The organism is Persicitalea jodogahamensis (assembly GCF_014651615.1).
Classification (GTDB): Bacteria; Bacteroidota; Bacteroidia; order Cytophagales; family Spirosomataceae; genus Persicitalea; species Persicitalea jodogahamensis.
On the sequence record NZ_BMXF01000009.1, the window covers coordinates 1 to 115,343 of the forward strand.

Here is a 115,343-nt window from a genome sequence, read left to right on the forward strand (position 1 = left end):
GATGGTACCGGTCTCAAAGCCGGCAGAGTAGGTAGCCGCCACTTTTTCATACAACCCAGGACCGGGCCGCGCTGCACCAGCAGCGCGGCCCGCTTGCGTTACGACCGGCTGGTTTATGCAAAAGAGCATGAACCAGCCTTTTTTTATATCTTTGGAAAACCCTTTTATAGATCCTCCTTTACTAAATTATTATGAACAAATACTTAAAATGGACCCTTATCGCCTTGGGTGGTCTTGTTGTAATTGCATTTATCGGCTTCCAGGTAATGACGGCTAATACCAAGAAGGCAAGCCCTGAACAGACAGTTTCTTTCAATGAAGGCGAGAAGCATGTGGAAGTGTACTACAATCGCCCTTCTAAGAAGGGACGGGAAATTTTTGGGGGTTTAGTACCCTACGGTGAGGTCTGGCGGACGGGTGCCAATGAAGCTACCACCTTCACAACCAAAACCGAACTTGTAATCGATGGCAAAATGCTCCCTGCGGGTGAATACACGCTTTGGACGATTCCAGAGAAGGATAAATGGACCGTCATTTTCAACAACAAGCAGTACAGTTGGGGTGTCAATTTCGACGGTACTCCGATCCGCGAAGCAGAGGCGGATGTTCTGAAAGTAGAAGTTCCAACTCAGGTTACCAATTCCCCGGCGGAAATGTTTACTATCTCATTCGATCAATCCATACCAGCGATGGAAATGGCCTGGGATATGACGAAGGTTTCGGTACCAATCAAATGAATGGACGATTGACAATGGATAGCTGACAAATTTTGAATAGAGAGGTCGGCTCCGTTTGAAATTGCCTTGCCCCACTCCATTGTCCTTTAAAGTAACTACCAGCTTATTCGAAAACCAACGCCATGCACGTTGTCTATCCGGAGGTTGGGATCACCGCTAAGGTACTTACGAAGGCGGGAAATAAATACGTCCAGGCTACGGCCCATAAAGTAGTCATCGTCGCCCCAAATGGCTTTTAGCAAATCTTCACGCTTGATTACCTCGTTGGGGCGCTGGGCGAGGTACTTCATAACTTCTGCCTCTCTGAAAGTTAACGTATGGGTGTCGCCATTCAGAGTGAGCGTTAGTTTTTGAAAATCGAATAGATATCTACCTACCCTCAGTGGTGAATCGTCGTCGCTTGGCCTGGGCGTGTCCGTTTTGGAGCGGCGTAGAAACACCTCAATCCGCAAAATTAATTCCTGAATGCTGAATGGCTTGGTCACGTAATCGTCGGCGCCCAGGCGAAGCCCGTGTAGGCGGTCATCCAACAGTGCGCGAGCAGTAAGGAAAAGGATGGGTACATGCTGGTCGGAGGCGCGGATTTTTTCAGCCAATGTAAAGCCGTCCATTTGGGGCAGCATCACATCCAGCACACAGATATCGAAGTGTTCTTTCTGAAATGTATTCCACGCCTCCTGCCCGTCCATACAGTGAACAATTTCGTATTCATTGGCTTCGAGATTGTCTTTGGTGGCGAAGCTTAGATTGGGATCGTCTTCAACGTACAGAATGCGGGGACTCATGGCAAGGTACTTACTAGTGAATTATCTGCGGCTATGAAAACGCATCCGGTAATCCACGTCTACAACGCCTTTGGAAATATCGCTAAGCTTGCGTTTGAGAAGTTGACGTTTCAATGCGGGTAGGTAGTCTGTGAAGAGCTTGCCTTCCAGGTGGTCGTACTCATGCTGAATAATACGGGCGGCCATTCCCTCGTGGGTTTCTTCGTGTTCGTTCCAGTCGATATCCCTGTAACGGATCGTTACGATTTCGGGTCGGTAAACTTCCCCACGGATACCGGGAATACTCAAACAGCCCTCCTCAAAGGCCCAGTCGTCACCGTCTTCTTCCACGATCTCAGGGTTTATAAATATCTTTTTAAAACCTTCCAGCGTAGGATCTTTGTCTTCCTCCTCTTCGTCTTCGTTCATGGCGGTACCGTCCACTACGAAAACCCGGATGCCCAAACCCACTTGTGGAGCGGCCAAACCAACGCCCGCCGCGTCATGCATGGTTTCAAACAGATCATCCGAGAGCTTTTGCAAATCCATTTCGTCTTTTTCTAGGGGCCGGGTCACCTTTCGCAGAATGGGGTCGCCGTAAGCTACTATGGGGTAAATCATTAAGGGAAATATGAATTGTGATTGATGAATAATTATGCTTGAAGTGAGTTACCGCATAGGATTGAGCCGTTGACTTTCCATGAAAGATTGCAGAATGACCACGGCACTCACTTTATCGAGATTACCTTTTTCGCGACGTTCACTTTTCTTACTACCTCCTGTAATCATGGCTTGCAGGGCAATAGAGGAGGTGAAACGCTCATCGTGGGGATAAACAGGGATATCGGGAAAAGTGGATTCCAATTTTTTGATGAATGTTCTGACCGCTTGCGTATTGTGCGTATCGCTGCTATCCAGGCGGCGCGGCATGCCTATAACAATAGCTTCAACCGCCTCTCTTTCTACGTATTTTTTCAAATAATCCAACAGCAAATGCGTCCGTACTGTTTCCAGAGCCGTAGCAATAATCTGCAAGGGATCGGTCACAGCCAGTCCGGTTCGTTTGGAACCATAATCGATTGCTAGGAGGCGGGGCATTTAATTTGGAATTAGTGAATGCAGGAATCAGTGAATATGATCATCGCTAGTCTAATCCGACATTCAGCAATTCCAAATTGATTCCGCAAAGATAAGAGGTTTGGGTAGCTTTTGGCAAAATGTAGGGCTTGAGAACCGGTAGCGGGACAGGAGCGTTAAAGTTTCTTAATAGATTCACAAGGCTATTTGCTCCGCCTTCCGAACACGCCTTTTCCGTATCTTTGCCCTTATGACTGAAAAACGCTGGATTTCTGCTGCCGAGCTGACAACTGAACAAAGTACCTCTGCCAACACACTGGCCAAGGCGATCAACGTCAGTCCGTTTCTGGCGTCCTTGCTGGTGCAGCGCGGGGTGCGTAATTTTGAGGAAGCAAAAGACTTTTTTCGACCCGATTTGTCTTCGCTGCACGATCCTTTTGCCATGGAAGACATGGACAAGGCAGTTGATCGTCTTACGTCGGCTATAGGCAAAGGGGAGAAAATTCTGGTATACGGTGACTACGACGTAGACGGTACTACTTCGGTGGCGATGTTCTACGGCTTTCTCAGCACTATATACGATCGACTCGATTATTACATTCCTGACCGCTACACCGAGGGCTACGGCGTGTCCACGCAGGGCATCGACTGGGCGGCAGAAAATGGATTTTCCCTGATTGTGGCGCTGGATTGCGGCATCAAGTCCGTAGACAAAGTGGAGTATGCCAATTCTCTGGGCGTGGATTTCATCATTTGCGACCACCACCGTCCTGGCGAGACGTTACCGCCTGCCGCCGCAGTACTCGATCCCAAACGTTCCGATTGCGAGTATCCTTACAAAGAATTGACGGGGTGTGGCGTAGGATTCAAATTGCTTCACGCTTTCTGCCAGCAGAATGGGCAGGATATGGATTTGCTTTATCCGTACCTGGACCTGCTGGTCGTGAGTATCGCATCGGACATTGTTCCGATTACGGGTGAAAACCGGGTATTGGCTTACTACGGTTTGCAGCACCTGAACACTACGCCCCGCGCCGGATTAAGAGCCCTGATCAAGATTGCGGGTATCCACAATGTGCTGGATATTCAGAACGTTGTGTTTGGCCTTGGACCGCGGATTAACGCCGCAGGACGCATCAAACACGCTAAGGAAGCCGTGAGACTGTTGCTGTGCGACGACGAGGATGAGGCCGACGAATTTGCGCAGCAAATCAACAAACACAACAGCGACCGCCGGAAATTCGACACCAGCATCACGGATGAGGCTCTGGCTATGATTCAGGAGGACGCCTGGCTCTCTGAGGCCAAAAGTACGGTACTGTTCAAGGAGGATTGGCACAAGGGCGTGATCGGCATTGTGGCGAGCCGCTGTATCGAGCATTTTCATCGCCCGACGATCATCCTGACCAAATCCAACGGCAAAGCCGCCGGTTCGGCGCGCTCGGTACCGGGCTTCGATGTGTACGAGGCCATTGAAGAGTGCGCCGACCTGCTCGAGCAGTTCGGTGGCCATACATTTGCAGCGGGAATGACTCTTCCTGTCGAGAACGTCGATGCTTTTCGGCTTCGCTTCGATGAAATTGTGAGCGGGCGCATCCTGCCAGAGCAACTCACGCCGATGATTAGTGTGGATTTGGAACTCGATCTGGAAGATGTTTCCTGGAAAGCCTATAAAGTTCTGAAGCAAATGGGACCTTTTGGGCCGGGTAATATGACGCCCGTGTTCGTGAGTCGGGGTGTTTCCATCGCCGGCAAACCGACGATCATGAAAGAGAAGCACATCAAGTTCAACGTTTACCAGGGCAATTCGCCTGCTTTCACGGTGATTGCCTTTGGCATGGCGCATATATATCCCGATCTGATGAATGGTAAATCGTTTGATATCTGCTACTCGCTGGATGAAAATACCTTTCGGGATAAAACGACGTTGCAGTTCATGCTGAAAGACATTAAGTTTTAGCTATCCACACAACCTATGATCCTCAGAACCGAAAATCTTGTCAAAAAATACGGCGCCCGGCTCGTTAATGATAACGTGAGTTATCAGGTGGAGCAGGGCGAGATTGTGGGGCTGCTGGGGCCGAATGGGGCCGGAAAAACGACTTCCTTTTATATGGCCGTTGGATTGGTAAAGCCCAATAGCGGCCACGTCTATCTCGATGACCGTGATATTACCAGTCTGCCCATGTACAAGAGGGCGCGGTTGGGACTGGGTTATCTGGCGCAGGAAGCTTCGGTGTTCCGGCAATTGACCGTCGAAGAAAATATCAGGGCGGTGCTGGAAATGACGGATCTGTCGCGGCAGGCTCAGCGGGATAAGGTGGAAGAACTCATCGAAGAGTTCAGCCTGGAACACGTACGAAAAAATATGGGTATGGTACTGTCGGGCGGAGAACGAAGGCGTACCGAAATTGCCCGCGCTCTGGCTGTGGACCCAAAGTTCATCCTGCTAGACGAACCCTTCGCGGGCGTCGACCCAATTGCCGTTGAAGACATTCAGACCATCGTCGCCAAACTCAAACACCGGAATATCGGTATACTCATCACCGACCACAACGTGAACGAAACGCTTTCGATTACCGATCGGGCCTATCTATTGTTTGAAGGAAAAATCCTGAAACAGGGTACCGCAGAAGAACTTGCCGAAGATGAAGTCGTGCGGCGCGTGTACCTGGGGCAGCATTTTGAGTTGAAGCGGAAGGTGTAAAGAGTGATGAATTATTTATGTATGTATGAATGGCTTATTTTCAGCTATGTACCCATAACTTCACCTATCACTCATTAATTTTCTCCCAAACCTCGTGAATAGGATCGCCTTTGCTGCTTTTACCGGAATGATCCCATTTCCCGTCCGTTAGCTGCCAATCGAAAGTAAGGTCTGCGCCCACGCGGAAGCGGTCGCGGGAAAAAAACTGGATGTGTTCGGTATATTTGCCATTCTTGATGTCATAGGTACCGCCTCCCGTACCATAAAAACCCTTCACTGCCGGGTCGATAGCCGCCCACTGAAAGCGTGTTCCCGACAGGATTTTGAGTGTCTTGCGGGTACCCGTCTGGTGGATTTCCATCATTTCGCCTGTGCCGTCTTTGGCTCGTCCGGTAATATGCCAGGTACCGGCCATCGGCTTATCCCTGGCATCGTCCACCAGCATCCACACCAATTCTTCGTCTTCGCCGCGCAATGTGAGAATACTGTCTTTGCGGATAACGGTGTAAACAACCGACTTATTGATCCTGGCTGTGTCGTTGGTATTGAATTCGGTGGTGTAAGTCATCTGGTCGCCCTGCATCGTGAATGAGCCACCTTCGGTGCGGTCAAAGTACTTGTTAAGAATACTGTACGAAGCGATCATCAGGTAATCGTCGGCCACAATCAGCGAAGCGATACTGTTGTTAGGTTGCTGCGACCGCCACGCCCCTTTAATAGACTGGGCATCTGCGGAAGAGTAGAGAAGCACGAAAGAAAGGAGAAAAGGAAGTACGGTCTTTTTCATCGGAAATAGAGTTAGGTTTTTGACTACGGAAAGGTACTCAAAAACTGTTCCAGCGCTCTATTTACAAATCTCGTCTAGCTTCTTGGCGACAGCCACGTCAAACGCCTCCCGCTGCTCTATTGATTTGTAATGAGCATCAAACAGACTGTCCATCACGAAAGTAAGTCGCGTTGCCAGTAGGCCCGTCTGCTCGGTCAAGGTTTGTTTCAGGGAGTCTTCTTCGGCTTTCTGGGCTTCGGTGAGAGGGATATTGGCTTTCATCAGCGAGTCGCCCCGCAACCGGAGTTCGTTGGCTACCTGAAAGCGCTGCTCTTTCAACTGCCGCGCCTGGCACTCCAATTCCGCCATTAAATCGATATCCTCGTCCCGGACCGAATTCTCATCGCAGCTAACAAGGGAAACCGTCAAGGCAATCAACAGCAGGGTTTTTGTCACTTTCAACTTTCCGTTATTTTAAATTTTTTGGCCAATTGATGGACCGTAGCACATTGTCGCCCACAGCACGGCCCATGAGCAGCCCGCGTTGATTGTCCATGTCATAATGTATACCGCCGTACAGGCGCGAGTCGGCGCATTCTTCGGCCATTTTCTTGAAGTTGGTAAACTTCCTGGTACCGAAGCCATGCTGCAATTGTGAGCGGTCGGTGAAGGGATACTCGCCATCGCCATCGGTGAACATTTCGGTAAACACCCGTTCACCCACGGCAGCTTCGGTGGCGTGGCCCGAGGTGTAGGCCGGGAAAGGTGGCGTACCGATCACGGTCTTAAAATTAGGGTCTATGTATTTCTGGATGTAGGAAACCGGGCGGATAAGCGCGTAATCGTACTTGATTTTCCAGCAAGTGATGAAAGCGTCGTTCTCCGCGATGCCCAGTTTGGCGTAGGCCACAACTGCTTTTTCAAGCGTGGCGTTTGTTTCTTTCAACAGTTGAGTCAGAATACCGAACGTATGACCCGTGGGTGTACAGGTCGCAAAGGGATCGTCGGCCCAGAAACGGGCAATTTCACGCTGCTCTTCGGTGCCGTTCCTGACTACATCGTACACCTGCCTGCTTATTTTGTAAAATTCCGAATTCGGGTCGGTGGAAAAAGCAACGGGCTTGGGTGGCACGGCGTAATCCATGTTAGAGGCCAGCATCGGGCGGCATTTATCCCATTCGGGACAGAGAGGCGTCAGGTTCTTGGCGTCGGTCGGAATCCATTTGTCGGGCCCGACGGGAATCTGGTAAGTGGCTGAAAAAGGGCGAAGGTAGGCTTCATGACCGCCGTCGGTCTTGGAATAGTCAAAAACCGCCGCTGCAATATCCTTGCCTAGTTTTTGAGAAAGTTCCGCCACGGCTTTGCTGGGCGCTTCCTGCTTGAATTGACCGTAGTTTGTCTCTTCCTTCTCGTTGACAATTTTCAGGTTGGAAGCCGCCAGGCTGCTGCCGAACGACAATCGCATGATTTCGGCTACCGCCGCGTTGGTGACAATACCCCAGTGATACTGTACGCTCAGGGCGTCGGCCGTTGGCATTGTATAGGAACCAAAACCGTTCAGTTGCCCGGTCAGTGAGCGCGCGCCGGGAATGCCCCGATAAGCAGCTTCGTAGGCTGTTACACCCGTAAGTCCGAAAACCCGCGCCGCCTGAGGTGGAAAAAAACCGGGCGTTTCTTTTACCAATCGGCATTCAAGATTGACCCAATCATGTAAAAAATCTGCCGAATAGTTAACAGTAAGATTCGCTGAGGGTGGGGTGTTGGGCGTCACCTGATCGACTGGCGTACAGCTCCATAATAAGGCAAAGAAGGTGAAGAGGTAAAAAACTTTTTTCATCGTCAGTATATTGGTTCGTTCACTTCATCGACTTTATTCACCAACGAAAAAGGCAACAATGATGCCAATTTTTGAAGTACCTGGATTTTCTAGTTAAGTACCTCGTGCAGTACTTCCAGCGACTTGATTTCACCCAATGAATCAAGGTGAATTTTGTACAGAAAAACCAGCATGTTCAGCAATGAAATCCGTCGCTTCTTATCCAGTGGCACCACAATGCCGAAGGGAGCAGAAAGCCATATTTGCAACGCAGCCTTCTGCGTAGGATCGGGCGAAGCCGGGTAATGGTTTTCGCGGAGTTCGTTCGTCAGATCGTCGGCAGTTTCCATGCCGAAACCCAGGAAAAAGGCCAGTTGGGCCAGCACGTGAATATGAAAATTTTCGTAGTGTTCACCGGCATTGTCAAGATAGAGCACGGCATCTTCCAGGAACTCGAATAGCGGGATGTTTTCCTCTTCTTCCCGCAACGATTTTATCAAAATTTCGGTCAGGAACAAACTCAGGCTCGATTTCACAACTTCGAACGGCAGGCTGTGAAATGGAATCCGGCACTTGATTTCGGAAATGCGGTGCAGTGCGTCCGATTTGTTTTTGTGATAAACTACCAGATCCAGCAGCGTGAGTGGCTGAAACAGGGCGATGCGGTTAGACTTGGATCGGCTGCTTCGCACACCATTCACGATGTAGCTCTGAATACCAAAGGCTTCGGTATAAATCTTGGCAATGATGGACGACTCGCGATATCGGATATAGTTCAGCGCAATACCCCGGGTTTTATGCAGCATCAGGACGATTTTTTTGATAGCAAAGATAAAAAAACCTCCCGGTTTGGCGGGAGGTTTGTCGAATGTACAGGAGGCATTTTTTTGTTTCAGACCGGAAGGTTGGAAAACACGTATCTCATTTCTGCGGCGATCTGTTCACTACGCTCCTCATAAGCTTGTTTTTCGAGCGGAGTGCCATCTGCCTCTTTCGGATCGGCATAGGTGATCGCGATGCGGCTTTGCGCACCAGAGATGTAAGGACAATTTTTCTCCGCGTGGTCGCACGTCATAATTGCGGCGAAATCGTTCGTGGGATTCGGAGCCTGGTCGTATAGTTTTGAAAATGCGACGATAGGCAGGGCCGCTTCTGAATACCGTAGTTCGTAAACCGGGTTTTCCCCTTCGGTAGTTTTCTTGACCGCCAGCCCGGCGCTGGTCAACGCGTCCAGGGTGTTAGGGTGGCATGCCGTGGCCTCAGTGCCGCCCGAATAGCAACGAACCCGGGGAACCCCCCAATAATGCGCCGCTACCTGCGCCCACACCTGCCCCAGATGGCTCCGGCGCGAGTTGTGGGTGCAGATAAACGTTAGGTTTATGATCTCACTATGGTCTAGTTTTTCCAAGATATAGCTCCGAAAACGGTTCAAAGCTTTCAGACGCTCTTCGGGAATGGAGCGATCGTCAAGAGAGTCGAAGTAGGTTTGAATTCTGGGGAATAGCATGATTACTAGTTTGTCGGGGAAATTTCAGTAAAAGTGTATTCTTGTTTTTTTGCAAAGTTGACCATTAGAATGAGTACGGGAACTTCAATCAATGGACCTACCACCGCCGCAAATGCAGCTCCCGATTCGATTCCGAAAACCGAAATAGCCACAGCAATGCCCAACTCAAAGTTATTGCCGGCTGCGGTGAACGCCAGAGAAGTGGCTTTTGGATAATCGGCCCCCGCTCTCTTGGATAGATAAAATGCAGAAAAAAACATGATGACGAAGTAGAGAGAAAGAGGAATCATTATCCGAACGACGTCTAGCGGAATCTGTACGATCATCTGCCCTTTTAAGCTGAACATCACCACGATCGTGAATAACAGGGCGATCAGCGTGATGGGGCTCACAGCGGGCAGGTAAGTGCCTTCAAACCAGGTTCGGCCTTTTACTTTTGTAAGGACATAGCGGGAAGCAACTCCCAGCAGGAATGGTATGCCGAGGTAAATGAAAACGCTTTGGGCTACCTCTGTCATCGTGATGTTTATGTCGTAGCCTGTCAACCCGAGGAAGTCGGGAAGAACTTTGATAAAAATCCAAGCGTAAACAGGGTAAAAAAGGACTTGAAAGACACTGTTGAAAGCGACTAATCCGGCAGCATAAAGCCGATTGCCGTTTGCGAGGTCGTTCCACACGATTACCATGGCAATACAACGGGCTATACCAATCATAATCAGGCCCGTCATGTAATCAGGCCGATCAGAAAGGAAAGCTACGGCCAGCCCAAACATCAGAACCGGGCCTATGACCCAGTTCTGAACTAAGGACAGCAGCAGTATCTTCCCATTTTTGAATACGCTTGGGAGTTCTTCAAACCGCACCTTTGCCAGCGGCGGGTACATCATGAGAATCAGGCCGATTGCCAGCGGGACGTTGGTGGTACCCGCATTGAAGCGATTGATGAATACGCCGGACTGGGGAAAGAAATAGCCGATTCCGACGCCCGCCAGCATAGCCGAGAAAATCCACAGAGTGAGCCAGCGATCTAGGAAAGACAAACTTTTGGGGCTAGACATAGAAAATAGATTTATGACTGAACACAATCCCTAGCTGCAGCAGTCGGGTCCACAGCAGGATTCACCAGCCTCGGCAGTTACCTGATTCAGCATCTCCAGAGCAGGTTTCTTCGGGCCACCTGGCTTACTGGCAAAGAGCGTAATGCTTTCAATCTGATCCGTACCCTGACGAAAGGCTGCGATTTCTCCGGTAGAAATGTACTCGCTGAGAATGTCATCCGGAATGAAAATAGCCTTCTGCTTCTGAACGGTCAGATTTTCGAAACCCGCCGCAGCTGCCATGGTCAGGTACTCATTCTTCTGAATGGCGCCCGATACGCAACCCGCATACATCTCGGCGGCAGAACGTAGTTTTTCCGGTAGTTCGCCATTCAGCACAATGTCCGAGATACTGAAATGGCCACCCGGCTTCAACACGCGGAATATTTCGGCAAATACCTGCCGCTTGTTCGGGACGAGGTTCAGAACGCAGTTGCTGACAATGACGTCAGCCACCGCATCGCCGACGGGCATTTGTTCGATGTCACCCTGCCGGAACTCCACATTGTGCAGGCCGCGCGTTTCGGCGTTTTGCCGGGCGCGGGCGATCATTTCCTCCGTAAAGTCAATGCCGATGACTTTGCCCTCGGGCCCTGTTTCGTGCCGGGCTACGAAAGCATCGTTACCGGCACCGGAGCCCAGATCGATTACGACATCACCTTTTTGGATTTTGGCAAATTGAGTGGGTAATCCGCAGCCCAGTCCGAGGTCGGCTTCTGCGGTGTAGCCTTCCACCGCATCGTAGTCGTCGGTCATGATGTTATAGACCTCTTGCGAGGCTGTGGTGGCACCGCAGCACGAGGCGGCGTTGAGGACGGAGTTGCTGCCTGTCGCGATTTCGGCGTACTTCTTACGGACAATTTCTTTCAGTTCCTGTTCGGTCGTTTCCATAGTTTTGAGTTTTGATTAATTGAGAAGAGATATTAGTTAATTGTAATATTACGATGGTTAAGAGCAAATTTTTTTAACAGCAGCTTTGGGTTTGGAACTTACTAAAAATGGAGGTGAACGCATCCTGCGCTTCTTCCCAAACTGATTCATTGATGCAGTAACACACGCGCGGCGGATCGATTTCCCCTTTGATGATACCAATGCGCTTCAATTCCTTTAAGTGCTGCGAAACCGTGGCTTGCGAAAGGGGTAGTTCGTCTACCAAATCCCCGCAAACGCAGGCTTTGCGCTCGGCCAGTAGTTGCAGAATGGCCACCCGCGCCGGATGAGCGAACGCCTTTGCTAGTTCAGCGATGCGGTTTTCCTGAGCGGTGAATTCTGAGGTTTTGGTAAGGCCCATTGAATGGTTTTGAAATAATTGATGGGCCAAAGGTAGGAAAATTTTTATCAATCGCAATATTACGATAATTGGAAATAAAAAATTTCCCGGAAGTACCCCACCTGGCGTCGACTTCCGGGAATAAGATAGCTACTTCACTTCCTCCATCCCCAGCTCTTCCTCCATATACTCCTCCCACTCGCCGGGTGTCGAAGGAATGGGTCTTGTACTGATCCCCCGGCGTGAAGCCCGCTTTTCAGGGGCCTTGATCGTCAGCGTTTGCTCGGTTTTAGCCCCGTTAGCGGTTGTAACTACTACCTTGTACTTGCCGGGACGGATGTAAAAATTCTTGTCCTCTGCCGCTTCCAGCTTTACCTCTTTGTCTTCCTTCTTTTTGGTTTCGTTCAGGTACTGCGCGTAGGTAGTTTTGGCATCGGGGTTTACGGTGTAGTTCCATACGGCATAGTTCAGGCCCGGTTCGCTATCATCAGTGAGCGAGGCCAGCGTGATGCCTTTGTCCGTTTTGATGTCAAGGGTAGTTTTTCCAGCGGTTTTGGTGTAATACGGAATCTCGTATTCCAGCGGTTTCGATTCGGCGTATTTATTCACCCGGCCCCAGCGTTCGCTGTACGTAACCGGGTCGAGGGTAAAGGCGTACACACTCTTTTGCCGCAGCGTGTCGGCTAGCTGCTGCACCAGGCTCACATCGGCGATATAAATCGAGCGTCCGTGTGTGCCGACGACCAACTCCTTGTCGCGCGGATGCACCAGCAGGTCATGAACCGCCACGGCGGGCAGGCCGCCCGACATCCGCATGAATGAAGTACCCTTGTCAAGCGAAACGTACACGCCGTGGTCGGTGCCGACGTAGAGAATATTGGCGTTGACGGGATCTTCCTTCACCACGTTGATCGGCTCGGCGGGCAGGTCGGTACCGATGGCCTGCCAGGTTTGGCCGTAGTCGGTCGAGGCAAAGAGGTAAGGCAGGAAATTGTCGTCGCGGTAGCCGTTGAGTGAGGCATATACCGTGCCTTCGTCGTGGGCCGAAGCGGTCAGGCGACTCACCCAGAGGTTTTGCGGCAGGGCATCGGAGATCTTCGTCCAGTTATAGCCCGCATCCTTCGATACCCAAGCCAATCCGTCGTCGGTCCCTGCGTACAGCAGGCCAAAGCGCTTGGGCGACTCGTCAATGGTAGTCAAAGTACCAAAAGGAACGTCCCCTTCTTTCCCCCCCTTCGTGAGGTCGTCGGAAAGATTTTCGAATGTTTCACCTTTGTCGAGGCTGCGGTGGAATTTGTTGGAACCAAAATAGACAATATCCTGATTGTGCCGCGAGAGGTGAATCGGAGCCTGCCAGTTAAAGCGCAACTTGGGGTCGCCGATTCCGCGCGGCATGACCAGCCGTTTCATGCTGCCGAAGCCGGGCTTGTCTTTATCGAGCCGGAAGTAGTTGCCGAACTGAAAGCCCGTATAGACCGTGCGGTTGTCGCGCCAGTCCACCTGCACCTGCATTCCGTCGCCCCCCATAATTGATTTCCATTCGGGCAGCGGCGCATCCTCCCGAGGTTTGGAAGTACCCGTCCACACGCCATTGTCCTGCAAACCGCCGTAGACGTTGTAGGGTTTCGCCATATCTACCGCGATGGCGTAAAACTGTCCCAAAGGTTCCGAATTCAGATGCGACCAGTGCTTGCCGCTGTCGTAGGTCACATTCACACCGCCGTCGTTGCCGTTGATCATGTGGTCGGGATTGTTGGGGTTGATCCAGAGCGCGTGATGATCGGAGTGGACATTCTCCTTATCCACGTTTTTCCAGGTTTTGCCGCCGTCCCGCGATTGCAGAATGGGAACACCAAAAGTTACGATGCGATCGGGATCGGAAGGGGCAACGAAAATTTGTCCGAAGTAGTAGCCATAAGTGTAAACCAGGTCGATGGGCTCGTCGTGGGTCTTTTTCCAGGACTTGCCGCCATCGTCGGTACGGTAGATTTCCGCCCCTTTCACAGGGGCCGAGATCAGGTCGTCGTTGGCTCCGCCCACGAAGTCGTAGATATCCTTCACTTTCAGCTTACCACTTTTCAGGTCGTCTTTGAGTTGTTTGGCCGAGTTCTTTTCTGGAAAATTGGATTTATCCAGAAACTCGTTGATGACTAAATCCGACAGTTCCATGAAGTCCTCCACCTTCATATCCTTCAACTGCTTCAATGTCAGGCCTTCGTCGTCTTTTTTGTCTTCCGGTTTGCGCTTGTCCTGATTGTCCACGAAGGCATACATGATGCCTGGATCTTTGGGATAAATGGCCAGGCCGATGCGGCCCACACCTTCGCCCTGCGGCAAGCCGCTACCCGCCGTGCTAAGTAGTTGCCAGGTGTTCCCGCCGTCGGTGGACTGGTAAATCCCGGAGGTTTTACCGCCTTCCACAAAGTTCCAGGCACTGCGCTCCTTATGCCACATTGAGGCAAAAAGTACATTCGGATTGGTCGGGTGAATATCCAGATCGATGGCACCTGTCTGGTCGTCTACGAAAAGCGTTTTGGCCCAGGTTTTGCCGCCGTCGGTCGTTTTGTACACCCCGCGCTCCACATTCGGGCTGTACAGATGGCCGAGTGCCGCCACCCATACCGTGTTAGGGTCACTAGGGTGCAGAATTACCTGTCCGATGTGGTGGGTGTCTTCCAGTCCGACATGCTGCCAGGTTTTGCCGCCGTTGGTACTTTTGTACACACCGTCGCCGGAGTAGGATGAGCGGCTTGAATTGTTCTCTCCCGTGCCGACCCAGATCGTTTGTCCGTTGGTCTTCCAATCCACAGCGATGTCGCCGATGGACATCGTCGATTCATTGTCGAAGAGCGGCGTGAAACTCATGCCGTTGTTGTCCGTGCGCCACAGTCCGCCCGAGGCATAAGCCACGTAAAACTGCGTCGGGTTGGCGTCGTTTACGTCCAGATCTACCACGCGGCCACTCATGTCGGTGGGGCCGATGGCGCGGAACTTTACGTTATTCAGCAGGGAAACTTTGTCTAGTTTTTGGCGCTGTTCGTAGCCTTTGGTGCGGTCGGCGGCGGAAGTGGCCGACAGGGTTGTCGACGGGGGGGGGGCGGTGGTTTTCTTTTTCTTTTGGGCGGAAGTCGTGAGCGATGCGCTCATTGAAACCAAAACAAGGAATAGTATTTTTTTCATACGGATCAAGTGGGTTGCGCTAAGCTTCTGGGAATGTTGTTTTAACAAAAATAGGCAAGTTGATGCCAACAAAAAAAGCCGCATCATTTGATGCGGCTTTTGTACCTCAATCCCTTCTTTGAAAATTTATTCAGAACGAACTTTTGAGAAGATATTTAACGCAGTTACCTGCTTCTGCTACCTCGATTCGCTTAGTTGCCGGCGATCTCAGGATAAATCATTCTCAGCTCTGTGAGCTCCGCCGGCAAATCACCGCACCAACTCCTTAGTCCCGCAATCGTGACGGAGGTTTTGCAAATCTCCCAACCATTACAGCGATAGTAGGTAGTTTCCCTCGCATCGGTGCCCAGGACGCATTCGATGGAGAAAACGGTTTCGCCGCCGCGCTGCGCCTGCATGATGGTGAGGGCAATGCCCTCTTTTTTGTAATAGGAGACTTTATTTTTGAGCCAGGTGATTTCTTGGAGCGGTTCCTCGACGCCGCAGGGTGGAGTGATTTGCGGTGGTTGGGACTGGTAAAAAGCGGTCAGTAACAGAATAAGGAGCAGAGATTTCATAGTTATCAAGTTTTATTGACAAGATGCCCCAATTACGCAATTAGTTGGAAATGCCGCGAAGATTTTTAGGAAAGGCGAATCCCTACACTTCCCGAATATCCATCCGAATCCGCCAGTCCTTGGGCAGGTAGTTATTCACGCGGTTGCCGAGGTTCTTCATCCAGCCCAGATTTAGTCCCTGATGCTGTGCCAGCAGCCAGCCTTTGGGCGTACCATCGGGCAGTTCGATATTCTCCTTTTTTAAAAAACGCAGAGCCGTATCCCGGTCAAGGTCCACAGCGGGCCAATCTGTGACCATGGCTGTACTCATCGCCAGACTATGGGCCGGAATGAAATCTTTACCCTTAAACTCGCCCGCTTCGCGCAACCACACGCCCTGCGGTAGGGCGGTGTCCAGCAGCATCAGGTCGTTCCAAAGTTCGTTGGGGGCGAAAAGTACCGTTCCGTCCGGACGTTGCAGGAAGAAGAGTTCTTCGGCGTCTTGCACCCAATCTTCCAGAGCCGCTTCTTCCCTTTTTTTAAGGTCGCTCAGCTTGCTCATGTACCGCCCGGTCTTGCCCCGGAAGGGCAGACCATGCGACTGGCGGAAAGCGGCGAAGTAGAAGCCCTCACCCCGGAGGCGGTGCGGGTAGCACTGGTAGCCGGGATTACGCGAAACTACCCCCCATTCGGCGGGGAGGGCGACTTCGAGGTGGTCTAGTTTTTGGGTTTCTGCCAGCCAGGTGGCATTCTGGTCGTTTTCGGTGGTATTGTAGGTGCAGGTGCTGTAGAGCAGCGTACCGCCGGGGGCTACCAGCTTCACGGCCGCCGACAGAATGCGCCGCTGCCGGGCCGCGCACATTTCTACATGTTCGGGCGACCACTCGCGCACGGCCTCGGGGTCTTTGCGGAACAGTCCTTCACCCGAGCAGGGCGCATCCACCAGTACGATGTCGAAAAAGCCGTTGAGTTTGGCAAAACTTTCCGGATCGTAGCTGCTGGTGAAAGTACCCGGATGGCCCCAGCGTTCCAGGTTTTCCTGCAAAGGATTGACCCGGCTGCGGATGACCTCGTTGGCCAGCAACAGGCTGCCCGGCGGCATCCACGACGCCAGCAGGGTACTTTTGCCGCCCGGCGCAGCGCACAGGTCCAGAATGCGTATTGGACGCTTGACAGGCATGAGTTGCGAAAGTACTTCGTGCAAAATCATGGACGAAGCTTCCTGCACGTAGTACCCACCTGCATGAAAAATTGGATCGAGCGTGAAGACCGGGCGCTCGGGCAGGTAATAGCCGTGGGGATGCCAGGGTACTTTGTCCAAACCCGAAGCGTCGTACGCCTGCTTATCAGGATTCAATCGGATGCTCACGGGCGGTGCCGTCGCCAGCGTTTCCTCAAATAAAGCAAACTCCGCTCCCAGCTGGGATTGCATAGCGGATTCGAAGGCGGGAGGAAGATTTTTTTCGTTCAAAGTACTTGCTTATACGCGTTCAGCTAATTGAAATCCAGGTTCTCAACGAAGAACCAAGAATGCTGAACTACTCTTTGTTACTATCGACCTTGATCCGTTCCTCACGATTGGCCAGTTCCCAGGCGGTATAGAAAACCAACTTGACGATAGGCGCCTGCTTGTCGAACATAATCTTCTCGACATCGTCGCCGGGACGGTGGTAGTCTTCGTGGACACCCGTGAAGTAGAAAATCACCGGGATGCCTTTCTTGGCAAAATTGTAGTGGTCGGAGCGGTAGTAGAAGCGGTTCGGGTCTTTGGGGTCGTTGAAAGTATAGTCCAGCTTGTAGCCCACGTGTGCTTCGTTGGCCGCCTCGCTGATGGCGTGGAGCTCAGAAGACAGCTTGTCGGAGCCGATGATGTAGACGTACTTGGGGTCTTCGGCGTGTTCCTTATCCACGCGGCCAATCATGTCGATGTTCAGGTCGGCCACGGTATTCTCCAGAGGCAGCAGCGGATTTTCCGAATAGTAGGCCGAGCCGAAAAGCCCCTTCTCTTCACCCGTCACATTCAGGAACAGGATGCTGCGGCGCGGACCGTTGCCGTCGGCCTTGGCCTGACTGAATGCCTCGGCCAGTTCCAGCAGCGAAACGGTACCCGAGCCGTCGTCGTCGGCTCCATTATTGATTTGGCCGTCCGACGAAATACCGATGTGATCCAGGTGCGCCGAAATGACAACTACCTCGTCTTTCTTGTCGGTACCTTCCAGAAATCCCGCCACATTTTCGGTACCTATGGTTTCGCTTTTGCGCTCCACTTTCAGCGACACGGTGCCGATGGGCCCCCTAGTTACTGGAATACCTTTCTTGTCGATGTCTTCCTGCAGTCCTTTCAGTTTCTTCGGTGAAGTGCGGAGCAGGGCCGCCCCTACTTCGGGAGAAACGGTGAAAACCGCCATATTGCTGAGCGATTCCTGAACGGGCTTCATGCTCATGCGATTCATGCGCCGGGCCATGATGGCCCGCTGCTTCACCAGTTGCTCAAACTCCTTGCCGTCTTTCTCCGACACCATAAATACGTACTTCGCGCCCTTGGCTATAGCCGTCGCGGCTTTCTTTTGCCACGACTGCGGTCCGCTCCAGCTCGAAGCCTGGTCGCTGTCGTTGATGTAGTACTTGCCGCTGCGGTCTTTCGGCTCGCCCTCCAGAATTACGACCGCTTTACCCGTCACGTCCAGATCTGCATAGTCGTTATAGGGGGCGGCTTCAATGCCGTAGCCCGCAAAAACCGTCGGAGCCGACACCTCGCTGTCGGTACTTAGCAATCCGTTGAGATAGAAATCCTCGTTGAATGCGAATTTCCGGCCGTCGGCCTTGACATACACATCGCCCCAGGTTTTTTGGTAAAGGTCATAGTGTTGGTAGTAGCTCTTGGCTCCGGCGCTATCGGTGGCGATGGGCGCGAGGCCATACATTTTAAAGTGTTTCGACACGTAGTCGGCGGCTTTCTTCTGGCCTTCCGAACCCGTGTCACGACCTTCCAGGCTGTCGGAGGCAATGATGACCAGGTGTTTTTTAAGGTCAGTGGGAGTGATCGTTTCGGCGTATTTGGTGGCCGTATCCTGGGCCTGGCCGAGGGTGGCGGATAGTAGCAGACCGCCGAGAAGGTATTTGTTCATTTTCAAAGAATTGGATTGAATCGATACAAAAACGAAAAAAGGATTCGCTTCATTCGTTTGTAAGACAAATAAAGCGAATCCCTAGCCTAACGCAAAAAACAACTACGATCGGTGCGCAGGTTTATTGATGAAAGAAAAGCCCAGCCATCTCCATCGAACTACCTCCCGCCTTCCTGCAGGAAAGCTCCAAACTACCCTTCGCCTTGCCGGATTTGTGATAATAAACCGTAAACGGGTGGTAACCCGCCGCTAGTTTCATGTCGCCAGACTGCTGATTTCCGGCGGTAGTACCGTGGCTGTTGTCGATCACAAGAGCCTGGTGTATTCTGAGAATAAAACCGCCATCCGCGCTCATATCAAAGGTATAAGTACCGTCCTCCGGAATTTTCAGAAAGCCCTCGTAGGCGACCATGCCTGCATGTAGTTTAGTTTTGGAAATATCGAGCGTTGCGGAGGTTCCCTGGCCCTTGAACTGTGCGTCAGTCAGCGCCGATACCCACGGGAAATCGCCCGCCGCGGTGTGCCACTTCATCCCAGCCTGCATCTTTCCGCCGGGGTCGACTGCGGGTACCAGTGCGTCGTCGTAGGGTCGTTTGGCTTCTTTATCGGGTCGGCGAATTTGCAGGACCCGATTTTTGAATTCCTGCTGCAAAGCGGCGTACTTTTTATCCGAAGCCAGGTTTTTAGTTTCCTGCGGATCGGCTACCACGTCGTAGATCTCGAAATCGTCATCGGCTCCGGCGATATTGTATCGCACGCCGACTAGGTTGCCTTTCCGGATTTTCTGCATCTGATTTCTTTTTCGGGAGCGGTGATTAGGCGAAAACTCCTCGAAATCGGGTGTCTTGCCATTTTGGTCGTACTCAATGTACACGGTACTTTCCTGCCGCTTTCCCTTACCGCTCAGTTCCGGCAGCAGCGACACACCATCCAGCCGGGCAGGGGCGGCTATACCTGCTGCATCGGCAAACGTAGCCAGCCAGTCATAGGAGGCACTCGGGCTGGCAATCGTCTGTCCGCCGGGGATGCGGCCCGGCCAGCGTACCAGCGTGGGCATCCGCACGCCACCTTCCCATAAGTCGCGCTTGATCCCGTCGAAAGGGCCGAAGCTGTTGAAAAAAGTGGGGACGTAATCTACGTAAGAATCGGGAAGATAGGACTCGACGGACGGCCCGTTGTCGGACATGAACACGACCATGGTGTTGTCGTCAATTTTTAAATCTTTCAACAACGTCATGATGTCGCCGATGCCGTCGTCGATGCGGCGACAGGAGGTAGCGTAGCGCTTGTAGGTGTCGGGCCAGGCCACTTCCGGGGTTTGCGGGTTTTTATCATCGTCATAGGTTGCGTTGGCGTAATCGGGATGGATGAACGAGTCGGGTGTACCCGAGGCCGTCGTGATCATTTGTCCCGGCTTGCCTGTCCACTGCAGGCCGCCTTTCAGGCCGCCGCCCTTTGGATACGCCTGGGTGGGTACTTCCAGTACAGCATGAGGCGTGTCGTAAGCCAGATAGAGAAAGAACGGTTCATTGGGAGCGGACTTCTTTGTCCCGGTAATCCACCGCTTGGCGGCGGCGGTCCACAGGTCGGTGGTGTAGCACTTATCGAGCTGGTCGCCGATATTGGTTTTGTCTTCCCACACCTCCTTCGCGCCCCGGTAAATTCCTTCCTTAGGGTAGTGTTCGTGGCCGTCGCGGTGGCGGATGTAGGCAAACGAATAATCAAAGCCCCGGTTGAGGGGGTGGGCGGGCCAGTTGGGTTCGTTGTCAGTTTGTCCCTGTAATCCCCACTTGCCCACCAGAGCCGTGCGGTAACCCGCCTGCTTCAGCACCGAAGGCATGGTGTAGGTATCCTGTAGGGCCTTATCGAACTGATTGTCGCGCACGTTAGCGTGGCCCTGACTTACGCCCAGCATAATCGACGACCGCGACGGCGCGCAGACGGGCGCGGCGCAGTAGTGGTGGGTCAGCGTAGCTCCGCCCGCGGCCATTGCATCCAGGGCGGGGGTATATTCCCAGGGTTCGCTGCGGTCGTTTTTCTGCTTGCGCTGATTTTGCCAGAAAGTACCCACATCACCCCATCCCATATCATCGACCAGGATGAAAATTACGTTGGGCTGTTTTTGAGCGGAGGCAGTTGTCTGGCTAAAAACGGCCAGGAGCATAAGAAGTGAAAGGACGCGTGCGGTCATTGTCATTGGAGGTGGCTTGGTTTGTACTCAGGAAAGTAGGCACATAGTGCCAAATATACTCGTCCTGACACGAAACAAGACCCAAACTGAGCAGTTTGCGTACCTTTGAACGAAAAAACGGATCGATGACGTTTTAAAAAATAAAGATTATGGCGACTGTATTGGATAAGGAAACGGTAAAGGAAGCACTCCGCGAGTTGATTCACGAAGAACCCGATACCTTCAAAACTTTGCTCAAAGAGATTTTTACTGAGGAGAACTCAGGTAACGACGAGGAGTTCGATAGACTCCTGAAAGAAAACTTCGAGAAATACGGGGATACCTTCCGGGCCTTGGCATGATCCTATATTTGACCAAAGCGCAGGTAATCAAGATCAACAAATCGACCGTTGAAATACACGGAGGCAACTTTGTGCCTCCGCACAATTTCTTACACGAAGAAAACCTGGATTATCTACTGGAAGCAGTGAAAGCTGAAATGTTTGGGGCGCCGTTGTACCCGACTATCGCGGATAAAGCGGCGATATACTGTTTCAATATTATTGGCAATCACGTTTTTACGGATGGCAACAAGCGGACAGGATTGGGCGCAGCCCTGCAATTTCTGAGCCTGAACGGTCATTACCTTGTCCCTGAGGTGACCAATTCAGTTTTGACCACCTTTATCCTCAAACTAGCCTCCGGCGAGTCCAGCCTGGACGAATGCCGGGCGTGGTTTGCGGCGCATGTAGTTGAGAATACGCGATGACTACCCGGGTTGGCCAACCACAACCCGTGTCTAGTAGGCCTTCAACTCCCTCGCAATACTACTGACGAGTACCGTGTCTTTTTCGATTTGCAGGAAGAAGTACTTGTCGAGAGCCGTACCGTTAGTAAAATAACCGAACCGGAACGTTCTGTTTCCCGACACTTCGGTCAGCCGGAGTTCGTAACTCCCGTCCGAATCGGGAAAAGATTTGTACCTCGCGCTTTGCCGGTAGATGACTCCTGCGGCAAGATTTTCTTTCTCGGCCAGTAGTCTGGTACCTGCCGAACCCACCGCCACTACCTGTACTTTGGGTATTTCTGCGCTGGTGTTGTTGCGCAGCTCGATGATCATGGACTTGTCTTCCTCCGACCGGCAGCCAGTGATAGAAAGCAGCAACAGTACAATTAATGTATGGGACAGGAGGTACTTTTTCATTGTTTTTCGCTTTTGCCAAGTGCGGACATAGCGACAAAGATAAGGTACCTGGGGGTTCAGTGCTCGCAGGGAATATAATTAGTCATTAGAGAACCCCTGGGAACGGCTTTGTAGTACCAAACCCTCCTCCCATGACGAATTCCCAACGCATCGGTTTCTGGGGCGGCTTGCTGGTCGCCTTTTTTATTGTGATCATGCCCACACCCGAAGGCATGGCCATTACCGCGCAACGAGCCGTGGCCGTGACGGTGCTGATGGCCATCTGGTGGCTCACCGAGGCGATTCCGATTTACGTCACAGCCTTTGTGCCGATGGCACTTTTCCCGCTGCTGGGCGTACTGGAAACCGACGACGTGGCCGAAAGCTACGGCCACAGCTACGTCATCATGCTGCTGTGCGGTTTTTTCATCGCCAAGGTCATCGAATCGCAGCAACTCCACCGACGTATTGCCCTCACCGTTCTGAAAAGTCTGGGCAGTAACCAGCAACGCATCATCCTAAGCTTTATGTTGGTGGCGGCGTTCCTGTCCATGTGGATTGCCAACGTGGCGGTAGTGCTGCTCATGCTACCCATCGCCACGGCGGTCATCGCCAAGACCGACGAGGCTGAGGGTGACACTACCTCGCAGTTTGGTCTGGCGCTAATGTTGGCTACGGCCTACGCCTGCAGCATCGGGGGCACGGCCACGCTCATCGGTACGCCCGTCAACATGGTGTTTGCGGGCATCGTGAGCGAGCTGTTTCCCGCCGCGCCGGAAATTAACTTCTTCACCTGGCTCAAAATCGGCTTTCCGATGGTCGTGGTGTTCATCCCGGTCATCTGGATTTACATCATCAGGTACTTCAGGATTTCCACCAAAGTTAAAATCGACAACACCGTCTTCGCCCGCGAACTGGCGACTCTCGGCCCGATGACCGACGGCGAGAAAAAGGCCTTTGGCGTATTTCTGTTCACGGCCGTCGGCTGGGTCTTTCGCAGCGATTTCGATTTCGGCTCGTTCCGGGTGACGGGCTGGGGTACCTGGCTGGGCGTGGGCGACTACGTCCACGACGCCACGGTGGCTGTCGTCGGGGCTATCATGCTTTTTGCGATGACTAACAAAAAAACGGGTAAGCCGTTGCTAACCTGGCAGGAAGCCACCACGGTTCCGTGGGGGGTAGTTATGATTGTGGGCGGTGGCTACGCCATTGCCCGCAGTTTTCAAAAAACGGGGCTGGCTGGCTGGATCGGGCAGCAGGTGGACTTCATCGGTGCCTATTCGCCCCTCCTGATTTTGCTGCTCGTAACTACCTTCATCGTATTTCTGACCGAAATAAACTCCAACACCGCCACGGCCAACATCTTCCTGCCCGTGCTGGCGGCGGTCGCCGTGGCGGCGGGCATCAATCCGCTGTTCCTGATGATCCCGGCGACCTTTGCCTGTTCGTTCGCTTTCATGATGCCGTCCGGGACGGGAACCAATACGGTGATTTTTGCCAGCGGGAAGGTGTCTATTCCCGAAATGGCCAAATGCGGACTGTGGCTGAACCTGATTTCGGTCGTGCTGCTGACGGCCTTGCTGTATTTCGTAGTGATTCCGATTTTGGGGCTGGAGATGACACTGCCGGGCTGGATAGAAGGGAAGTAAGGGCTGTCATGTCGAGATATTATTTTAGGTTGGGTATGATAATTACACAAGCGACAACACCGGACATTACCAGTCCATTTTCGTCATCACCGTTGATTTAGAGAGCACTTTCATACTATGAAAACAACAACTATTCTCCTGATGCTGCTTGGCCCAGCCCTCAGCACCGCCTATTCCCAAACCTACCGGGACGCCCACATCCGCTACGAACCCGTCCAGCTTACGACAGACGAGAAGGAGGTACTTTCTGAATCTCTACAGAAGCAGCACGAAAAGTACGACCCGGCGGAACAGATGATTACCAGCACGCTCAAAAACTACTACCAGTACCATACCGACGCCACCGACGGGGTACTTCACCAAACGCGCGGCTCAATGAGCTACGCCCTGGACCTGCTCGATCTGGACGACCCAAAGCGGGCTGCGTTCAACTATCAGCAGCGGGCCTTCGACATCATCCGCAAGACCATTTCGCTGCAGGATACCGTGCGCGCCAACAAGACCTACGGCATCTGGCCCTACTACCTTGAAGAGCCGCTGGCTACCAAGAAGTCGCCCGCCGACTGGAACTGGGCCGATTTTCTGGGCGTGTCGCTGCTGGATATTTACATGGGCCATCAGCAGAAACTACCCGCTGATTTGAAAGAGATGATTAAGAACTCTCTGATCCGTGCCGCCGAGTCCATTCAGAAGCGTAACGTGGGGCCGGGCTACACCAATATCGCCATCATGGGTACGTACACGACCTACCTGACCTCGCACCTTTTCGATTTGCCCAAGATGCAGGACTACGCCGCGAAACGTCTGCAGAATTTTTACGAATACACCCTCGAAAACGGTTTTACGGAGTACAATAGCCCCACCTACACCCGCGTGGCCCTCGACGAGCTGGTGCGCATGAAAGACCACATCGTGGAGCCGGAGGCCAGGAAGAAAATCGACTACCTCTACGACCAGGCCTGGGACATGGTCGCCCGGCACTACCACAAGCCCTCGGGTCAGTGGGCGGGGCCGCACAGCCGCTCGTACAGTTCGCTGGTCAGGCCCGACTTCTACGCCATCCTGGACGAAGCTTCCGATGGCAAGATCAAACTACCCTACACCGAAAAACGCGGCGAGGTGAAGATCAGGCACGAAATTCCAAAAAAACTGCTGCCTTACTTTCTCGATCCAAAGTACCCCCGCACCGAGCGCGATGTGCTGAAAGTGGACGACCCGCAGATCATTGGTATCAGCTACCTCACCGATAAGTACGCGATCTCCACCGCCAACCGTTCCAGCCTCTGGAACCAGCGACGGCCTTTCCTTGCCTACTGGGGTACACCCGAGCAGCCGCATTACCTGCAGGTGCGAATGCTGCGCGACGACTATGATTTCAGCTCGGCCAGTTTTTATAGCGATCAAAAGGAAAACGACGTCCTGGCTGCTATCACCTTCCTGACCAACGGCGGCGACAAGCACATCAGCATCGACCGTCTGCAGGAAGGTAAGTTCAGGGCCAAAGACCTGCGACTGCGCTTTGAGTTTGGCAAAGTACCCGCCGCCGAGATGGTCCTGCCCGAGACTACCAACGCGCCGTTTACCATCGAAACGGGCGGTTTGCAATTTAGCATTCTGATGTACCTGGCTGAGTTTGGCGGTATGAAGGGAAGGTGGGAGAAGGGCGGCAACGCTGACGCAGCCTGGGTGGATTATGTAGTTTACGCGGGCGATGAAAAGGATTTTGACCTAAGCAGCATGAATGCCGCCGCGCTGGGCTTCGCTTTCCAGCTCACCGAAGCGGGGAGGCGCATCGAAATGAAGGAAATCGTTACCTCTCAGCAGGGCGGTCAGCTTTCGGTGAAGTGGGAAGGGTTGAGCGTGTCGGTGCCTTTGAAACCGATGGAGCAGCCGAAGAATCTTTGAGTAAGGTATGCCCTCGGCGGTCTTTCAATTGAACTCACCTTTCCATGAAAAACGGTTTTGAATCAATGAGAAAAACAAGCTTTTTCCTGCTTCTGTCCTTTGCCTTACAAAGCCTTGGCGCGCAGCCAACCAAGAAGCCGAGCGCGATCCGCCCCAACGTCCTCTTCATCGCTGTGGACGACCTCAAGCCATTGCTCAGCGCCTACGGTGAGTCCCGAATGAAGACGCCAAACATCGACCGCCTGGCCCGGATGGGGACGGTGTTCCTGAACAACTACTGCCAGCAGGCTGTGTGCGCCCCGACGCGGGCGAGTCTGCTCACCGGGCAGCGGCCCGACTACACGCAGGTCTGGGATCTGGAAACGCTGATGCGGGATAAGAACCCCGATATCCTGACCCTGCCGCAGTACTTCCGGCAGAATGGCTACACCACCACCGGACTGGGCAAGGTGTTCGACAGTCGCTCGGTGGACAAAATGCTGGATGAGCCTTCCTGGTCGGTTCCCTTTGACAAGCTGGAAGAAGCGGATTACGCAGCGGGCTACGGGCGTCCGAAAGCCAACTACTATCAGGGACCCGAAACCCTGAAATTGTTGGAGGAAATTCGGACCAAGGCCGGGAAAATGGGGCTGAAAGGAGAGAAACTGAAAGACTACCTCAACAAAAACCGGGGACCGGCGGTGGAATCTGCCGAAGTACCCGACGATGCCTACCAGGACGGGGCCGTAGCCAAAAAAGCCGTGGCGACCATAGCCCGGCTGGCGAAGGACGGCCAGCCGTTTTTCTACGCTGCGGGCTTCGTGCGTCCGCACCTGCCTTTTGTGGCACCCAGGAAATACTGGGACTTGTACGACCGCGAGGAAATCAACACCGCCGCCTACCAGCAATTTGCGACTGACTCACCGCAGTTTGCCTACCAGGCATCGGGCGAACTGGTGAACGCGTATCTGCTGCCCAACGGCGACCGCTACCCTACGGGCTATGCACCGAAGCCCACCGAAATGCAGAAAGAGCTCATCCATGGCTACTATGCCGCTGTGAGCTACATGGATGCACAGGTGGGCAAACTACTGGACGCTCTCGACGAGCAAGGCTTGACCAAAAATACCATCATTGTGTTGTGGGGCGATCACGGCTGGCATCTAGGTGACCACGGCATATGGTGTAAGCACACCAACTTCGAGCAAGCCACCCGCGCGCCGCTCATCATCGCCGCCCCCGGCCTCACGGGTGGGCAGAAGGCAGAAGGGTTGACCGAGTTCGTGGATGTTTTCCCAACCCTAACTGACCTGGCTGGACTCAAAACGCCGGAAAAACTGGCTGGAAAAAGTCTGGTGCCGATGATGAAAAACCCCAACGCCACTGTAAAGCGCTTCGCCCAGAGTCAGTACCCGCGCTCTACCAAAGAGTACGGGAAACTCATGGGCTACGCCATCCGCACGCCTCGTTACCGCTACGTGGCCTGGTTTGCCGAGGATTACGACAAAAACAAGGTACTGCCCAACGTCCGTCCCATCGCCGAGGAACTCTACGACTACGAAGACGACCCTAACGAGGAAATCAATTTCGCTGCTCACAGCGACCATCAGGATGCTCTGAAAGAACACCAGGTACTTTTAACGGAGTTTTTAGGCAGCCAGCCGCAGGCGCGGTAAAAGTACCCGCTAATCTGGACCAGGTTTCCGGATACCTACCGGCTCGCCGACACACTCGTCTCTATGCCGCGCTTGGCATCACGCTTAAGCTTACTGTTGGCTGTGATGACAACCTCCACTCTCCGATTCATCGATTGCTTATCAGAATCAGTGGTGAGTAGTTGTGCTTCGCCGTATCCTACGGATTCGAGTCGCTTTGACTTTACATTTTTGGCTCTGAGGTAGGTGGAAACAGCCTTTGCCCGCTTTTCCGACAAATCCTGATTGTAGCTGTCTGTCCCCTTGCTATCCGTATGACCCTCGATCAGGATGTCGGTGTCTTCGTATTCGTTCAAAACTTCCGCCACATTGTCAAGGTTTTTGCGGGTTTCCGCCGTTAGTGCATAGGAGTCGAAGCCAAAAAGCAGACCGGAGTCGAAAGTCATTTTTATGCCTTCGCCGATGCGTTCTACTTTGGCACCTTTCACTTCTTCTTCCAGTTTGCGGGCTTGCTTATCCATGTACAGTCCGATGAGTGTACCGGCAGTACCGCCCACGGCGGCCCCGATAATTGCTCCGACGGCGGTATTGCCCGATTTGTTGCCGATGACCGCTCCGGCCACCGCCCCGCCTCCGGCGCCGATAATAGCCCCTTTTTCCTGGTTGGAGAGCTTGCTGTTTTTGCAGGAGGGTAATGAGCAGACGCTGAACGCCAGCAAAAGGATCAGGTTTATCTTGACGGTTTTCATAGGTGTCAGTTTTTCTGAAAAATGAGAAATCTAAAATATCACAAAGCCCACTGTGGCCTGGAACAGGTTGTTTTTCCGTTTCAATTGTGAATTGAAACTCGAAGAGGCTGTATTGGTATCGATGATATTGGAGGCATTGCCTTCATACCGGAGATCTAGGTTGATATTGCCGATATCAAAACCGACGCCCACCTGATAGCCGAGGGCTGCCTGTCTGAAGTTGTCCTCCACGCTGGTCGCTCCCACTTCATTGAGCGCATCGCGTAGTCCACCGTTTTCCGATAGCCGCAACGAAGCGATCGGCCCGGCGTTGATCCGAAGTACCTCCCCGATCCGGATACCTAAAAGTACTGGAACATCAAGGTTTGTAAACCGTACCTTGACCTCTTCCTGACTGTTACCGGCACTCCGGAACACGTTGAAAGTACCCCCTTTCTGGGAAAGCAATACTTCGGGTTGAATGAAAACGGAATTACCCAGTCGGAAGAACACGCCCCCCACGAAGCCTGTGAGTCGGGTACTTTTGTCGCCGATTCGTATCGATGGATCGGCGGAAGAGACAACCTCATCGCCCGAAAGACTGGATAAATTGGTTCCGGCTTTGATACCTATTTTGAAATTCCGGTTCTGAGCGGTAGCGAACGATGCGGTGAAAAGCATCAGGATCGACACCAGGTGAAAACGGTTTATTTTATTCATGATCGTCCTATCTAGTTTAACAGTTTTGGAACAGGTGAAAAATATCGTTCCAGACGTGACACTGCGGACGTTTGCGTTGTCTTCACCACTTCCCTCCCCCGGACAAATGGTGGTCAGATCCGACATGGGTAGTTGAAAAAGTAACCGGATTCCCGTCATCCAACCATGGAGGCTGCAGTCTAGGTCTTGTTGTTTTGTGGGTTTATTTCAAAAAAATAAAAATATTCTTATATCTCTGTAAGGTGTTTTTACCTGCTCACTTGTCTTTCTATCTGTACAGCCCGCAATTCGGTTTTTTCGTAAAACTCTATTTGTCAACCAAAAGGTGATATGAAGGACGCTCATCGTAGCATGTATGGCATTGCAGAGGAAGAGAAGGAAAGCAGCCCGGTTCCTTTGCCGCACCTTCGCTCATCAGAGCCCGGTTTTGCTGTGTCCTCGGACGATGAACTATTCATCCGAAAAACGCTGGCCGACAATCCCCGGCTGGGGGTTGAATTGCTCTACAAACGCTACTACCAGCCCATGTGTACGCACGCCGTGAAGTTTGTTGGCTCACGCGAGGTGGCCGAGGACCTGGTTTCGGAAATATTCTTTCGCTTCTATTCTCAAAATACCTTCCTCGACATCGATACATCATATCGGCGGTACCTGTTCCGCACGGTTCGCAACCGGGCGTATAACTACCTCCGTTGGGATTTGAGCCGCAAAGCCGAGCTGTCCGAAGCTTCCCAAAAACCCATTCTCAAAGAACAGCAGCCCGATCAGATCAGTCAGTTTGAGGAACTCTATCACGACGTGGAGGAGGCCGTCAACAAACTACCCGTGGAGCGCCGCCGGATATACCTCATGCGGAAATTCGACGGTATGAAATACCAGGAAATTGCCGACGAACTGCACCTGTCCGTCAAAACTGTGGATGTGCAGCTCAACCGCGCCAACCAGTTTGTGCGGGGGCTTTTAAAGGAAAAATGGCTGCTTTAATTATATGGGAACGAACGGTTCGCCGCGCGGAGAATTACGCTAAATCACTCATTTGAAATGAATGCAGAAGTAAATAAAGAATTCATATTCAACTACTTGTCAGGTAAATCAACTGCGTTACAAAAACAGTTGCTGGATGAGTGGGTGAAAAATCCAGCCAATGAGGAGCTGTTCTACCAGTGGCTGGTGGAGTATGAATACCGGCAACCGCAGTACCTGGCCGATGTGCAGGAAGCCACCGAACGGTTTTTTGCCTATGCTGACCAGGCCGGGGAACATTTCAATTCTGAGCCGCTTCCGGAGGCAGGTTTTCCTGTTCGTTCGCGGCTATGGAGCTGGCTGGTAGCTGCTTCCGTAGCGATTCTGCTGGTAGGGAGCGGGGCTTTGTTCAAAGACCACCTGACCTATCAAACCTATCGCTCGGCCTATGGCGAGACCAAAACCCTGATTCTGAGCGACAGTACACGCGTCGTACTGAACGCCAACTCTTCCTTACGGGTACCCAGATTTGGTTTTGGGAGTGAAACCAGGGAAGTGTTCCTGAGTGGCGAGGCCAACTTCGATGTGTCCCACCAGTCTGATAACCAGAAATTTATTGTAAGAACCGACAAGGAATTTGAAGTAGTAGTGCTGGGTACTGAATTCACAATCTACGCGCGGGCGGCCAGGTCGAAAGTGATTTTGAACAAAGGAAAAGTACAACTCAACTACCGAGAAGGAAAGTCCCGGAAGCAACTCATGATGAAACCCGGCGATCTGGTGACGCTGGATAGCAGCAACCACATCCGTCAGGAGGTGACCGCCCAGCCGGAACAATACGCCGCCTGGAAAGAGCACCGGTTTGTCTTTGATGATACCACCCTGGCCGAATTTGCAGAAATCATGCACGAAAATTACGGCATACGGGTACTTATCGAAGACAAAAACCTGGCTCAGCGAACGCTGGTGGGCTCTTTCCGCGCCGAAAGCCCTGACGAACTGCTCGAGATTATTTGCCGGATTTTCAACCTGAAAATGGTCAGGAATGGAGAGGTGGTGAAGCTGGTAGAATGAAAACGATCTGAAATCCAATACATCCTAAACCCTTTAATTCAATGAAAAAAACACTACGTGCACCGCTATGGGCAGGCATGCTGCTGGCGGCCTTGTGGCTGGTTGGGCAGCCGGTTCTGGCGCAGACCTATGCCAGCAATAGCCAACTGCCGCCGAAAAGAAGCGCCCAAACCCAACCCGCCCAACAAAAACTCCGGGGCGTGCTGAATGACCTGAAAGCTCGCTACCGGGTGGATATCCTCTTTGAGGGAGGGTTGGTAGAAAACGTCACGGTTGCCACCAATTTGCTGGATTACGAAGCAAGTCTGGAACAGAACCTCGACAGAATACTGCGGGCGGCCAATCTGAACTACAAAAAAGTAAAAAGCGATACCTACGTAATTCTGGCCAACAGGAAGACATCACAGAACTCGCCCTCGGAAGTGGGGAGCCCACAAGAGATGGCCAGAGTCGAAAGCATTCCGGAGGCGGATATTTCACCGCTGGCTAGCCCGGGAAAGGTTGAGATCATGGTGCAGGTGGTTCGGGGAAAAGTAACGGAGGAAAACGGTGGCGGACTGCCGGGCGTGAGCGTTCTGCTGAAAGGTACCCAACGCGGTACCACTTCGGATGCTGACGGAGACTTCCAGCTGGAAGTACCTGACGCGGCCTCGGTGCTGGTGTTCAGCTATGTCGGTTACCAGAGCCAGGAGGTAGTGGTAGGTAACCAGACCACCATCACGGTATCGCTGGTACCTGAGAGTAAGGCGTTGCAGGAAGTCGTGGTCACGGCATTGGGAATCAAGAAGCAGGCGAAAAGTTTGGGGTATGCCACCGCCACCGTGTCGCCGGAAGAAATGACGATCAACCGTACGGCAAACTTCATGAATGCACTGCAGGGCAAAATGGCGGGAGTCAACATTACGCCGCTGGGTTCGGGGCCGGCCGGGACGAGTAAGATCAGGATTCGCGGGCAGTCGTCGTTCGGCGGCAACAACTCGCCGCTGATTGTGGTCAATGGCGTGCCCATCGACAATACCAACAACGGCGCACGCGGCGACGTGAGCGAGCGCGGCAGCAACCGTACCTCCGACGGCGGCGACGGCCTGAGCAGCATCAACCCCGACGACATCGAGAGCATGACCGTGCTGAAAGGTGCGGCGGCTTCGGCCCTGTACGGCTCCCGCGCCAAGGATGGTGTCATTATGATTACGACCAAAACACGCGGCGCGGGTTCAGGGGTATCGTTGACTTATAACACTAACTACACCACCGAAACGCCGCTGGATTACACGGATTACCAGTACGAATACGGCCAGGGCGAGAACGGCGTGCGGCCCACTACGGCCTTCCCGGCCACGGGGCAGTGGAGTTTTGGCGAGAAATTCGCGCCCGGCATGACGCAGGTACTTTTCGACAACCTGACGGTTCCCTACGAACCCGTCCGCAACCACGTCACGGACTACTACCGCAAGGGCTCGACCTTTACCAACACCCTTACACTGGCCTCGGGCGGCGACAACGGCGGGTTCAGCCTGTCGGTGTCCAATCTGGACAACAAGACCATTCTGGAAACCTCAGGCTACCACCGCCGGACGGTCAACCTCGGCTTCACGCAGACGGTCGCTAAAAAGCTGGTCGTGTCGGGCAACATCAACTACTCCAACGAGTATCGCAAAAACCCGCCCAACATCGCCGAGCAGGATTACAGCCCGGTCGTGATTTATAATATGGCCAATTCGATGCCGCTGGAATTGCTGGAACAGAATGCCTCCGATGAGAACGGAAACGAAGTGCGCTGGTCGCGCTTCACCAACCGTACCAATCCCTACTTCTCGCTCAAACGCTTCGACAACATCCGTAACGACCGCGTGTTCGGCAACCTGACGGCCCGCTACAACTTCACGGACTGGCTTTTCCTGCAGGGACGCGTCGGGCAGGACTACTACTCCCGCGAGCAGGATTACAACCTGCCTACCGGCACGCAGCGGCAGCCTGCCGCCCCGGCCGGTTTCGTCAATGGGCAGTACGTGCAGGACGCCCGCAGCGTGCGTGAGCTCAACACGGATTTTCTGCTTGGTGTCAACAAAACGTTCGGTGTATTTGGCGTAAACGTCAATGCGGGCGGCAACCAGATGTACCGCCGGATTAGCCGTCACAATGTGTTCATTCAGGATTTTTACGTCCGTGATCTTTATACCATCGGCAACGGACGCCAACGCGAGCCGAGCTATGAGTTCACGGAACGTAAGGTCAATTCGCTGTATGCTTCGGCGGAGGTCTCTTTCCGGGACTATCTGTTTATCAATGGCACGGCCCGCAACGATTGGTTCTCAACGCTATCACCCGCCAACCGGAGTATTCTGTACCCGTCCGTCACGGCTAGCTTTGTGTTCTCACAGGCATTTGCCACAGCGCTACCCGCCTGGATTAACTTTGGCAAAATCAGGGCGGGCTACGCCGAGGTGGGCAGCGACACCGATGTGTCGCCTTATGCCAACAATCTTTTTTACAACATCGACCCGCAGCAGTTTCCCTCGCCCAATGGCACGGGTCAGCCGCTCGCTAACATCAGCGGTACTACGGTTCCCAACGCCAACCTGCGGCCCATGCGGGTTTCGGAGAAAGAATTTGGTCTGGAGTTGAAAATGTTCAACAACCGCGTGGGGCTGGACCTGACCTATTACGACAAGCTTTCCTCTGACCAAATTCTCCGCGCCCAGACTTCCGACGCGGGCGGATACCTCACGCAGTTGATTAATGTAGGTCAAAGCCAGAACCGGGGTTTGGAAATGCTGGTGAATCTGGTACCCCTCAAGACGCAGGATTTTAACTGGAATCTGATCTTCAACGCTGCCTACAACAAGACAAAAGTCCTGAATCTGGGCGACGATGTCAGCGACAATTCCATCACCGTCGGCACGGGTGAGTTCACGGGCGAGTTGCGGCAGGTCGTGGGCCAGCCGCTGGGCCAGCTCTATGGCTTCGGTTACCTGCGCGATGAGCAGGGAAGGCAGGTTTTCGACGTGGGCAATGGCAGGGCCCTCCGCACACCCACCCAGATTGCCTTCGGCAGCGCATTGCCGCTATGGGTAGGAGGCATCACCAATGGGTTCGACTACAAGGGAATCAGCGCCTCCTTTTTGGTAGATTTCAAACTGGGCCACAAGATGATCTCCGGCACCAACTTCAATGCCTGGCGGCACGGGCTGCACAAGGGAACGCTGCCGGGCCGCGAGGATGGTTTCGTAATCGGTGAAGGGGTGAATCCCAACGGAGAAACCAACCAGACCAAATCTGGCGTGCAGGCGTATTACGAAACGGTACGGTCGCAGAATATTGCCGAAGAATTCGTCTATAACGCAGGCCTGTGGCAACTGCGCCAAATCACGGTCGGTTATGATTTTACAAGATTCCTGACCTCGGTCCGCTTCATCAAAGGCCTTCGTGTGAACGCCGTAGCCAACAACGTGTCGGTCCTGAAAAAATGGGTGCCCAATATTCATCCCGAGCAATTCGGCTTCCCATCCGACAATCTGGTGGGACTGGAAGCCACGGGTTTGCCCGTCACGAGGAGCGTGGGCTTTAATGTTAACGTCAAATTTTAATTGGGAATTAGGGAATGTGGAATATTGCTCTCGCCAGATACTTAGGGTCCAAATTATTCCGACATTCTCTAATTCTGACATTCCATAATCCCATATTGAAATCATGAAAAAACTACTCATACTCCTCCTCGCCACGCTCTTCGCCACCTCCTGCGATAAGGGCTTCGACGAGCTGAACGTCAACCCTAACGCTTTGACCAAAGTGGACCCGGGTTTTCAATTCAACACGGCAGTGGTCAACAGCGCTTTTGCCTATAGCAATCTGCAATACGAGACCATTATCGTCAAGCAGATGATCAACCCGTTCAGCGGCGTGGGAGCCGCCGGGCAGTATAATCAGGACAACCGGGGCGTGACGGCCGCCAACTGGCAACGCTACTACCGTAACGTGATCCGCGAACTGGTGGACGTCGTCAACCAAACCAAAGACGTTCCCGCCCGCTCGAACCTGTACAACATGGCCCGCATCTGGAAAGCCTACTCGTTCATGGTGCTGACCGACACATACGGCGACATTCCTTACACCGAAGCGGGCAAAAGCTACCTCGAAGGCATTGTGGCCCCGGCCTACGACGCACAGGAGCAGATATATAACGATCTTTTGCAGGAACTCGAAACAGCCTGTGCAGCGCTCGATGCCTCAAAAGCGAGAGTCACTACCGATGTATTGTACGGTGGTGATATCATCAAATGGAAGCGATTCGGCTACTCGCTGCTCTTGCGCGGTGGAATGCGACTCTCCAAGATCAACCCCGGCAAGGCCGCCGAAATCGTGGCCAAAGCCGTGGCGGGCGGCGTGATGCAGTCCAACGACGACAACGCACTGCTGCGTCACACCGCTAATTTTTCCAACCCGGTGGGGGCACAGTTAAACGGCGGTCAGGCCGATTTCTTCTATCTGGCTAAGGATTTTGTGGATTATCTCAAAAATAACAACGACCCGCGCCTGGCGTCCATTGCTGTGCGCTATGCGGGAGCCAAAAGCGCCGTAGATCAGAAAGAAGCCAATGCCAACCGCAGTCCGGCAGTACAAATCGGGATGCCGCTCGGCTACGATAACACCACCGTTTCGACGGCGGTGAAGGCCGACGGCATCGTCAGTCTCTACGATTACAGCCAACTCGACCGCAGCCGCCTGGCGGGACTGCTGAGCCCCACGATTTTTGTGACCTACGCCCAGACCCAACTCTTGCTGGCCGAAGCCGCGGTGCGCAAGTGGACGACGGGCGATGCTGCCAAATTCTTCGCCAACGGCATTCAGGCGCACATGAAGCAACTGGCCCTATACGGCGCCTCATCAGCCGTGTCCGATGCCGCTGTCAACACTTACCTGCAAGCTCATCCGCTGGAAGCTGGCAGGGAGCTGGAACAAATCAACACCCAATACTGGGTGGCCTCCTTCCTGAACGGGCCGGAAGCCTGGGCTAATTTCCGCCGTAGCGGCTTCCCAAACCTACCGCCCAACCCTTTTCCTGGGACTGATCTGAAAACCGAGCAATTCATCCGCCGCCTCACCTACACCGACGCCGAACTGAATGTCAACCGCAACAACGTACAAGCCGCCATATCAAGACAAGGACCTGATTTGTTGGATACCAGGGTTTGGTGGGACAAGAAACTTTAATTTGGAATTAGTGAATGTCGGCATGGGGAGTATTGCTTTCACCGGTTATCTAAACTATTCCGACATTCACTAATTCGCTGATTCCAAATTGTTAAAAGCATGAATGTTACCCACCCCACCCGCCGCCAGATGCTCCGCACCACGCTGGGCATCGGCGCGGCGCTAAGTGTAGCGGGGAGAAACCAGGCGAAAGCAACTCGCCCTGAACCCGTCATCGAATGGAACGCCCACATTTTCAGCCCGAACCTGGAAAAGTACCCGCTCCACCCGAAGGCAGCGTATGCGCCCGATGTCTCCATTCATCCTGCTGATCCGCTCGCCAAGTACTTGCAACATCTGGATGAAGAAGGCATTGACCGCGCTGTCATCGTTCATCCCGAACCCTACGGCGACGACCACCGCCTTATGCTCGACTGTCTGCAACGGGAGCCTCAGCGACTGCGCGGCACCAGCCTTTTTTACCCCAAAGACCCCGAAGCACCCGCCAAACTGGTGGCACTGGTCAAAAAAGAACCGCACATCGTCTCCACCCGCTTCCACGCGCACCGGGGCAAGGAAAACTACCTCGACACCTTCGCCGACACGGGCGTGAGGGCGCTGTGGAAGCAAGCCGTGGACTTGGGTTTGGTCATCGAACTGCACATCGGCCCGAATTATGCCCGGCAAGCGGGCGAAGCCATCAAAGCGTTTCCGGGCTGTAAAGTCCTGATCGACCACCTCGCCGAGCCGCACATGGGAACGGGCGTGGAATTCGCCGACGTGCTGGATCTGGCGAAGTACCCCAATGTCTACATGAAACTATCGGGCCTGGGTCATTTCGCCAAAGATGAACCTTACTACGACAGCGCACTTTCGTTTACCAATCGGGTAATCAAGGAGTTTGGCCCCGAGCGGATGGTGTGGGGGAGCGGCTCGCCAAAGATCGTCAATATACATATGAGTGGATATTCCGAGAGAGAGCGGGCGATGGTGAAAGGGGGAAATATCCGTAAACTGCTCGCCTGGAATTGATGAAAAACTTAAAACAACGCCTCAAGAATGGCGAAACCCTTCACGGCTGCTGGCTTAATTTGGGTAGTTCGCTTACGGCCGAGATTGTCGGCCTGGCGGGCTTCGACTGGGTACTGATCGATCTGGAACATGGCGCGGGAACCGAAAAGGATGTACTTGCCCAGCTTCAGGCCCTCGAATCCACCCCGGCCGGGGTAATTGTGCGGGTGGAAAGTGCCGAAAGCCAGCGCATTCACCGGGTACTTGACATGGGGGCGGAAGGCATCATGTGCCCCAAAGTCAACTCGCCTGAAGAGGCCCGGAAAGTGGTGAGCGGCCTGCATTACCCGCCACATGGCCACCGGGGCGTGGCCAAGATGGTGCGGGCCACGCAGTTTGCGCAAAATTTTGATAGCTACTACCAAAACTCCCGTGAAAACCTGCTCGGCGTCGTGCAGATCGAAACCGCCGAAGTACTCAATCATCTCGATGAAGTAGCCAATATCGACGGCGTGGACGTACTGTTCATCGGCCCCGCCGACCTTTCGATGGAGCTCGGAATTTTTGGCCAGTTCGATCATCCGATGTTTAAAGAAGCCGTACAAAACACCATCGCCGCTGCCCAAAAAGCGGGCAAGGCCACCGGAATCCTCTTTTTCAATCCCGAAGAATATCATAACTACCACCAACTAGGCATACGATTGATTGCCTGCGGCGCCGACGCCACCTTCGTCGCCAATGGCGCGAGAGCAATGGCGCAGAAACTTGCAGAAATGCGAGGGAAGGGCGACTCTGGATTTTAGAAGTTGGATATATTCAAATTCTTTGGCCAAGGGTCTCGTCTCTTTCGTTATGAAAAATCTAAAATAATCAGACTATACAATTTTTGAAGTGCACCGCACGAGCAACACCGGTCTAAAATCCAGATACCAATGTCCAAAGTCTAATTTCCAAAAATGACCGATCCGCTTTTCATCTTATCCGTTGGAGTACTTATCGTCGTAGGCGGCATCATCGGCCTGAAACTACACCCGTTTTTAGCCCTGATCCTCGGTGCGTTGGTCGTGGCGTTCATGACTCCGGCGTTGGCGGTCGAGCAATACGCCCTGGATAAAGGCACCGCTCCGGCGGCCGCTCTCGCTCTTTCCCAAAAGGGCATCGGCGAGCGCATCGCCACCGAATTTGGGAACACCTGCGCCAAGATCGGCATCCTGATCGCGATGGCGGCCATTATCGGCAAATGTTTGCTGGAAAGCGGAGCCGCCGAGCGCATCATTCGTTCCATTCTGCGGCTGACGGGCATCGGCAAAGCCCCCATTGCCTTCCTAACGAGTAGTTTCTTTCTCGGCATTCCCGTTTTTTTCGACACCGTCATATTTCTGATGATGCCGTTGGTGAAGGCAATGGCCCTGCGACTTGGCAAAAACTACCTGCTGCTGGTGATGTGTATCATGGCTGGGGCGGCAATGGCCAATTCATTGGTGCCGCCCGCGCCTGGTCCGCTTTTCCTGATCGGCGAAATGCACATTCCCATCGGGATGATGATGATCGCAGGGGTCATCGTCGGTCTGTTCACCATCACTGCGGGGTACTTTTTCTCCGTGTGGGTGAATGGCAAAATGCCCATCGAGATCCGTGACTCGCTTGATGCTCCGCTGAAAGACATCCGCCTCATTGCTGCCCGCGAGGACCGGGAACTACCCCCGCTGGGCCTGTCGCTGCTGCCCGTGCTGATTCCGCTCGGCTTCATCTGCGCCGATACGGCGATTGGAGCGTTATCCAAGGGCGGCGCACCCTGGGGTGATTCCGCCTTGGCAACGGCGGTAGTCGCTTTCATAGAATTTTTTGGTGATAAAAACATCGCTCTCATTTCGGGCGGCTTCGCAGCTTTGCTGGTGCTTGCCAGTCAGCGGAAGACGAGCAAAGCGGAATTCTCGACCTTTGTCCAGGCCGCGCTGTTAAGCGGTGGCGGCATCATCCTGATCACTGCTGCCGGAGGTGCTTTCGGCGGAATGCTGCAGCAAACGGGCATCAGCACCCGCATCGCCGGCCTGACCGCCGGATACCAAATGGCCCTTATTCCGCTGGCTTTCCTGATTGCCGCCGTGGTGCGCACCGCACAGGGTTCGGCGACGGTGGCCCTCATCACGGCTTCGGGCATTCTGTCAGGCATGGCCACGCAGGGCAATCTGGAATTTCATCCCGTTTACCTGGGACTGGCCATCGGCTGCGGTTCCAAAATTGTCCCGTGGATGAATGATTCAGGTTTTTGGATCGTCTGTAAATTGAGTAACTTGACTGAGAAAGAGGCGCTTAAAACTATTTCGCCGTTACTGGTAGTCATGGGGATTACGGGTTTGGCGGTAATTTTGGTCGGGGCAAAGCTGTTTCCGTTGGTGTAGTTGGGGCTGAATGCAGTAAGCTGTAGGCTTTAAGCCAGGGGCAAATAAATAGCCGACGATAGGTTTTACTAACATGTGATACACAATTCTTTAATACAAATAATTAACCCAAAAAGAAGCCTACAGCCTATGGCTTATGGCCTAAAACACGAAGTATGGAACAAATAGGATTTATCGGACTAGGAATAATGGGCAAACCAATGGCCCTGAATTTGATAAAAGCGGGTTATCCGGTTTCGGTTTTGGAAAGCAGCCACGCTGCCGGGGTACTTACCGAAGCGGGAGCAAAAGCCTTTTCGAACAGCAAAGAGTTGGCGAAGGAAGTGGACGTTGTCATCACGATGCTGCCCGATTCGCCCGAAGTGGAAGAGGTAGTTTCGGGCCAGAACGGTGTGCTGGAAGGCATTCAGTCCGGCACGTTGTTCATTGATATGTCCACCATTTCACCTTCGGTGGCGGTAAAAGTACACGGACTAATGCAGGAAAAAGACGTGGAAGCCCTCGATGCCCCGGTGTCGGGGGGACAGGTCGGAGCCGAAAATGCGGCGCTTTCCATCATGGTGGGCGGTAGTGAAGAAGCTTTCAACCGGGCATTGCCCATTTTCCAGGCGATGGGCAAGAATATTGTCCGCATGGGCGAACCCGGCACGGGCCAAACCACCAAAGCCTGCAACCAGATGATCGTCGGTATGACGATTCAGGCGGTAGGAGAGGCTTTTACCTTAGCCAGCAAAGCGGGCGTGGACTTGGCCAGAATGCGGGAGGCTTTGCTGGGCGGATTCGCCCAAAGCCGTATCCTCGACCTGCACGGACAACGTCTGATCGACCGCAATTTTCAACCTGGTTTTAAAATAAAACTCCATAAAAAAGATATGGGGATCGCTCTCGATGCGGGCAAAGAACACGACGTGGATTTGAAAGGGACCGCCCTGGTCGCCGACCAAATGAAAGCCGCCATCGAACAAGGCTATGGCGAAAAGGACCACAGCGCCCTGGTGCTGCTTTTGGAGGACAAGGCGTAATCCCTATCAATTATCCTCCGTCAACTATCCATTATTTTGAACCTAAACCCTTAAAACCATGAAACGGAAAGATTTTATGAAAGTCCTCGCGGCGGGTTCCGTGGGGGCATCGGCCATCAAGCCCGGACAAGCCCAGGCCCGCCCCGCGCCACCCCGCAAGGTGCTGATGAAAGTCGGCTGCCAGTCGGGCGGCACGACGAAGGAGAACCTCGAACTCAAAGGCCGCTGCGGCGTCTATAACATCGACGGCGGCTCCCCTAAAATCATTCCCGGCAAGGGTTGGGATCTGGAAGACTCGCTGGCCAAGCGCGATGCCTGCGAAAAGTACGGCATCAGCCTCGACGCTTACCACTACCCGCTCACTTCGGCGGGAATCGACCGGGTGGAATACCCGAACATGATGCTGGGCAAAAGTCCGGAACGGGACCGCGAAATAGAGTACCTGCAGCAGATGATTATGGTGGCCGCCAAAACGGGCATCAAAGTACTAAACTACAATACCACGATTCTGCCCGTCCTGCGCACCGGAAAAACCATCGACCCCAAGCGGGGCAATGCTGAGTACAGTACCTGGGTCTGGGAAGAGGCCATCAAACGCAACGATCCTAAAACCGTTGCAGGCGATGTGTCCATTGATCAGATGTTCGAACGCATCACCTATATTCTGGATCGGCTCATTCCCGTGGCGGAGGAGTATAAGATCAAACTGGCCAACCACATCGCCGATCCGCCCGTGCCCGCCGCCTACCGGGGCATCATGCGCTGGAACAGCCCTGATGTCTTCGAGGGAATGAAGCGCTTCGCTCAATTGTACAAAAGCCCTTATCACGGATTTAACTTCTGCATTGGTTCCATCGCCGAGGGGCTCAAAGACCCGCGCACGGAAATCTTGCCCATTATCAAGTACTTTGGCGATCGTAATCAGATTTTCAACATCCACCTGCGCAACATTAAGGGCGGATTTAATAATTTTCAGGAAGTTTATCCCGACAACGGCGACATGAACTTCGTGCAGGTCATCCGCGCTCTGCGTGACGTGGGCTTTGATGGCATGGTCATGCCTGACCACGTCCCCCACCATGAGAACAAAGAAGCCAGCGCCCAGTCATTTGCTTTTTGTTACGGCTACATCAAAGGGCTGTTACAGATGGTGGCGGAGGATGTAGCTTAAAAAATGGGTTAATGGTTAAGGGTGAAAAGGTTAAACGACGTGCTGGCTCATGGCCTAGACTCTTATTTAGCCCTCCTTTAACCATTTTACCGTTAACCTTTTACCCAAAAATAGAATGTCGTTAATAAGAGAAATCGCTATTACTCCCATTGCCATCGTAGATCCACCGCTGCTGAACGCAGCGGGATTGCACGCCCCCTATGCCTTGCGCACGATCGTCGAGATCGTGACGGACGATGGAATTTCGGGAATAAGTGAAATTCCGGGAACGCGGGAGATCGACCTCGCACTGGCCGAAGCGCGGGATTTGTTGATTGGGAAAGATGTGTTTCAACTCAGCGACATCCGCCGGACGCTGGTCGGGCACTTTGGTCACGATACCGCCGCCGAGCGCGGCGTGGCTCCCTGGGATCAGCGGAAGATGGTCCATATTTTCAGCGCCGTGGAGGTGGCTTGTCTGGATATTATCGGCAAAATCATGAATCGCCCGGTCGTGGATCTGCTGGGCGGGCGGATGCGGGACGAAGTACCCTTTTCGGCGTACCTTTTTTACAAATACGAAGGCGCGGGCGGCGAATGGGCTTTCGGCACCGATCCCGACGCGACGGGATGGGCGGCTGCCCGGCAGAAAAGCGCGCTGAATCCCGCAGAAATCGTGGAACAGGCGCGGGCGATGTGCGCCGAATTCGGTTTCCAATCCATCAAATTGAAAGGCGGCGTGTTTGAACCCCGCCAAGAGGTGGACGCTATTTTGGCCCTACGCGAAGCATTCGGGCCGGACGTGCCGCTGCGCATCGACCCTAACGCCTTGTGGAGGGTGGAAACGGCTATCGAGTACGGGAAGGAAATGGAAGGCGTTCTGGAATACCTGGAAGATCCCGTGCGCGGACAGGAAAACATGGCGGCAGTGCGCAAAGCGCTGAAAACGCCGCTGGCTACCAACATGTGCACGACTTCTTTCGAAGACATTCCCCGCAGCATCGAACTGGGTTCGGAGGATATTATCCTCAGCGATCATCACTTCTGGGGTGGACTCCGCGCTTCCATGACGCTCTCGGGCCTTTGCGATACCTTCGGGCGTGGCCTGTCCATGCATTCCAACAGCCACCTCGGCATTTCACTGGCCGCAATGGTGCATCTGGGTGCGGCCTTACCAGAAGTACCCTACGCGCTGGACACCCACTATCCCTGGCAATCGGACGAGGTAATCGTTGGCGGGCGCATGAAGTTTGAGAACGGCGCGGTAAAAGTACCCGACGGGCCCGGCCTGGGTGTGGAACTCGACCGCGACGCCTTGGCCCGGCTGCACCAAAACTACCTGAAATGCGGCCTGACCAAGCGTGACGACCTGGTTGAAATGCGTAAAAAAGTACCGGACTGGGAGTTTATGTTGACGCGCTGGTGATAGGTACTTAACTCAAATTCCGCAAAATCCAGATTGACAAACCTTCCCGGCGGGGGTACTTTTGACCAAAAACAAAAATACCCATGATGGAAGAGCAACCCACCTCCCTGCACGACTACCGGCGCATCGAAAAGGCGATCCGCTTTATCGAAGAAAACTACAAAACCCAGCCCTCGCTGCGGCAGATTGCCGATCATGTTGGGCTGTCGGAGTACCATTTCCAGCGGCTTTTCACGCGTTGGGCGGGGACGAGTCCGCAACGGTTTGTGCGCTTCCTCACCAAGGAATACGCCCGGGAACAGCTGGCTACCTCGGCCAGTTTGCTGGAAACTACCCACGAAGTCGGTCTGTCGAGCCCGAGTCGCCTGCACGACCTGTTCGTGACCTACGAAGCCATGACGCCCGCCGAGTTTCGGGCGCTGGGCGCGGGCGTGTCCATTCGTTACGGCGTCCATGAAACGCCCTTTGGTGAGTGCCTGATCGCCGTGACCGAGCGCGGGGTTACCGACCTGCGGTTTCTGGACGAAGTGGAGACTATCGAAGACGTCATCACGCAACTACGCCAGGAATGGCCGAGCGCCGACTGCACCTCCGACGCCGCGGCTACGCTTCCCTACATTCGGCAATTATTTTATACCGCAGACGACCTCACCCAGCCGCTGCCCGTGCTGCTGCGCGGTACCAATTTCCAGATTAAAGTCTGGCAGGCTCTGCTGCGGATTCCGGCGGGGCGGCTCGTCAGCTACGACGACGTGGCGCGCTCCATCGGCCAGCCCACCGCCTCGCGCGCCGTGGGCACCGCCATCGGCAGTAACCGCATCGCCTACCTTATCCCCTGCCACCGCGTTTTGCAAAAATCAGGTGGTCTGGGCGGCTATCGTTGGGGTACCGCCAGGAAGCAAGCGATGATGGGGTACGAGGCGGGGCAGTTGCCAGTAGTGGGGCAGGGGGAGTTGTTTTGATTTGAGAACATGGTTTATTGATATCTTTTGTCTTTGAAACATCTTTCACTGCTTATGCTCTCTGATCAATTATCTATACCGAATTGCTACGAAAGGGTACTCATGGGGCGGCAACTTCAAGATTCTGGTATTCAGAAACTCTCAATGCTGTAGGTGATCGAGCAGCTACCAGCAAAGCGCACCTTTGCCCAACGTCCTGTACTTAAGAATTTGGGCATTTCGCGTAGCGAACAGACCGTTTATCCCAAACGGGCCTCCTTTTCTACCGGCCTTTTGCCGATTAATGGCAAGTTTTAGGATGAATGCAGCCCCGCAGCCGAGTATGGAGTTATCAGGCGGCATCGGGATTTTCATCAGGTAGTTATCAGAAAGACTTACGCACAAGTATGGAAAACGAACTCTTCGCCTTCATTTCAAACTATATGCCGCTTTCGGAAGCCGAAAAAGAGGCGATCACCGATCTGGCCCTGATCAGGACGTATCAGAAGGGGACCGTTCTACTGGAAGCAGGTGATATTTCCCCCGATGGGTACTTTGTTTTAAAAGGTTGTTTGAGAAGCTACTACATTATTGATGGCGAGGAGAGAACCACCAGTTTCTACACTGAATTCGACTCTTTCGCGCCATTGAGCCTCGTCACCAAAAAACCGTCGGAGCAGTATTTGTCCTGCGTGGAGGACTGCATCCTTACCGTAGGCAATCCTGAAATGGAAAAAGCCATGTTTGAGAAATTCCCCCGCTTCGAGACGCTTTGCCGGATCATGTCGGAAGAGTTACTGGCTAAGAATCAAGTCTCATTCGATGATTTCAAGACTTCTACCCCTGAACAGCGTTACCTGGAATTTCTCAAATCGAGACCCGACCTGGTGCAGCGCGTGCCGCAGTACCAGTTGGCGAGCTACCTGGGAATGACACCACAGTCGCTGAGCCGAATTCGCAAACGATTGGTCACTAAAACCAAAGCTTCCCCGGCCCACTGAAGGCGATCGGCGAGATATGTTTCTCTTTTGAATACTCCCTCGTTTCTTAACTTAAGTGAACGAGATGAGCCACACGCTCCCCCTAATTTTGCAGTAATATTTCACCGAAAAATATACTGCCATGAAAATCAAGTTGCTCCTTTTATCCATGCTTTTCGCGACTGGCTTAACCGATGCCCACAGCCAAACGCAACCTCAGGACTCCACCTACCGAAAGTTCTACGTCGGAAGTACCTTTTTTGTACTGGTAAATCTGGTTCCCGTCAACAATCCGCCCGATTTTGCGCAACTGAACTTTGGCTACCGCATCACACCCAAGGATGTCGTTTCGGTCGAGGCCAAGACCTGGAAGTACGCCTGGCCGCTGGGGATTCCTTACGGAAGTTCGTTCGAGGCCCCTGCAGAAAAGTACCCCGGCTACGTGCGGTCGTATGGCGTGGCGCTCGTTTACCAGCGATTTTTATGGAAAGGTGCCTACGCTGCCGTTCATGCCATGAATAGTTTGCAAAGCTATACCGGTGAAGACAGCCGCAAAATTCAAAACGGATACCAGTTGTTTATGACTTACCGGCTGGGCTACCATATTCCACTCTTCAAAAACCGGTTTTTCATCGAACCCTCTATCGCCATGACCCAGTGGCCCATCAACACTAACGTGCCTGAGTCGTTCGCTGACCTGGAAAGGAAGTGGAACAGGTACTTTTTATTCGAGCCGGGGCTTCACTTTGGAATTAAGTTTTAGAAGGGTAGTTGGTTTTAAAACCACTTCACCAATTCGTCCGCAACCAGCGCATGTCCTGCTTCGTTGGGGTGATTGCCCTGCGCCATATAGTGGCTCAGGGTATCGCCTTGCTGGCGAACGGCATCGAACGCCCGGTAGCTGTCGACCAGACCGGTCTGATAGCGGACGGCCAATTGTCGAATTTGGTTGGCGTGACGGCGGAGTTCGTTTTCGGGATCACGCATATCTACCTTCAAATCGGGCGTGGGCGTGAGCAATATGACCTTTATGCCTGCCTGCTGTGCCTGCTCGATCATGGCCTGCCAGGATTGTCGTGCTTTTTCCAGTCCAATCCGCCGATCATTGAGGGCGTAATCGATAAAGAGCACGTCGGGTTTGTGAATCAACACATCTTTCTGAAAGCGGGCCGCACCCTGTTCGGAATTTTCGCCCCCGATGGCCGTTATCAGCACGTTGATGACCGCGTAAGGGTAGCGGGTTTTCAGTTTTGCCAGCAACTGATGCGGATAAGCACCCAAAGTATTCACAACCGGCGTTTTGAAGTAGCCCGCCGGAACGCTGTGCCCGTGAAACAGCAGCGTAACTGAACGGTTTTTCGGCCATTCCTTCATTAACTCGCTTTTGATGTCCGTCAGGTAACTGGATTGGTCTGCTATGTGGGACGGCAATGGGAGGAAAGCCGTCAGAAAACCAAAAAGCGCGAAAGCGGCGACCAGCGGGCTGATTTTTTTCATATTAGTTAGCATAGTCATGTAGACGGGTAAACTACTGTATTTTTCCATGACAAACATGCTCTCTTTACAACCTGCCTGGTATATCCTGCCTTCACCCACTCGCTATTTCGAAGCATTTTGCCTAAACGCTGACCCAAATTTTTGCACTTCTCTTAGATGGATGAACGTTTTCGCATTGTTTACGATTAATTAATTGTAAAAATCTGCTATTCAGCCAAAAAGTCTGTACTTTTGCGGCTTGTTTTTGTGGGGCGGAGAACTGGAACTGCTTTCTCTGGCCCAATTGGCTGAAAATATCAACAACTGACCAGGAAAAAAAGAAATGCAATCCATTCGTAACATCGCTATCATTGCCCACGTTGACCACGGCAAAACCACGCTCGTGGACAAAATCATTCATGCTTCCAAGCTGTTTCGCGAAAACCAGGAATTCGACGACCTGATTCTTGACAACAACGACCTTGAGCGTGAGCGCGGCATCACGATTACATCCAAAAACGTATCGGTGCGCTATAAGGATGTTAAAATTAACGTTATCGACACACCGGGCCACGCCGACTTTGGCGGGGAAGTAGAGCGCGTCCTGAAAATGGCCGACGGCGTACTGCTGCTCGTGGATGCCTTCGAGGGACCCATGCCACAGACCCGTTTCGTGTTGGGCAAAGCACTGGAGCTGGGCCTGAAGCCTATCGTGGTAGTCAACAAGGTAGATAAGGAAAACTGCCGCCCCGAGGAAGTACAGGAAAACGTGTTCGACCTGATGTTCAACCTCGGCGGTACCGAGGAGCAGCTTGACTTCGTGACCGTCTACGGTTCGTCGAAGCAAGGCTGGATGGGCCCTGATTGGCAGCATCCTACCGATAACATTACTTTCCTTCTCGATACGATCATCGAGCAGATTCCACCCGCGCCTATCAATGAAGGCACGCCGCAGATGCAAATCACTTCGCTGGACTACAACGCTTTCGTGGGTCGGATTGCCATTGGCCGTCTGCTGCGCGGAACGCTGAAAGAGGGGGCGCAAATGTCACTTTGCAAAGCGGATGGGGTAATCAAGAAAGTGAAAATTAAAGAATTGCAGACTTTCGAGGGCCTGGGTCGTCAGAAAGTGAGTGAAGTGGTAGCGGGCGATATTTGCGCCGTGACGGGCATCGACGACTTCGAGATCGGTGATACCCTTGCTGACCTGGAAAACCCCGAGGCCCTGCCCCGCATCGCGGTGGATGAGCCGACGATGAACATGCTCTTTACGATCAACAACTCACCGTTTTTTGGTAAAGAAGGCAAGTTCGTGACCTCGCGCCACCTGCGCGATCGCCTCATTAAAGAGACAGAGAAAAACCTGGCCCTGCGCGTCGAATCGGGCGGTAGCGAAGACAAATTCCTGGTCTATGGCCGTGGTATTCTGCACCTGTCGGTACTGATTGAAACCATGCGTCGCGAAGGCTACGAATTGCAGGTAGGTCAGCCGCAGGTACTTTTCAAAGAAGATGAAAACGGCAACCGCCTCGAACCCATCGAAACGATGGTCGTGGATGTACCGGAAACTACGGCGGGTAAGGTGATCGAACTGGCCACGCAACGGAAGGGCGAGCTACTGATCATGGAGCCGAAAGGTGACCTGCAGCACCTGGAATTTGAAATTCCGTCGCGCGGACTGATCGGCTTGCGCTCGAATGTGCTTACCGCCACGCAGGGCGAAGCGGTATTGACGCACCGTTTTAAGAGCTTCGAACCTTACCGGGGTGTTATCCCGAGCCGCAGCAGTGGTTCCATTATTTCCAAGGGAACGGGAATGTCTACGGGTTATACCATCGACAAACTACAGGATCGCGGACGTTTCTTCATCGGTCCCGGTGAGGAGATTTACGGTGGTCAGGTAGTAGGCGAACATAACCGCCCGAACGATATCGTGGTGAACCTGCAGGAAGCCAAGAAACTGACCAACATGCGCGCCTCCGGCTCCGACGACGGGCTGCGTATTGCGCCGAAGATCAATTTCTCGCTGGAAGAATCCATGGAATATATCCAGAAAGACGAGTACCTGGAAGTAACGCCCGGCAGCATTCGTATGCGCAAGATTTATCTGGAAGAAACCGACCGCAAGCGCAACGCTGCGAAGTTGGAAATGGCGTAAGGGCTCGGTCCGTCGCACGGTTGGCTAACGGTTTTCGGCCACCGACCTTTTTATAACGCTGACAGGATTTGTAAATCCTGTCAGCGTTTTTTGTTTGGCCCAACTACCCGAATTTATTCTACGTAGGGCTGGTCGATTCTTCCCAGATACGCGCCGCGCAATGCTCCGGCCAGCAGTGCTTTTATTTCTTCTCCGATATTGGGGTAAAGGTGCTTGCTGGGTAAATCGTCGATGGCAAGCCATTCGACGGACAGGGCCGAAGTGTGCTCGGGGTTGAGTTGGGGCAAACCCGCGATAAGGTGTACCGCAAAAACGGCGTGGAGGGCATCCTTACGACCGTCTTCCCCGATTACTTCCCCGCACAAGACAAGTTGATCCACCTCAGTTTCCACACCCAATTCTTCTCGTAGTTCCCGCACGATTACTTCTGACAGGCTTTCGCCGGGGTCGGGATTACCGCCCGGCAGGGCATAAACGTCCTGACCTCCGTAACGGTACTTCATGGTCAGGAGGCAATTTCGTTCAATAATGAGGGCGGAGGGGCGGACGCGCATTGGCTGGATTGATTTTTTAGATAAGTGTAAAAGTAAGCCTTCTTCAAATGAGAATTTGAGAAATTAACCAGGAGGAAGAAAGTTAAGATTTGGAGCGAAAGAGTAAAGCGTACCTCTCGCTCGCTTTGACTGATGAAATCATTTCTCTCAAAATTTATCCCGATGAAAAAAAGCTCCATGCTTCTTTGCCTTCTGGCACTCCTGACTTTTTCCGTTCAGGCGGCTCCATTCGCTACTTCTGGCGCCGCTACGCCAGGCGCGACGGCACCCGATGCCATTCTGGTGTTTTCCAAAACGGCAGGGTTCCGTCACAAATCGATTGAAGCGGGCAAAGTGGCTTTGATGAAGCTTGGAGCCGAAAATCGCTTCCAGGTAGATACGACTGAGGATGCTTCGGCTTTTACACTCGACAACCTCAAAAAGTACAAGACGGTGGTATTTCTAAGCACGACGGGCGATATTCTCAATGCGGAACAGCAGGCTGCGTTTGAAAAGTACATTCAGGGCGGTGGTGGTTGGCTGGGTATTCACGCTGCTGCTGACACAGAGTACGACTGGCCCTGGTACAATAAGCTGGCGGGCGCCTATTTTCTCAGCCACCCCAAGCAGCAGAATGTGGATGTGATTGTCTGGAACAAAGTGCATCCTACCACCAGTTTCCTGCCCAATATGTGGCGGCGGTTCGATGAGTTGTACAACTATAAGAGCATCCAACCGGGTATCATCGTGCTTGCCACCCTGGACGAAACCAGCTACGAAGGCGGGAAGAACGGGCGGATGCACCCCTTCATCTGGTATCACGAGTTTGATGGCGGACGTGCCTACTACACGGGCGGAGGCCATACCGACGAATCGTACGTGGAGCCCTTGTTTGTAAAGCACTTGCTGGAAGCCCTCAAATGGACGATGCGGCGGACGAAGTAGAGAAGACGAAGTAGAGATAAGATTTAACGCGCCTTTGCGTCACACGACCATTTTTTCAATAAGCAACATGAAAATGTGGATGACCTTGATGTGAATCTCCTGAATGCGATCCGCGTATCCGAAATGGGGTACGCGGATTTCCACGTCCGCCAGGCCCGCTAGTTTACCGCCATCTTTGCCTGACAGTATCACTACTTTCATGCCCCTGGTACGGGCGGCTTCCACGGCTCGAACGATATTGGCCGAGTTGCCGCTGGTGCTCAGTCCCAGCAGCACATCCCCGGGCTGGCCCAAGCCTTCAACAAAGCGCGAAAACACGAAATCGAAGCCAAAGTCATTGCTCACACAACTCAGGTGGCTGGGGTCGGATATGGCGATGGCGGGCAGCGCGCGGCGGTTGTCGCGGTAGCGGCCCGTAAGTTCTTCGGCAAAGTGCATGGCGTCGCAGTGCGAGCCGCCGTTGCCGCAGGAGATGATTTTATGATTATCCAGAATAGCGCCGGCCATCAGTGCGGCGGCGCGTTCAATGGCTTCAAGTTGCGCAGGATCGCTTAGAAAAGCATCCAGCACCCTTTGTGCTTCGGCAAGTTCCCCAGCGACCAAATCCTGATAATTACCCTTATTCATCGTCAACTGTCCATTGTCCATTGGTTAAAATATTTGCTGGCGATAGGGAATGTTGTATCGTAGCGCAATCGTGTGCAGGCGGGTTTTGCGTACAAACCCATACTGTGGGATTTCTTCCCGCCGCCACATCAGGCGACCGTCCAGAAACAAATTGTGCGTCAGCATATAGGATAGCCGCAGGTCGGTAAGCCGCGTAAACTGAGGGGTACCTTGCGTAAGAAAATTCCCAAAATCATCCACGCGGGTTTCGTAATCCAGCAAAATATTGCCGCCCCAGTTTTTTTCATCAAAGTCCAGCCCTTTATTGGTCCACATCATGGTGCCGTAGGCCGTCAGTCGGGGAATGGGCTTGTAGCGGATAATAGTCAGAAATTCCGTGAAATTCGCGCCCAGCGGGTGCGCCAGCGGCTGCCGCCAGTGGGTGTAGTTGCGCGTACCGTCGCGGTGGGAGTAAGTATAGGGGCGGGCCATGTTGTATTCAGCCTGTAAGTCGAGATTCGGCACGCCGAAGGCATCGACATATTTGGCCCCTATCTGGGTAGCGTACTTCTTTGTCCAGGAGCCGCGGTTACTAAAATAGTACTTGGTCAGGAATTCATCCATCATGAACTGACCGTACACCGACATTCGTTTGGCCAGAAGCCAGCGAAAATCCATCCCCAGCAGGGCATTGTCCTGACTCCCCAGATAAGATTCTACGAAGCGGTAAAATATTATGGGGTTGAGGTAGTTGAGGTCAAAACCGGTATGCGTGCTGTCGGGCCCGAACACCTCTGCCTCAAAAATCCCGATATTGAACCGATCCGAAAGGTTGAGGCTCAGATGGTGCATGGCGGTGTACTTTTTGGTTTTGTACCGGCTGTACCCTCCACCGGGAGTCTGGAAATTGATCATGCTCGACCACAGGTTGGTGTACTGAAACTTGCCCAACTGAGTGGTGATTTTGAGAAAAAGATAAGGGCTGCTGATATCAGACAGCAACATGGAACGGTATCCGCTGCCGATGAAATTCCGGTCGTGGCCAAACTGGACGGCAATGTTTTTCAGGGGCCTGAAAGTGATGTAGCCCCGGGCCGATAGAAAATCGAGGCCAAACCTGCCCGTTGCTTTGGTCAGCCCTTCGCCCGGTGTATTGTACTGGCCAACGTAGTTTCGGACATACCTTGGAAAAATTCCCTGGTTGTCGGCGACAAAGGTGTAAAACCCCAGTTTCTGGTTGATGATACCCCTGATTTCCACCCCCCGGGCCGTAAACCACATGTTTTTGGCTGTATTGGTTTCGGCTCCATAGTAGTTGTCGGAGGCGAAATTCACGTGCAGGTCCACGTCCTCAGTCTGCAGGCTGTACAGATCGGAGGGGTGCTCGAAAAAGGTTCGCTTCCTGACGGGAGCGTCTGTGGAAATGGACCCAAGCCGTGACAGGGCCGCAACCGAATCAGGCATTGACGGCTCGCTGGTCAGCCACTCCCAGCTATCCTGGCGGAGGTAGCCGATTGTGGCGCGATCTACTGAGGTAAGATTGGTAGTCTCCTCAGTGAGGATGCTATCGGTCAGGGCAACTACCGCTTCTCGCTCGAAAGGCTTTACATTGGAATGAAACCCTTCGGTAAACTTGCCTCGCTTGATTTCAAGCCGGTCGATCAGATGGTAAGAGTCGTCGTTGAGCGGGATAAAGGTACTTTGACCGAAACAGTACGAAACTCCCGACAACACGCACACACAACACAGCAGTACTTTATGGATCATTGGATTCATTGGGGCAAATGAGCGCGTGGCCTCATGAACACGAACAGCCTGCACAAAAGGTGCCAAACACACACGCCTGAGCTTAAAAAGTGCCAAACTTAGTTAATCTGTGCCGATAAACGATATAGTTTTTGCTCAAATGCCCGCCATGCTCCCAATTTTTAATGGCTGGAGAAGTTCATCCGGACCTATCCGCATTTGTCCCTATCTTTGAACATAATCAAAAACCCACCTCCTTAAAGCTGAAATCTCAAAATGGTACGCATTTTCTACAAAGAAGGCCGCCTGATCAAGCGTGAAACCGACGTGCGTGAACTGGGCAAGATCGAGCACCCGCTCTGGGTGGATCTGCAGTCGCCCTCGCGGGAGGAGGAGGAGTGGGTGGAAACCAAATGTGACATCGATTTTCAGACACCTCAGGAAATTGTGGAGATTGAAAGCAGCGCGCGGTTTTTCGAGCAGCACGACACGATCAATGCCAACTCCAATTTCCTGCAGATCAACACAAACGGCTACCAAACCTACCCCGTTTCGTTCATTCTGCGGGGTAATGTGCTGTTCACCTACCGCCGCGGCGACTCCAAAACATTTGCCGACACGGTCAAGAAAATGAAAGTCAGCCCCGATACCTTCCAGACGGGTGTGGACTTCATGCTGATGCTGCTCGAAACCCGCATCGAGGCCGACGCCGATTCGCTGGAAGCTATCTCACGCGATATTTCCTCTATCAGCAAAGACCTCATCCGGGAACAGAAGGCGCGGCAGGAGGTGCTGATTCGTATCAGCTCGTTGCAGGAAATCACAATGATGCTGCGCGAAACCTCCATCGACAAACAGCGGGTACTTTCGGGCATACTGCGAAGCCAGTACTTTCCCGAAGACCGCAAGGAGCACCTCCGCATCATCCTGAAAGACATCAGCTCGCTATTGGAATACACCACCTTCAACTTCGAGCGGCTGGAATACCTGCAGAATACCTTCATGGGCCTCATCAACCTTGAACAAAGCCAGGTTATCAAGATTTTCACCGTCGTGACGATCATTTTCATGCCGCCCACGCTCATTGCGGGCATTTTCGGGATGAATTTCGTGTCGCTTCCTACTTCGGGCTGGTCGTGGGGTTTCTGGGCGTCGCTGGTGCTGATGGTACTTTCGTCGTTCGTGGTACTCTGGTTTTTCAGAAAGAAGCGGTGGATTTAAGCACTTGATTTTTTTTAAATCCGAACTTTGGTGCCAAAATATAGCCCGTATGCCCCTCCACTACACTACCACCCGCACCGACGGTGATCTGCACCAAATCTTAGACCTGCAACGTCAGAATCATAAAGCGACTGTACCCCAAGAGGTAAAACACCAGCAAGGCTTCGTAACAGTGCGCCATACCTGGGAGCAACTCAATGCAATGCATCAGGCGACGCCGCAGATTGTCGCAAAAGACGGTGAACAGGTAGTGGCTTACGCCTTGGCTATGCTGCCGGATGCTGCCACGTTAATTCCCGACCTGCAGCCGATGTTTGCGCTTTTTGACAAGATAGTCTGGCAGAAGAAAAGACTGATTGACTACCGCTACTACGTCATGGGCCAGGTGTGCGTGGATGAAGGCTATCGGGGACAGGGCGTGTTCGACGGACTATACCAAAAACACCGCGAGCTGTATCGCTCGGGTTTCGATCTGCTCATTACGGAGGTTTCGGTGGGCAATGCCCGATCGATGCGGGCGCACGAGCGGGTGGGCTTTCGCACCATTCACACCCATGAGGACCACGTGGACACGTGGAATGTGCTGGCTTGGGAGTTTTGAGACTACGCTCCGCCAGCGGCCCGTGGGCTCCTCAATTCAGGCAGTCTCAAAAATCGCGTAGAAGTTGAACGTTTTCCAGCGGTTCATATCTTTGGCTGACTTGATTGGGGTAGTTTCGGCCTGTTCATCGAAATCGGCGAAATAGTACAAAGAATAGCCCAGTCCCGCCACCGTCTCGTATAGTTCCGCCCTTTCGGCCGGCGTGGATCGCTTGAAACACTCCGCCACCAGCACGGGCTTGTATTTCTTCAACAGGCCACCGACCGACTCGATTACCTCCCGGTCGGCTCCTTCCACATCCACTTTGATAAACGAAAGCCGGGGCAGCAATTCAGCGTATTCACGCAGTAGAAAATCTTCCAGAACGATTCCCTGCACTTTCTGGGGCAGTTGGAACGACCCTTGATTGGAAACTACCTCGTTGGAGATTCCCCCGTTACCGAAAGACGCTTCCGAGGAGGCATAACTGAACTCGCCGGCTTCTTTGGTAATGGCGAATGGATAAGGGATGATGTTGGTTTTCTCAGGATTGAGCTTTACGTTGGCTTCCAAAATCTTGTACACCAATGGATTCGGATCGAAGCCCAGGGTGGTACCTTTTTTTCCGGCCGCGAGGGCCATCGGTACGGTCGTGTCACCGATGTTGGTACCAATGTCGATGCAGAGTGAGCCCTCGGGAATAAATTTTTTGAAAAAATTCACCTCCTGCTGCGTGATTGCCTTCGGACGAATAAGAGGGTTTTGCCAATTGGCAAATTGAATTTCACCTTCTTTTTCCAACTGAAAAGTATCGATGGTATGACCGTATTCCTGGGTGTATCGGCGCGCTCTTTTCCTGGATAACTTTTTCGAAATCAACTCTTTCAGATAACTAATCATGGTGTCTTTGTATGAAGGTGTGTTAATGTGACTGACTGGGGGCCTCCTAAATGCGCTTGAAATTAGTGAATTCAAAAAGTCTAATCCCTGTTTTTTTTTCAAACCAGTACAGCAGGCGGTCTTTCAAATCAAACTTCTTTTTGCTCAGATCCAGCTCCACCTGCCAGTCTTGCCGCGCGATGCGGTCGTGCATGACCGCGGGGTGTGGTTCGGTGAAGCGGGTGAGGGAATCGAATTGGGAATAGTCGAAGAAGTCTTCGCTGGCCAGCATTTTTTTCCATTCTTCCTCCTCATTCCAGAATCGCCCCACGTTTTTCATTTTCTTCTTCATCTGGGCGGGGCTTTTCACCCAACCGTAATGGTAAATTGCTGCGCCCGAGTGCCTGACGCGCAGCTTGGCCTTTCCCTTGCGGAAACCCTGTGCGTCGCGGTAAGCCGAGATGGCCGGATCGAAGCGAACGATTCTGACCTCGTGGCGGTACCAGGTGCGGCTGTCGCCGACGTAGTCGTAAGTACCATAAAAATGCAGGTAGTCGAATAGCAGCCCTTCCACTTCGGGGTTCCGGGCGTAGCGTTCACAATTCGCACGGATAGTGTCGTGGTACTTTTCATGAAGTACCTCATCGCCCTGGATGTAGAAAACCCAGTCGGCATCTGCGGGGAGTTGGCGGTAAGCCTTGTCGGTTTCGACGGCCAGCACCTGACCGCCTTGTCGCAGGGACATATCCCACTCTGACCGCACGATGCGTAATTTGTCCGAGCCTATGGACTGGATCAATTCCAGCGTTCCGTCATCACCCTGTCCGACGCTGACCAGCATCTCATCCACTACGGGAAGCACTGAGCGGATCGCCTCCACAACGGGGTAGTCATTGAGCAGGGCGTCCTTAATGATGGTGAAGCCGACGATCTTCATAGGCCGATGGAGGTTGGAAATAGCTTAAAGGCAAAAGTAAAGAGTTCGGGCCGCAAGTCCTGCTCCCAGTTTCATTTTCAAAGGTTTTTATTTTTTAAATCTATTGAGGGCTAAACAATTGCCTTTTCCAAAATAGAACTATTCCAAACAACTACCGCCCGGGAACCAAGCCAGCTTGAATTTCAGCGGGCATCGTTGTAGTTTTGTTTATTCCAAAATACCGCTAACAATTCTGTTCGGCGTGCCGTTATACCTTCACTTTTTACATTACTAAAATACCAAGGTTTCATGTCACAAATAAGCAATACCCAACCAGAACCGCTTCTGATTGAAGATCCGCTGCGGTTTGTCCTTTTTCCTATCAAGCACCAGGATATCTGGCAGATGTACAAACGCCACGAGGCGTCGTTCTGGACGGCGGAGGAAATCGACCTGGGGCAGGATATGAAGGACTGGAACAACCTGACCGACAATGAGCGGCATTTTGTCTCGCATATTCTGGCTTTCTTCGCGGCCTCCGACGGCATCGTGAACGAAAACCTGGCCATCAACTTCCTCAGCGAAGTCCAGTATGCCGAAGCCAAGTGCTTTTATGGATTTCAGATCGCGATGGAGAACATCCACTCCGAAACCTACTCGCTGCTGATCGATACGTACATCAAGGACCCCGCTGAGAAAGACCACCTGCTGCGGGCCATCGATACCGTTCCCTGCGTGCAGAAGAAAGCCGAATGGGCGTTGAAATGGATCAACAGTCCCGAATTCACCGAGCGCATCATCGCCTTTGCGGCGGTGGAAGGTATTTTCTTCTCAGGTTCTTTCTGTTCCATATTCTGGTTGAAGAAGCGTGGCCTGATGCCGGGATTGTCGTTCTCCAACGAGCTGATTTCGCGTGACGAAGGACTACATTGCGAGTTTGCCTGTCTGCTGTACACGGATCACATCAAAAACAAACTACCTGAGGCGCGTGTCCTGGAAATCATGCTGGATGCCGTTGAAATCGAGAAGGAATTTATTTCCGAAGCTTTGCCCGTGTCGCTTATCGGCATGAACGCCGAGCTGATGAAGCAATATATTGAGTTCGTTGCCGACTTCTGGCTCGAGCGGCTGGGCTGCGCCAAGCACTTTGGCTCTTCCAATCCTTTCGACTTCATGGAGTTGATCTCGTTGCCTGGCAAAACCAACTTCTTCGAGAAGCGGGTTGGGGAGTATCAGAAGGCAGGCGTCATGTCCGGTGTCACCGACAAGGAATCCGGGCACAAGATCGCATTTGACGAAGACTTTTAAATTTTGGTGAAGGGTTAAAAGGTCAACGCATTGCCAATCACCGCAGTTGGAAAGCAGGTGTAGAACGCCGTTTGACGCTGTGGGGCACCCCGTTTTTGACCTTTTAACCCTCTTTTAAAATCCTCCACACCAGTTCGCTCTCATACCCCTTACTCAACGCGTAGCGTACGAGCTTTTGTTTGCGCTTGCGGGCATCGGACTCCGTGCGTTCCAGTTGTTGCTGCTTTTTCGCAAGTAAGTCTTTGAGGGTGTTTTCGTAGTCTGTTTCGCTGATTTCATCCATGCCCTGATCGATGTTATAATCGGTCAGGCCGCGTCGGGAGAGTTCCTGTTTGATGCGCCTTTTTCCCCACTTTTTTTGTCTGAACTTACTACCCGCATAGGTTTTTGCGAAGCGCTCTTCGCTCAGGTAGTTCATTGAAATGAGTTCGGCAATAAGCTCGTCTGCTTCGTCCTCCTCCCATACCCCCCACTTTTTGAGCCGCTGCCGCACCTCGTCCTGAGTGCGCTCCTGGTAGGCGCAGTAGGAAGCGGCTTTCTGAAGTAAGAGACGATCCATTTTCCGGCGGTTGGCGATCAGCAGACAGCAATCGGCTGTTGATTTCGCCCATGGGTTTTATGTATAAATTGCCGACAGCCGACGGCTACTTAATCAAATCGGTTTCCGAAAGTAAAAGCGATACCCGCGTGCACGGTCAGGAACCGGGCCGATCTCTCGAAGTTAAGTTGCGTATTTCCTGCCTGATTTTTGCCCAAACCAATATTGTAAAGAGCTTCTGCCGTCACCATCAAGCCCTGCGTAATGTCGAAGCCGATGCCAAGCTTGGGAGCCAGGCCAATGTTGTAGTCTTTCGTGCTGTCGTCATAAATATTTTGCCCATTGAATTTGAGGTCGGTGATCAGGGCTGAGCGGATGATGCCCGCCTCCATACCGACAAAAGGATGAAAATCGGTGTCCGTAATGTGGTATTCCACGGTGGCCATCATCGGAATTGTGATTGCCGTCAGTTTTCCATCGAGGCCTCCGTCGGTTTGGCCGATCGTCTCGGTGTAGGCCCGGACACGCGCGCCGACAGCCAGCTGGTAGTTGAAGTAATACTTGGCCTCCAGACCTCCTCCCCACAAACCGCTGCCCCCTGCCTCAGTGGGAATGCCGTAACCCAGGCTGGCTCCAGCACTCAACTGTGCCAGGACAGGCGCTCCAATCATCAGGCTTAAAACCAATGTTCCTAAATACCGCCCTGATTTCTTCATGGTTAGGCCAATTTTCTTGAAATTTGTCGTTAATTGTTTTTTTCAAAGAAACAGTGTGCCGCTCGGTTTTCCTATTTCTACGCCTATATGACAACCGAAAACCATTCTTCCCTGCTACTTTTTAATTTTTGCCCCTTATGAAACTGGACCGTCGCAAACTTCTCAAACTTCTGCCTGCGCTCCCCGCAATTTCCTGGCTGAATCCGGCTGCCCGTGCCGCCACTATTCCTTTTACGATGCGCTTCGCGGTGGCTTCGGACGGACACTATGGGCAGCCGGGCACTGAATTTGAGAAATTTCATACCGATGTGATCCGCTGGCTCAACCAGGAAAAGATGCAAAAGGGCCTGGACTTTGCCATCTTTAACGGTGACCTGATCCATGACGAACCTACGCTGATGTATGACGTCAAGACCGCTTTCAAGCGGCTTGCCGTCCCGTTTTTTGTTACGCGTGGCAACCACGACCGCGTGGGCCTCGATGTGTGGGAAAGTACCTGGGGCTATCCGACCAACCATAGTTTTGCGCGTGGCGAATACGCTTTCATACTCGGTGATACTTCCAACGAGAAAGGCGAGTACCTATGCCCCGACCCCGCTTGGTTGCGTGGCGAGATGGCCAAATATGAAAACAAAAAGGGCATCTTCGTTTTTCTGCACATCACGCCCGTCAAGTGGAGTCCCCAGGGCCGCGATTGCGAGGAAGTACGCGAACTCCTGGAAAAAACACCAAACGTCAAGGCCATCTTCCACGGCCATGAACACGATGAGGACGATCGGAAAATGAGTGGTGGCAAGCCTTTCTTTTATGATGGTCATTTTGGTGGCAGCTGGGGCACGACTTACAAAGGCTACCGTATTGTGGAGGTATACGAAGACGGAACCTGGCAATCGTATCAATACAACCCTACCGCTGCACCGATTCTGAACACGTTTGTGGGCAAAAGTTGAAATCAGGGGACGGAGAGTAAGCCGAATGCGGCAACTTTTTGTGCCTTCCTAAACTACCTTTACCAAATGGTTCTTCTTTCCTTTGGAGACCAGCACAAACCGATCCTGCAGTAAGTCGAATTCGCCGGGTGACTGTTCGGAGTCCGTTACCTTCACTTTGTTGATGCTTACCGCATTTTGCTTGATGGCGCGGCGGGTTTCACCTTTCGAGGCATAAATTTCACCATTGGTGGTAGTCGAAAGCAAATCCGTGACCGTGTCGCAGCCCTCCCAGTCGGCGCGGCTGATTTCGGACTGCGGCACGCCGTCGAAAATCGTCTCGAACTCGTCAGCTTCGATCGTTTTCAGCGTGTCGAGCGTGGCTTTGCCGAAAAGTACCTCGGAAGCTTTGACGGCCAACCGATAATCGCGGGCAGAATGGACGCGCGTAGTCACTTCCTCGGCCAGGGCTTTCTGCATAATTCGCAGGTGCGGAGCCAGGGCATGTTCAGCTTCCAGCGCCTCGATTTCGTCCTTGCTGTACAGGGTAAAAACGCGCAGCTGCCGGGGCGCATCTTCGTCCGATTGGTTGATCCAGAATTGATAGAATTGGTAAGGAGTAGTCATGGCGGGGTTGAGCCAGACATTACCCCCCTCACTCTTGCCAAACTTCGTACCATCTGATTTCGTGACGAGGGGCGTGGTGAGCGCAAAGGCCTTAAAGTACCCTTCGGCATCCCCTTCTTTGCGACGGATAAGTTCAGTGCCCGTAGTGATATTGCCCCATTGGTCGGAGCCACCCATTTGCAGGCGGACGCCCTTGTTCTTATAGAGCCAATAGAAATCATAGCCCTGCAGAAGCTGGTAGGAAAATTCGGTAAAGGAAATCCCGGTTTCTAGTCGTGTTCTGACCGAATCTTTGCTCGTCATGTAATTCACGGACAGGAATTTGCCCACTTCCCTCAGGAATTGCAGGAAGCCCATTTCCTTGAACCAATCGTAATTATTGACCATTTCGGCAGAATTCTCACCGGAGTCGAAGTCCAGAAATGATTCCAGTTGCCTGCGGATGCCTTCCTGATTTAAACGAAGCGTTTCCTCCGATAGAAATGACCTTTCCGATGCCTTGAAAGACGGGTCGCCGATCATTCCGGTGGCTCCGCCAACCAGCGCAAGGGGCTTGTGTCCGGCGCGTTGAAAATGCACCAGCAGCATAATCGTGGCCAGATTACCGATGTGTAGGGAAGCTGCCGTAGGGTCAAAACCGATGTATCCTACGGTCATCTGCTGACTTAATTGCTCCTGGGTGCCGGGCATGGCATCGTGTAGCATTCCCCGCCATGTGAGTTCGTCAATGAAATCAGTGTACTTTTTAGTCATAACTGCCAGAATGAAATTGGTTTTTTTATGGGCAACAAAGGTAAGCCGATTGTGGGATTGTAGCGAAATGACCCGCAAAAACGTGGGGAATTCCTCAGATACATGAATTTGAAAAGATTGAACGATTTAAAGATTTTAAAATTGAATCATTCTAAATAGTACTTGGAGCTTAATCCTCGAAAGATGGTATAGTTATACTCATGTGGACAATACAGGCGTATTTGTTGAAATAGTACAACATGCGCATTAAAAACAATTGATGGGCACATGTGTCATTTACTGCATAGAGGTGAGACCGGTGATGGTCTTTTAATCCAAAATAGGAGGCCTGGCGTAGTTTTTTCATAAGTCCCAGTTCCAAACGAGTAAACAATTTTCAAAAACTTTCACAATTATGAACAAAACGACAGAAAGACTATCACTGACCAACGGCTCTGAGGAGAATCCGGTAGTGGACGTGGTGAACCGTCGCTTCTTTTTACGGTCGGCCGGACTGGCTGCCGCAACCGGAGCTTTTTTCATGCAATCATGCGTAAAGGATCACGATTTGGGCCCCGGGGGTGCAGGTGCAGTGAATTTGGGAACGGGTGATATCGGCATATTGAATTACGCTTACGCACTCGAGCAGCTGGAGGCAGCTTTCTACATTAAAGTGCTGGAAACTCCTTACGCGGGCATGACCGACATGGAAAGAAGCTTCCTGACCGACATCCGCGACCACGAGGTAGTTCACCGCGAATTTTTCAAAGCCGCTCTTGGTTCCGCAGCCATCATGGGTCTGTCGCCTAACTTTACTGCGATCGATTTCAATAGCCGGGCCAGTGTTTTGGGTACTGCTAAGGTGTTCGAAGATACAGGAGTTTCTGCCTACAACGGTGCGGGTATCCTGCTTGAAAATCCTACCTACCTACTTTTGGCCGGTAAGATCGTATCGGTTGAAGCACGTCACGCTGCCATTATTCGCGATTTGCTCATGCCTAACACGATGAGTTTTGCCGGTGATGACATCATCGATATGAATGGCCTCGACTTATTGAAGCGTCCGGCTGATGTGTTGCCTGCAGTAGCACCATTCATCTACAATTCAATCGACGCGTCGGGTCTGCCCAAGCCTTGATCATTCTTTCAACCCAAAACACATTTAACGAGATACTATGAATATTTTCAAAATAATTGACGAAATCCAGCAGGTGGACGGCGACGCGGTTGAGCGTCTTCAGCATGCCTCCCGCCGCAGTTTCATGACGAAGTTCAGCCGGTCTATGGCTGCTGCCGCTGTACCCGCAGCCATGGGTACTATTTTCAATAAAGCCTATGCTTTCACGCCTGGTGCTATCGACGTGTTGAAGTTTGCTCTTACGCTTGAGTACCTGGAAGAGGAGTTCTACGTAAAGGGTACCAGCGCTGCCGGTCTTATCCCAGCGGAGTACGGTGTCGTTTTCAATCAAATTAAAAAGCACGAGAGCCAGCACGTCAACTTCCTGAAGACTGCCCTTGGTGCAGCTGCCCCTGCCAAGCCTACTTTCGACTTTACGGCAAAAGGTGCGTTCGCCGACGTGTTCACTAAGTTTGACACTTTCGTTTTCCTTTCGCATGCCTTTGAAGACACGGGCGTTCGCGCGTACAAAGGTCAGGCAGGGAATCTGATGGCGAAGGAAGATGAGCCTCTTCTGGATTATGCCCTGCAAATCCACTCAGTGGAAGCACGGCACGCGGCTAAGGCGCGCTACATATTGTCTACTATTCGTGGCAATACCAGAATCAAGCCTTGGATTTCACTGAATGAGGGATCACCAGTGGAAGTCTATGCCGGTGATGACAACACAGTGCAAGGTGGTACAGACATCACCGGAATCGGTGGCAAGTCACTTGACGCAGTTACGGAGGCGTTCGATGAGCCGCTTACCAAAGATGCAGTACTGGCCATTGCCGGTATGTTTATCGTGTAAAAGCACCGATAAGGTAGTTTTTTAAAATGAGAAAAGGCGAAGCACTTAGTGCTTCGCCTTTTCTCATTTTATCCGGGTTCTACCTTGCTCAAAGCTTTTGATAGGCACCCGCCGATAAGATTGATTATTTCACAACCTTCATTCTGCCCTGCATCAGGGTATAATGCCCTGGAAAAGTACAAACGTAATCGTAGTCGCCGGTTTTGGCGGGGGCTACAAAGTACAGCGCCTCGCTGCTTTCGGGTTGCATCAGCGCGGTGTGGTACAGCACATCGGGCGAATTTGGAATGTAATTCATTTCCTGACCTTTCAGGCCAAGTTTAAGAGCCGCTTCGCCAACCTTGTTGGCCATACCGGGGTTGGTGATCACGAGGTTGTGCAGCATGTCATCATTGTTATTGAATACAAACTTCACCTTACTGCCCGCTTTTACCTGGATTTCACTCAGGTCAAATTTCAAACCCGGCTTGGTACCCAGTGTAATGACCTGATCGGGGCCATTGGTCCAACTGGAAGGCTGGGTGGTGACGCGCTTGGCGGAACTCATCGCGGCGGGGGCCGCTTCGCTCATGTTATGCTGGCTGTGGTCCATGGCTGCACCCACGCCGCTCTTGCTGCTGGCGGTAAACTGCGAAGCATCGGCCTGGTTGCCGGATGCGATTTCATTTAAAGTGTAATAGCCCACATTGTGAAGCAACGACCTGCCCTCTTTCGACTTCAAGCCCTCGGCCTTTACTTCATGGATATAGCCTTTGCGCAGCTTGCCGGTGTCCACTACCAGACGCGCGCTCATACCGTCGGCAGCTACTACAATGCCTTTGATCGCCAGCGGCTCGGCGTTGATAACGGGACTACCGTAAGTGTGGTGATATTTGTAATTGAAGCTATTGAGGCTGTAAGAGGCCGGATTGCCCGCCGTAGCCTGGTCAACGGGCAGCGTGAAGGTCAGTTCGAAGCCGTCGGGCCGGGAGCGGATAGTTTTTATTTCAAAAGGCGTTTGGCCTGTCCATACCAGTCGTTGAATGCCAAAAGGTGCCCTGCCCGTAGCTGACCAGCCGCGGGCAGTCTGGCCTACGAACATCGAGCCGTCCAGCCCCCACACCATGCGAATCAAACCCGACTCGAAGCCTTCACGAAAGGGGAAACATGCGCCCTGCCATACGCCATTGACTTTTTCCATATCCACGCGCATGATTTTGCTGTGACCCTGGTCGCCAACGAACATCTGGCCCGCGAATGGCCCGAAGGCACCGCCCGTGGTGTCCTCTTTGAAGTCGGAGGTAGAAATGCCCATCAGTGTGTGCGGGAACCACACGGCGGGAGGTTTTATGCCGGGGGTAGTTTTGGCCACATCATAAAGCGGTTCACCCGTGTCGGGAATATCCGCAGGTTTCAGCTTTACGGGTGAGCCTTCCTCCTGGCTCCAGCGCAGTCCGGCCGGGTTTCCCGCAAAATCGCCCTTCTCCAGGTGGGTCATGCGGCCCGATCCTACCCAGTCGCCCTGGTTCTCGGTGTAGAAGATGTCGCCCTTAAATTGTCCGAAACCAGCCGGAGAGCGCAGCCCTGTGGCCCAGGGGGTCAGCGAGCCGTCTTCGCCCAACTTAAGCATCCAGCCCCGCCATTTCGACTGGCTGGCTCCTTTACCGATCCAGTCGAGGTTGAGCGTCACGATCATATCACCGTTGGACAGCGGCACGGGCCCATAAGAATACTGGTGGTAGTTGCCAGACAGGGGCCAGCGGGCGAAAGAGTCATATACATCCGCCACGCCATCATTGTTCGTGTCCACCAGCTTGGTTACTTCGCCGCGTTGCGAAATCAAAAAATGGTCACCCCGGTAGAGTAATCCCAATGGCTCGTGTAGCCCATGGGCAAAGCGTTTAAAAGTAGGACGTCCATTGCCCGTCATGTAGGGGTTCCCGATCATCCACACCTCACCACGCCGGGTCGAGACGCCCAGACGGCCGTCGGGCAGCACCGCCAGGCCGCCCACCTCCATCTCAATATCCTGCGGAATAGGCATCGTGACGATGCGGTAGTAATCCTCTTCGGTCATCGGCCGGTTTTGAGCAATAGCCAGTGAAGCTGTTGCCAGTATTCCCAACAGGATGAATGCGTACTTTTTCATTTGATATTCAATTTTCATATTAAAAATGGCTCGCAGATTTTCCAGAAACACACTGTTTGTTACTGTTTGAAAAATCTCTTATCCTTAACTGTTTTCCCTTGTTCTGCTTCAATTACCAAAAAAGGCTGTAAGTAGTTGTCCCCCCCAATGGCAGCAGTAGTTCCTGCTTCCCCGCCGAACTACGCTGAGTCACACGGGCGTTTTTGTCAACGCGTACGTAGTAGCGGTCATCGATGCGGTACAAACCCTTTTCTACCATTGTAATGGCATCCCCGGCACCCAGAAGAGCATACATGCCCGAAGGTCCACTGCCTTCTATCGAAATCTTACGAGTGAGCCCCTGCGCGTCGGCGGTGAATTGATCGGCCAGTGTAGCGTTACCAAAAGCGTAACGCAGCGTCGGGACGCCGTTGGCGTTCAAGCGGTATCCGAGGTATTTCAAATTGGCAGAATCGGGCCAGGCTGCGGAAAGATCGTTCAGAGGCGCATAGCTGCTTTTGCCCGAAACCAGTACGGTAAGTCCGGCGGTTTCCAGTAATTGCGGCTCACCGCGCTCGTACCACATCTCGGTTACGTCGGCGAAGGGCCCACGCCAGGCTTGGAGCAATGCGCCCCGATTAAGGTCCATGGTGTAGTGCCAACCCGCCGGATTGCCTACCGAAAGTGCATGAGTGCGCTTGGCTTTTTCATCCTGGTACTGAATGAACGAGCGGAGCATTTCGGTGCCGTTTTCAGGATCGACGCCTATATAGGGTTTGGGCGGCGGTACGGGGAGCGACGACAGGGCGGTCAGGTCGTAGGGACGGACCCCCGATTTATACACGCTGACACCGAGTGCTGGCGCACGCCAGGGAAATCGCGCGTAAAACAGACTGAAGTCATGCTTTCCCTCAGACAGCTGAGTCTGGGCCGTGTGCTTGTCCTGAGAGGTAGTGCCCGACAACTTCATGACCACCTTGCCGTCCACCGTGAGCACGGTGTTGGGGCCCGATTCCGCCACTTCAAAAGTGTATAGGCCGGCTTCACTCACCACCATATTTCCCGCAAATACCAGCTGGAATTCCTTCATCCCGGCGGCGATCTCCTGCGTGAGGGCAGCGGCAGGCCCCTCGCGATCCAGTTTGGTGGGATTTTCAGTATCCCATTGGTCGGAGTAAAGCTTGTAGGTCAGGTTCTCAATTGTTAGAGGCTTGCGGTTTGCCAGTTCCTGGTAGCCGATATTCCGGAAGGCCACCGTGCCTTTGTTGACCGTAAAGGCAATGGATTCCTTGCCCGTCAGTGTTTTGGACAATGGCAAATAGCTGCCCTGCTGCACCCGCGATCCATTCAACGTTATCGAGTTGACACGGGCCATGTTTGGCTGAGTAGTAGAGGCATCGTAAGCTATTTCGATAGTCTGCCAAAGGCCCGGCGCCTTGGTGGCATTCATGATGGGAAACTGTCCCGTGTAGCCGCTCGTAGAAGCACCTGGCGCCGCTGTGAGTGGGCCGTCCGCAAGTACTATTCGCTGGTTGCCGGGCAAAACGACAGCAGCCTGTGCTCCGGGAGAAAGCATAAAGTCGAACCTCAGCCGCAAATCCTGCATGGCTGCTTTGGTTTTAATGGTCTGTCCTGTGGTGCCTACCAGGATGCCGCCGCCCTTTTTATCAGTGGACATCACTGTACCATTGGTCGGGTTCATCATTATCTCGGGCGTGAGTTTCCAGCCTTGGGGAGGTGCGTCAAAGGCGCTCAGGTCGTTTAGGGAAATTGGGGTGTAGCCGTCGGATGCTTGTCCCCGAAGGACCGCAGAACTCAATAGCAGAAAACCTGCTGTGCAAAAACAAAGAAATTTGAACATACTGTATTTTAAAAAATTGAATGCAAGTTAACGAATCGGCGAGAAATCGGTAGCCTTCAGGTAGGTAGACTCCACCTTCTCCACCAGCTTGCCGTTGCGCTCGGAGTAGTCCCGTGCCTTGATCCAGTCGGGATCGGCCCGGAAAGCGTCAAATGCCTTCTTGGCGTCATCCAGGCTCGGGTGCGCCAGCATATACACCAGCCGGTTTTCCACTTCGTCGGGCAGCCAGTAGTTGAGGTTGGTCATGCCCTGTTTGGCAAAAAGTGCCGTGGTATGGTTGCGGAAGCGGGCCAGTAGTTCGGGCAACATTCCAGGATTGGTGTAGTACGTCCGCAGCTCGAAAATCCGGTCGTTGGCCGGTCCTGTTACTTTCATGGGAAACGAAAAATCGGTTTCGTGCATGAACATATTCTCCACCCGCTTCACGATTTTTCCGTCCTTTTCCGAATCGCCCTGCGCCTTTTTCCAATCGGGATCGGTGCCGAAGGCTTTCCAGGCTTTGTCGCGGTAGGCGCGATCGCCGGGGTAGGAGAGGACATACACCAGCTTATTGTCGGTGTTGTCGATCGGAACCCAGTAACCGACATTGGTCATGCCGTGCTTCTCAAAAAGCTTCATCGTGTGGTCGCGGAAGCGCGCCAGCAGCGCGTCGAGGCGGCCTGGTTCGCAGTAGTAGGTGCGCATTTCATAGAGTTTGGCCGAATCGTCGCTTCTCTGGGCCGTCGCTCTGTTTCCCGATGATATTTCAGCCAGCAAAAACACTAGTAGTAATAATTTGTAGTTCATGAATTGTTGTGGATTTCTTGGATCGCAGTACATGCGATGCTATCAAAAGCAGAAAATGATCGCATCTAACCACTTAATAACGTAAATATAGGAATGAAGTTTTCTGAAATAATTGGCTTCTGTTTTCCAACCTTTCATGGTCGCAGTGTCTCCTTGGTAACGAGCGAATGGTAGCATTTTAGCTTGTGGAGTTATTTTTTAGTAAAAAAACAAGACGGGATATTCTCATATTCTTTAATGGACTCCGACCGGGGTTTAATTTAATATGCTATAAAACAGATAACTAAAAATTATTTTTTTTAGCAGGAACAATTTGCACTTCTCTGTGGTACTATCTACAAAACTTTAACGTTTCTAAGAAATCAAACCCTCCCCGGGGTTTACCTACATCACAAAATTATCCAGATAATGAAAAAGCGTATTCTCAACATCCTGCATAATTTCGGACTGGAAGCTACTGCCATCACCGACGACGCCCACTTTGTGAAAGACCTCGGCTTTGACAGCCTAGATCTGGTAGATATGATGATGCAACTGGAGCAGGAGTTCAATATTGCCATCCCTGACGAGGACTACCCGCGCATCACTTCCATGAACAGCCTCATGCAGTACTTGCAAGAGCAGCAGTCAGTACCCGCCTGAAGAAGACAGGAGTTGACGAGTACTTACAAAAAAGCAGCGCGGCCGTTTTTGGGCCGCGCTGCTTTTTTGTGCCTGAAAATGCCGACTTATCTCCTCTCGCCCACATCTGTCTGACAGCGGTGCCAGAGTGTATGTTTTCTGGGGTACACATTGGGCTTTGAAGAAAGTTTATAACTCATTAGCCAGCACATCCCAGACATTATTGGCCACAATGCGGTGCCCTTCGGGCGTTGGGTGAATGCCGTCACTCTGATTGAGCTCGCGAATGCCGCCCACGCCTTCCAGCAGAAAGGGAATGAGGGTCACGTCGTTTTCTTCGGCCAATTCCTTATAAAGGTCGCGGAATTCGTTGGCGTACGTTTTCCCCATATTCGGCGGGATCTGCATCCCGGCCAGAACGATTTTGGCGTCGGGGTACTTAGCCTTCACTTTGTCCGTGATGGCTTGCAGATTTTGTCGGGTTTCGGTGAGCGGAATGCCGCGCAGGCCGTCGTTGCCGCCGAGTTCCAACACAAAAATATCCAAGGGCTGGCGAAGTACCCAGTCGATGCGGCTGTTGCCTCCGGAGGTAGTTTCGCCACTCACCCCGGCGTTAACTACCTTATAGTTCAAGCCCAGCGAGTCAAGTTTGTCCTGAATCAAAGCCGGGAAAGCTTCGGAAGGCTCCACACCGTAGCCCGCCGTCAGGCTGTTACCGAAGAAAAGGATGGTAGATGCCGACTTTTCAGCGTTGGCCGTGTCGCTGCGGGAAGTGGTGGCTTGCTGGGTAGTTTCGGTGGATTTATTACCAGAGCAGGAAGCCAGGCACGCCATCAGGCAAAGTATTCCGGCAAATCTTGAAAGTAAGTGCATGATTCTTTTGAGAGGCAAAAATGACTTTTCAATGTAAGGCCAAACCCGGACAAATACTACTTCTGAATCCCCGGCACCTTTAACCAACAGCGAAAAGTGGCAAAATATTCCGTCCACTCGTCCGTTCCGCGTTGTAGGTTGTTTTTCAAGACCTTAGTTTTGCCAAAAAATAAAGCCCGTTACTCCCTATGAAATTGCCCTCGATTTCGACTGCCCTGCTTCTCCTTGCGCTAGTCGGCTTGCATTCCGCCTGCGGTTTGCTGCCTGCCGAAGAAAAAACCTCCGCCCCCGAAGCGCCGGTCCATACGCTGGTGTTTCTGGACAAAACCCAGAGTGTGAATGTAAATAAAGGATTCGTTCAGGAAAAGTACCAACAGGTCCTCAACGAAATCGTGGAGCGCAACATGACGAACAAAGGCGATCAATTGGAAATTTATTTTATCCACGAAAATACTTCCAAGGCCAAAGCGCTTTCGCTGACGGTACGCTCCGAAAAAGAAGGCATCGAAAACGCCAACGCCACCGACCAGGAGGCCATCGAAACCGCCTTTCAGATGTCGTTGCAGCGGGAGAAGGGAATTTTCCTGCGTCAGGCCATGGCCAAGCTCAATCAGCAGAACACGGGCGCATCAAACCAGGCCACGGATATCTGGGCCAGCCTGCCCATCATCGCCAAAGCTGCCGAAGACGGGGCGCAGGTGCGGGTGTACTATTTCAGCGACATGATTGAGAGTGTAAAAGGCCCCGACCGCCGTGATTTCCACGTCAAGCCTCCCACCGACGACGACGAAGCCGAAACCTGGGCCAAAGACGACGCGAAGAAAACGGAGCAGTATGCCATCGGGACGCCCGAAGTCACGGTAGTTTCCCCTTTCGAACCGACGGCTTCCACTAAGGAAAACAACCCGCACGTGACGCGTTACTGGCAGGTGCTTTTTGAGGAATTGGGCGGGGTGAGTTTGGAGGAAATGTAGTGTGGTACGGGCGGCTGACACCTCGCCAATCTACTTCTCTATTTCCTGGCTCCAACCTGAAACCTTCCCGGAATAGCCTGGTACCCAATCGCCCGCAGTGGCGTCAATCCCGACGCGCGTTGCCAGGTGTTGATCTCCTCCACCGACCAGTTGCCTGAGGTACTTGTCAACCCAAAAAACAGATCGGTGCTGCTGCCGACCAACTCCGGGGCCGCCTGTGGGTCGGGCCGGATGAACTCGTTGATAATGAACACGCCGCCGGGCCGCAGGGCCTGCGCGGCCTTTTGGGCCACGAGAATATTTTGTTCCTCAGTAAAATGGTGCGCCACGCTCGACATAAGGATGAGGTCGTAGGTACTTTCCGGCAGCTCATCGGTCAGGATGTTTCCAACCTGGTGAACTACCCGATCACCCATGTTTTGCTTCGCCAACAGCGGGGCGGCTTTCTCCACGGCTCCCGGCAAATCCAGTATAGTAGCTGTAATACCGGGATAGCGGCGGCAAGTTTCCACCGAGTGTAGTCCGTGCGAACCGCCGATGTCGAGCATCTGCGTGGCATTTTTGGGGAGGGGTACTTTGCGGGCAAACTCCTTTGCCTCTGAAATGGCCCCGGCCCACATGCCGCGCTGGTAGAGTTCCCAGTCATCGGCTTGCAGCGAGTCATGGTACTGCAGACCTTTCCCCGTTTTCAGGTACTCTCCCATTTTTTCCAGCCATGGCCACACGATGCGGTTGTTGTAGATGGCCAGGTCACGTACCGTGTCGGGACTGTCAGCCAAAATCCACTTGCGGGTGATGCGCGTCAGGCGGTACTCCTTTTTCTTGAATTGAAGATAATTGACCGAAGTCAGCACGCCCAGCAACTGAGTCGTGGCCCGAACATCGAACCCACAAGCCCCGGCGATAGCTTCGGTAGTGGTATGGCCGTTTTGAATGGCTTCAAAAACACCTCCATCTACGGCTTCCAATACGGCACGGCTGATGACAGGAAGTACCTGCGCGTGGAGCAGTGGCATGGGCACGAGATTGAGTCTCAGTGCCAGCCACTCTTTCAAATTGTCGGGGAAAACGCGGAGTTGCATCAGCCGGCCCAGTTTTCACGATCCAGACTGCGGTACTGGATGGCTTCGGCGAGGTGCTCTATTTTGATGTCGTCGCTGGCAGCCAGATCGGCGATGGTACGCGAGACTTTCAGGATACGATCGTAGGCGCGGGCCGAGAGGCCCAGACGATCCATCGCGGTACGGAGCAAAGCACGTCCGGCGTCGCCGATCTCACATATTTCTTTTACCATTTCGGGCGGCATCATGGCGTTGGAATAAATCTCAGGGCGGTCTTTGAAGCGTTCGGTCTGCCGGGCGCGGGCTGCGATGACGCGCTCCCGGATTTCGTCACTACTCTCGGACTTACGGGTGGAGGATATCTGGTCAAAAGAGACGGGCGTGACCTCCACATGCAGATCGATGCGGTCGAGCAACGGTCCGCTAATTTTGTTGAGGTACTTTTGTACTACCCCCGGCCCGCAAACACACTCTTTTTCAGGGTGATTGTAGTAACCACAAGGACAGGGGTTCATACTGGCGATGAGCATAAAGTTGGACGGAAACTCAACCGCCATCCGGGCGCGCGAAATACTCACTTTACGCTCTTCCAGCGGCTGCCGCATCACTTCCAGTACCGTGCGCTTGAATTCGGGTAGTTCATCCAGAAAAAGTACCCCATTGTGGGCCAGCGAAATCTCGCCCGGCTGCGGAAAACTACCCCCACCCACCAATGCTGCATCGCTGATGGAATGGTGGGGCGAACGGAACGGACGCCGTGAAATCAGCGTCGAGCGAGACCCGAGTTTCCCGGCCACGGAATGAATTTTGGTAGTTTCCAGCGCTTCCTGCAACGACAGCGGTGGGAGAATGGAGGGCAATCGCTTGGCCAGCATGGTTTTGCCCGCACCGGGCGGACCGATCATAATGGCGTTGTGGCCTCCGGCAGCGGTTATTTCCAAGGCACGTTTAATATTCTCCTGTCCCTGAACGTGCGAAAAATCAGCCTCGTAGTCGTTGACGGTATTGGCAAAAATATCGCGGGTATCCACCACGAGCGGCTCAATGTCGCGCTTACCCTCGAAAAATTCCACGGCTTCCAGCATTGTGTCGACGCCTATCACATCCAGGTTATTCACGATGGCGGCTTCGGGGGCATTTTCGGTGGGAAGGACAATACCCTTCATTCCTTGTTTGCGGGCTTCAATAGCGATGGGAAGTACTCCCTTGATCGGCCGCAGGTTGCCGTCGAGCGACAGCTCGCCCATAATTACGTAGTCTTCCAGGCTACGCTCGCACTTTATTTGCTCCGAAGTTTCCAGCACACAGAGCGCAATGGGCAGATCATAGGAGGAGCCTTCCTTTTTTACATCAGCGGGGGCAAGGTTCACAACTACCTTCTGGCGCGGCATCCGGTAGCCACCGTACTTTAACGATGCCTCCACCCGTTGCTGGCTTTCCTTCACGGCGCTGTCGGGCAGGCCCACCATAAAGAAGTGCAACCCCTGGCTAACTGCGACCTCAATGGTAATCATTGAAGCATTGACGCCATAAACTGCGCCGCCGAAAGTTTTGGAGAGCATAGGGTAGGATTATGAATGTAAGCTTTTTGCAAAAATATAACAATTTGAGGAATAGTTACCAGTCTGTGAAGCTACTACTGGATTCCGCGTAGTAATCTAATAGAAATTTATACTGATTAAAATGGAAGCTGCCACGAGTATTGGGTAGGCCGGTGAGAGGCTCCGAAAACTTGGAATCATGCCCTTTCCGGTAAAAAGAAATTTAGTTTTGTCTAATATTAGATTAGTACAAATGCTTTGTCTGAAAATATGGAAAAATAGTCTAGCAAGTAATGAACGACTTGTTGTACTATTTATATAATCATGGTACTATTACAAGAATAACGTAGGATCGTGAAAGGAACTTTTCAGAATGCGACTTCTGCTATTGACTTGTGTTCAGTGCATTGGTACGTTTGTAGTGTCAAGTTAAACGAAAAAGGCACTCTTGAATTAACTTAGAGAGCTTCAAAGGGCAAGATTAACCAAATGTTAAAAAAATACAATAAGTAGTAGTCGTAACTTAACAATCAATTATCTATTATGAAAAGAATAATCTTAGTAGCTGCAGTATGGATGGGAGTATCCGCTGCCAACACAGTTTCCGCAAAGAACACCACCGACCGCGCCGCCATCGAAGTGCGCGAAGAAGGTACCGTAAACATGACGGTGAAGACGTATAAGGACATGAAGTTCCGCCTCACGGTGCAGGACCTCACGAGCCGCCTTTACATCGCCATCAAAAATTCCTCTGGTGAGGTACTTTACAGTGAGTACGCTCGGGAAACCGAGAACTACTCGAAAATCTTTGACCTCTCTAACTTGTCCGACGGCGAATATGCGTTCGTTGTCGAGACCGACAAAGGAAAGGCTGAGAAAGCTTTTACAGTTAACACGGAAACCACGCGTAGCGTGACGACCGTATCCGCCGAATAATGCGGCGAAGTAGCAGATCAACTTGCATCTTGCCCTGAAAATCGAGTGCGGGCGACCGGATTGACATCCCGATCGCCCGTTTTTTTTATGCCATTACCGTAAAGGTGACGACGCCACCGCGATTTTGGAATCCGCCGTGCCGTAGTAGAGCCACCAACGGCCTCGGTAGGGAACCATCGACTCCACAAAAGTCACATTGTTGACCTGGCCCGTGATTTCATATGGCTGATCGGGTTTCATGAAATAGCTCTTCGAGCGATCGGTCAGGCGGTCGGGTGCATCCGGGCTGAACAGGAATTGGCCGGCAGCGTAAGTACCCTCCGGTAAATTGACGTCACCATTTTTTGCGTCATTCATGCCGTTGTATATCAGTACGATACCTTTGGGAGTGATGATCGCGGGCGGGCCGGGCTCAAGTACACGGTAATCGAAGTGGCCGGGTCGAAACTCCGCCACTGCTTTCAGCGACTTGTCGCCTTTGGTGAGCGGGTACCAGTTGATGAGGTCGTCGGAAACGGCCGCGAACAGTTGCTGCTTGTCGCCCCAGTACATCCAGTATTTGTCATTGATTTTCGTGGCAATCAGCCTGCCGCCCACCCGGCGACAGACGATAGAGCCCGACTTCGACCATAAGTCTTCACCCCCGCCGCGCATAAAGTTGTTGAATGCCAGTCCGTATTTAGTCCAGTGTTCCAGGTCGGGCGATATTGCCACGCAGAGCCGGGCTTTGTCGCCGTCGTAAGCCGTGTAGGTCATCACATAGTGTCCGTCGGCGGTTTCGACCACGCGTGGATCCTCGATGCCCCCTTCCCACTCGTATTTCTTCATAAAATCATGATCGGGGTACAAGACAGGCTTGGGCACCCGCTTAAAATGAATGCCGTCGGTACTGGTGGCCAGCCCGATACGCGAAGTACCATTATACTTTCCCACTTCGTCCTCGGCGCGGTAGATGAGGTAAATTCTACCATTCCGTACCACTGCCGCCGGGTTGAAGACATCCTTGGCCTCCCAATGCACAGCTTCGCCGCGCACGGGACAGTCGAAAGTACTGGTGGACAACGGTGTCAAGACTGGGTTGGCCGCATTATGCTTACGAAATGGGCCGATTAGCCACGATTGCGCAGCGAGCGAAGTGCCAAGAAGAAGTCCCCAGACCAGCAAAAAGCAAAACTTCCCGAAAGCATAATGCTTGCGGGAAGTTGCCAGGGCGCCTAAGCCACCGTTAGTCATAAATTTTTAATTAAAATCTCCACCGCACAAAAGCCTCCATCGCCTCGTATTCCGCCAAGCCAAGTTGATCGTACAGCTGAGCGGTACCCTGGTTGCGCTCTTCGGCCCGCTGCCAGAATTCCCGCGAGTCGTCGCCCTGGAATACCACGCCATCCTTCTGCGACTGGTGCTTAAAGATCCCCATGCGCTTTTTAAGTACCTGATCGGGGCTCATCGGCACGGCCATTTCTATCTCGTGGATGTCCCACTCGGCCCAGGCACCACGATAGAGCCACACCCAGCAATCTTTCATAAAGTTCTTATGCTTCAAGCGTCCGATGGCCGCTTCGATGGCATCCCAGCAGACTTTATGGGTGCCGTGCGGGTCGGCAAAGTCACCCGCCGCATAGATTTGGTGCGGCTTGATTTCTTTGATCAAATCTTCAATAATAACGATGTCCTCCTCGCCGAGAGGCTTCTTTTGTACTGTTCCCGATTCGTAAAAAGGCAAATCCAGGAAGTGTACCTGCGCATCAGGCACACCCACGAAGCGGCAGGTAGCCTTGGCCTCGCCGCGACGGATGAGCCCCTTGACGTGCCGTACCTCGGGCGTGTCCATTTCGCTGTCTTTCTTAGTTTTCAGAAACTCCTTGGCGTCGTGGAAAATCTTGTTCGTAATATTCGTATTCTCGATGGAGAATCGCTTATTGAAATCCACTACGAAATCGATGAAGCGCAGGGCTTCGTCGTCGGCGACAGCGATATTGCCCGAAGTCTGGTAAGCCACATGTACCTCGTGGTTCTGGTCCACAAGCCGCTGGAAAGTACCACCCATCGAGATGATGTCGTCGTCGGGGTGTGGACTGAAAAGGATGATCCTTTTGCGGGCCGGGTTTTTGCGCTCAGGGCGGTTGGTATCGTCGGCATCGGGTTTGCCACCGGGCCAGCCCGTGATGGTGTGCTGCAACTGGTTGAAAATATCGATGTTGATCTCGTAGCCCGCGCCCGATTGCGCCAGCAGGTCGCTCATACCGTTGTCGTTGTAATCCTTATCGGTTAGTTTCAGGATCGGCTTATCCATTGCCTGCGAAAGGTAGGTGACTGCCTTCTTGACCATCTTATTATCCCAAACTACCGAATCCACCGCCCAGGGTGTTTTCATGCGGGTCAGTTCGGAAGCGGCCCTTTCGTCGATCACGAACGTGACGTTCGGATGTGCCTGTAGGTACGATGCCGGGTTGCGCTCGGTGACAGGACCTTCCACCGCACCACGCAGAACGGGTGCTTTGCGTTCGCCCCAGGCCAGCAGCACGATGCGCTTGGCACTCATAATGGGCGCAATTCCCATCGTGATGGCCTTACGGGGTACTTGTGATAGTCCACCGAACTCCATTGCGGCGGCGGCGCGAGTCGAGTGGTCGAGGGCGATGAGGCGGGTGCGGGCATTGATAAGCGAGCCGGGTTCGTTGAAACCCACGTGGCCGTTGCCGCCGATGCCCAGTAGCTGGAAGTCGAGCCCACCTGCCTGGGTAATCATATTTTCGTAGGCACGGCAGTGCTCTTTGATCTGCGCTGGCGGAATGGTGCCATCGGGCAGGAAGTAGTTTTCTTTGGGAATATCCACCAGATCGAACAACTGCTCCTTCATGAAGCGATGGTAGCTGTATATGGAATCCGGCTCCATCGGGTAGTACTCGTCAAGGTTGAAGGAAACGACATTCCTGAAACTCAGCCCCTCTTCACGGTGCATCCGTACCAGTTCGGCATACACTGTTTTGGGCGATGAGCCCGTGGCCAGACCCAGCACACAGGGTTTGTTGTCCCGTTGCTTTTCGCGGATCAGGTCAGCTATTTCGTGCGCCACGGCCTGAGAGGCCGCCCGGGAATCCTCATAGATGTGGGTAGGGATTTTTTCGTAAGTGATCGGCTGGCCGATACTACCATTGGTCCGAACGGTCGATTCCTGATCGGCGGCTTGCATTAAAATCGCTTCGGGACTGAGAGTTGAAGAATCCATAGAGGGATGTGGGTAAAGTGTTACAGTAAATGGGTTAGCGCACGTCACACGGCTCGGCCGCAAATCTACAAGGTATTATTTTTATTAAAAAAATTTAAGAAATACAAAAAAATCATTGAACGCTAAGTTAATCAATCAAATAGAAGAATCTACTTTCACTGTCGCGTTTCATTCCTACTTTTTTAGCGCTTATTTTTGGGAATTATTTCAGAAAGACTCATAATCGCAGTGACGATCCGCCGCACGGGCGGCCCCGTCATACACTTTAAATTCACTAACTCCCATGTCAACGCTCACCCAAGTTGCCCGCGACACGCAGGTATTCGACCTCATTGGTAAAGAACTACATCGCCAGGAATCGGGCATTGAACTGATTGCTTCCGAAAACTTTACCTCAAAACAAGTAATGGAAGCGTCCGGTAGTTGCCTGACTAACAAATACGCAGAGGGCCTGCCCGGCAAACGGTACTACGGCGGCTGCGAAGTGGTGGACGAAATCGAACAGATTGCTATCGACCGCGTGAAAGAGCTTTTCGGAGCCAGCTGGGCCAATGTACAGCCGCACTCGGGCGCGCAGGCTAATACTGCTGTGTTCCTGGCCTGCCTCAATCCGGGTGATAAGATCATGGGCTTCAACCTGGCCCATGGCGGTCACCTGTCGCACGGCTCTCCGGTCAATATTTCGGGTAAATATTTCCAACCCATTTTTTACGGCGTGGAGCCTGAAAGCGGTCTTATCGACTGGGACAAGGTGGAGGCAACCGCCGTTCGGGAAAAACCGAAATTGCTCATCTGTGGTGCGTCGGCGTACAGTCGCGACTGGGATTACGTCAGGCTGCGGGCCATTGCCGACCAGGTAGGCGCGGTACTTTTGGCGGATATTTCGCATCCCGCCGGGCTTATTGCGAAGGGCTTGCTGAACGATGCTCTGGAACACAGCCATATCGTGACTACCACAACGCACAAAACCCTGCGTGGACCGCGTGGCGGCCTGATTATGTTGCGCCACGATTTCGAGAATCCGTTCGGCGTCACCACCAGCAAGGGCAAAACGCGCACGATGTCGTCGCTGCTCGACTCGGGCGTCTTCCCTGGTACGCAGGGAGGCCCGCTGGAGCACATTATCGCAGCGAAAGCCATAGCTTTCGGCGAGGCTCTGAGCGAGGAATACTACAACTACGCCGTGCAGGTGCAGAAAAACGCCCAGGTAATGGCTAAGGCTTTTTTGGATAAGGGATATAAGATCATCTCCGGCGGTACCGACAATCACCTAATGCTGATTGACCTGCGCCCCAAGGGCTTAACCGGAAAACTGGCCGAGAACACGCTGATTAAAGCGGACATCACAATCAATAAAAACATGGTTCCCTTCGACGACCAATCGCCGATGGTCACGTCGGGTATGCGCGTAGGAACGGCCGCTATGACAACCCGCGGCCTGGTCGAAAACGATATGGAGCGGATCGTCGACCTGATTGACGACGTACTTACGAACCATGACGATGACGCCAAAATCGCCGCCGCAAAGCAGGAAGTGAATCAATGGATGGCGCAGGTGCCCCTGTATAGCTAATTACTTATTTTTCTTATTATTAAATACAAATAAAGCAGTTGCTCGTACATACGACAACTGCTTTTTTAGCTTTTGTGCGTATTTTCGCGCTTTGAAAACTTTACAAGAAATAAGAATACCCATAAAATGGCCTTAGATCAGGAATTTGAAGAAGAACTTGACGAGGAGGAAGGACAGGAAATGTCTTTTCTGGAACACCTTGAAGAGTTGCGGTGGAATATTATTCGGGCAGTGGGTTCTGTATTGGTTTTCGCGATCTTGGGATGGGTTTACATCCAGGAAATTTACCAGTATGTGATTATTGCACCGGCCAAAACGAATTTTTGGACCTACCGGATGATGTGCAAGCTAGGGGAAGCTGTGGGGGCCGAAGGTCTCTGCATTGACAAGATCGACTTCGAGTTGCAAGCTCTGGGTGTGGGCGAACAGTTTTCTATGGCACTCACCTCGTCGGTTATTATTGGTTTGGTTTTCGCTTTTCCTTACGCGTTTTGGGAAATCTGGCGCTTTATCAAACCAGGCCTGAAAAAGTACGAACGTAAGGCAGCGCGCGGTGCGGTGTTCTACGTGACTTTTTTGTTTTTCTCGGGCGTTTTTTTTGGGTACTATGTTGTCACGCCGCTGGCCCTGAATTTCTTGGCTAATTTCAAGCTTGACGACTCCATCATCAACGAGTTTAGTATCAGCTCTTACATTAGCATGGTTGCCACGCTGACGCTGGCTTGCGGACTAGCGTTTCAGCTGCCTGTGGTTGTCTTTGTGCTGTCGCGTGTGGGCATTCTCACGCCTTCGTTTATGAGGGAGTATCGCCGGCACTCGCTAATCGTGATTCTAATAGTGGCGGCCGTTATCACGCCTTCGCCCGATATTTACAGCCAAATCCTCGTTGCCCTGCCGCTGACGCTGCTTTATGAAGTCAGTATCATCGTTTCGGGCCGTGTCCAGAAAGCCAAAGAGCGGGAAGAGGTACGGCTGGCAAAAGTTCAAGATAGAATGAATAACGATTAATTTTGGAGAGGTGACCTGCGTGGTGAATGAATAGCTGGCGCAAGCACTATTCACTTAGTCAGAATTTAGATAAGACCTCGGCCAATTGGTCGAGGTCTTCTTTTTTGTGTTGAGCCGTGATGACCAGGCGCACGATCGGCGGGTCGGTGGGCTTAGGGTAGGAGAAGTGGGAGGTCAGAATTTTCTTCTCAAGAAGATAGGGGTAGAGCCCTGAATCGCGGCTGCAAAAAACCGGGTAGTTTTCGATATAATTGAGAAGATCCGGGTGTGACAGTTTCTTTGTAAAGTAATGGATATTAGCCATTAACTTAGCGTGTGCTTCCTGAAGAACACCATTGATTAGATTCTGCCGGAAAGCATAAAAGTACCCGGGGGCCGCCGGAGAACTACCCGCAAATTTTGGCGATTGCCGGATGCTTTGGATAAAATCTTTGTCGCCAAAAAGTACTCCGCCCGGCACACCCAATGCTTTGTTGAGCGAGGCCGTCACGACCGAGCGGACATTTTTCGTTTGGGGAAGACGCGAAAAAGTACCTTGACCCTCCCGGCTCAGTACTCCCAGTCCGTGTGAATCGTCGACCAGGACAAGGGTCTGGTGAGTATCCGGTAGTTCGTGCAAGAGATCCAGATTGTATTCTTCCAGCCAGGGGGAGCCGATCGCGTCGGTGCAGATTACGTGCGTCTGCTGCTTGTCACTTTGTTGAATTTTTTGAATGGTCTGCTGAAGCCACTCCTCCCAAGAATCTCCCTGCGAAACGTAACCTTGTTCCCAAAGTGCAGGATGTACGCGTGGCGCGGAGTGAACCATGCCAATCACTTCCAGTTCCGACATCAGCAATTGCCCCGACCACATTCCCGACGAAACTACCAACGCAGCGGGTGCCCCTACAAAAGCCGCCAGCGATGCCTCCGCTTCTTCGTATATGGCCAACTGCAGACTTCCGTTTCTCGAACTACCATAGTGCGTACCGTATCGCCGAAAACCTTCAGCCAGATGCGCCTGAAACTTTTCATTGTACCCCATCCCCAAATAATCCGTCCCGCTGAACCACAAAAATTCCCGCCCATCGGCCAGCGTAACGGTGCGGCCGGGAAGAGATTCCGTAAGAAATATTTCGGACATGAAAGAAAAGGGAATAACAGTCAACGGTTAAAAACAATGCGGGTTTCATCCATGCCTATACGTCAACGAATACACAAATCAATGGCAATTCATCGATCCAGCAATACTGCTCCTGTACCGTTCTCCTCAGCATAAATTACTTTTCCGTAGTCGAAAGTCACGCCCGTGGCGGGATCATTGGAAATGAGCAAAGTACCGTCCATGTCGACGTAGTCGAGCAGGGGCAGCAGGTGCGCAATGGCCGAAATGCCCACGCTGCTTTCAGTCATGCATCCGACCATCGTTTGAAGGCCTAGCTCTCCGGCGCGGGCAATCATCCGGCGGGCCGGGGTTAGGCCACCGCACTTGGTGAGTTTCACGTTGACGCCGTGAAAAAGCCCGGCGCACAAATCGACGTCGCTTTCCACGATGCAGCTTTCGTCGGCGATGACGGGCAGCGCACTCTCGGCGAAAACCCGCTTCATGCCTTCACGGTCGGCGGCAGCCAGCGGCTGCTCGATGAATTCTACGCCAAGTGTTTTCAATTCGGGCGCATTTGCGATGGTTTGTTCGGCGGTCCAGGCGCAATTGGCGTCCACCCTGAAGCGGGCATCGGTGTGTTTTCGCAGCTCGCGGACGATGCGCAGGTCATCCGCAGTGCCTAGTTTTATTTTGTACAAAGGCCAGGGTACTTCGCGCATTTTCGCCACCATTTTCTCGACGGAATCGATACCAATGGTGTAGTTGGTCAGCGGGTTACGGTCAGGTGAGAGCCCCCAGCTTTCGTATAGCTTTTGACCTTTCTTCTTGGCAAAAAGATCATGTGCTGCCATGTCGAGGGCGCAAAGGGCGAAGGGGTTTTCCTGCAAGGCAGGATACACCATTTCCCAAAGGTTTTCGGGAGTACCCCACACATAACTCTCCACGGATGCCCGTACTTTTTCCAGTGCGAGCTTCATCCCGTCCATCGTGACGCCGTAGTAGTTATTGGTAGTGGCTTCCCCAAAACCACTAAAATCTCCATCGCTCAATTCTACAATTAAAGTAGGTTGCACATCGCGAGAATCGTGGGCGATGGTGAAGGTGTGTTTTAGAAGAAGGTCTTTTTCGTGTAGGCTGAGTATCATGTTTTGGGTTAAACGGTTAAAGGCTAAAAGGGTAAGGGGCTTTTTAAGTTCTGGAGAGCGGATGTTTCACAAATTTGAGGTCAAAAGAAAACCGAAGAACGCCGTTTGACCTTTTGACCCTTATCCCCCCTCAATTCCTCATATCCAGCCCCCACGAAAGTTTGCTCCGCAGGGTATCGAAAAAATCGTCGTCGGTCATTTTGATGAGACGGGCCGCGAAAGGAGCTTTGCGGACGGTGATTTTTACGCTGGAATCTACCACCTGCGAACGGGCATCCATGGACACCATGCAGGTATTGCTGCGGCTTTTAACCTCGAAATTCAGCACTGAACTATCCTGCAATACCAGCGGACGCACGTTGAGGTTATGCGGACTGACGGGCGTGAGGATAAAATTTTGGGTGTGCGGCACCAGCACCGGCCCCCCGCAGCTCAGCGAATAGCCCGTTGAGCCCGTGGGCGTGGCCACAATCAGCCCGTCGGCCCAGTAGGAGTTAAGGAACTCACCGTTGAGGTAGGCGTGGACGGTAATCATCGAAGAGGTATCGGTCTTGGTGATGGTAAAATCATTCAGACCGAAGTTCTGACCATCGAAAATATCGCGGTCGGCTTCCATTACCAGCATGGCGCGTTCGTCGATGTGGTACTTCCCGCCTTCAAGCGCGGTGATCATGTCGGCGATTCGCTCGGGAGGTACGGTGGCTAAAAAACCCAACCGCCCCACGTTGATGCCGATTACGGCGGTCTGCCGCGCCCCGACCAGAGACACGGCTTCCAGCAAAGTACCATCCCCGCCCAAACTAGCCATCAGCCGGGCGTCGAACAGGTCTTTTTCGGAGGTGTACGTACTTTCGGAAGAATGTCGAACTCCTTCTGAATCCAGAAATTCCCGGAAAGGCGCAAAAAGCTGCACTTCAATCCGCCGCGCCCGCAACTCGTCGAACATGCCCTGAATGAAGGGACGGGCCGATTCCGAAAAAGTGCGTCCGTGTACGGCTATTTTCATGCGAGCAAATGGATAGGGGAGTAGTTCGGGGCCGAAAGATAAGGCGATGGCCGTGATTTTCAAATTATAGACGAACCGGAGCGGACCTTGAAATAATTTCGTTTTGCGTAGGGGAAAAAAGATTTTGGCATGTCTATCTGCACAAGTCAATTTACTTTGAAATATTTATTGTCTCGATCAGGCTTGAAAAACTCTCTCTATTGTCCACCTCCAATCCATTACCCGATGAAAACCTCAAAATCCGCTACTCAGGCCACAACACTGCTTCTGGCTGCCTCAATTCTGTTTTCGAGCTGTGCCAGTACTACCATGATTCGCTCCAACCCCAGTGGTGCCAAAGTGTATCTCAATGGTGAGCCCGTTGGAACTACCCCTTATCCGCACCGCGATACCAAAATCGTTGGTAGTACTACGACCGTCCGACTGGAAAAAGAAGGATATGCGCCTTTTGAAACCGCCTTTTCCCGAAACGAAGAAGCTGACGTCGGCGCCATCATCGGCGGAGTTTTCTTCATCTTTCCTTTCCTATGGACGATGAAGTACAAGCCGACGCACACCTATGACCTGCAAGGCGGCTTCGGCACTGACCAGAATACATTAATGCCTCAGACGCAACCCGCCATGACGCCTTTCATGGCCGACCAACTCCGCGAGTTGAAGCAACTGCTCGACGAGAAAGTACTCACGCAGCAGGAATACGAGAAGCAAAAGGCGAAGATTTTGGGAGGGAATTGAGCGTGATGGACGCACGGACGCACTTACCAATAATAATCTTTGAAATGATTCCAACCGATTAAGGGTTTATTAGGTCTATTGAGTGTTATACCAAATCAGGATCGAGGTAATTCTTTTATCGATAGCCTTACTTCAAACAATGAATTCATGAGATTGAGCTCAAAAATTCTGGCGACAATGGCATTCTTATCATTTTTTGTGATGACCAACTGCAAGAAAGACAAGGTTGAAATCACAGATGGCCTAAAAAAGGTCTTCAATAGCGGGTTTGCTGCCGGAGAAATTGCTGAGTGTAGATATGATGGCATATTGGTTTACACCGCAAGCCCGAATGCTTATGATGCTGGAAGTAATATCTATGATAAAAATGGAAATCCAATTGGTACCTGCAATTATGCCTGGGGGTCAGTTGATTCCCTATGCCGTCAATTAAAAGACTGTGAAGTAGTTTACCGAGTTAAAGGGTTTTTAACGGGCCAGCCGCCTGTTGACAAATACAAATTGGGTAAGTAAAGTCAATTCAATCATCTTCCTCCTCCTCAGCCCGCGCCCGTACGAACGCGGATCGTCGTGGCGCGGGCATTTTGCTGTCGAGACCTTTCACGGCTTTCCAGACAATTTCGCTGAACTCCACGTCGTCGATCGCGTCGGGAACGGCCAGGTTCAGCTCACCCGAGCGGATGGAATGCTTGTTGACGGCGACATTCTTTTGGTTGAGATCCACGTTGCTGGGCAGGGCCGTAAAAGTCTTTGTTTCAGCCTTGGCAGTGAAACTGCGCCAGAGGGGTGTCGCGGCGGCATCGTACTGACTCATCGGCGGCAGACCCAAAATCAGTTCCATCGTCCGCAACAGCGAGGTGGTGCTGTACATCGTGTGATCCACGTAGTTTCGTTTCACATGTGGACCGATAACCAGCGCTACCGAGCGGTGCGCGTCCACATGGTCGGGACCATTTTGGGCATCGTCCTCCACCACAAATACCACAGATTCGTTCCAGATGGAGCTTTTGGACAAATGCTCTACAAAACGGCCCAACGCCAGGTCATTGTCGGCCACCTGCGCGAAGGGTGTCGGGGCACCGATGCGCAGCCCGGAAGTATGGTCGTTAGAAATGCGCAAGGTGTTGAAGTGCGGTACTTTGTTAGCCGCCAACAGGGCATCGAAGTCTTTTTCCCAGGCCGCCACGCGATCCACGTCTTTGTAGCTGAGGTCGTAGCCGCGGTAGTTGGGATCGTAGTGGCCTTCCAACGCCTTGATGTTTGGCCCGTTATTGGAGACGAATTCGCCATAAGACCGGTAGCTGACGCCTGCCCGCTTACAATAATCCCAGATGAAACCATCTTTCGGGTGGGCTGCTTCGCGCGTTCCTTCGTAATCGTAAGTACCACCGCGTCCACCGTAGCTGGTAGGCCAGGTTTTTTCTACAAAATCGGTCGCATAGCCCGCCATCGACCAGTTATGGCCGTCGGCACTCACCTCGGCATTGACGTAGAAATTGTCCAGTAGCACAAACTCCCGAGCCAGGGCGTGATGATTAGGCGTTATTTTTTCTGGGAAAAGGCATAGGCTCGAATCGCCGTTGCCTTCGGGCATATCGCCAAATATCTGGTCGTAGGTGCGATTTTCCTTAATGATATAGAAAACATACTTAATAGGCGATGATCCGCCCACCTCACCAGGAATGGGGTTACCTTTCTGTCCTTCGCTTACTGTCTCCCTTTCTTTGGTGTAGGGCGTGTTCTCGTACACCAGCCTTGTGTAGCCCGCCAGAAGGTCTTCATCGGGTTTGTCGATGATGGACAAATTGCCCTGGAATAAACTACCTATATATTCCGCTTTGGCCCGCTCAGCTCCTGTCATGGTCGGCTGCGGCCCGCCGGGATTCGCCAGCGAAGTGACACCCTTGCCGTTGGCCACGTATATCTTTCCGCCGACTTCGCGCACCGTAGTTGGATACCAGCCCGTGGGAATGAACCCCAGCGAGCGACTTTCACCCCGATCTGACACGTCGAACACGGCCAAACAATTGTTATCGGCATTAGCAACGTAGAGTGTATTTTCGTCTTCCGAAAGGGCGAGGCCATTGGGGGTGCTCCCCGCCGGAGCGTCAGGAAAAAGCGAAGTCGTGAGCGTTTCGATAATTTTTCGGGCGCGTAAGTCAATGACTGATACGGTATTTTCGTTCCCATTAGCTACAAAGAGATATTGGCCATTTTTAGTCAAAACCATATCGTTGGGATGGCTACCTACGGCTATTTCTCCGGCAACGGCTCGTTTTTGCAAATCGTAAATCAAAACCCGCTCGCCGCCCCACAGCGAAATGAATAACTGCGATTTGTCGGGCGACAGCACACAGGTGTACGCCTCGGCGGGCAGCGGTTCCCTACGCAGCACCTGCCGTGTCACGGCGTCGCAGGTGTAGAGGGCGCTGTCGTCCTTGGTGACGACATAGAGGTAGTTGGTAGCGTCGTCGAAGCATAGTCCCGCCGGGGAAACTCTACCCTTAGGCCAAGGTTCGCCCAGCAAAATCTGGCCGTTTTCACGGAGTTTACCATTGGTATTCTGGTATATTCTGATGAGGTTATCGTTTCCCCCCGAAGCAAAGAGCCGTTTTTCATCGGATGAAAAAGCCAGCCCTACCCATGATTTGGGTATCTCGATTTCGTCGGCTATCGTTTCCTTTTCACGGTCGATAAGCGTGATGCTTTGCGTCCCCTGCCCGTTGTTGGTAAAGGCCATCCACCTGCCCGATGAAGAAACCGCGACATTTAGCGGCAAATCACCCAGTGGCAGGCTCTTGCCCGGTGTTGTCAACGACCAACCGTTGGGTAGCATCACCCGCCCGGTGCGAAGAGAATTCACGGCGTCGTCTTTTGATCCACTTATTCCTGATTTGCAGGAACTTAAATAAAAAGTTAAAGCAAGTGAAAGAAGAATAGATGCCGGGAAATAATTTTTCATGGAAACAGAATTTGAGTTGTCCTGCCATAAAATTACAAACTATGACCCGGAAAAGGCCGCCAAACCGTGTTAACAATTTGAGAATTCAGGCTCAATGACTAGTTTTACGGGTACTTTGTCAGAGGTTGAAGCGGATTTTTTCACTCTCAACCCTCAACTTTCAACTTTCAACTGTAAAAAATGCCCGAAATAGCGTTTAGAGATGCCATAAAAGAGGCGATGTCCGAGGAGATGCGCCGCGACGAGAAAGTGTTTTTGATGGGTGAGGAAGTCGCCGAATATAATGGGGCTTACAAAGCCAGCCAGGGAATGCTGGATGAGTTCGGGGCGAAAAGGGTGATTGACACCCCCATTGCCGAATTGGGCTTTGCCGGTATCGGCGTTGGGGCTGCCTCCAACGGCCTGCGTCCCATCATTGAGTTCATGACATTCAACTTCTCGCTCGTTGCCATCGATCAGATCATCAATAGCGCTGCCAAGATGCTCTCCATGTCTGCCGGACAGTACAATGTGCCCATTGTGTTCCGGGGCCCAACCGGCAACGCCGGACAGCTCGGAGCGCAGCACTCGCAGAACTTCGAAAACTGGTATGCCAATACGCCCGGTCTGAAAGTGGTAGTGCCCGCCAACCCTTATGATGCCAAAGGTCTTTTGAAGTCGTCCATCCGGGATAACGATCCGGTTATTTTTATGGAGTCGGAAGTGATGTATGGTGATAAGGGCGAAGTACCGGAGGAGGAATATTTAATTCCTATCGGGAAAGCGGAAGTCAAGAAGGAAGGCTCGGATGTGACAATCGTTTCATTCGGCAAGATGATCCCGCGGGTAGTACTACCCGCCATCGAAGAGTTGGAAAAGAATGGCATCAGTGCCGAATTAGTGGATCTCCGCACAGTTCGTCCCATCGACTACGCCACCGTAGTGGAATCCATCAAGAAAACCAATCGGTGCGTGATCGTGGAGGAAGCCTGGCCGCTGGCGTCTATCTCTTCCGAGCTGGCCTACCATATCCAGCGCTACGCTTTTGACTACCTCGACGCCCCGGTAATGCGCATCACTAACCGTGACGTACCACTGCCCTATGCGCCGACACTGATTGAGGAGATTCTGCCTAACGTGAAGCGGACCCTGGACGCAGTAAATGCAGTGATGTATAAGTAGAGAATAGAAAGATAAACCCATCTTCCGCAAATAAGAATCTGCGGAAGATTTGGAAAGCTTTTTAAATTAAAACAGCGGTCGTTCGAGGGACTTTACCCCAGAGCGACCGCTGTTTATATGCGAGCCTTTTCGGATCGAACAACTACCCATTACTTCTTCGTGCGCGTAGTCTCGAACAGGAACCAAGTCCGGCGCTCAGTGGCGTCTACATACTCTTCCAACAAGCTGGCGGTAGCCACGTCGTCGGCGTCATCGCACAGACCGTGGGTCTCACGCAGCTTCTTGCCCATTTTCTTGTTTTCATCAATTAGCTCTTTAAGCATGTCCTGCGCGCTAACGAAATCTTCGTCATTATCCTTTACGGTTTGTAGCTGAGCAATATGTCCTACTGAACGAATGGTATCGTAGCCCAGTTTCCGCACTCGCTCTGCCAACGGATCGATGGTGGCCAGAATTTGAGCAGCTTGTTCATCAAGCAGCAGATGGTAATCGCGGAAATGCGGCCCGGACATGTGCCAGTGAAAATTCTTGGTTTTAATGTACAGCGCGAAGGCGTCGGCCACCAAACCATTAACGGATTCCGCTACCTTTTTGCGGGCAGCTTCTTTCAGATCAGAAGGGGTGTCGAGTTCAGCGACAGATTTTATAGAGTCCATGTTGGGTTTATTTTATATGATTTATACTTAACAATATTAATTATGTTAGCGTAAAAACTGTGCCATCACACTTTTGTTCTTATTTTTTACCCAATAGGTTTTTCACCCCATGTCCATGATTTCTCTGGAAAATGTCTCCGTCCGCAAATTCGATACTCCTGTACTTTTTGATCTCGACTGGCGGGTAAATCCCGGAGAGCAGTGGGCGATTGTGGGCGGTAACGGTTCTGGCAAGACCTCACTGCTTGAAACCATCGCCGGGCGCTGGGCTACGGCAAGGGGAATACTGAGAAAGCAGGGGGCCGTTGAGTTTGTGGCCAACGACTACTCTTTCCACCGCATTGCAAGGGCAGCAGCCCAGTACCATCAGCAACGGTTCCAGGCGCACGAAGCGGGTATTGCGCCCACTGTCCGTGAGGTGCTGACTGAGCAAATGAAGCCTGTCGGAACGGTTGACGATCAGTCCGTGCAGATTTCGGAAAGCCATATTACCGTAAAAACCTTACAGAACATTGCCGAAATGCTGCAGCTCACAGCATTGCTTGACCAACCGTTCATCACCCTTTCCAATGGCGAAACCCGACGGATGCTATTAGCACGGTCGTTAGTCAAGCGACCCGATATTCTGCTGTTAGATCATCCATTTGTGGGCCTGGATGTGTTTTCACGGCAAATTTTGCACGATGCGTTGGCGGAACTTATTCAGCAGGGCACCACTGTTCTGCTGGCTACATCTCCAAGCGAAATTCCTGACTGGATTACCAACGTTCTGACGCTGGAAAAAGGGAAAATCAAGGTTAAAGCCCATTATGAAAAAGATGCGTACGAGGGTAGTTCGATTGTTCCCCTGACTGGCGAACTACCTGTATTTCTGGATACCCCTGTTGCCATCGATTTCGACTACGCCTTCGATTTGCGAAATATCAGGGTCGTGTATGACGGCAGAGCCGTGCTGGACAATATAGATTGGAAAGTGCGGAAAGGTGAAAAGTGGGCATTAACCGGCCCGAACGGTTCTGGAAAATCTACGTTGCTGAGCATTCTGACTGCCGATCACCCACAGCGATTTGCTAATGATTACGATCTGTTTGACCAGAAACGTGGCGGAAAGGGTTCATCGATCTGGGACATCAAACAAAAAATCGGTCATGTGTCGCCGGAGCTGCATTTGTATTTCCCTGTCGAAACAACGGTTTTCAAAGCCATCGCCTCCGGCTTTTTTGACGCCACGGGCATTTATTTTAAAAAACTGGACGATATACAAACTGAACGCGTAGGACTGTTAGCCAGACTGTTGGGCGTGGCCCACGCGATGCAACGACCCCTGCAAAAATTATCAAAAGGCGAACAAAGGTTGGTGCTGTTGGCGCGGGCATTGGTAAAGAATCCCCCCTTGCTGATTCTAGACGAGCCTTGTCAGGGTTTGGATATAGGAGCGGTAGAGCATTTCAAATCCGTAGTGGATGCTGTGTGTAGGTCAGGAGAAAGAACGCTGGTTTACGTATCACACTACCCGCACGAGATACCTGGTTGTATCAATCGCTTTATAAATCTGGAGAAAGGGAAAGTTGCGGAGATCAGGTAGTTGCCAAATCTCAAATTACGAGAAGAGAGAAACTGTGATAAATGCAAAAAAGCCAGACTCGCGGGAATCTGGCTTCTTCGTTTAAAAACAACAACTATAAAACGGCTTCGCTGCTAAAAAAGTTTCGAGAATTTTAGGGTCTGAAAAATAGGTCTACTATTTTTCAGAAAAGTTGATCCAGCGCAAGTTTTTAATCAAAAACAGGTGATTTATCCACAATTAGTACAAAATGGCCGCACGACAGCAAACCATATATGAGGTCATCATCAAACCATTGGTGAAGGCCAATCCTTTTGGTTCGACGAAAGAAACAATCACGTATTTTTCCAATTTGAACAAAGCCGTGGATACCCTGCACACGGCATTGGGCGCGCAGGGCTGGCCGAGCTCGGTCAGTTATTCAAGCATTTACCGCCGCTTAAAACAACACGGCTGGTTTACCCATATTTTTGTAGTAGAAGGGGTCCGGTACTTTCAGCTGCACATCACTGCACGCATTCTCAATCCGCACCTGACCACCCTGGGAATTGAAGAAATGCCGGTGCCTAGAAGAAAGGGATAAAAAAAGGAGGAGGCATTCACGGAATGCCTCCTCCTTTTTTTATCCTCGAAAACCTATTTTGCTTCGGGGTGGTACTGCTTCCACTCTCCACTCTTAATATAGGCATAGTACTTGGCTGCTTCCTTCTTTACGACAGGCAACAGGAAGAACAGGCCGATTAGGTTGGGTACTGACATGGCAAAGATCATAGCGTCGGAGAAATCAGTAACCGCACTTAGGCTGGCGGCGGCACCGATTACAACAAAGCAGCAGAACAGTACTTTGTAGATGATATCGTTAACCTTGGTTTTGCCAAACAGGAATAACCACGCCTGTAAACCGTAGTACGACCATGAAATCATTGTCGAAAAAGCAAAAAGTACCACTGTGACGGTCAACACGTAAGGAAACCAGGGGATGACGGTGGCGAAAGACTGGGAAGTGACTTCAACGCCCCCCATCGCTCCGGCCTGATTGTAGTCGCCTGTGATGATGACTACCAGGGCCGTCATGGTGCAAATAACGACCGTGTCAATAAATGGCTCCAGCAAGGCAACGATGCCCTCACTGGCAGGAAAATCAGTTTTTACGGCGGAGTGCGCAATCGCTGCCGAACCCACGCCAGCTTCGTTTGAGAAAGCCGCCCGGCGGAATCCCTGCACCAGAACCCCGACGAAACCTCCGGCTACGGCAACAGGGCTGAACGCTTCTCCGAAAATTTTACCGAATGTGGCGGGCAGGCTCTGAACATGGACAATTATCACCACCAATGCTGCCAGAATGTAAATGCCGCACATAAATGGCACGACTCGCTCTGTGACAGCACCGATGCGCTTGATGCCGCCGATGATGACCAGCGCAACCATGCTTGCCATGAAGACGCCGAAAATGGTACCTGCCGAGGTGGAAGTCGACCCCACCATGTCAAGAAATTGCTTGGCAGCCTGGTTGGATTGAAACATATTGCCTCCGCCGAACGAGCCGCCTACGCACATGATGGCAAAGAAAACCGCTAGTACTTTTCCCAGCCCGGCCAGACCTTTGTCCGCCAGGCCTTTGGTAAGGTAATACATGGGACCGCCATACACCTTGCCGTCGGGGCCGATTTCACGGTAGCGGACACCCAGGGTACACTCCACAAACTTGGACGACATCCCCAGCAACCCAGCCAGAATCATCCAAAAAGTGGCCCCGGGCCCACCCAGCGAAATAGCGATGGCCACGCCCGAAATATTACCCAGGCCCACCGTGCCCGACACGGCGGCAGTCAATGCCTGAAAGTGCGTTACTTCACCTGCGTCATTAGGGTCGCTGTAGGTACCCTTGACAGTTTGGACGGCCGTTTTGAAGCCCCGGATGTTAATGAATTTGAAATAAATGGTAAAGAAAAGCGCCGAAAGCAGCAGGAAAATAATTACCAAAGGCATACTTGTAGCGGCATCGTCACCCAGTTGGATTGGATAGAAAACAACATTACTCACTGCTTCAGTAGCAGGCTGCACCCAGGCGTTGATCTTTTTGTCCAAACCTATTTCTTCGGCGGTTTGGGCAAAAAGCGGACTGCTGGCCAGCGACACTAAAAGTAAGAAGAGCAGGGAAAATTTTCTTTTCATAAGGAGGGTTTGTTGGAGGATGGGTTTACTTTCTTTATTAAAAGAATATTTGGTGCGAAAACGCTAAACTACCATAAAATTTTACAAATAAACAAAAGAAGCCCGTGAGAAAACTTTCTCACGGGCTTCTTTTAAATTTGGCCAAAGCGGTGGGCTATCGGCGGCTGAAAAGACTCAACTCTCGATGTTCTCAGGATTATCGGGGTTCATGCCGCTGTGCTTCTTTCCGTAGAAAAAATAAATGCCCAGACCGATTGCCAGCCAAATCGCCAGTCGGTACCAGCTTTCAATGGGCAGCGAGTACATCAGGTAGAGGCAGACCACGATTCCCATGATCGGCACGAAGGGCACCAACGGCGTTTTGAAAGCCCGGTGGATGTGTGGCATCCTGACTCGCATGAGCCAAACGCCCGCACACACCAGGCAGAAAGCGAATAGCGTGCCGATGCTGACCATGTGCCCTAAATCGCTCACAGGAACGAACCCGGCAAACAGGCTCACGAATACCATAAAAAACAGATTGGTCTTCCAGGGCGTCTGGAATTTCTTATGAATATCACTGAAAAAGGGTGGGAGCAGCCCGTCTTTGCTCATCGTGTAGAATACGCGGCTCTGTCCAAGCAGCATCACCAGCATTACGGACGTATAGCCCGCCAGAATTGCCAGGATCAGGGCGTTTTGCAAAAAATCGTAACCTGTAACGGCAAAGGCCGTTGCGGCGGGTTTGGCATCCCCCTCAAATACCGTGTAATTTACCAGGCCTGTCATTACGTGCGCAAACAGGACGTACAGGATCGTGCAGATTACCAGAGAACCCAAAATACCGATGGGCATATCCCGTTGCGGATGCTTGGCTTCCTGCGCCGCCGTGGACACGGCATCGAACCCAATGAAAGCGAAGAACACTACCGCCGCGCCTGTGGCGATGCCCGTCCAGCCGAAGTGGTCGTACTCACCTGTATTGGCAGGAATATAGGGCGTGTAATTGGCAGGGTCGATATGGCTCCAGCCCAGGGTGATGAACATCACTACCACCAGTAGTTTCAGCGTTACCAGAATATTGTTCATCAAAGCCGAACCTTCTGTGCCGCGAATTAAGAGCAATGAGAGCAGGCACACCACCAGAATAGCAGGTAGGTTGATGAGCCCACCCGTCACAAGGGTTCCATCGCTCAACGTTACTTCTTCAAAAGGGGAACAAACAAGTTCGACCGGAAGGTGTATGCCGAAGCCTCCCAAAAATTCCAGTAGATACCTCGACCAGCTCACGGCCACAGTAGCTGCGCCGAGGGCGTACTCCAGGACCAGGTCCCACCCGATGATCCAGGCCGCAAACTCACCCATTGTGGCGTAAGAGTAGGTGTAGGCACTGCCCGCAATGGGAATCATGGAAGCGAATTCGGCGTAACAAAGGCCTGCGAATGCGCAGCCGAAGGCGGCCAGCACGAATGAGATCGTCACGGCCGGACCTGCATGTTCAGCGGCGGCGATGCCCGTGAGGGAGAATAGCCCCGCGCCGATGATGGCCCCGATGCCTAGTGCTACCAGGCTGGTCGCGCTGAGGGTGCGTTTCAATTGATTGCCCTCGCCCGTCGATTCGGCCATGAGTTTATCCAGGGGCTTGGTAATCCAGAGTTGATTCATAGGTAAGGTAGAATTATGAAGTACAAATTATGAGATGGAAGGCATGAGGTTTGTCTCGCGTTGCGTTGCGAAACTAAGGGAAATTTGTTTGAAATTGAGCATTTGCCAAAGAAAAAGGGGGAAAGCCGCTGACTCTCCCCCTTTTTTGCACGCCATTATTATGCTCTTGCTACTTTTCCCTTTTTGGGAGCGGGCTCCGGCTCATCCACGATGGGGTTCCTGAGCAGGTCGCGCTGTAAGGTATCCACCACGATGGGGGCGGCCACAAACAGCGACGAATAGGTTCCTACGATAACGCCGATAAGCATTGAGAAGGTGAAACCACGAATAACTTCGCCACCGAAAATCAGCAGTACGACAAGTACCAGCATCGTCGAAATACCCGTCACGGCGGTGCGGCTCAGGGTACTGTTCAACGCGTTGTTAATGATGACAGGTACGCTATCCTTACGGGTGTTCTTGTCGTTAAGGTACTCACGGATACGGTCGAAAATTACCACAGTATCGTTCATGGAGTACCCCATGATCGTAAGTATCGAACCGATGAAGGCCTGATCTATGTCCAGCGAGAAAGGCAACCAGCCATTGAACAGCGAGAATATAGCCAGCAGTACGATTACGTCGTGGAAAAGCGCAGCTACCGCACCGTAGCTGAAGGCCAGGCGTCGGAATCGGATGAAGATATAGCCGAAGTTGACGGCCACCGCCAGCAGAATCGCCCAGAAGGCCGAGATCATCGTGTCGTAAGCGATGGTCGGACCGACCTTGGCCGAGCTCACAATCTCTGCCTTGCTATTGCCCGGTACCTTAGATACCCCTTCCATGATTTTTGCTTCGGCTTCTTTGTCCGCGTCGGGAGAAGTGTCATCAATCAGGTAAGCCGTTGTGATCTTCACCTGGTCGAAACCACCGAAGGTTTTCACCTCGGGGGTAGTTCCCAATGTCTCGGTCATGGCCGTACGCACCTCATCGGTGCTGACATTCTTCTCAAAACGTACCGTGTAAGAGCGTCCGCCCTTGAAGTCGATACCCAGGCCAAATCCTTTAAAGATGAACGAGCCGATACCGATCAGGATAATAGCCGACGAAACGTAGTAAAAACGCTTCCGTTGCGTGATGAAATCGAAGTTGGTGTCCTTGAACCAGTTCTTTGTCAGGCCGGAATAAAATTTCAGCGTCTTACCCTGCTTGATGGTGTACTCAAGCAACAACCGGGTAATGAAAATGGCTGCGAACAGTGAAGTAATCAAACCAATAACCAGCGTGGTGGCGAAGCCAAGTACCAGTCCGGTACCGAAGATGAACAGAATCACACCGGTTAGCAAAGTCGTTACGTTCGAGTCAATAATGGCTGAGAGCGCACTCTTAAAGCCATCTCGTACTGCCACGGCGAAGGGTTTACCGTTTTCCAGTTCGATTTTTATCCCTTCATAGATCAGCACGTTTGCATCCACCGACATACCGATTGTCAGCACGATACCCGCGATACCGGATAGCGTAAGCACCGCACCGAGCGAAGCCATGACCCCCATCAGGAAGAAAAGGTTGACGAACAGCGCGACGTCGGCAATCCAGCCCGCGCGGCTGTAGTACGCTACCATGAACACCAGCACCACGATCAAACCAACCAACGATGACAGCACGCCCGCCGTTACAGCTTCGGAACCCAGCGTAGATCCAACTACCGCCTCTTCCACGATATTGGTAGGGGCGGGTAGTTTACCGGCCTTAAGCACGTTGGCCATATCCTTGGTTTCCTCTACGGTGAAACTACCCGAAATGCTGGAATTACCGTTAGGAATCTCGCCGTTCACATTGGGGGCGGTGTACACCTGACCATCCAGGATGATCGCCACCTGACGGCCTACGTTGTTGGCTGTCAATGTCCGCCATTTGCGGGCGCCCTCGCCATTCATGCGCATACTTACTTCGGGGCGTCCACGCTCGTCGTAGTCGTGCGTTGCGTCCACGATCACGTCGCCTTCCAGTGGAGCTTGCCCGTTAGGTTTTTTAATAAAATAGAGCGGCAAAATAAGCTGTCCATTGGTAGCGTCGATGCCCTGACGGTCCCACATGAACACCAGATCCGAAGGGAAAAATGAGCGCACTTCGGGACGGTGCAGAATTTCCATCGCCCGGCCGGTGTCTTTCATATAAACGCCCAAACCCTGGGGTAGTGGAACGAACAGGTTGGTAAGAGCGGCAGTCTGCGCGGCCAGGGCCGAAGTATCAGTAGCGGCAGAATCGCCCCGTTGCGCCAGCAGCTCTTCCAGGTTGCTCGGAGTCGATTTCTGGGTCGTGTCCGTGGTAGCAGCGGCAGTCGGGCGATTGGCTTTTTCGGCGGCCTCTTCCCGGCTCAGGTACTGACCCAGTTGGTCAAGGCCGGCATTGATTTCGTTGACGTTATAAACTTCGGCGAATTCCAGTTTTGCGGCACCCGATAGCAGGCGACGTACACGCTCGGGGTTATCCACTCCGGGCAACTCGACGAGAATCTGGTTTTTGCCGGGCAGGCGTTGCAAGTTGGGGTTAGTTACGCCAAACTTGTCCACCCGCGCCTGAATGATCTTGTAGGCCCGATCGATAGCACCTTCAACCTCTTCGTTCAGCATGGCAACTACCTCGCCGTCGGAAGAACTACTGTTAATTTTGCTGCGGTTAGCGCTATTGGCAAACACGCTGGCCAGGTTGGTGTTGGGGGCCACTTTTTTATAAGCGTCTACGAACAGGTTTACGTAGCTGCTCTGGCTGCTTTTCTGCGCTTCATTGGCATCCTTGATAGCCTGTTGAAACTGCGAGCCCCGGGCATTGCTGCCTGCCAGTCCTTTCACAATATCGGCGGGAGCTACCTCCAGTACCACGTGCATTCCGCCCTGCAGGTCGAGACCCAGGCTAAGCTGCCGCTCCATAACCTCCTGCAGCGTGTGGCCCAAATACACGTCCTCGCGCCAGAGCGAGTCAATGAAGCCTTGTTTCTTGGTATAGTCCACCTTGCCCTGGGCATCGGTGGCATAAGTGACGGCGTCAGCGTTGTACTTCCGCGCCACGAAAGTAAACGACAGGTAATAGATGCTGATCAGCGCTATTACGATCGTTAGGGTGATTATTCCGGTTTTGTTACGCATAGGATCAATTTTGAATTTTGAATGAGAGAATACCATCCGGGGGATGCATATCGACTATTCAAAAATGTTATTGGTAAAATAAGAACGAGTGATTTCCCTGATGAAACATTCGACAGGGCCGCGGCAATTAGGCAGAATGGTGACGAATGACATAACCGCAGTAAAACGTCTATTCACTCATTCACTCATTCAAAATTGGCCCTAAGGCCCGTTGGGCGCGATGTGGTGGCCGAAGACGTGCCGGAAGTAGGAGAAATAATAGTAAGACGTGCGGGCCGCGAGAGGAACGGCAACCCTTTCCTCAAAATGATAGATGAAATTTTGCGGCAGCGCAAAAAGCGACTGCGTGAAATCGAACGACAATGCAGGCGTCACTACCGCATGAAGCGAAAGTTCGCTTACTGTGGCTGCATGGCCTTTGGCCGAATCGTCAGTCGCCGGATCACTTTTGGCCTTTCGGCCCAAATGCTCCGTTTTTTCCTTCTCAACGGGCGACGAAGCCACAGTCCATGACTTGCCCGCAATGGCTACCATCAGCATCATGGCTGCCAGTAAGCTACTGATTACACGGGAAGTATGGCGTTTGTTCGACTGCACTTGGTTGTCCTTTTTAGGATTGGGGCGCAAAGTTGGTGCCAAAATAGGGAAAATGCAAGAAAATATTCGGGATTTTACTTTTCCCAAACTACCTGTTTAGAAGGGTAATATCCGATCCCCATCGCCTCCATGCGCTTGCCATGTTTGCCCAGGCGATCGCGGTACTGTGTCCAGTCGCGTGCCGATTTTGGGGACCAGCCGATTTCGGCCAGGCCTGGCAGACGTGGGAAGGCCATGTATTCAAGAGCATCCATGTCTGCTATGGTTTCAGTCCAGATTGGAGCTTCAACGCCCAGAATATCCTTCCTGCTCACGCCGGACACCATCGTGGAAGGTTCCCAGTTGTAAGCGCTATCCAACTCAATGTAAGCCGCCCAGTGCAGACCGTATTTAGAGGTAGAGTCGTATTGCATATCGAGGTAAGCGTATTTGGCCGGGGACATAATCAGCTTCGCGCCCTGTTTAGCCGCCGATTGAGCGTACTCGGCCTTGGCCCAATACTGAGCTACGGAAGTAGGCTTCAGGCTGGCGTTAGTCACTTCGTCCCAGCCGATCATGTGCTTACCGTGCGATTGAACGATATCCTGTACGCGGTTAATGAACGGAATATACTCTTCCATCGGTGTCACGTGCGACTCGTCGCCACCGACGTGTATGTACGGGCCAGGTGTGAGGGCCGCCAGCTCCCGCACGACATCGTCCACAAATTTATAGGTAAGCTCCTTACTCGTACACAGCGTGCTGAAGCCTACTTCGATGCCTTCATACAGCTTCGGATTGGGATCTTTCTCATTACAGTTCAACTCAGGGTAGGAAGCCAGAGCGGAATTCGTGTGGCCGGGCATATCGATTTCAGGGACGATCGTGATGTATTGACTCTGCGCATAGTTGACCAAATCGCTGTATTGTTCCTGCGTGTAGTAGCCACCCTTTCCACCTCCCACATTGGTACTTCCGCCGTAGGTAGCCAATTTGGGCCACGATTTGATCTCGATCCGCCAGCCTTGGTCGTCCGAAAGGTGCAGATGCAGGACGTTCATTTTATAAGAAGCGATCAGGTCGATATAGCGCTTCACGTCTTCCACGCTAAAAAAATGGCGGGCCACGTCCAGCATCGCGCCCCGGTAAGCGTACTCTGGATAATCACGGACGGTACCCGTCGGAATTCGCCACGGACCGGACTGTTTTTCCGACTTTTCGATTGCGGCAGGCAGAGCCTGGCGCAGCGTCTGAATTCCCCGGAAAAGTCCGGCAGGCTGGTGGGCCAGTAATTTTATGCCGCTGGTAGCAATGGTTAGTTCGTAGCCTTCGTCGCCCAGCGTAGTGTCGGCATCCGTGAGGGTAAGATGAATGCTTCCCGCCACCGAGGCATCGTTTGCTGTTTTCACCTCGATGTCCAGGCCCGTGGCCGGATTAAGGCGGTCTGCCAGATACTGTGCAATGTTCTTCACCTCCTCATTTCCCGACTGCGCATATATGGCCGTATTTTCATCAAGCTCAAAAACACTATCAGTAGCCGTGACGGATACCGGCATGGGAATGAGGCTTTGTTCCGAAAGCTTGGGTGAGTTTTCGCTGCTACAGGAAAGTATCAGCGGAATCAGGACAATCGACGCGGAAATTTTAAGATAAAGAGAGCGCATTTTGTACAGGGTGAGAGTCTAAGAAAATAGCAAAGGCCAAAATTACTTAATTTTCCCCGAAGCGCCGATGGTAAAACCGAACGCGCGTATCGCCTACGTCAATGAAGGTGATGGATGCATTTTCGTCGCTGTAAGATTCGAAGTCGGAAACGCGACTGTGCCCGACTACCTGATGGTAGTTAGGTAGAAAGTCTTCTTTTGTTTCGGACCGGTCGGCCCAGATAGGTCCTCCGTAAGGATGCCAGCCGCCCCGTCTTTGGCCTACTTCAAAAATGATGTCGCGGTACTCGCTCTTATATATTGCGTTTAGGGTTTCAGCCAAATTCTCTTTCTTCATTTCATTCAAAACAGAAATATTGCGCTTGTGCCAGCCCTGTGAGACTCCCGCGTGGGTAAAGAGGTAGTTGTCGTGTTGCCACGCGATTTGAAATAAATCTTTATTCTCCTTAAACAAACCGCCCAGCGATTCCTGCAAGTCGGCGCGATGGCCGGAGCACGGATAAAGGGGATAATGAAGGTACTGCGCATCGTGGTTGCCTAGCAACAACGTGACGCGCCCAGGGGTACTTTTTTTGAATGCAATGATTTCTTCCAGATTATGGATGACGTCAAGATCAGGTATGGGCTGATGGGGATCGACGTAGTCGCCGATGAAAATGATCTGGTCGGCCTCCGTACCTGTTACTTCTTTCCAGGCGTTGCGCCCGTGAACGTCGCCAATGGCTACGATGTGCATGAACTTGGTGTTTTTTGAGTAAATCGCAGACTGAGTTTCCCTTAGGCTGTTTTGGGCCAAGACAGCTTTTCTAAAATTCCCCCAAAATACTGATCTTTCTAATTTACTGCCCATGAACCCCGAAATCCGAATCGTTGAAGAAAAAGTCTTGTCTGATAACTGGTACACCTTGCGAAAAGTCACCTTCGACTACCAGCGGAAGGATGGTAGCTGGGAGCGGCAGTCGCGCGAAGCCTACGATCGTGGTAACGGAGCGGTGATATTGCTATACAATAAAGAGCGACAAAAAGTCATTTTAACCCGGCAATTCCGGTTGCCGACCTACACCAATGGCAACCCGACGGGCATGATGATTGAAGCTTGCGCGGGCTTACTGGACAAGGACAACGCGGAGGACTGCATCCGGCGCGAGACGGAGGAAGAAACGGGATATCAAATCCGGGAAGTGAAAAAGATTTTCGAGGCGTATATGTCGCCCGGCTCGGTAACGGAGATTCTGTATTTCTTCGTGGCAGAGTACAGCCGGGATATGAAGGTGGGGGAGGGGGGCGGTCACGCCGATGAGCAGGAAAACATCGAAGTAATGGAAATAGACTTCGAGGAGGCTTTATCCATGATTCAACGTGGCGAGATCAAAGACGCCAAAACGATCATGCTGCTCTACCACGCAAAGCTGAACGGGTTGATGTAACTAAAACGATGACAGCGTTAAAATGCTGTCATCGTTCAGAACCAAGAACTTTTTCGGTTAAAATAAAAAACGCTATTCTACTGTCGGCTCCGATTTCTTGCCCGTAAATTTGTCCATCAGGTCGCGAAGCATTTGCTCAGCGTCGGGGAAGGTTTCCTTCAAAGTATCCGTGCCTTTGGTTTTAAGTTGCTCAAAGTAATCAGGTACTTTGTCCACGGCACCTTCGGCTTCGTCACGGAGGTTGCCGGCCTTTGATTTCAGGTCTTCCAGCATCTTCTCGCCTTCTTCGGTTTGCAGGTACTTATACATGCTAGCTCCGGCGGCGGCTCCCAGCACAAAAGTGGCTAAGTGTTTGGCATTTACGCTCATAGTTTCTAAGAAGGTTTTATTTGTGTTTTTTACCAAATGTACAAAAACTATTCCCAGCCGTAAAAACCATTCATCACATTGGCACTAAACGCTTTGCCGGTAGTTGTAAAAACGGCATTTAGAAGGGCGTCTCTTCCGCAATACGCGCTTTCAGGAAAGCCTGCACGTCAACCCTGGGCTGGCGGCACAGGTATACGCGCGTGCCGAACTCGCGGGCGTTGACATTTTGAATCCGGCCGATTTCTCTGATTTCAGCGAATCCCCGTTGAAGATCTTCGCCCAATTCATCATTGACATAAATAAATTCCCGGACTTCGTGGTTGAGCAAACCGGGCGCCCAGTAAAGAAAACTCTCGCTAAAACACATGGGTTCGGGCAGAAGGTACTTTTTGCCAATGATTGAGATGGCACCCGCATGGCCGTAATTCTCACAATAAATCAGGACGTTTGTCTTATCACCCGTCTGCTGGTAGGCACGTTGGACAAGGCGCGTAAGTTCTTCCCAGCCCAGCATGTCAGCGTAGTCCTGAGGAAGGGAGTGGACGGTGCCATCTTCAAAACGCCTTCCTACGTCGACGCCGTAGTTTTTGTCAAGCTTATCGAAGTAAGCCGCTAATCCTTTCACATCATAAATGGGTAGCCCGAGTGGCAAAAGCGGCACAACAAGCAGAAACATCGAGACAGGAAGAAGAATTTTGCCAAAAGTTTTGACTAAAATATTTCCCCAAAAAACGGCCCCAGCGGCTAACAATACCGGGAATACTCCAGCTGTATAGTAGCTCTTGCCGCGCACCAGGCAAAGCAATCCTACCGTAAAAAGTACTATAAGAGCCACGCTACGGTACTTTCGGTGGCGCAGCAAAAAGTAAAGTCCCGGCACAAGGAGCAGAAGCACAGAGTAGCCCATCAGCAATTGATCCGCCAGAAACTGATCGCGATCGACGTGAACCAACTGACTTTCATTCAGCGCGACCATATGCTGCAACACCGGAAAGTCGTGCTGGATTTGCCAGATAATATTGGGTGAAAAAATGAGCAAGCTTATGCCAAAAGCCACGTATACCGCTTTTCGGGTAAAAACCTTCCGATCATCGGTAAGTAGCAGAGCTGCTAAGGCGCTCAATGCCCAAAGTGCAACGAGGTACTTGTTGAGTAGCGCCAGTCCCAGGGTAATGCCCAGGGCGTATAGGTACTGCTGAGAAGAAGTATTCAAAAATAGGACAAGCCAGTAAAACAGCAGTGTCCAGAAAAAAATATCGAGATAAACGGGCTGAAACATAAAAAATGCCCGCATAGCGAGCGGCGTAAGTACCACGCCGATACCCGCCAGAATCTGCGCGTAATCTCGTCCGCCCAATTCGCGGCTGATGGCCACCACGAGCAGCACCATTACACCGCTGAATAAGGCTGGAAGTACCTTCACCGCCCAAACCGAGAAACCCAGCGTAGCTCCTACCAACCCGGCCAGCCAGCCCGTCAGTGGCGGCACCGAGGCATAACCCCAATCCGGATGCAAGCCCTGCGAAAAGTAGAGGAGTTCGTCGCGGTGGTATTCCAGATTTTGGTAAAAGGCCAGGTGTAAAAACACATTCAGCGCGGCAATACCCCACAAGAGATAAGGAACGCGCTGAATGGATTTTATCATAGCCAGAGGAAGATTATTTTATTTCAAAAACCGCCTGCATCCGGTAGCTCAGTTTTATCTTCTGATAATCGAGATCGCTGTCGGGTACCCCGTCGGCCTCAACGGAAGCTACGTGCAAGCTCGACCTGTACATCGGCTGCGGATAAGAGGCACCCTCTTCCAGTTCCCGGATTTCCAGCACCGGACCGGCCTTTTCACCGATGGCATTCAACAGGAAGGCCGCTTTTTCCTTGGCGTTTTTGAGTGCCTCGACCTTCACCTGATTCTTGAATTCTTCCTTGCGCGAATGGTCGGCCCGGCTCATATGGGCAGACTGAATACCACGGCTATCCACTTTTGAAAGTATACCGTCAAGCTTATCAGCACGTTCCACTTTTAACTGGTACTGCTTACTTTCCAGAAACGTGGAAGGTTTTTTGTCTTTTTCCCAATAGCGCTGGTAGCCGCCCACGCCGCTCACAGACAGGGCTTCCTTCGGCAGCCCGGCTTCGGTTACCGCCTGGACGAGCTGCTTTTCCAGGACATTTATCTGTACTTTATCTTTCTGGTTTTTCTCGTCTTTATAGTATTCCCGTAGCGAAACCGTAAAGTACAATTCATCAGGCATCACCTCCATTTCCGAAAAGCCCGTTACTTCAATGCGGCGGGTTTCTTTGTTGACCACGGTGGATGTCTGGGCTAGGGCAGGAAGTATGGATATCAAATTGGCAAATAGAGCCGCGACTACAAATGAGGATTTTTTCATGGTGTTCTAAAAGAATGGTTGGTGAAAGCACATGGACAAGCAAAGCGGATTGTCGTTTAAAAATGCTTGCCAGGGGTTCACCAGCCACTCGACCCATTCCTCAGTCGGGAAGTACCTTCACCATTACGTTTTTGTAATAGATAACGCTTTTGGGATCGTGGCCTTGCAAGGCTACGGTACCACGACTCAGGCGCTTCTGGGCATCTTTTGGCTCAGCGGGCTCCATATAATCGTTGATGACCTTCCCATTTACCTTTACCGTGACGCGCTTGCCCTGTACCTCGATTTCTTCGGTATACCACTCGCCGTCTTTCGCATATACTTCCTTTACATCCTGGAAGGAATATACGCTGCCCGTCTTTCGCCAATCGGTATGCGACTGGTTCACCTGAATCTCGTAGCCTTTGGCAGGCCAGCCCTCGGGCTGATAAGCCGTGTGGATGAACATCCCCGAATTGGCACCGGGCATGGTCTTGATGTCGGCCTTAAAAGCAAAGTTCTTGAAGTCGTGGTTTCCTACGGGGCCATCGTAGAACATGTGTGCCCTTGGACCGGCGACTTTGATCGTGCCGTCTTCCACTGTGAAAGTACCCGGGCTTTCATCGGTAAGTTTCCAGCCGTCAAAGTTTTTGCCGTTAAAAATAGAAACCCATCCTTTCTCTTTCTTCTGGGAAGTGGAGGCGTCTTTGGCGCAGCCGACAAAAAGCAGTGCGACAGCGAATAATCCGAGGTATTTCATGTTGTGGTTGATTTCAGGTTAATTGTTCTGGGTGAAATAAGTACATAAGCCGCCAATCATACTGCTGACAGCTTGCGAAGATAAAGAGAAAGAAATTGAGATGGTAAAACCCGTGCAATTCCTATTGCAACAAAGTAAGAAGTGCCTTGGCCGCCTGACCCTCTGCCAACAGCTGCCGGGCGTGGTTATGCAGCAAATCCGGGTAGTACTGACAGCCGGATTGCGCCTCCTCGCGTAAGGCCAGCAGTTGTTCATTGCCTCCAAAATCCGCAATTTCCTCCTCGGAAGGGTACTTTATCAGGCTTCCCAGCTGCCCCAGATCGTTGCCTGTCAGGATTTTAGAATTACGAACACTTTCGGGCAGTGCATCCACGCCAATACCATATTGGGGGCGGGGTACTTCAAAAATCGTCTCGCCGCTCGCCCGTACGTACCAGTCGCCACCCATGCGGGCCACCCAGTCGGTACGGGTTTGGTCGATTTGGCCGTTTTCGTCGAGAATACTTTCGGCAAAATGTCCTAAAACTACCTCCGCGATCACCAGCACCATTGTGCCGAATTCCTTTACCTCCAACACTTTGCACTCAAATTGTGCCGGAGATTCCGCCACGCGGGGCGGCTTTACTTGCTCGGCGGGTAGCATTGCGAAGCCTGCTTTCTCAAACTCATTGACACCCCGCTCGTACTCGGCGCTGCTCAGTGACATTTGCTGCACCATGTCATAGGTCACCATATTGATAACCACTTCGGGTACTTCCATCAGGTTCAGCGCGGTATCCTTATAGGAATTGTCGCGACCACGCCGTCCGGCCGAAAACACCACGATGGGTGGGTCAATGCCCATGTAATTGAAAAAGCTGAACGGGCTGAGGTTGATGTTCCCATTCCGGTCGATGGTACTGGCCAACGCAATGGGGCGCGGAGCCACGGCGGCGGTCATGTATTTATAAAAAGCGCGGGAGCCGAGGTCGGCGGGGGCGATGGATTTCATTTTTTTATTTTAAATAGTGGTGCTAACAGAAACACCATTTAATTTTCCTCGTGTGCGAAGTGACTTTGGGCAGGCCGGATGGCACCCCGTACTTCCCCAAAACCCACACGTGCGTCCTTACGTTCGGCAAAGCCGCGGATAATTACTTCGTCGCCGTCCTGCAAATAAATGCGCTCACTGCCATCTGACAACCTGACCTGCTTTTTGCCGCCATCGGTCAGTTCCAAAAGACATCCGCTGCCCTCCGGTCCGCTAATGGTACCCGTAGCTAATAGGTCGCCGACGCGCAGATTGCAGCCCGTCACGGTATGGTGCGCGATTTGCTGGCGAATGTTCCAATACAGGTGCCGGGCGTTGGTGCGGCAGACGGTAGTTTCCATAGCATCCGCTTTGATTGCCACTTCCAGATTCAAATCGAAATTCAATGCCCCGCTAGTCCGTAAGTATGGCAAAGGCTCGGGGTTTTTCTCCGGGTCCGATACGCGGAAATCTTCGAGTGCGTCCATCGTTACTACCCAGGGTGACACAGACGAGGCAAAGTTCTTGCTCAAAAAAGGCCCCAGCGGCTGGTACTCCCAGCGCTGAATGTCCCGCGCCGACCAATCATTGAATAGCACGCAACCGAAAAGGTACTCCTCGGCTTCGTATGTCGAAACAGGTATCCCCATCGCAGAGTCTTTTCCAATCAAAAATCCCAGCTCCAACTCAAAGTCCAGCGCTTCGCTGGGTCCAAAAACGGGATTGGTGGCTCCAGCGGGTATGGTCTGCCCGTTCGGGCGGTGGATTGGAGTACCCGACACCACAATAGAAGAAGCGCGACCGTGATAAGCAACCGGCAGGTGTTTCCAGTTGGGTAGCAGAGGGTTCTCAGGCCGGAAGAGTTTACCAACATTCGTGGCATGTTCCAGGCTGGAATAAAAATCGGTGTAGTCGCCGATGGCCACGGGCAAGTGCATCGTGGCAGCAGCTTGCCGGACGAGGACGCGGTCCGCTACCCTATGCAGAGCCGAGTCAGGCTGGGTGAGTTGCTCCTGAAGGATGTTCCTGACCTCGCGGACTGCCGGACGGCCCAACGCCATGAATGCATTTAAGGTACTTTCCCGGTAGACCGACTCCGGTACTTTGCCTAGGTGCAGCGCGCCGGCCCGGGCCGCTGCGGCCATATCAATTATCCATTCTCCAACAGCTACGCCTACTCCCGGCGGCTCCGAATCGTGACTGAAAATACCGAAAGGTAGATTGTACAGCGAAAAATCGGAATCCGGCGCGATGTCGAGCCACGGAGTCGGAAGCGTCATTCTTTTTCGTTGAAATTATTATAGATCGAATCCATGATATGGACGAACTGCTGATAATCGGCTTCATTCAGTTCACCCCAACCCTTGCGACGAATTTCGGCTACAATCGGAAAGGCTTCCTCGCGAACCTGCAGGCCTTTCTTGGTCATGTGGATGTTGAACTTGCGGCGGTCACCCACTGCGTTGCGCCGCTCCACAAAGCCCTTCTTCTCCAGCAAGTCGATAATGCGTGTCACCGTGGGCGGATCTTTATAGGTCACCTCAGCCAAGGCGTTCTGGCTGATACCTTCGTCGCGGGAAATGTGGTCGACCAGAACCCATTGATCGACGGTGAGGTCGATTCCTTGTTCGTTCAGCATTTTTTGCAGTGAACTGCGGATTTTTTTGATCGTGGTGTCAATCTTGAAAAAGTAGGCGCGTTGATCAGAGTGATGGGTCATAATAACAGCAGAACGGTGGTGTTTTTTTTGTAAATCTCACAAAGATAATCGCCGTCAACTATTGCTATGCTAACAAATCACTATTTTTTTTGCCAAATTATTAGTGAACGGCGGTCTTTGTTGCCTCTCTCTCCAATATTTGTCCGATTTCTGCCACCGAGCCATAAAGCTGACTGTAGGAATCGATCACAAAATAATGCTTCTGGTAGCGGTCGATATGGTAAGGGGTATCGAGCAGTTCGGAAACGGAAAAATCGAGTTTCGGAACATCGTTGCGCATGCAGTATTTACTTTCGCCGGGCGAAGAAATAATGCCGCCACCATAAATTTTCAGCTGACCGTTTTCCCGAATCATCCCGAACTCCACGGTGTACCAGTACAATCGCGATAGACGCTGCAGAGCAACCTCGTCGTCGATGAACCGCAGGGCTACTTTGCTCAAATCGGCCATAAAATCGCAGAAAGCCTGATTGCTGAGCAGCGGCACGTGACCAAAGGTATCGTGAAACATATCCGGCTCTTCGAGATAATCCAGTTGTTCGGGCTTGCGCAACCAGGTAGAAGCCGGAAATTGCCGATTGGCAAGATGCTGGTAAAATTCCTGGTGTGGAATCAGTCCCGGTACTACATACACCTCCCAGCCCGTGAGCTTGCGCAAACGCGGGTTGGTGTCTTCGTCAAAATTGGGGATATGGTCAGCCACAAAACCGACCTTGTCTACGCCGCTAAGGTAAGCCTCGCTGGCGATATGCGGCAAAATTTCCATCTGCCGTTCAAATAGCCGCTGCCACATGCCGTGGTCCGCGGGAGTATAGCTATGATACGGTTGGTTCATACTTAGTTGTGAATGGCGGAATGAGTGGATGTCGGAATAAATTATTCACCGCGCGGCGGACCGCTCATCGCCGGGCGGCCCCGTCCGACATATACTCATTCACAATTGTCTAAAGTGTTCCCCTCAGCTCCTGTTCTCTTTCAATCGCCTCGAAAAGTGCCTTGAAATTTCCTTTGCCAAAGGACTTTGCCCCTTTACGCTGGATAATTTCGAAGAAGAGCGTTGGACGGGGCATAATTGGTTTGGTGAAAATCTGTAATAAGTACCCCTCCTCATCCCGGTCGACCAAAATGCCGAGTTTGCGGAGTTCGCTCACTTCTTCATCGATATCGCCGACGCGGGAAAGCAGGTCGTCATAGTAGGTCGCAGGTACCTGTAAAAATTCCACGCCACGGCTTTTCAATTGCGTTACGGTTTCGACTATGTCATCCGTGGCCACGGCTATGTGCTGAATGCCGGGGCCGTCGTAGAAGTCCAGATACTCTTCCACCTGCGACTTTTTACGGCCTTCGGCAGGTTCATTGATGGGGAATTTTATACGGCCGTTTCCATTGCTCATCACCTTGCTCATCAGGGCAGTGTAGTCGGTAGAAATATCCTTATCGTCGAAGGATACCAGCTGGTTGAATCCCATAACTTCGGCGTAGAACTTCGTCCAGACATTCATCTCGTCCCAACCCACATTGCCCACCATGTGGTCCACGTGGCGCAGCCCGACGGGAGTAGGTTGATACTCGGGTTGCCAGGACGCGAAACCGGGCAGGAACACACCGTTGTAATCTTTTCTTTCCACAAAGACATGGACTGTGTCTCCATAGGTGTGGATGCCCGCGCGCACGACACGACCGCTTTTGTCTTCTTCAACGGTAGGTTTCAGGAATGATTTAGCACCACGCCTGACGGTTTCCTGGTAAGAATAAGTAGCATCGTCCACCCAGAGCGCCACTACGCGCACCCCGTCGCCGTGGCGGTCGAGGTGTTGGCCTATGGTAGTGCCTTTGGTCAAAGGCGAAGTAAGTACAAGGCGAATTTTGTCCTGCACCAGTACGTAGGATTCACGATCGTGCAGGCCCGTTTCCAGACCTGCGTGAGCCAGTGGCTGGAAGCCAAAGGCGGTTTGAAAATAGTGCGCCGCCTGCCGGGCATTGCCCACGTAGAGTTCCAGATAGTCCGTGCCGTTCAACGGCAGGAAATCCCGGGTTGCGCTAGGTTTTTCTAATTCTAAGGTTTCCATTGATTTGGTGGATAGTGGATAGCTGACAGTGGAAAATTTTCCTGCTTCCGATCAATAATTCATCATTCATCACTTTTTTCGATCCAACTCTTGAAGTACTTCCCATCGTCGATTGCCAGCGCCGCCTGGGTGAGCATAAGCGGGCGAAAAGTGTCTACCATCACGGCTAATTCGTGAGTCTCTTTTTTGCCGATACTACGCTCGTAAGCGCCCGGATGTGGTCCGTGGGGGATGCCGCCGGGATGCAGCGTAAGGTGACCTGCCGCGATATCGTTGCGGCTCATGAAATCGCCGTCCACGTAATAAAGTACCTCATCGGAGTCAATGTTGCTGTGGTTGTAGGGGGCCGGGATGGCCTTAGGATGGTAATCGTAGAGTCGGGGGCAGAACGAACAGACCACGAAGGCATCGGTCTGGAACATTTGATGCACGGGCGGCGGCTGATGGACGCGCCCGGTGATCGGCTCAAAATCGTGGATTGAAATACCCCAGGGGTAGTTGTATCCGTCCCAGCCCACTACATCGAATGGATGCGTGGCATAAGTGAGCGGATGCAGGGCGTTTTGTTTTTTTATTTTGATCAAAAAATCGCCCGTCTCATCGTGCGTTTCCAGATTAACGGGCAGCTTATAATCGCGCTCACTATATGGTGCGTGCTCTTTGAGCTGGCCGAAATGATTGCGGTAGCGGCGGGGCGTTTCCAACGGTGAGTGCGATTCGAGATATAGCAGACGGTTGTCCTCAGTATCGAACCCGATCTGATAAATCATTCCGCGCGGAATCATCAGATAATCACCGTATTGAAAAGAAATGGAGCCAAAGGCCGTGCGGAGTTTACCGCTGCCTTTGTGGATGAAGAGCAATTCGTCGGCATCAGCGTTTTTGTAGAAATAATCCGTGAGCGAGTGGCGTGGTGCCGCCACGCCAAGGATGATATCTTTATTCACCAAAAGGGGTATCCGGCTATCCAGAAAATCGTCCATCGGTTTTACCGAAAAGCCAAGCAGCTTCCGCATCGTCAGGTTGTTTTCAACGGCAATTTTTGGACTGACATCTTGCGGCGAACCAACTGCCCTGACCTGTGTAGGTGGCTGCAAATGGTAGAGCAGCGACGACATACCCTCGAAGCCTACGGTGCCAAAAACCTGTTCGTGATAAAGGCTACCGTCCGGCTTCCTGAACTGCGTGTGTCGTTTGGGCGGAACTTCTCCAAGGCGGTGGTAAATGGGCATAATCCAAAATGTTGATGCGTAAACGATCTATATTGTTGCTTACACAACAATTATACAGACAATTTGTTATTTCAACAAATTTTTGGATTATTTTATTGTATTAGTGATAGCTCATCAATCAGATTTCATTGGTCGCACATAAAAAAACCGGAAGTGAATGATCACTTCCGGCCTGATAAATAGTGTACTGTGCCAGTGCTTGGCGGACAGTAATGAAATCTCAAATTTAGGCAGAGTTCCGCGCCGCGTTGATGATTCCGAACATGGCCCGCATTACAAGCTTATTCAATACTTCCTCCTCTACCTCTCGGTTTTCGGGTGCTTCGGAGAGCATTTGCAGGGCGTATTGCTGGATAGTAATCAAAGGCAACACGATGCGCTCACGGATTTTGATAGACTCGCGTGATACGGCGTTGTTTTCCAATAATTCGTGCTGACCGGAGATTTTCAGCAGCAGTTCGTCAGTCCGCTTGAATTCCTCATGCATTTTGTCGTAGAAATCGCGATAGTCTTCCTCTTCGCGCAGGTACTCGGTAGCAGGGAAAAATGCCTTCGACAGCGACTGCATGGAGTTTTCGACCAATGTCCGGAAAAACAGCGACTTCTTGTACAACTTTTTGATATCGTCCAGCTTACCTGCATCAGCCAGTTGCTGAATAGCTGAGCCGAAGCCGTAAAAACCCGGGACGTTCTGCTTCATCTGCGCCCAGGAGCCTACGAACGGAATAGCCCGTAAATCCTCAAACTTCAATCCCTCGCCAGCGGCCCCGCGCTTCGTAGGGCGGCTTCCGATGTTGGTTTGGCCATAAAAGCGTAAGGGAGTTTTCTTTTCCAGGTACTTGACAAAGGCCGGATGGTTTTTTAATTCCAAATAGGATTGGTAGGCAGCTTCGGCCAGTTCCTCCATCAGGGCTTTGTCGGCTTCGGTCAGTTGCTCGTCCTTGCGATTAGCGCGGAACAGGCTGTTTTCCAGCCCGGCGGTAAAGAGGCGTTCGAGGTTGTACATACCCGTCAGTACTGTACCGTAGTTAGAGCTGATCGTCTGTCCCTGTACGGTGAGCTGTACTTCCTTATCCTCGATATCCTTGCCCAGTGAGGCGTAAAAATTCTGGTTGTTGCCACCGCCACGGCCCGGAGGGCCACCTCTGCCATCAAAAAACGTCACCTTGATGCCGAACTCGCGCGAGACTTTGGTTAGTTCTTCTTTAGCTCCGTATATGGACCAGTTGGCGCGGAGGTATCCACCGTCTTTGGTGCCATCCGAAAAGCCAACCATTATGGTCTGGTGATTTTCCCGACGGCTTAGGTGAGCGCGGTAGTAATCGTTTTCATACAGCACCCGCATGACGTCGGCAGCGTTAGCCAGGTCTTCCACGGTTTCGAAGAGTGGCACTACATCCAGCTTCAGATGTCCCTGAGCGTCGGCGAGCAGGTTTTTGGCCAGGGCCACGACACCCATAATATCCAGTGCTGTTTGGGAGTTGCTGATTACATAGCGATGCGCCCCCGGCATCCCGTTGCGTTGCTGAATGGTCGCAATCGTGCGCATCGAACCAAGAATGTCCTTGGTCGTCACATCTTCATAGTCTTCCTCGCGAAGGGGAATATTAAGGGAAAGCAGTGTCTGAATTTTTCGGGCTTCGTCCCAGTTCTGATAATCGTCGTATTTCAACAACGGAATTTTCGATTCCAGCCTTTTCAGAATGTCTTCCCAGGCCTTGAGGTGTTTGCGGCTGTCCTGCCGGATGTCCAGACTAGCAAAGAAAAAACCGAACAACTTGACTTTCAGAATCAAATCATCCAGGATATCCAGAAAAAGTCCCTGATGTTTTTCAACCAGCACCTGTCGTGCCTTTTGCAGTTCACCCATCAGTTCGTCGGCATGCTGGTAGCCTTCGTTCTCAGGACCAAAAATGGTACTGTTCATCTTGCGCTCCATCGTGGCTACGGTGTCCTCTACGCCTTTGAAAGTGAGGCGACGTTTGAGGTTGCGGATGTCGCGATAGTACCCGCGCAGAAGTGAGTCGCGGAGTTTAGCTGCTACTTTGAGTGTAATGTCAGCGTTAACAAACGGATTTCCATCGCGATCCCCACCCGGCCAGAAGCCCAGCCGGAAGACATTAGGGTACGGCCAGTCATGGGCGGACATACCGAGGTTATCAATGAGTTTTTTCAGAATGGCCGGAATAGCGTCGTAAAAGACGTTTTCCAGGAACCAGGTCAAGCTCACCGCTTCGTCGTAGGGGGTGGGCTTGGTGTGATTGATGAAAGCAGTTTTTCCCAGTTGCAGAATCAATTGGTTAACCGCAGTGAAGTCATTTTCCCGGATGGATTTTTCCAGGTCATTAATGATCCCAAGTACCTTACCAGGATAAAATTGCGTGGGGTGAGCCGTCAGGACAATACGGACGCTGAAATCCTGCAATTTATCCAGCATTTTCTTGTGCAGCGCGTCGGAATCCAGCCGGTCGGCAAGGAACTTGGCCGAACCTTTGCCATCCATCTCGTGGGTGAGGTCAAAGGCGGCATCTTCCACCGAATCAAACAAAACTACCTGCCGCTCGATGTATTGGATGAAAGCGAACAGCAGATCCATCCTTTGTTTGGGAGTGGCTTCTTCCAAATACTCGCTGAAAAAATGCTCGATGATTTGGCGCGGCGATTTATTCTTTTCAAACCCTTCTTCGCATTTCTGGGTAAGCAGCGGTAGCAGCGAGCCCGTCTGGAACACACCGCGATACGGCAAACTCAAAAACAGGCTATTGAAAATGTTATACTTCGTGACGACGGCTTCCTGAAAGACTTGATTCATTTATAAAGTTGAAAATGGAGAGTTGAAAGTGAAGGGTATGCAGTTGTTACAACAATAAATGCGCTACATTCTTCCTGCTTTCAAAATATAATAACTGCTTTACAAGCAAATATACCTTGAAAATATTGGTTTTAAAGGCTCAGAGCAGAATTTTTAAAATGGCCACATTGGGTAAAAACCTGTTTTACAACATGCCACGCCTTTTTCACTTTTCACTTTCAGCGCTCCACCCTCTACTAAGCTAAGCTTTCGGATGCGCCTGCTGGTGGGATTTCTTGAGCTTTTCAATTGAGTTGTGGGTGTAGATCTGCGTGGCGGCGAGGTTGGCATGGCCGAGCAGTTCTTTAATGGCGTTGAGGTCGGCGCCGCGGTTGAGCAGGTGCGTGGCGTAGGTATGGCGCAGCACGTGCGGACTCTTCTGGGATAAAGTCGTTACGGCAGAAAGATGTTTTTTTACGGTTCTCTGGATAAAAACCGGGTAAGCAGCCTTACAGGCATCGGTCAGGATGAGGCGGTCGGTATTCTCAGCGGGGGTTCTGGCTTCAATATATTGGACCAGAAGCCTGGAAAGAGAATTTGTGATCGGAATAAGCCGCTCCTTTGCTCGTTTTCCCGTTACCCGTACAATCCTGGTCAATGCGTCGATGTCATCTACTTTCAAAGACAACAGTTCCGAAAGGCGCATTCCTGTTCCGTAGAGCAGTTCCAGAATCACGCGGTCGCGCAGGCCGGAAAAATCTTCGGGAAACGTCACTTCATCAAATAACAACTCCATTGCCTTCTCTTCCACAAAGGCCGGGAGCTTGCGCTTTGTTTTCAGGGACTGAAGGTTGCGGGCAGGATTATCGGTGATGAGCTGACGGCGGCGCAAAAACCCGTAAAAGGAGCGGAGTGTAGCCATTTTACGGTTGACTGAAGTAGCATTCAACCCTTCTTCCACCAAACTAACTACCCAAGAGCGCAACATGGGGGCAGTGGCCGTTTGGGGCTGGTCGCACTCATATTGAAACAGCAGGTATTTGGCCAGCTGATCCAAATCGCTCGCGTAGGCTGTGAGCGTGTGTTCGCTCAGGCGCTTTTCGTACCGCAGATGGTCGAGGAAGAGGGTGGTACAGTGTTCGGGGTTCACAAATATTGAAGATTTTTGTTGCCCAAAATACGAAATCGGCGCTTATGGGCAACAAGAAGAGGCCGTCTTGCTATAAGACGGCCTCTTGAATATAGAGTGTGGAAAGGATATACCTCTCCTGCCTGATTCAATCAATGGTCAAGAAAAGCCTCAAAGACTAATCCTCTAAGTGACCGTAAGTTTTCTGCTTGTAAACAGCGTTCAGAATCTCATGACGACGCTTCACAGAAGGCTTAGTGAAAGCCTGACGGGTCCGCAACTGGCGCATGGTGCCGGTTCTTTCAAATTTCTTCTTGTACCGCTTCAACGCGCGATCGATCGACTCGTTGTCTTTTACATTGATAATCAGCATAAATCTATTGAGTATTTTTTGTTGGCTTTCAAAAATTGGGACTGCAAAGAAAACATAGTTTTGGTAGAAAATCAAGGCGTTTCAAGTTTATGGGTTCCAGTTTTTAGTTTTCTTAGCCATAACTTATTGTTTATCAATTTTTTGAAGGTGTATTTTTTTGTGTAAAGAGCCAATTCCAATGACTGATTATGGTTAAATCTGCTATTTTTGCCATCTCTTGTTGACTATTCGCCTGCTTACCTGACCTTATGAAAGACCGACTCGGCATTATCGACTTGGGTACCAACACTTTTCACCTCCTTATCGTAGAGAAGTTCGAAGGGGAAATGTCCAAGATTTTTCATGAAAGCCGGGCGGCCCGAATCGGCCTGGGGGGGATCAATCAGCGGGTCATCACCGAAGACGCCATTGAGCGAGCGTTGGGTGTCCTCCGATTTTATCAGGAAAAGCTGCTGGAATTTGAGATAGCGCCCGAGAAAGTCTTCGCCTTCGGCACAAGCGCAGTCCGCAACGCCGGGAATAGTCAGGAGTTTTGCCGGATTGTCCGGGAAGAAACCGGTATCGTCATTCGGGTAATCGATGGTGCGCAGGAAGCGGAGTACATCTACCAGGGCGTGAAAGCAGCCGTAGCATTGGGTGACGAGCCCGTGCTGGTCATGGATATTGGTGGTGGCAGCGTAGAGTTTATCATTGGTAACCAAAACCAAGTCTTCTGGAAGCAGAGTTTTGAGATTGGGGGACAGCGGCTCATGGAAAAGTTCATGCGCACCGATCCGCTTACCGAGGCCGACCGCAAACGGCTTTACCATTACTTCGACGAGCAACTTATACCGCTTGCCAACGCTGTGCATCAGTACGCGCCCGGCACGGTGGTGGGTTCATCAGGTTCATTCGACACGCTGGTGGCGATGGATTTTCAGTACCGCACGGGTACTTTCCCGGACCGTGCCCAAACGAGTTTCGAGCTACCGATGGAGGAGTTTTATCGTAGTTTCGAATTGTTGCTTAGTCGTAATCACGACGAACGGCTTGCCATACCAGGCATGGTGCCGCTGCGGGTGGATATGATCGTAGTTGCCGCCTGCCTGATCGACTACATCCTGCGTACGCACACTATCCAGCAAATCAAGGTATCGACTTACGCTTTGAAAGAAGGAGTTTTGCAGTCATTGATGAAATGAGTGCTTCTGATTTTTCCGATCGAAAAGAAAAAGCCCGGTGGAAGCCGGGCCTTTTCTTTTTATGATTGTGTCGACTCCAAACTAAGCGTATGTATTCAGCATCACCGGCATCACTAGCATCAGAATATCCTCGTTGTCCTCTTGCTCCACAGGAATGATGAGTCCGGCGCGGTTGGGGGCAGAGAGTTCGAAGGTGATGTTCTTGCACACCAGATTGCTGAGTATCTCGATAAG

General features: G+C 52.1%; 102 protein-coding genes (1 of these 102 running past the window's edge). 41 read left to right on the forward strand and 61 right to left on the reverse strand.

Annotated elements, in window-relative coordinates:
* Positions 1-191: 191 nt before the first annotated feature.
* Positions 192-737, forward strand: a complete 546-nt coding sequence (locus IE117_RS25340; protein ID WP_189568897.1) for a DUF2911 domain-containing protein — start codon at positions 192-194, stop codon at positions 735-737.
* Positions 738-832: 95 nt separating this feature from the next.
* Here the strand turns inward: IE117_RS25340 and IE117_RS25345 are convergent, their stop codons facing one another.
* From IE117_RS25345 to ruvX, 3 genes are read right to left on the reverse strand one after another with little or no spacing between them, the layout of a single operon-like run.
* Positions 833-1,522: a response regulator transcription factor gene (locus IE117_RS25345; RefSeq protein ID WP_189568901.1), complete on the reverse strand. Its 690-nt coding sequence runs from the start codon at positions 1,520-1,522 to the stop codon at positions 833-835.
* A 21-nt stretch (positions 1,523-1,543) separates the two neighbouring features.
* Positions 1,544-2,122 (reverse strand): peptide deformylase, encoded by a 579-nt coding sequence (def, locus tag IE117_RS25350; RefSeq protein ID WP_189568904.1) that lies wholly within the window; start codon positions 2,120-2,122, stop codon positions 1,544-1,546.
* Between the two features lie 48 nt (positions 2,123-2,170).
* On the reverse strand, positions 2,171-2,599 hold the full coding sequence (gene ruvX / locus IE117_RS25355; RefSeq protein WP_189568907.1) for a Holliday junction resolvase RuvX: 429 nt from the start codon (positions 2,597-2,599) through the stop codon (positions 2,171-2,173).
* Positions 2,600-2,828: 229 nt separating this feature from the next.
* Here ruvX and recJ point away from each other — a divergent pair, with 229 nt between their 5' ends.
* Positions 2,829-4,538: a single-stranded-DNA-specific exonuclease RecJ gene (gene recJ, locus IE117_RS25360; RefSeq protein WP_189568910.1), complete on the forward strand. Its 1,710-nt coding sequence runs from the start codon at positions 2,829-2,831 to the stop codon at positions 4,536-4,538.
* A 15-nt stretch (positions 4,539-4,553) separates the two neighbouring features.
* The gene (gene lptB, locus IE117_RS25365; RefSeq protein ID WP_189568913.1) at positions 4,554-5,285 is read left to right on the forward strand and encodes an LPS export ABC transporter ATP-binding protein; all 732 of its coding nucleotides are present in this window, start codon (positions 4,554-4,556) and stop codon (positions 5,283-5,285) included.
* 67 nt (positions 5,286-5,352) lie between these two features.
* On the opposite strand, the gene IE117_RS25370 is transcribed toward lptB, so the two are convergent.
* The 13 genes from IE117_RS25370 to IE117_RS25430 all read right to left on the reverse strand — a co-directional run bounded on the left by IE117_RS25370 (position 5,353) and on the right by IE117_RS25430 (position 20,776).
* Complete coding sequence (locus tag IE117_RS25370) at positions 5,353-6,072, reverse strand: hypothetical protein (RefSeq protein WP_189568916.1); 720 nt, start codon at positions 6,070-6,072, stop codon at positions 5,353-5,355.
* 57 nt (positions 6,073-6,129) lie between these two features.
* Complete coding sequence (locus IE117_RS25375) at positions 6,130-6,513, reverse strand: hypothetical protein (protein ID WP_189568919.1); 384 nt, start codon at positions 6,511-6,513, stop codon at positions 6,130-6,132.
* Positions 6,514-6,520: 7 nt separating this feature from the next.
* Positions 6,521-7,888 (reverse strand): vanadium-dependent haloperoxidase, encoded by a 1,368-nt coding sequence (locus IE117_RS25380; protein WP_189568922.1) that lies wholly within the window; start codon positions 7,886-7,888, stop codon positions 6,521-6,523.
* 89 nt (positions 7,889-7,977) lie between these two features.
* Positions 7,978-8,673: a DNA repair protein RecO gene (gene recO, locus IE117_RS25385; RefSeq protein ID WP_189568925.1), complete on the reverse strand. Its 696-nt coding sequence runs from the start codon at positions 8,671-8,673 to the stop codon at positions 7,978-7,980.
* An 86-nt stretch (positions 8,674-8,759) separates the two neighbouring features.
* Positions 8,760-9,374 (reverse strand): arsenate-mycothiol transferase ArsC, encoded by a 615-nt coding sequence (locus IE117_RS25390; RefSeq protein ID WP_189568928.1) that lies wholly within the window; start codon positions 9,372-9,374, stop codon positions 8,760-8,762.
* A gap of 5 nt (positions 9,375-9,379) precedes the next feature.
* Positions 9,380-10,432, reverse strand: coding sequence for an ACR3 family arsenite efflux transporter (arsB, locus tag IE117_RS25395; RefSeq protein ID WP_189568931.1), 1,053 nt, complete (start codon positions 10,430-10,432; stop codon positions 9,380-9,382).
* A gap of 30 nt (positions 10,433-10,462) precedes the next feature.
* A complete protein-coding gene (locus IE117_RS25400; RefSeq protein ID WP_189568934.1) occupies positions 10,463-11,362 on the reverse strand; it encodes an arsenite methyltransferase in 900 nt (299 codons plus the stop codon).
* 73 nt (positions 11,363-11,435) lie between these two features.
* Positions 11,436-11,762 carry an ArsR/SmtB family transcription factor gene (locus tag IE117_RS25405; RefSeq protein ID WP_189568937.1) on the reverse strand — a complete coding sequence of 109 codons (327 nt, stop codon included), beginning with the start codon at positions 11,760-11,762 and terminating at the stop codon, positions 11,436-11,438.
* Positions 11,763-11,891: 129 nt separating this feature from the next.
* Complete coding sequence (locus IE117_RS25410) at positions 11,892-14,921, reverse strand: WD40/YVTN/BNR-like repeat-containing protein (RefSeq protein ID WP_189568940.1); 3,030 nt, start codon at positions 14,919-14,921, stop codon at positions 11,892-11,894.
* 191 nt (positions 14,922-15,112) lie between these two features.
* Complete coding sequence (locus IE117_RS25415) at positions 15,113-15,478, reverse strand: hypothetical protein (RefSeq protein ID WP_189568943.1); 366 nt, start codon at positions 15,476-15,478, stop codon at positions 15,113-15,115.
* 82 nt (positions 15,479-15,560) lie between these two features.
* On the reverse strand, positions 15,561-16,928 hold the full coding sequence (locus tag IE117_RS25420) for a methyltransferase RsmF C-terminal domain-like protein (protein WP_262893130.1): 1,368 nt from the start codon (positions 16,926-16,928) through the stop codon (positions 15,561-15,563).
* 67 nt (positions 16,929-16,995) lie between these two features.
* Positions 16,996-18,585 carry a M28 family peptidase gene (locus IE117_RS25425; protein ID WP_189568948.1) on the reverse strand — a complete coding sequence of 530 codons (1,590 nt, stop codon included), beginning with the start codon at positions 18,583-18,585 and terminating at the stop codon, positions 16,996-16,998.
* Positions 18,586-18,706: 121 nt separating this feature from the next.
* Positions 18,707-20,776 (reverse strand): sulfatase-like hydrolase/transferase, encoded by a 2,070-nt coding sequence (locus IE117_RS25430; protein ID WP_229581483.1) that lies wholly within the window; start codon positions 20,774-20,776, stop codon positions 18,707-18,709.
* A gap of 149 nt (positions 20,777-20,925) precedes the next feature.
* Between IE117_RS25430 and IE117_RS25435 the strand changes: the two genes are divergently transcribed.
* Complete coding sequence (locus tag IE117_RS25435) at positions 20,926-21,117, forward strand: hypothetical protein (RefSeq protein ID WP_189568952.1); 192 nt, start codon at positions 20,926-20,928, stop codon at positions 21,115-21,117.
* The gene (locus tag IE117_RS25440) at positions 21,114-21,524 is read left to right on the forward strand and encodes a type II toxin-antitoxin system death-on-curing family toxin (RefSeq protein ID WP_189568955.1); all 411 of its coding nucleotides are present in this window, start codon (positions 21,114-21,116) and stop codon (positions 21,522-21,524) included. The genes IE117_RS25435 and IE117_RS25440 overlap by 4 nt, the downstream gene beginning before the upstream one ends.
* Positions 21,525-21,554: 30 nt before the next feature.
* Here IE117_RS25440 and IE117_RS25445 read toward each other — a convergent pair whose 3' ends face one another.
* Entirely contained in the window at positions 21,555-21,959 is a 405-nt protein-coding gene (locus IE117_RS25445) for a hypothetical protein (protein WP_189568958.1), read from the reverse strand.
* Positions 21,960-22,090: 131 nt separating this feature from the next.
* On the opposite strand from IE117_RS25445, the gene IE117_RS25450 reads away from it, so the two are divergent.
* The 3 genes from IE117_RS25450 (at position 22,091) to IE117_RS25460 (ending at position 27,147) form a co-directional block, all read left to right on the forward strand.
* A complete protein-coding gene (locus IE117_RS25450) occupies positions 22,091-23,587 on the forward strand; it encodes an SLC13 family permease (protein ID WP_189568961.1) in 1,497 nt (498 codons plus the stop codon).
* Between the two features lie 117 nt (positions 23,588-23,704).
* Positions 23,705-25,492: a DUF8769 domain-containing protein gene (locus IE117_RS25455; RefSeq protein ID WP_189568964.1), complete on the forward strand. Its 1,788-nt coding sequence runs from the start codon at positions 23,705-23,707 to the stop codon at positions 25,490-25,492.
* Between the two features lie 65 nt (positions 25,493-25,557).
* A complete protein-coding gene (locus IE117_RS25460; RefSeq protein WP_189568966.1) occupies positions 25,558-27,147 on the forward strand; it encodes a sulfatase in 1,590 nt (529 codons plus the stop codon).
* 35 nt (positions 27,148-27,182) lie between these two features.
* Here the strand turns inward: IE117_RS25460 and IE117_RS25465 are convergent, their stop codons facing one another.
* Together IE117_RS25465 and IE117_RS25470 are read right to left on the reverse strand one after the other, a co-directional pair.
* Positions 27,183-27,875, reverse strand: a complete 693-nt coding sequence (locus IE117_RS25465) for a YiaD family glycine zipper/OmpA-like lipoprotein (protein ID WP_189568969.1) — start codon at positions 27,873-27,875, stop codon at positions 27,183-27,185.
* 30 nt (positions 27,876-27,905) lie between these two features.
* Positions 27,906-28,574 (reverse strand): porin family protein, encoded by a 669-nt coding sequence (locus IE117_RS25470; protein ID WP_189568972.1) that lies wholly within the window; start codon positions 28,572-28,574, stop codon positions 27,906-27,908.
* Positions 28,575-28,904: 330 nt separating this feature from the next.
* On the opposite strand from IE117_RS25470, the gene IE117_RS25475 reads away from it, so the two are divergent.
* The 13 genes from IE117_RS25475 to IE117_RS25535 all read left to right on the forward strand — a co-directional run bounded on the left by IE117_RS25475 (position 28,905) and on the right by IE117_RS25535 (position 45,496).
* Positions 28,905-29,558: an RNA polymerase sigma-70 factor gene (locus IE117_RS25475; RefSeq protein ID WP_229581485.1), complete on the forward strand. Its 654-nt coding sequence runs from the start codon at positions 28,905-28,907 to the stop codon at positions 29,556-29,558.
* 57 nt (positions 29,559-29,615) lie between these two features.
* Positions 29,616-30,611, forward strand: a complete 996-nt coding sequence (locus tag IE117_RS25480; protein WP_189568975.1) for a FecR family protein — start codon at positions 29,616-29,618, stop codon at positions 30,609-30,611.
* 509 nt (positions 30,612-31,120) lie between these two features.
* Entirely contained in the window at positions 31,121-34,198 is a 3,078-nt protein-coding gene (locus tag IE117_RS25485) for a SusC/RagA family TonB-linked outer membrane protein (RefSeq protein WP_229581491.1), read from the forward strand.
* Positions 34,199-34,301: 103 nt separating this feature from the next.
* Positions 34,302-35,822, forward strand: coding sequence for a SusD/RagB family nutrient-binding outer membrane lipoprotein (locus IE117_RS25490; protein ID WP_189568978.1), 1,521 nt, complete (start codon positions 34,302-34,304; stop codon positions 35,820-35,822).
* 99 nt (positions 35,823-35,921) lie between these two features.
* On the forward strand, positions 35,922-36,833 hold the full coding sequence (locus IE117_RS25495) for an amidohydrolase family protein (RefSeq protein ID WP_189568981.1): 912 nt from the start codon (positions 35,922-35,924) through the stop codon (positions 36,831-36,833).
* A complete protein-coding gene (locus IE117_RS25500) occupies positions 36,833-37,615 on the forward strand; it encodes an HpcH/HpaI aldolase family protein (protein ID WP_189568983.1) in 783 nt (260 codons plus the stop codon). Before IE117_RS25495 ends, IE117_RS25500 begins: the two co-directional genes overlap by 1 nt.
* Positions 37,616-37,768: 153 nt before the next feature.
* The gene (locus IE117_RS25505) at positions 37,769-39,214 is read left to right on the forward strand and encodes a GntP family permease (protein WP_189568986.1); all 1,446 of its coding nucleotides are present in this window, start codon (positions 37,769-37,771) and stop codon (positions 39,212-39,214) included.
* A 155-nt stretch (positions 39,215-39,369) separates the two neighbouring features.
* A complete protein-coding gene (locus IE117_RS25510; RefSeq protein WP_189568989.1) occupies positions 39,370-40,236 on the forward strand; it encodes an NAD(P)-dependent oxidoreductase in 867 nt (288 codons plus the stop codon).
* A 58-nt stretch (positions 40,237-40,294) separates the two neighbouring features.
* On the forward strand, positions 40,295-41,407 hold the full coding sequence (locus tag IE117_RS25515; RefSeq protein WP_189568991.1) for a mannonate dehydratase: 1,113 nt from the start codon (positions 40,295-40,297) through the stop codon (positions 41,405-41,407).
* A 115-nt stretch (positions 41,408-41,522) separates the two neighbouring features.
* Positions 41,523-42,812, forward strand: coding sequence for an enolase C-terminal domain-like protein (locus IE117_RS25520; RefSeq protein ID WP_189568994.1), 1,290 nt, complete (start codon positions 41,523-41,525; stop codon positions 42,810-42,812).
* Positions 42,813-42,895: 83 nt separating this feature from the next.
* A complete protein-coding gene (locus IE117_RS25525) occupies positions 42,896-43,774 on the forward strand; it encodes a bifunctional transcriptional activator/DNA repair enzyme AdaA (RefSeq protein ID WP_189568997.1) in 879 nt (292 codons plus the stop codon).
* A 386-nt stretch (positions 43,775-44,160) separates the two neighbouring features.
* Positions 44,161-44,754 carry a Crp/Fnr family transcriptional regulator gene (locus tag IE117_RS25530; protein WP_189569000.1) on the forward strand — a complete coding sequence of 198 codons (594 nt, stop codon included), beginning with the start codon at positions 44,161-44,163 and terminating at the stop codon, positions 44,752-44,754.
* 121 nt (positions 44,755-44,875) lie between these two features.
* On the forward strand, positions 44,876-45,496 hold the full coding sequence (locus tag IE117_RS25535) for a hypothetical protein (RefSeq protein WP_189569003.1): 621 nt from the start codon (positions 44,876-44,878) through the stop codon (positions 45,494-45,496).
* A 14-nt stretch (positions 45,497-45,510) separates the two neighbouring features.
* Here IE117_RS25535 and IE117_RS25540 read toward each other — a convergent pair whose 3' ends face one another.
* Entirely contained in the window at positions 45,511-46,230 is a 720-nt protein-coding gene (locus tag IE117_RS25540) for an SGNH/GDSL hydrolase family protein (protein WP_189569006.1), read from the reverse strand.
* A 322-nt stretch (positions 46,231-46,552) separates the two neighbouring features.
* Here IE117_RS25540 and typA point away from each other — a divergent pair, with 322 nt between their 5' ends.
* Positions 46,553-48,367 (forward strand): translational GTPase TypA, encoded by a 1,815-nt coding sequence (gene typA, locus IE117_RS25545; protein ID WP_189569009.1) that lies wholly within the window; start codon positions 46,553-46,555, stop codon positions 48,365-48,367.
* A gap of 113 nt (positions 48,368-48,480) precedes the next feature.
* On the opposite strand, the gene IE117_RS25550 is transcribed toward typA, so the two are convergent.
* On the reverse strand, positions 48,481-48,921 hold the full coding sequence (locus IE117_RS25550; protein ID WP_189569012.1) for an NUDIX domain-containing protein: 441 nt from the start codon (positions 48,919-48,921) through the stop codon (positions 48,481-48,483).
* Between the two features lie 162 nt (positions 48,922-49,083).
* On the opposite strand from IE117_RS25550, the gene IE117_RS25555 reads away from it, so the two are divergent.
* Complete coding sequence (locus tag IE117_RS25555) at positions 49,084-49,845, forward strand: ThuA domain-containing protein (protein ID WP_189569014.1); 762 nt, start codon at positions 49,084-49,086, stop codon at positions 49,843-49,845.
* A 39-nt stretch (positions 49,846-49,884) separates the two neighbouring features.
* Here the strand turns inward: IE117_RS25555 and lpcA are convergent, their stop codons facing one another.
* Together lpcA and IE117_RS25565 are read right to left on the reverse strand one after the other, a co-directional pair.
* Positions 49,885-50,493: a D-sedoheptulose 7-phosphate isomerase gene (lpcA, locus tag IE117_RS25560; protein ID WP_229581487.1), complete on the reverse strand. Its 609-nt coding sequence runs from the start codon at positions 50,491-50,493 to the stop codon at positions 49,885-49,887.
* Positions 50,494-50,496: 3 nt separating this feature from the next.
* Positions 50,497-52,227: a hypothetical protein gene (locus IE117_RS25565; protein ID WP_189569017.1), complete on the reverse strand. Its 1,731-nt coding sequence runs from the start codon at positions 52,225-52,227 to the stop codon at positions 50,497-50,499.
* Positions 52,228-52,473: 246 nt separating this feature from the next.
* On the opposite strand from IE117_RS25565, the gene corA reads away from it, so the two are divergent.
* Positions 52,474-53,418, forward strand: coding sequence for a magnesium/cobalt transporter CorA (gene corA / locus IE117_RS25570; protein WP_189569020.1), 945 nt, complete (start codon positions 52,474-52,476; stop codon positions 53,416-53,418).
* A gap of 49 nt (positions 53,419-53,467) precedes the next feature.
* Positions 53,468-54,019: a GNAT family N-acetyltransferase gene (locus IE117_RS25575; protein ID WP_189569023.1), complete on the forward strand. Its 552-nt coding sequence runs from the start codon at positions 53,468-53,470 to the stop codon at positions 54,017-54,019.
* 36 nt (positions 54,020-54,055) lie between these two features.
* Here IE117_RS25575 and IE117_RS25580 read toward each other — a convergent pair whose 3' ends face one another.
* Positions 54,056-54,898 carry an FkbM family methyltransferase gene (locus IE117_RS25580; protein WP_189569026.1) on the reverse strand — a complete coding sequence of 281 codons (843 nt, stop codon included), beginning with the start codon at positions 54,896-54,898 and terminating at the stop codon, positions 54,056-54,058.
* Between the two features lie 46 nt (positions 54,899-54,944).
* A complete protein-coding gene (locus tag IE117_RS25585; protein WP_189569028.1) occupies positions 54,945-55,814 on the reverse strand; it encodes a glycosyltransferase family protein in 870 nt (289 codons plus the stop codon).
* Positions 55,815-56,102: 288 nt separating this feature from the next.
* Between IE117_RS25585 and IE117_RS25590 the strand changes: the two genes are divergently transcribed.
* Positions 56,103-57,101 carry a ribonucleoside-diphosphate reductase small subunit gene (locus IE117_RS25590; RefSeq protein WP_189569031.1) on the forward strand — a complete coding sequence of 333 codons (999 nt, stop codon included), beginning with the start codon at positions 56,103-56,105 and terminating at the stop codon, positions 57,099-57,101.
* 103 nt (positions 57,102-57,204) lie between these two features.
* Here the strand turns inward: IE117_RS25590 and IE117_RS25595 are convergent, their stop codons facing one another.
* Both IE117_RS25595 and IE117_RS25600 read right to left on the reverse strand, forming a co-directional pair.
* Entirely contained in the window at positions 57,205-57,660 is a 456-nt protein-coding gene (locus IE117_RS25595) for a regulatory protein RecX (RefSeq protein WP_189569033.1), read from the reverse strand.
* An 89-nt stretch (positions 57,661-57,749) separates the two neighbouring features.
* Positions 57,750-58,355 (reverse strand): outer membrane beta-barrel protein, encoded by a 606-nt coding sequence (locus tag IE117_RS25600; RefSeq protein WP_189569036.1) that lies wholly within the window; start codon positions 58,353-58,355, stop codon positions 57,750-57,752.
* Between the two features lie 137 nt (positions 58,356-58,492).
* On the opposite strand from IE117_RS25600, the gene IE117_RS25605 reads away from it, so the two are divergent.
* Positions 58,493-59,305: a metallophosphoesterase family protein gene (locus IE117_RS25605; protein ID WP_189569038.1), complete on the forward strand. Its 813-nt coding sequence runs from the start codon at positions 58,493-58,495 to the stop codon at positions 59,303-59,305.
* A 48-nt stretch (positions 59,306-59,353) separates the two neighbouring features.
* Here IE117_RS25605 and tyrS read toward each other — a convergent pair whose 3' ends face one another.
* Entirely contained in the window at positions 59,354-60,664 is a 1,311-nt protein-coding gene (gene tyrS, locus IE117_RS25610) for a tyrosine--tRNA ligase (RefSeq protein WP_189569041.1), read from the reverse strand.
* Positions 60,665-61,058: 394 nt separating this feature from the next.
* Between tyrS and IE117_RS25615 the strand changes: the two genes are divergently transcribed.
* Positions 61,059-61,781: a ferritin-like domain-containing protein gene (locus IE117_RS25615; RefSeq protein WP_189569044.1), complete on the forward strand. Its 723-nt coding sequence runs from the start codon at positions 61,059-61,061 to the stop codon at positions 61,779-61,781.
* A gap of 37 nt (positions 61,782-61,818) precedes the next feature.
* Positions 61,819-62,613, forward strand: a complete 795-nt coding sequence (locus tag IE117_RS25620; RefSeq protein WP_189569047.1) for a ferritin-like domain-containing protein — start codon at positions 61,819-61,821, stop codon at positions 62,611-62,613.
* A 124-nt stretch (positions 62,614-62,737) separates the two neighbouring features.
* Here IE117_RS25620 and IE117_RS25625 read toward each other — a convergent pair whose 3' ends face one another.
* The 3 genes from IE117_RS25625 to IE117_RS25635 form a co-directional block, all read right to left on the reverse strand.
* Positions 62,738-64,741 (reverse strand): plastocyanin/azurin family copper-binding protein, encoded by a 2,004-nt coding sequence (locus IE117_RS25625; protein WP_189569050.1) that lies wholly within the window; start codon positions 64,739-64,741, stop codon positions 62,738-62,740.
* A gap of 112 nt (positions 64,742-64,853) precedes the next feature.
* On the reverse strand, positions 64,854-66,581 hold the full coding sequence (locus IE117_RS25630) for a 3-keto-alpha-glucoside-1,2-lyase-like domain-containing protein (protein WP_189569053.1): 1,728 nt from the start codon (positions 66,579-66,581) through the stop codon (positions 64,854-64,856).
* A gap of 27 nt (positions 66,582-66,608) precedes the next feature.
* Positions 66,609-67,367: an NIPSNAP family protein gene (locus IE117_RS25635; RefSeq protein ID WP_189569055.1), complete on the reverse strand. Its 759-nt coding sequence runs from the start codon at positions 67,365-67,367 to the stop codon at positions 66,609-66,611.
* 408 nt (positions 67,368-67,775) lie between these two features.
* Between IE117_RS25635 and IE117_RS25640 the strand changes: the two genes are divergently transcribed.
* A complete protein-coding gene (locus tag IE117_RS25640) occupies positions 67,776-68,009 on the forward strand; it encodes an acyl carrier protein (protein ID WP_189569057.1) in 234 nt (77 codons plus the stop codon).
* 168 nt (positions 68,010-68,177) lie between these two features.
* Here the strand turns inward: IE117_RS25640 and IE117_RS25645 are convergent, their stop codons facing one another.
* Positions 68,178-68,861 (reverse strand): arylesterase, encoded by a 684-nt coding sequence (locus tag IE117_RS25645; RefSeq protein WP_189569059.1) that lies wholly within the window; start codon positions 68,859-68,861, stop codon positions 68,178-68,180.
* Positions 68,862-69,049: 188 nt separating this feature from the next.
* On the opposite strand from IE117_RS25645, the gene IE117_RS25650 reads away from it, so the two are divergent.
* The gene (locus tag IE117_RS25650; protein WP_189569062.1) at positions 69,050-69,835 is read left to right on the forward strand and encodes a hypothetical protein; all 786 of its coding nucleotides are present in this window, start codon (positions 69,050-69,052) and stop codon (positions 69,833-69,835) included.
* 38 nt (positions 69,836-69,873) lie between these two features.
* On the opposite strand, the gene IE117_RS25655 is transcribed toward IE117_RS25650, so the two are convergent.
* A complete protein-coding gene (locus IE117_RS25655; RefSeq protein ID WP_189569065.1) occupies positions 69,874-70,917 on the reverse strand; it encodes a methyltransferase in 1,044 nt (347 codons plus the stop codon).
* Positions 70,917-72,458 (reverse strand): YifB family Mg chelatase-like AAA ATPase, encoded by a 1,542-nt coding sequence (locus IE117_RS25660; RefSeq protein WP_189569068.1) that lies wholly within the window; start codon positions 72,456-72,458, stop codon positions 70,917-70,919. The genes IE117_RS25655 and IE117_RS25660 overlap by 1 nt, the downstream gene beginning before the upstream one ends.
* Positions 72,459-72,980: 522 nt before the next feature.
* Here IE117_RS25660 and IE117_RS25665 point away from each other — a divergent pair.
* Positions 72,981-73,373 (forward strand): T9SS type A sorting domain-containing protein, encoded by a 393-nt coding sequence (locus tag IE117_RS25665; RefSeq protein ID WP_189569071.1) that lies wholly within the window; start codon positions 72,981-72,983, stop codon positions 73,371-73,373.
* A 93-nt stretch (positions 73,374-73,466) separates the two neighbouring features.
* Here the strand turns inward: IE117_RS25665 and IE117_RS25670 are convergent, their stop codons facing one another.
* Positions 73,467-74,606 carry a glycoside hydrolase family 130 protein gene (locus tag IE117_RS25670; RefSeq protein WP_189569074.1) on the reverse strand — a complete coding sequence of 380 codons (1,140 nt, stop codon included), beginning with the start codon at positions 74,604-74,606 and terminating at the stop codon, positions 73,467-73,469.
* A 10-nt stretch (positions 74,607-74,616) separates the two neighbouring features.
* A complete protein-coding gene (gene nagB, locus IE117_RS25675) occupies positions 74,617-76,566 on the reverse strand; it encodes a glucosamine-6-phosphate deaminase (protein WP_189569185.1) in 1,950 nt (649 codons plus the stop codon).
* Positions 76,567-76,885: 319 nt separating this feature from the next.
* Here nagB and glyA point away from each other — a divergent pair, with 319 nt between their 5' ends.
* Together glyA and tatC are read left to right on the forward strand one after the other, a co-directional pair.
* Positions 76,886-78,175, forward strand: coding sequence for a serine hydroxymethyltransferase (glyA, locus tag IE117_RS25680; protein WP_189569077.1), 1,290 nt, complete (start codon positions 76,886-76,888; stop codon positions 78,173-78,175).
* Between the two features lie 126 nt (positions 78,176-78,301).
* Positions 78,302-79,183, forward strand: coding sequence for a twin-arginine translocase subunit TatC (tatC, locus tag IE117_RS25685; RefSeq protein ID WP_189569080.1), 882 nt, complete (start codon positions 78,302-78,304; stop codon positions 79,181-79,183).
* 58 nt (positions 79,184-79,241) lie between these two features.
* On the opposite strand, the gene IE117_RS25690 is transcribed toward tatC, so the two are convergent.
* The 3 genes from IE117_RS25690 to IE117_RS25700 all read right to left on the reverse strand — a co-directional run bounded on the left by IE117_RS25690 (position 79,242) and on the right by IE117_RS25700 (position 82,418).
* A complete protein-coding gene (locus IE117_RS25690; protein WP_189569083.1) occupies positions 79,242-80,306 on the reverse strand; it encodes an aminotransferase class I/II-fold pyridoxal phosphate-dependent enzyme in 1,065 nt (354 codons plus the stop codon).
* Between the two features lie 89 nt (positions 80,307-80,395).
* Entirely contained in the window at positions 80,396-81,412 is a 1,017-nt protein-coding gene (locus IE117_RS25695) for a dipeptide epimerase (protein ID WP_189569086.1), read from the reverse strand.
* Positions 81,413-81,542: 130 nt separating this feature from the next.
* Positions 81,543-82,418 carry an NAD kinase gene (locus tag IE117_RS25700; RefSeq protein WP_189569089.1) on the reverse strand — a complete coding sequence of 292 codons (876 nt, stop codon included), beginning with the start codon at positions 82,416-82,418 and terminating at the stop codon, positions 81,543-81,545.
* A 225-nt stretch (positions 82,419-82,643) separates the two neighbouring features.
* On the opposite strand from IE117_RS25700, the gene IE117_RS25705 reads away from it, so the two are divergent.
* The gene (locus IE117_RS25705) at positions 82,644-83,153 is read left to right on the forward strand and encodes a PEGA domain-containing protein (RefSeq protein ID WP_189569092.1); all 510 of its coding nucleotides are present in this window, start codon (positions 82,644-82,646) and stop codon (positions 83,151-83,153) included.
* Positions 83,154-83,306: 153 nt separating this feature from the next.
* Positions 83,307-83,666, forward strand: coding sequence for a hypothetical protein (locus IE117_RS25710; protein WP_229581489.1), 360 nt, complete (start codon positions 83,307-83,309; stop codon positions 83,664-83,666).
* Positions 83,667-83,673: 7 nt separating this feature from the next.
* Here IE117_RS25710 and IE117_RS25715 read toward each other — a convergent pair whose 3' ends face one another.
* Positions 83,674-86,115: an alkaline phosphatase family protein gene (locus tag IE117_RS25715; RefSeq protein ID WP_189569098.1), complete on the reverse strand. Its 2,442-nt coding sequence runs from the start codon at positions 86,113-86,115 to the stop codon at positions 83,674-83,676.
* Between the two features lie 180 nt (positions 86,116-86,295).
* Between IE117_RS25715 and IE117_RS25720 the strand changes: the two genes are divergently transcribed.
* A complete protein-coding gene (locus IE117_RS25720) occupies positions 86,296-87,276 on the forward strand; it encodes a pyruvate dehydrogenase complex E1 component subunit beta (protein ID WP_189569101.1) in 981 nt (326 codons plus the stop codon).
* Between the two features lie 149 nt (positions 87,277-87,425).
* On the opposite strand, the gene IE117_RS25725 is transcribed toward IE117_RS25720, so the two are convergent.
* Positions 87,426-87,932, reverse strand: coding sequence for a Dps family protein (locus tag IE117_RS25725; RefSeq protein ID WP_189569104.1), 507 nt, complete (start codon positions 87,930-87,932; stop codon positions 87,426-87,428).
* Positions 87,933-88,041: 109 nt separating this feature from the next.
* Here IE117_RS25725 and IE117_RS25730 point away from each other — a divergent pair, with 109 nt between their 5' ends.
* Both IE117_RS25730 and IE117_RS25735 read left to right on the forward strand, forming a co-directional pair.
* Positions 88,042-89,517, forward strand: coding sequence for an ATP-binding cassette domain-containing protein (locus tag IE117_RS25730; RefSeq protein WP_189569106.1), 1,476 nt, complete (start codon positions 88,042-88,044; stop codon positions 89,515-89,517).
* Between the two features lie 229 nt (positions 89,518-89,746).
* Entirely contained in the window at positions 89,747-90,079 is a 333-nt protein-coding gene (locus tag IE117_RS25735) for a hypothetical protein (RefSeq protein ID WP_189569108.1), read from the forward strand.
* Between the two features lie 53 nt (positions 90,080-90,132).
* On the opposite strand, the gene IE117_RS25740 is transcribed toward IE117_RS25735, so the two are convergent.
* The 6 genes from IE117_RS25740 to IE117_RS25765 form a co-directional block, all read right to left on the reverse strand.
* Entirely contained in the window at positions 90,133-91,671 is a 1,539-nt protein-coding gene (locus tag IE117_RS25740; RefSeq protein WP_189569110.1) for an alanine/glycine:cation symporter family protein, read from the reverse strand.
* Positions 91,672-91,845: 174 nt separating this feature from the next.
* Positions 91,846-93,315, reverse strand: coding sequence for an amino acid permease (locus IE117_RS25745; RefSeq protein WP_189569113.1), 1,470 nt, complete (start codon positions 93,313-93,315; stop codon positions 91,846-91,848).
* Between the two features lie 158 nt (positions 93,316-93,473).
* Positions 93,474-96,440 (reverse strand): protein translocase subunit SecDF, encoded by a 2,967-nt coding sequence (secDF, locus tag IE117_RS25750; protein ID WP_189569116.1) that lies wholly within the window; start codon positions 96,438-96,440, stop codon positions 93,474-93,476.
* Between the two features lie 201 nt (positions 96,441-96,641).
* Entirely contained in the window at positions 96,642-97,079 is a 438-nt protein-coding gene (locus IE117_RS25755) for a hypothetical protein (protein ID WP_189569120.1), read from the reverse strand.
* A 32-nt stretch (positions 97,080-97,111) separates the two neighbouring features.
* The gene (locus tag IE117_RS25760; protein ID WP_189569123.1) at positions 97,112-98,680 is read right to left on the reverse strand and encodes a beta-N-acetylhexosaminidase; all 1,569 of its coding nucleotides are present in this window, start codon (positions 98,678-98,680) and stop codon (positions 97,112-97,114) included.
* Positions 98,681-98,726: 46 nt separating this feature from the next.
* Entirely contained in the window at positions 98,727-99,416 is a 690-nt protein-coding gene (locus tag IE117_RS25765) for a metallophosphoesterase (protein WP_189569126.1), read from the reverse strand.
* Positions 99,417-99,528: 112 nt separating this feature from the next.
* Between IE117_RS25765 and nudK the strand changes: the two genes are divergently transcribed.
* Positions 99,529-100,107: a GDP-mannose pyrophosphatase NudK gene (gene nudK / locus IE117_RS25770; protein WP_189569129.1), complete on the forward strand. Its 579-nt coding sequence runs from the start codon at positions 99,529-99,531 to the stop codon at positions 100,105-100,107.
* 72 nt (positions 100,108-100,179) lie between these two features.
* Here the strand turns inward: nudK and IE117_RS25775 are convergent, their stop codons facing one another.
* The 13 genes from IE117_RS25775 to rpsU form a co-directional block, all read right to left on the reverse strand.
* Positions 100,180-100,476 (reverse strand): YtxH domain-containing protein, encoded by a 297-nt coding sequence (locus IE117_RS25775; RefSeq protein WP_189569132.1) that lies wholly within the window; start codon positions 100,474-100,476, stop codon positions 100,180-100,182.
* A gap of 118 nt (positions 100,477-100,594) precedes the next feature.
* Positions 100,595-102,121: an ArnT family glycosyltransferase gene (locus IE117_RS25780; RefSeq protein WP_189569135.1), complete on the reverse strand. Its 1,527-nt coding sequence runs from the start codon at positions 102,119-102,121 to the stop codon at positions 100,595-100,597.
* 13 nt (positions 102,122-102,134) lie between these two features.
* On the reverse strand, positions 102,135-102,866 hold the full coding sequence (locus tag IE117_RS25785) for an SIMPL domain-containing protein (RefSeq protein ID WP_189569138.1): 732 nt from the start codon (positions 102,864-102,866) through the stop codon (positions 102,135-102,137).
* A gap of 100 nt (positions 102,867-102,966) precedes the next feature.
* Positions 102,967-103,605 (reverse strand): 3-keto-disaccharide hydrolase, encoded by a 639-nt coding sequence (locus tag IE117_RS25790; RefSeq protein WP_189569141.1) that lies wholly within the window; start codon positions 103,603-103,605, stop codon positions 102,967-102,969.
* A 121-nt stretch (positions 103,606-103,726) separates the two neighbouring features.
* Positions 103,727-104,596, reverse strand: a complete 870-nt coding sequence (locus IE117_RS25795) for a flavin reductase family protein (protein ID WP_189569143.1) — start codon at positions 104,594-104,596, stop codon at positions 103,727-103,729.
* A 38-nt stretch (positions 104,597-104,634) separates the two neighbouring features.
* On the reverse strand, positions 104,635-105,894 hold the full coding sequence (gene fahA / locus IE117_RS25800; protein WP_189569146.1) for a fumarylacetoacetase: 1,260 nt from the start codon (positions 105,892-105,894) through the stop codon (positions 104,635-104,637).
* On the reverse strand, positions 105,891-106,334 hold the full coding sequence (locus IE117_RS25805) for a MarR family winged helix-turn-helix transcriptional regulator (protein WP_189569148.1): 444 nt from the start codon (positions 106,332-106,334) through the stop codon (positions 105,891-105,893). Before IE117_RS25805 ends, fahA begins: the two co-directional genes overlap by 4 nt.
* 100 nt (positions 106,335-106,434) lie before the next feature.
* On the reverse strand, positions 106,435-107,169 hold the full coding sequence (locus IE117_RS25810) for a phenylalanine 4-monooxygenase (protein ID WP_189569151.1): 735 nt from the start codon (positions 107,167-107,169) through the stop codon (positions 106,435-106,437).
* A 109-nt stretch (positions 107,170-107,278) separates the two neighbouring features.
* Positions 107,279-108,403 (reverse strand): 4-hydroxyphenylpyruvate dioxygenase, encoded by a 1,125-nt coding sequence (gene hppD, locus IE117_RS25815; RefSeq protein WP_189569154.1) that lies wholly within the window; start codon positions 108,401-108,403, stop codon positions 107,279-107,281.
* Between the two features lie 62 nt (positions 108,404-108,465).
* The gene (locus IE117_RS25820) at positions 108,466-109,635 is read right to left on the reverse strand and encodes a homogentisate 1,2-dioxygenase (protein ID WP_189569158.1); all 1,170 of its coding nucleotides are present in this window, start codon (positions 109,633-109,635) and stop codon (positions 108,466-108,468) included.
* Between the two features lie 226 nt (positions 109,636-109,861).
* A complete protein-coding gene (locus tag IE117_RS25825) occupies positions 109,862-112,447 on the reverse strand; it encodes a phosphoenolpyruvate carboxylase (protein WP_189569161.1) in 2,586 nt (861 codons plus the stop codon).
* Between the two features lie 241 nt (positions 112,448-112,688).
* The gene (locus IE117_RS25830) at positions 112,689-113,576 is read right to left on the reverse strand and encodes a tyrosine-type recombinase/integrase (protein WP_189569164.1); all 888 of its coding nucleotides are present in this window, start codon (positions 113,574-113,576) and stop codon (positions 112,689-112,691) included.
* Positions 113,577-113,733: 157 nt separating this feature from the next.
* A complete protein-coding gene (gene rpsU / locus IE117_RS25835; protein ID WP_189569188.1) occupies positions 113,734-113,928 on the reverse strand; it encodes a 30S ribosomal protein S21 in 195 nt (64 codons plus the stop codon).
* 248 nt (positions 113,929-114,176) lie between these two features.
* Between rpsU and IE117_RS25840 the strand changes: the two genes are divergently transcribed.
* The gene (locus tag IE117_RS25840; protein WP_189569166.1) at positions 114,177-115,109 is read left to right on the forward strand and encodes a Ppx/GppA phosphatase family protein; all 933 of its coding nucleotides are present in this window, start codon (positions 114,177-114,179) and stop codon (positions 115,107-115,109) included.
* 81 nt (positions 115,110-115,190) lie between these two features.
* Here the strand turns inward: IE117_RS25840 and dnaN are convergent, their stop codons facing one another.
* A protein-coding gene (gene dnaN, locus IE117_RS25845; RefSeq protein ID WP_189569169.1) for a DNA polymerase III subunit beta crosses the window boundary here: on the reverse strand, positions 115,191-115,343 show its 3' portion. The gene runs 972 nt beyond the window's last position; the window shows 153 of its 1,125 coding nt (coding positions 973-1,125); the start codon falls outside the window, past its right edge — the gene reads right to left on this strand; its stop codon occupies positions 115,191-115,193.

Excerpts from the sequence above, each read along its gene's own strand:
- IE117_RS25595 (WP_189569033.1), bottom strand. The coding sequence starts at position 57,660 with ATGGATCGTCTCTTACTTCAGAAAGCCGCTTCCTACTGCGCCTACCAG.
- IE117_RS25730 (WP_189569106.1), top strand. The coding sequence starts at position 88,042 with ATGTCCATGATTTCTCTGGAAAATGTCTCCGTCCGCAAATTCGATACT.
- IE117_RS25525 (WP_189568997.1), top strand. The coding sequence starts at position 42,896 with ATGATGGAAGAGCAACCCACCTCCCTGCACGACTACCGGCGCATCGAA.
- IE117_RS25535 (WP_189569003.1), top strand. The coding sequence starts at position 44,876 with ATGAAAATCAAGTTGCTCCTTTTATCCATGCTTTTCGCGACTGGCTTA.
- IE117_RS25645 (WP_189569059.1), bottom strand. The coding sequence starts at position 68,861 with ATGCACTTACTTTCAAGATTTGCCGGAATACTTTGCCTGATGGCGTGC.
- IE117_RS25400 (WP_189568934.1), bottom strand. The coding sequence starts at position 11,362 with ATGGAAACGACCGAACAGGAACTGAAAGAAATTGTCCGTAAGAAGTAC.
- recO (WP_189568925.1), bottom strand. The coding sequence starts at position 8,673 with ATGCTGCATAAAACCCGGGGTATTGCGCTGAACTATATCCGATATCGC.
- IE117_RS25695 (WP_189569086.1), bottom strand. The coding sequence starts at position 81,412 with ATGATACTCAGCCTACACGAAAAAGACCTTCTTCTAAAACACACCTTC.
- IE117_RS25735 (WP_189569108.1), top strand. The coding sequence starts at position 89,747 with ATGGCCGCACGACAGCAAACCATATATGAGGTCATCATCAAACCATTG.
- IE117_RS25380 (WP_189568922.1), bottom strand. The coding sequence starts at position 7,888 with ATGAAAAAAGTTTTTTACCTCTTCACCTTCTTTGCCTTATTATGGAGC.
- IE117_RS25665 (WP_189569071.1), top strand. The coding sequence starts at position 72,981 with ATGAAAAGAATAATCTTAGTAGCTGCAGTATGGATGGGAGTATCCGCT.
- IE117_RS25455 (WP_189568964.1), top strand. The coding sequence starts at position 23,705 with ATGAAAACAACAACTATTCTCCTGATGCTGCTTGGCCCAGCCCTCAGC.
- IE117_RS25705 (WP_189569092.1), top strand. The coding sequence starts at position 82,644 with ATGAAAACCTCAAAATCCGCTACTCAGGCCACAACACTGCTTCTGGCT.
- IE117_RS25505 (WP_189568986.1), top strand. The coding sequence starts at position 37,769 with ATGACCGATCCGCTTTTCATCTTATCCGTTGGAGTACTTATCGTCGTA.
- IE117_RS25805 (WP_189569148.1), bottom strand. The coding sequence starts at position 106,334 with ATGACCCATCACTCTGATCAACGCGCCTACTTTTTCAAGATTGACACC.
- IE117_RS25550 (WP_189569012.1), bottom strand. The coding sequence starts at position 48,921 with ATGCGCGTCCGCCCCTCCGCCCTCATTATTGAACGAAATTGCCTCCTG.
- IE117_RS25445 (WP_189568958.1), bottom strand. The coding sequence starts at position 21,959 with ATGAAAAAGTACCTCCTGTCCCATACATTAATTGTACTGTTGCTGCTT.
- IE117_RS25615 (WP_189569044.1), top strand. The coding sequence starts at position 61,059 with ATGAACAAAACGACAGAAAGACTATCACTGACCAACGGCTCTGAGGAG.
- IE117_RS25640 (WP_189569057.1), top strand. The coding sequence starts at position 67,776 with ATGAAAAAGCGTATTCTCAACATCCTGCATAATTTCGGACTGGAAGCT.
- IE117_RS25650 (WP_189569062.1), top strand. The coding sequence starts at position 69,050 with ATGAAATTGCCCTCGATTTCGACTGCCCTGCTTCTCCTTGCGCTAGTC.
- nudK (WP_189569129.1), top strand. The coding sequence starts at position 99,529 with ATGAACCCCGAAATCCGAATCGTTGAAGAAAAAGTCTTGTCTGATAAC.
- IE117_RS25715 (WP_189569098.1), bottom strand. The coding sequence starts at position 86,115 with ATGAAAAATTATTTCCCGGCATCTATTCTTCTTTCACTTGCTTTAACT.
- IE117_RS25475 (WP_229581485.1), top strand. The coding sequence starts at position 28,905 with ATGAAGGACGCTCATCGTAGCATGTATGGCATTGCAGAGGAAGAGAAG.
- lpcA (WP_229581487.1), bottom strand. The coding sequence starts at position 50,493 with ATGGACAATGGACAGTTGACGATGAATAAGGGTAATTATCAGGATTTG.
- IE117_RS25655 (WP_189569065.1), bottom strand. The coding sequence starts at position 70,917 with ATGCAACTCCGCGTTTTCCCCGACAATTTGAAAGAGTGGCTGGCACTG.
- IE117_RS25765 (WP_189569126.1), bottom strand. The coding sequence starts at position 99,416 with ATGCACATCGTAGCCATTGGCGACGTTCACGGGCGCAACGCCTGGAAA.
- IE117_RS25795 (WP_189569143.1), bottom strand. The coding sequence starts at position 104,596 with ATGAAATCCATCGCCCCCGCCGACCTCGGCTCCCGCGCTTTTTATAAA.
- IE117_RS25495 (WP_189568981.1), top strand. The coding sequence starts at position 35,922 with ATGAATGTTACCCACCCCACCCGCCGCCAGATGCTCCGCACCACGCTG.
- IE117_RS25440 (WP_189568955.1), top strand. The coding sequence starts at position 21,114 with ATGATCCTATATTTGACCAAAGCGCAGGTAATCAAGATCAACAAATCG.
- IE117_RS25345 (WP_189568901.1), bottom strand. The coding sequence starts at position 1,522 with ATGAGTCCCCGCATTCTGTACGTTGAAGACGATCCCAATCTAAGCTTC.
- tatC (WP_189569080.1), top strand. The coding sequence starts at position 78,302 with ATGGCCTTAGATCAGGAATTTGAAGAAGAACTTGACGAGGAGGAAGGA.
- IE117_RS25725 (WP_189569104.1), bottom strand. The coding sequence starts at position 87,932 with ATGGACTCTATAAAATCTGTCGCTGAACTCGACACCCCTTCTGATCTG.
- def (WP_189568904.1), bottom strand. The coding sequence starts at position 2,122 with ATGATTTACCCCATAGTAGCTTACGGCGACCCCATTCTGCGAAAGGTG.
- IE117_RS25670 (WP_189569074.1), bottom strand. The coding sequence starts at position 74,606 with ATGACTAACGGTGGCTTAGGCGCCCTGGCAACTTCCCGCAAGCATTAT.
- IE117_RS25580 (WP_189569026.1), bottom strand. The coding sequence starts at position 54,898 with ATGATTAGTTATCTGAAAGAGTTGATTTCGAAAAAGTTATCCAGGAAA.
- fahA (WP_189569146.1), bottom strand. The coding sequence starts at position 105,894 with ATGACGCTTCCGACTCCGTGGCTCGACATCGCGCCGGATTCCGATTTT.
- IE117_RS25690 (WP_189569083.1), bottom strand. The coding sequence starts at position 80,306 with ATGTCCGAAATATTTCTTACGGAATCTCTTCCCGGCCGCACCGTTACG.
- IE117_RS25740 (WP_189569110.1), bottom strand. The coding sequence starts at position 91,671 with ATGAAAAGAAAATTTTCCCTGCTCTTCTTACTTTTAGTGTCGCTGGCC.
- recJ (WP_189568910.1), top strand. The coding sequence starts at position 2,829 with ATGACTGAAAAACGCTGGATTTCTGCTGCCGAGCTGACAACTGAACAA.
- IE117_RS25460 (WP_189568966.1), top strand. The coding sequence starts at position 25,558 with ATGAGAAAAACAAGCTTTTTCCTGCTTCTGTCCTTTGCCTTACAAAGC.
- IE117_RS25405 (WP_189568937.1), bottom strand. The coding sequence starts at position 11,762 with ATGGGCCTTACCAAAACCTCAGAATTCACCGCTCAGGAAAACCGCATC.
- IE117_RS25490 (WP_189568978.1), top strand. The coding sequence starts at position 34,302 with ATGAAAAAACTACTCATACTCCTCCTCGCCACGCTCTTCGCCACCTCC.
- IE117_RS25575 (WP_189569023.1), top strand. The coding sequence starts at position 53,468 with ATGCCCCTCCACTACACTACCACCCGCACCGACGGTGATCTGCACCAA.
- IE117_RS25340 (WP_189568897.1), top strand. The coding sequence starts at position 192 with ATGAACAAATACTTAAAATGGACCCTTATCGCCTTGGGTGGTCTTGTT.
- typA (WP_189569009.1), top strand. The coding sequence starts at position 46,553 with ATGCAATCCATTCGTAACATCGCTATCATTGCCCACGTTGACCACGGC.
- IE117_RS25620 (WP_189569047.1), top strand. The coding sequence starts at position 61,819 with ATGAATATTTTCAAAATAATTGACGAAATCCAGCAGGTGGACGGCGAC.
- IE117_RS25590 (WP_189569031.1), top strand. The coding sequence starts at position 56,103 with ATGTCACAAATAAGCAATACCCAACCAGAACCGCTTCTGATTGAAGAT.
- IE117_RS25700 (WP_189569089.1), bottom strand. The coding sequence starts at position 82,418 with ATGAAAATAGCCGTACACGGACGCACTTTTTCGGAATCGGCCCGTCCC.
- IE117_RS25520 (WP_189568994.1), top strand. The coding sequence starts at position 41,523 with ATGTCGTTAATAAGAGAAATCGCTATTACTCCCATTGCCATCGTAGAT.
- corA (WP_189569020.1), top strand. The coding sequence starts at position 52,474 with ATGGTACGCATTTTCTACAAAGAAGGCCGCCTGATCAAGCGTGAAACC.
- IE117_RS25435 (WP_189568952.1), top strand. The coding sequence starts at position 20,926 with ATGGCGACTGTATTGGATAAGGAAACGGTAAAGGAAGCACTCCGCGAG.
- IE117_RS25465 (WP_189568969.1), bottom strand. The coding sequence starts at position 27,875 with ATGAAAACCGTCAAGATAAACCTGATCCTTTTGCTGGCGTTCAGCGTC.
- IE117_RS25775 (WP_189569132.1), bottom strand. The coding sequence starts at position 100,476 with ATGAGCGTAAATGCCAAACACTTAGCCACTTTTGTGCTGGGAGCCGCC.
- lptB (WP_189568913.1), top strand. The coding sequence starts at position 4,554 with ATGATCCTCAGAACCGAAAATCTTGTCAAAAAATACGGCGCCCGGCTC.
- nagB (WP_189569185.1), bottom strand. The coding sequence starts at position 76,566 with ATGCAAGCCGCCGATCAGGAATCGACCGTTCGGACCAATGGTAGTATC.
- IE117_RS25470 (WP_189568972.1), bottom strand. The coding sequence starts at position 28,574 with ATGAATAAAATAAACCGTTTTCACCTGGTGTCGATCCTGATGCTTTTC.
- IE117_RS25500 (WP_189568983.1), top strand. The coding sequence starts at position 36,833 with ATGAAAAACTTAAAACAACGCCTCAAGAATGGCGAAACCCTTCACGGC.
- IE117_RS25480 (WP_189568975.1), top strand. The coding sequence starts at position 29,616 with ATGAATGCAGAAGTAAATAAAGAATTCATATTCAACTACTTGTCAGGT.
- IE117_RS25410 (WP_189568940.1), bottom strand. The coding sequence starts at position 14,921 with ATGAAAAAAATACTATTCCTTGTTTTGGTTTCAATGAGCGCATCGCTC.
- glyA (WP_189569077.1), top strand. The coding sequence starts at position 76,886 with ATGTCAACGCTCACCCAAGTTGCCCGCGACACGCAGGTATTCGACCTC.
- IE117_RS25515 (WP_189568991.1), top strand. The coding sequence starts at position 40,295 with ATGAAACGGAAAGATTTTATGAAAGTCCTCGCGGCGGGTTCCGTGGGG.
- hppD (WP_189569154.1), bottom strand. The coding sequence starts at position 108,403 with ATGGAAACCTTAGAATTAGAAAAACCTAGCGCAACCCGGGATTTCCTG.
- IE117_RS25840 (WP_189569166.1), top strand. The coding sequence starts at position 114,177 with ATGAAAGACCGACTCGGCATTATCGACTTGGGTACCAACACTTTTCAC.
- arsB (WP_189568931.1), bottom strand. The coding sequence starts at position 10,432 with ATGTCTAGCCCCAAAAGTTTGTCTTTCCTAGATCGCTGGCTCACTCTG.
- IE117_RS25370 (WP_189568916.1), bottom strand. The coding sequence starts at position 6,072 with ATGAAAAAGACCGTACTTCCTTTTCTCCTTTCTTTCGTGCTTCTCTAC.
- rpsU (WP_189569188.1), bottom strand. The coding sequence starts at position 113,928 with ATGCTGATTATCAATGTAAAAGACAACGAGTCGATCGATCGCGCGTTG.
- IE117_RS25635 (WP_189569055.1), bottom strand. The coding sequence starts at position 67,367 with ATGAACTACAAATTATTACTACTAGTGTTTTTGCTGGCTGAAATATCA.
- IE117_RS25565 (WP_189569017.1), bottom strand. The coding sequence starts at position 52,227 with ATGAATCCAATGATCCATAAAGTACTGCTGTGTTGTGTGTGCGTGTTG.
- IE117_RS25660 (WP_189569068.1), bottom strand. The coding sequence starts at position 72,458 with ATGCTCTCCAAAACTTTCGGCGGCGCAGTTTATGGCGTCAATGCTTCA.
- IE117_RS25510 (WP_189568989.1), top strand. The coding sequence starts at position 39,370 with ATGGAACAAATAGGATTTATCGGACTAGGAATAATGGGCAAACCAATG.
- IE117_RS25810 (WP_189569151.1), bottom strand. The coding sequence starts at position 107,169 with ATGAACCAACCGTATCATAGCTATACTCCCGCGGACCACGGCATGTGG.
- IE117_RS25820 (WP_189569158.1), bottom strand. The coding sequence starts at position 109,635 with ATGCCCATTTACCACCGCCTTGGAGAAGTTCCGCCCAAACGACACACG.
- IE117_RS25585 (WP_189569028.1), bottom strand. The coding sequence starts at position 55,814 with ATGAAGATCGTCGGCTTCACCATCATTAAGGACGCCCTGCTCAATGAC.
- secDF (WP_189569116.1), bottom strand. The coding sequence starts at position 96,440 with ATGCGTAACAAAACCGGAATAATCACCCTAACGATCGTAATAGCGCTG.
- IE117_RS25540 (WP_189569006.1), bottom strand. The coding sequence starts at position 46,230 with ATGAAAAAAATCAGCCCGCTGGTCGCCGCTTTCGCGCTTTTTGGTTTT.
- IE117_RS25425 (WP_189568948.1), bottom strand. The coding sequence starts at position 18,585 with ATGAACAAATACCTTCTCGGCGGTCTGCTACTATCCGCCACCCTCGGC.
- IE117_RS25630 (WP_189569053.1), bottom strand. The coding sequence starts at position 66,581 with ATGTTCAAATTTCTTTGTTTTTGCACAGCAGGTTTTCTGCTATTGAGT.
- IE117_RS25760 (WP_189569123.1), bottom strand. The coding sequence starts at position 98,680 with ATGCGCTCTCTTTATCTTAAAATTTCCGCGTCGATTGTCCTGATTCCG.
- IE117_RS25485 (WP_229581491.1), top strand. The coding sequence starts at position 31,121 with ATGGTGCAGGTGGTTCGGGGAAAAGTAACGGAGGAAAACGGTGGCGGA.
- IE117_RS25390 (WP_189568928.1), bottom strand. The coding sequence starts at position 9,374 with ATGCTATTCCCCAGAATTCAAACCTACTTCGACTCTCTTGACGATCGC.
- IE117_RS25790 (WP_189569141.1), bottom strand. The coding sequence starts at position 103,605 with ATGAAATACCTCGGATTATTCGCTGTCGCACTGCTTTTTGTCGGCTGC.
- IE117_RS25430 (WP_229581483.1), bottom strand. The coding sequence starts at position 20,776 with ATGACCGCACGCGTCCTTTCACTTCTTATGCTCCTGGCCGTTTTTAGC.
- IE117_RS25605 (WP_189569038.1), top strand. The coding sequence starts at position 58,493 with ATGAAACTGGACCGTCGCAAACTTCTCAAACTTCTGCCTGCGCTCCCC.
- IE117_RS25450 (WP_189568961.1), top strand. The coding sequence starts at position 22,091 with ATGACGAATTCCCAACGCATCGGTTTCTGGGGCGGCTTGCTGGTCGCC.
- IE117_RS25780 (WP_189569135.1), bottom strand. The coding sequence starts at position 102,121 with ATGATAAAATCCATTCAGCGCGTTCCTTATCTCTTGTGGGGTATTGCC.
- IE117_RS25785 (WP_189569138.1), bottom strand. The coding sequence starts at position 102,866 with ATGAAAAAATCCTCATTTGTAGTCGCGGCTCTATTTGCCAATTTGATA.
- IE117_RS25625 (WP_189569050.1), bottom strand. The coding sequence starts at position 64,741 with ATGAAAAAGTACGCATTCATCCTGTTGGGAATACTGGCAACAGCTTCA.
- IE117_RS25555 (WP_189569014.1), top strand. The coding sequence starts at position 49,084 with ATGAAAAAAAGCTCCATGCTTCTTTGCCTTCTGGCACTCCTGACTTTT.
- IE117_RS25720 (WP_189569101.1), top strand. The coding sequence starts at position 86,296 with ATGCCCGAAATAGCGTTTAGAGATGCCATAAAAGAGGCGATGTCCGAG.
- IE117_RS25825 (WP_189569161.1), bottom strand. The coding sequence starts at position 112,447 with ATGAATCAAGTCTTTCAGGAAGCCGTCGTCACGAAGTATAACATTTTC.
- IE117_RS25745 (WP_189569113.1), bottom strand. The coding sequence starts at position 93,315 with ATGAATCAACTCTGGATTACCAAGCCCCTGGATAAACTCATGGCCGAA.
- ruvX (WP_189568907.1), bottom strand. The coding sequence starts at position 2,599 with ATGCCCCGCCTCCTAGCAATCGATTATGGTTCCAAACGAACCGGACTG.
- tyrS (WP_189569041.1), bottom strand. The coding sequence starts at position 60,664 with ATGACTAAAAAGTACACTGATTTCATTGACGAACTCACATGGCGGGGA.
- IE117_RS25600 (WP_189569036.1), bottom strand. The coding sequence starts at position 58,355 with ATGAAGAAATCAGGGCGGTATTTAGGAACATTGGTTTTAAGCCTGATG.
- IE117_RS25530 (WP_189569000.1), top strand. The coding sequence starts at position 44,161 with ATGGAAAACGAACTCTTCGCCTTCATTTCAAACTATATGCCGCTTTCG.
- IE117_RS25415 (WP_189568943.1), bottom strand. The coding sequence starts at position 15,478 with ATGAAATCTCTGCTCCTTATTCTGTTACTGACCGCTTTTTACCAGTCC.